The sequence below is a fragment of the Nocardia sp. NPDC051756 genome (assembly GCF_040681495.1).
Taxonomy (GTDB): domain Bacteria; phylum Actinomycetota; class Actinomycetes; order Mycobacteriales; family Mycobacteriaceae; genus Nocardia.
On sequence record NZ_JBFAYV010000005.1, the window covers coordinates 627417 to 742759 of the forward strand.

Sequence of the window (115343 nt, forward strand, 5' to 3'; positions counted from 1 at the left end):
TGCGCCGGGTCTGCGTGCCACCGGCAAACTCCCCGTAGCGACCATCTCGTCGAGCGCGTCTCCGAGAAGTTCGATACTGGATCGGCCGGTCGGCCCCGCCGCATCCGGTGAGTCCGTTGCGGTGTCGTCCCGCCCGATCGTGAACGCGGTGCGGAACAGCCCGGGTTCGGTCCGGGCGAACCTCAGATAGCCGAGGCCGACGCCGCGGAACCGCTGTCGCGCCGCCACCGCGGGATCATTGCTCAGCGTCAGGCCTTCCTGCTCGGCCGCCATCACGGTCGCCAGCTGCGCCAGCACCGCGCTCGCCACCGCGGTGACCAGCGCGTGGCGGTCGGCGAAATAGGTGTACGCGGCGTTCGGCGCGACGCCGGCCTGCCGAGCCGCCTCGCGCAGCACGATCGCGTCCGGGCCGCCGCCTGCCCGCGCCAGTCGCAGCCCGGCCTCGATCAGCGCGGGCTTCAGCGCGCCGTGCCGGTAGGTCTTGCGACGCGCGGCCTGCGGACCAGTCATGGCACCTCTCTTTGTGATTCGCCTCACATCATCTGTACGGCATCCAGATACCGATCTACGTTCTGTACGCCGTTCAGATTAGTGGAACGGACACATCTAACCGAGGACGACCCATGGACCCCATCAAGCTGTTCACCGCGATCGCGCTGATCTCCCTGCCCACCGTGATGTTCGGCGGTGTCATGGCCTTGCGCCTGCTCGCCGCCCAGAAGCTGACCGAGTACCAGCGCACCTACTTCCGAGCCGGGCACGCGCACGCGGGCGTGCTGCTGGTGATGACCTTGGCGACGCTCGCGATCCTGGCGGACACCGGCTTCGGCGACGGCGTGCTGTGGGTGGTGTGCAGCTTGCTCGCGGTCGGTGTGATCGCGCAGTCCGGCGGCATGTTCCTGAATCTGGCGATCGGCAAGCCGGGCAAATGGTCGGCCGCGAATACGTTGAGCGCGTTCGGTGGCGTGCTGCTTGCCATCGCGATGCTCACCACCGCGTACGGCGTGCTCGCCTGAGTTGTCTCGACGGTCAGATCGCCAGCGGCAGCAGGAGATCCGCGGATTCGAGGTCCAGCAGCGCGCGTTTGGCCGGCAGCCCGCCCGCGTAGCCGGTGAGCGCGCCGTCCGCGCCGACGACCCGGTGGCACGGAAGCAGGATCAGTAGCGGGTTGCGGGCCAGTGCGCCGCCGACCTTGCGCGCGTCCTCGCGTCCGCGGCCGAGTGCGCGGGTGAGCGCACCGTAGGTGGTCGTGTGGCCGTATCCGGTTGTGGCTTCGAGGGTTTCCAAGACCTGCCGGTCGAAGCCGCTGAGCGCGGATCGGTCCATCGGCACGGTGAATTCCTGACGGGTGCCCGCCAGGTACCCGTCGATCTGGGCGATCGCGGTGACGAGATATTCGAGGGCGCAAGAGTTCTCGGCAGTCGGCGGGGTGGGCGCGTCCTGAGTGAAGACGACGCGGGTGACGCCCAGGGCGCTTGCTTCGACGCGGAGGTTGCCGAGAGGCGAGGCGTGAACTGTGCGGGCTGTCGAGGTCTGCATGGTGTGCTCCTATTCGGCGTTCTTGTCATCTGGTAGACGCCAGCCGGGGCAGAAACGTGAGATCAGTTGTGCCGTGCTGCTTTCCACACCGCGTACTGCTCCGGCAGGCAGACCGCGCACGGCCGGTAGCCCGCGCTGATCGCGGTGGGCTCATCGGCGAAGAACACGCGGTGGGCGCGATAGGCGCCACGGGACAGCGCGCGCAGCGCGGACGGACAGTCCAGACGGCCGTAGATTCTGCCGCGCCGATGGCCGCCGTACGCTCCCGGAGTCGGGCTGAGATACGGGCGGCCATCGGCGTCGAGCAGGGTGTACATCTGGTTATTGGGCGTCATGCAGGACTAGACCGAGGGTGTGGCGGATGCCGCCACGAATTCGGCTGACGCCGTGGCGAATCGGCGCGCGTGACCAGCCGCGGCTCGACGGGGTCGGCCGGTCGCGAGTGGTGAAGATCAAGCCGTGTCCCTGCTCCAGCACGGTGACAGTGGCTTTCGACTGCGCGCGTGGGCGTTGCTCGACGAGGGTGAACTCCCCGCCGGTGTGGTCTATCCCCGGACGGTTCAGCCCGATCACCACCTGCAACGGGAACACCAGGTCGCCGTAGAGGTCGCGGTGCAGGGCGTTCCAGTCACCTTCGGTGTAGCGCAGCAGGATCGGCGTCGGCTTGGACTGTCCCGCGGCATGGCAGGCGTCGAGCCAGTCGCCGAAATCGTCGGGCCACGGTGCCGGATCGCCGAGCCGCTCGGCCCAGGAACGCGCCACCGGCAACAACTTTCGGTAGAACGCCGCACGCATCGCCATGATCGGCTCGGGCACCGGATCGGCGAAGTAGCGATAGGTGCCCTGCCCGAATCGGTAGCGCGCCATGTCGATGGTGGAGCGGAATCTCGCCAGGTCGTCCCACATTTCGGTGAACTCGGCGCATTCGTCGGGAGTCACCAGCGGGCCGGTCTGGGCGCAACCGTAGGCGTCGATCTCCTCGATCAACTCCGGCCAGGGCTGCGCGGCGACTCGATCGGTCAGCGGGGCAAGAGTTTCGGTGTTCTGCATACCGCCTCCAAGTCAGCGGGGTTGTCGATGCCGCGCTAACCATCCATCTGTGTGATCACTGGATAGTAAGCGCTGCACCAGATTTCAGTTCGGTCGAGCCGATGAATGGACGGCGCTCACGCGGCTTCCAGGGTCAGCAGGGTGTTCTTGGCGTCGATGCCGCCCACGTACTGACCGATCGAGCCGTCGCTGCGGACCACTCGATGGCACGGAATCACCACGGGCAGTGGGTTGTGCGCGCAGGCCGAGCCGACGGCGCGTACCGCCCGCGGGTTGCCGACGGCGGCGGCGACGGTGGCATAGCTTTCGCGGTGCCCGTAACCGATGTCGATCAGATGCTCGATCACCTGACGACGGAAGCCACCGGTCAGTTGCAGGTCCAGGGGCAGGTCGAAATGTGTTCGGGCACCGGCGAAGTACTCGTCGATCTCGCGGGCCGCGGCATCCAGGCGCGCGGGCGCGGCGAGCACGCGCGGGCTGACCCGCTCGGCGAGGGTGGTCAAAACGGTGTCGTGGTCTTCGTTGGGGTAGGCGACGCGGACCAGGCCGGCCGGGGTGGCCGCGAGCAGCAGCGTGCCGACCGGGGTGTCCATGGTGCGGTAGGCGACGTCGAGCAGGCCCGCGGACTGTGCGTCGGCCGCCAACCGGCGGTGCAGCTCGCTCAGCAGGGCGTTGTCCGGGGTCAGGCCGGCGAACAGGCCGTTCGGGTCGCCACGATCGATGGTGGCCATCATGAGTCATCCTTCGGGTAGAGCTTGCGCAGAGTTTTCAGGCCGTCGGCGGCGGCGCGGCGGGCGGCATCGGTGGAATTGCCCAGCAGCTCGGCGATTTCGGCGTGCGGCAGGCCTGCCAGGTAGTGGTAGGCGACCGCCTGGCGCTGCTTGGTCGGCAACGCCTTCAAGGCGGCCCAGAGGTGCGGGTCGTAGTCGGCGGGGTCGGGCGCCGCGGACGGGCGCTCGGGCAGGGTCTCGGCCGGGACCGGAGCGCGGGTGAGCGCGCGGCCGACGTCGACCGCGCGCCGGTGCGCGATGGTGACCAGCCAGGCCTCGATGTTCGCGTCGGGGTCGAGGTCCGGATAGGCGCGCAGGGCGGACAGGAACGTCTCCGACCACGCGTCGGCCGCGTCCGTCGGACCGAGCACGGCCCGGCAGACCCGCAACACCATCGGGCCGTATTCGGCCACCACTTCCTCGAACGGAGGCAATCTCACACTGGGTAGACGTGCGGGGCCGGGAAAACGTGAGATCCGCTGGTCATCGGGGGGCATCCTCTCGCCGCGAGAGCCCGCTGGCGCGCAGCACGCGGCGGGCGATGCCGGCCCGGATGGACTCGTCGGTGCCGATGACCCGGACGTGGCGGCGGGCGCGGGTGATCGCCGTGTAAAGCAGTTCCCTGGTCAGCAGGGTCGATTCCGGTTCGGGCAGGACCACCGAGACGGTGTCGTACTGGCTGCCCTGGCTGCGGTGGATGGTCATGGCGAACACGGTGACCACGGCCGGGAACTGGGTCGGGTGCACCAGGTACGGCTCGCTGCCGCGTTGCAGGGCGGCGCGCAGCGAACCGTCGGGCATGCGCACCACGACGCCGGTGTCGCCGTTATAGATGCGGGCCTCGTGGTCGTTGGCGGTGACCAGCAGGGGCTGGCCGGGATACCAAGGGGCGGAGTGGGATTCGGGGCCCGCTCCCCCGGCGGCGGCCCACTCGGCGGCCATCCGGTCCCAGCGTTCGACGCCGAACGGGCCCTGGCGGTGTGCGCACAGCAGGCGGTGCGATTCGAGGGCGGTGAGTGCGCCGGCGGCGTCGCCGTCGAGGGCTGCGGAGGTCACCTCGCGGGCGGCGCGTACGACATCCGCACGGACACCGGCCATTTCGTCGGGTGCGCACAGCGACAGTTCGTCGCCGCCCGCGCGGAGCAGGTCGAGGGCGGTGTCGGCGTCGCCGGCCCGGACCGCGACGGCGAGGTCGGCGATCCGGCCGCCGAAGCGGCGGCCACGGGTCAGGCGAACGATGCCGCCGCGCAGGCGAGTTCGTTCGAGGGTGGTCAACGCGGACGAGTTCTGGTCCGGCGCGGCCGATTCCGGTGAATCCGCGCCGAGGATCTCGTCCAGCATCGGATTCGGGGTGCCCGCAACGGGTCCCGCGACGAGGTCGGCGAGCACCGCCCCCGCGTCGACCGAGGCGAGCTGGTCCGGGTCGCCGACCAGGACCAGGCGGGTGTCCGGGCGCAGGGCGGCGAACAGCCTGCTCATCATGGTCAGCGAGACCATGGAGGTTTCGTCGACCACGATCACGTCGTAAGGGAGCCGGTTGAATTCGTGGTACTTGAACCGGGTATTGCGGCCGCGCTGCCAGCCGAGCAGGCGGTGCAGGGTGGCGGCGGTGAGGTCGGGCAGGCCCAGCTCCTCGGCCTGTTCGCGCACGGCCTCTTGCAATCGCGCGGCCGCCTTGCCGGTCGGCGCGGCCAGCGCGATCCGCAGTGCGGGCAGTTTGGGATTGGCTTTGCGGTGCGCGTCGAGCAGGCCGATGATGCGCGCGATGGTGTGCGTCTTGCCGGTGCCGGGGCCGCCGGCGACGACCGTGGTCCAGTGCGTCGCGGCGAGTGCGGCGGCGAGACGCTGGCGGTCGGGGACGCCGCCGGCCGGGGCGTCGAACAGCCGATCCAGTTCGCGGCGAATGATATTCGGGTCGACCACCGGGTGGTGGCCGGACCGCTCGGTGAGGACGCGGCGGACCGTCTGCTCCTGCTGGTAGTACCGGTCCAGGTAGAGCAGCGGGCCGGAGTCGTCGCGGCTGCGCGATTCCACCAGTCGCAACGGTTGCAGCGGACCCGCGGGTCCACCGGTCACCAGCGGGCTGACCCGCAGCGCCGCAACCACTGCATCGATGTCGGGCCACGGCAACGTCGCCGGATCGATCCGCTCACCCGTATCCCAGGTCTCGTCCGCATCGATGCCGATCTCCCGCATCCGATGCAGCTCCAGGCACACCGAACCAGAACGCACCGCCCGCACGGCAAGCGCCGCCGCGAACAACACCGCCTCGGTATCCTCCCGCCCCAAGCGCCCCAACCGAACCGCGACATGCACATCCGCAGCAGACAACACGCCCGCCTCATTGAACGTCCGCAACAGCCCAGTCCCCCGCTGCGCCAACTGAATCGACGTCACGAGACCACCCCGCCGCACCACTCTTGATTCCCCGCACCGAGAATCGCATGCAAATTCCGGTGCGAGAAATCAAAACCCGTGCGCCTGCGCTGCCCACCGGCGCGGCCGAACGATGGCGACCGGAAGCCGCACACCTGCTGACCCGCCGCATACGAAATCGCATGCGAAACCGTGTGCGGGAAAACGGAACCCGTGCGGCTGCGCGATCCACCGGCGCGGCCAAACGACGGCGACCCGAAGACGCACACCCGCTGACCCGCCGCATACGAAATCGCATGCGACACCGTGTGCGGGAAATCGAGAAGTATGCGACTGCGCAGTCCGTCGGTGGCGCCGAACGACGGCGACCGGAAGCCGCACACCTGCTGATTCGCCGCATACGCAATCGCATGCGAAAGCGTGTGCGGGAAGTCGAGGGGTGTGCGGGTGCGGGGGGTCATCGGGGGACCTCTCCGGCGAGGAGGCGGGATATGGCGAGGATCAAGGGGGCGGGTGGGTTCCAGTCGAAAACGCCGTGGCCGGGCGGGGTTTCGGGGCCGATCATGCCGCGGACGAAGAGGTAGCGGGCGCCGCCGAGGTGGTGGACGGGGTCGTAGGCGGGCAGGCGCCAGCGCAGGTAGCGGTGCAGGGCGACCGCGTAGAGGAGGGCCTGGAGGGGGTAGTGGGAGCGGAGCATCTCGGCGGCCATGCGCTCGCGGGTGTAGTGGTCGACGGTGAGGTCGCCGGTGCCGAGGCGGTTGGTCTTGTAGTCGACGATCACGAAACGGGTGTCCGTGCCGGCGGTTACGCGCAGGACGGCGTCGATGCTGCCGGTGAGGTAGCCGCGCAGCGGGATGTCGTCGAGGGTGGCCAGATGGTCGGCGTAGACGAACAGGTCGTCGTCGGGCGACAGGTGGGTGCGTAGCAGATCGGCGATCTGGCGCAGCGTCGCGGTTTCGGCGCTCGGGGAGTCGCCGCCGGCCAGGGGAAGCTCGAATTCCAACTCGTTCAAGCGATCTCGGCTGGAGATGTCGGCGAGCGAGCCGAGACCGAGCGGGGTGCGCAGCGCGGCGAGCACGGCGGTGCCGAGCACGGCGGGGTCGGCTTCGGCCATGAGTTCGTCGACGGCCGCGCGGCAGCGCTGGTCCACCTCGGCGGCGAGATCCGGTGCGTCCGTGTCGATCATCTCGAACACGCCGTGCACAAGGGTGCCGAATTCCGCGCCGTAGGGCAGGGAGTTCATCAGCGACGCCGGGCCGGCGAACACCTCTTCGACCTCGGCGACGACCGGGGTGCTCGGCTCGTCGGCGGGGCCGCGGTTGTCCTCGGGTTCGATCTCCAGCTCGGGGGTGACGGGGCCGTGCGCGGAGGCGGTGAGCGCCGAGTACGAGGTGCGTCGCCAGTGCTGGTCCAGCTTGCGGTCGAAGTGTGCGGCGGCCAGCTCGCCGGTGACGGGTTCGGTGCGCACTCGTTCGATCGAGACGTCGTCGGTGCCGACGACGGCCGTCACCGAGATGGCCTCCGCTGCTCCCCCGGCCCAGGCCGAAAGGAGGCCCGGCGCAACGGCATCCGCGGGCACCGAGGCGCGCGGCGGAACGGTGTCGCCACCGTCCGGACGGCCGAGGATCATCCGATGCAGTGGCGACGCCGCGGTGGTGATCGCCGGAGCCCACCACGCGACGACCTGGCACATGGCGCGGGTCAGCGCGACGTACAGCAGGCGCAGTTCCTCACCGGCCTCTTCGGATTCGCTGCGCAGCTTGCGTTCCGCGTAACCGGAGGCATCCTGCCCGCCGACATCGAGCACGCGCATGTCGTTGTCGTCGTGGAACAGCAACGTCGCCGGGTACGGGTTCTTCGCGTTGTCCCAGGCGAAAGGCAAATAGACGATGGGGAATTCGAGGCCCTTGCTGGCGTGCACGGTGGCGATCTGCACGGCCGCGGCGTCGCGGTCGAGCCTGCGGCTGCGGTCGGCGACGGTGCCCGACGCGGGGTCGCGCACGCGATCGCCGAGCCAGCGGGTCAACGCGGTCAGCCCGAGCGATTCGGTGAGCGAGACCTGGTCGAGCAGCTGGGCGATGTGCCGCAGGTCGGTCAGCTGGCGTTCACCGTTCTCGACGGCGAGCAGCCGATGCGCGAGATCAGCTTCGGCGGAGATCTTTTCGAAGACGGCCGCGAAACCCGCACGGGCGAAGAGCCTTGCCGCATCACGGAGTTGCGCGCTGACCCGGCCGACCAGATCCGCTCCGCCGCTGTCGATCTCGGCGGCGGTGACGCCGATCAGCGGCGTGCAGGCGGCCAACCGGACGCGGTCGCCGCGGTGCGGCTGCTCCAGTGCGCGCAGCAACCAGAGCCAGTCGGTGGCGCTGCTGGTGGCGAACACACTGGTGCCGCCCGCGAGCACCGACGCGACGCCGACGCGATCCAAAGCGGCTCGTACCACATCGATTTGGGATCGCGTCCGCACCAAGACCGCGATATCGCCAGGGCTGATCGGCCTGCGCAAGTCCTCGTCTGAGGACCCGCCGGCACGCCGACGTCCGGCATCGCCTGATGAACCGGTCCCCGCTCCTGATTGATCGACGCCGAGACCCGAGTCCGGCGCCCCGCGCAGTTCCATGGCCGGCTCGATGAACACCTCGCCGAACGCGGGCCCGGCATTTCGCCCGCTCGCAGACGACTTTTGCGCAGCGTGGTTCGGTCGCGCGGTGGTGGTCAGCGAGACGCCGGACTCGAGCAGTCGAACGATGTCGGCGGCCAGGTCGTCGGCGACTTTCGCGCGCATGCGACCGACGGCAGGGAAGCCAGATTTGTTCAAAGGTCCAGCGCCGGTACGGGTCAGGCACCGCATCCGCATCGGCGTGATCAGCTCATCCGCTCCGGACAGGCGCGACCACGGCCGGGTGGCCGCGACCGGGTAGACGGTGATCTCCTTGTGCCCCAACGCCGCACCGCCTTGCAGATGGTCCAGCGCGGCGAGCAGCCCGGCGTCGCTGCGCCAGTTGGTGGTGAGTTCCTTGCGGGTGTCGGCGTGCGCGACCGCGTCCAGGTAGCTGAGCACCTCGGCGCCGCGGAAGGCGTAGATGGCCTGCTTCGGGTCGCCGACCAGCACCAGCGTGGTGTGGCCGTGGAAAGAGCGGCGCAGGATGTCCCATTGCAGCGGGTCGGTGTCCTGGAACTCGTCGACCAGCGCGACGCGGTAGCGCTCGCGGATGCGGCGGCAGGCGCGCGGGCCGTGCTCGTCGTCGGCCAGCACGTCGTGCAGCAGGACGAGCAGGTCGTCGAAGTCGCGGAGCCCGGCCAGGCGCTTGCGGCGTTCGGTTTCCGCGCGCACCGCCGTGGCGAAGGCCACCCGTTCTCCGGCGACCGAGTCGCCCTTCGGCATCAGCACCGCGTGCCGGTCGCGCACGGCGGCCAGCGCCAGGATGTGCGCCTCCTTGACCGAGAACGGCGGTTCGGTACGGGCGTACCGGTTCAGGTAGAGGTCGTCGGCGACCGTGCCGATCAGTTCGTCGACGGTCTCGACCAGGCGCGAACCGGGGTCGTGCTCACCGGCCAGGCCGAGTTCGTCCAGCATCCGCTGGCAGAAGCTGTGCGTGGTCGCGATGGTGCCGGCATCGAAATCCGAAAGGGCCGCGAGCAATCGGGCCCGGCGGCGGCGCACCTCGTCCGGATCCGCCTGTGCGAGATGGCGGATCAGTTCGTCGGCGTGCGCGCGGGCCAGATCGGGATCGGCCAGTCCCGCGGCGACCACCACGAACCGATCTCGGGTGCGCTCGCGCAATTCCTGTGTGGCTGCCCGGCTGAACGTCACCAGCAGCAGCTGCGAGACATCGATCCCGGCCTCGGCCACATACCGCACCGCCAACCCGACGATCGCGTGCGTCTTGCCGGTGCCTGCGCTGGCCTCCAGCACGGTCGTCCCGGTGGGCAGCGGACCGTACGGCTCGAAACTGTCGGCCGCCTCGATCTCGGGCACCACGAACGAGGTGTCTTGCACGGTCACGCGAACACCCGCCTTTCGACCCGCCGAAAGTGCCATTCTGCCGGTCCGACGCACACCCCTGTGCCACCGACACGCGTGACGGTCACCGCACCCGCCACCGAACCACCCCAGGCTCGCCCATAGATACCGGCCCCCAACGCACCCGCCAGCACTCCGACCTGCGACAGGCCATCCCGACACGCCCGGATCGATGCGCATCGTCCGGTCACCATCGCGATTCGCGATTCCGTACCCGCGCTGTCGCCACGATCGACCGCCGGACTCGCGCGGACACAACGATCGGACAACTCACCGCTGCGTTCAGCAAAGCTCAACCCCGCACCCCGGCCGTCACCGAGACGAGCCCCCGCGCTGGCACCATCACCGAGACTCGACGCGCCAATCAGACCGTCACCAAGATTCGACGCCGCGCTCCTATGGCCCGAACTCGACGCCGCACCGCGGGGTGACACCGGGCGCGGTTTGTCACCAAGGCTCACGGTTGGCCCTGGCTTTCGGCGCTCAACAGGGGTGCCCACATGCGGCGGGCGAGGGCGCCGAAGCGGGTCGTTTCGCCTGGCTCGCCGGGCGGGGCCGGGATTTCCATGAGGTGTTCGAGGCGGGGGGCCGGTCCCCAGACGTAGCGGAGGTGACGGTCGGTGTGGTCGCCGAAGGGGCCCGGCCCGTTCGGGCCGCCGTTGAATTCGCGTTCGGCGGCGACGATGGCCTCGTCGACATTGGCGCCGCGGAAACGACGTTCGGCGTAGGCGGCCGTCGCGCCGGGGGTGATCGGGAGGGGTTCGGTGAGGCCGGCGTCGCGGAGGGCGACGAGTTCGCGCAGGATGCCGCGGGCGGCAGGCATTTCCGGGGCGGTGATCTCCGAACGCCATGCGGGGCGGCCGAATTGGCCGCGGCCGGTGGTGACGGCGCGCCAGGTGCGGTCCTCGGTGACAGCCAGGGCCAGCAGCGAGACCCAGGCCGCGATGCGGTGTTTCGGGGCGAGCCGGGAGAACGTGGTGCGGACCAGGGTCTCGCCGCGCACCTCGGGGACGGTGCCGGTGAGCCTGCGCCCGTTGCCGAGATCGACCGCGATGTCGACGGCGCGCGGGCTGCCCTCGTAGTCCCCCTGCGAGGCCCGGACCAGCTTGTCCACCGTGTGTTCGACCTCGTCGAGCACCGCCGCGCCGAAACCGAAGGGCGGCAACGTGCCTCGCCGCCACTCCGCGGCGCGCAGCCCGGCCGCGTCGGCACCGGTCAGGCGGGCGGCCAGGAGTCGTTCGCCCAGTTCCCATTTCGCCAGCCCGTCGAGTTCGATGGGCAGGCGGTCGGCGATGTCCTCTTCGTGTTCGGGAACCCGCAAGCCCAGCCGCTGCCACAGGAACGCGCGGATCGGGTGCTCGACGAACGAAATCAGGTCGGCCAGCGCCACATCCGCGAGTTCCGGCGTCGGCAACGGCTCCGGCAGGAACGCGGGGCGCGGCACCGGGGGCTGACCGGCGGACTGCGCGCCGGCGAGGGCGACGGTGTCGAAGCTGAACGGATGTTCGGCGCGGAAGTTGCGACGATCGAAGGCCTGCAACGGATGTCGGGTCACGACTGCGTCCATGCCTGCCGCGCCGACATGAGCGCGCAGCACATCGAGCAGCTCCGCCACCGGGATGGCGGGCGGCCGGTGCGCGCCGGTGACCGGGTCGGCGCCGGTGTGCAGCACCACCAGCTTGTCCTTCGCGGACAGGATCGCGTCGAGCAGCAGCTGACGATCCTCGCTGCGCGGATCTCGTTCGCCGAGTAACGGATTGCGCGCGAGCACGTCGTCACCGTCCACGCCGCTGGTCCGCGGGAACACGTCGTCGTCGAGCCCGAGCAGCACCACCACGCGATGCGGCACCGAACGCATCGGCACCAGCGTGCACACGGTCAGCTCACCGGTGCGGAAGTTGGCCCGGGTCGGCCGGGCCGCCAGCCGGGAGTGCAACAGCACCCCGACGTCTGCGAGCCGCAGCGACACATCACCGGCGTGTTCGGTGGCGGCGGCCAGTTCCTGCCGAGCCTCGGTGCGCACCCACGCCTGCGAATCCGGCACATCTGTCAGCAGATCCAGCGCACGGCCCAGCACCGCCGCCCACTCGTGCGCGGGGCGCGGGCCGCGCAGATCGCGCAGGCAGACGGCGAGCCGGTCGATGAACTCGGCGAACCGGCCGGCCAGATCGACATCGTTGCTGTCCACGTCGTCCAGCGGCAGCGCGAGATCGAGCCAGTCCTCAGAGGTTTCGCCCGCGGTGACGCCGAGCAGGATGCGATCCACCGCGGCGTTCAGCGTGTTCTGCGCGAAGTCGGCCAGCCCGAACGCCTGCCGCTGCCGCTGCCCGATCCCCCAGCGCGCGCCGGACTCGGCGGCCCATTCGCGCAGCCGCTCGATATCGTCGTCGTCGAATCCGCAACGCCGCCGGACCGTTTCGGCCGCGGCCAGATCGAGCACCTGCGTCACGGTGACCCGGCCGTCGGCCAGCTCGAGCAGCACCCCGATCACCGCGAGCAGCGGATTGGTGATGCCCCGGCCACGATCCGCGAGCCGAACCCGCAGCCGATGCGCCGGGTGCCCCGAATCCGGCGCCTGCTCAACCGTTCCCGGCACCCGCTGCCCGAAGGCCGCGCGCACCAGCGGCGCGAACGCCTCCACCTCGGGGCACATGACCAGCACGTCGCGCGGTTCCAGGGTCTCGTCCGCGGCGAACAAGCCGAGCAGGCATTCGCGCAGCACCTCGACCTGTCGCGCGGGTCCGTGACAAGAGTGGACCTGCACCGTGCCGTCCCCGGCGCGCACCGCGGCCGGCGGCCAGCGATCGTCGCGGATACCCGCCTGTAACGCCGCGAGCAACGTCACCTCGGACGTATCACGGTCCGGCACAAAATCATCCGAGATCGGATAGTGGGTATCGGAGCCCACGGACTCGGCCAACCGCTGCTGCAACTCGCGCACGTCGCGCGCGAGACCCGCCAGCAGCGGATGACTCACGACGCTCCCGCTGAGATCGGCCACCCGCGAACGCGCCGCCGGACTCCCGGCCAGCTCGGTCCACATCACCGGACTCGGGTGCGGCAGCCACAGATGGATCTCTCGCGTCTGCGCCAACGCGGACAACACCGCGAGCTGATCGGTGGACAGCCGAGTCGCGCCGAACAATGAAAACCGATCCGGAAATGGAACAAGTTCAGCGTCCGCCCGGAGCCGCGCGCACGCCGCGTCGAGCCGCTCCGCCGGACTCGGCGCACCGACCTCGGCGCGCAGCCGCCGCCACAGTTCGGGCTGCCACAGCAGATCGCCGGGCACCGGATTTCCCGCGCCGTCGGTGTCCGATCCCGCCGCCCAGTCGAGGATCAGCGCGGGCCGCTGCGCCGCGTAACTGTCGAACAACGCGGCCAGATGCGCGGCCGTGGCATAGCGGCGGCCGATCCGATGGTCCTGTCCGGCCGGGTCCTGCGCGCCCAGATGCCGGGCCAGCACCGCGCACCACGGCTCGCCGAGCGAGGCATCGATCACCCGCAGCAGCGTCCACACAACTCGCTCGCCCGCCCACGGATCATCCTCCGGCCGAACCTCGCTCGCCGCCGCCAAAGCGGTCGTGACCAGCGCGGACGGGGACGGAAACTGGATGTTCGCGGCGACACCGTCGGTCGAGGCGGCATCGAAGGACGCCGAGAACGCCACCGCCCCGGACACGCCGAGCACCGACGACAACCGCTGCGTCAGCCACCGTTCGACGCCCTTGGCGGGCACCGCGACCACCTCCGGAGCGAACGGATCGGGCAGTGGCGTGGCCAGCAGCCCGGCGAGTCCGTCGGCCAGGACATCGGCGCGCTCGGCACGGTGGATGTGCAGCGGCATCTGCGCCTCTCGGTCGGTGGAGTAGTCGGACGGGCGCTGGGAGTCGCGACTGCGGTGATCGCTCACGTGCGGCGAATCGCCTCCGGGCTTCGTGCACGTTTATACGCCCAGTGACTCCGAGGCAACTTTGCCACCCCGAAGCAGTTCCGAACGGACCTCTTCGCGTTACGTGTGTGACTGGAGTGAAATGAACCACACAAGAACACATTCCTACGCCGTGTCCGCTCGGATCCGCGCGCCCGATGTGCAACAGTGCTGAACCGGGGAGGACGAGAGAGCTGCACCGAAAGGCTGGTTCGCGTTCATGACTGCGATGGTGATTCCCCTGGTTCCACGAGGCGGGTTCACAGTCCGCCGCGTAGGAGATCGTTGGGAGCTCGTCAACTCGCGAGGCTACGGCCGCACTGTCGTCCTACATACGTGGCCGCGCGACCAGCACACCGAGGCGTTCGAGCACTGCTATCGCCTCAATGGGCGCAGCGTAGAGGAACTGCAGGCCGCGTTCCGCTGAATAGCGCGTGGTGGCTGAAACCCGCTGGGGCGCAAGTACGCAACATCGCCTAGCACACGCCGGTCCCGAGCTCAAGACGTGCGTCTGGCCCGCCGATGTGCGATCGTGTTGCCTCGTGCGTCAACCCTCGCCCGCCACCCGTTCCGTTCCCCGCGTGGCCGCATCCGCCTGTGTCCTCGCCGCTGCGGCGATCCTCATCCCCAGCGCGCCAACCCTGCTGCCCAGTGCCGCCGCGGTACCCATCGCGCATACCAATGGGTGCCTGGCCGGTTTCGACTGCGATATGAGCAGCCGGATCGCCGCGGTGGACAAGTACCTGGCCGGGCGCCCCGGCGTCACCGGTTACGTTGTGCGCGACCGGGTCTCCGGCGGCGTGTACGCGAATGCCAACGCGGAGAACAAGGTCTGGACCGCGTCCACGATCAAGCTCGCCATCGCCGAGGACCTGCTGAACCGGGCCAGGGTCGGCGCGATCAACCTGACGCCGGAAGATCGCGGAACCATGGAGGCGATGCTCGCCACGTCCAACGACGGCGCGGCGGACCTGCTGTGGACCAAGTACTCGGGCCTGGACCGGATGGCGTTCAACAACGCGTTCCGCGCCAACGGCATGGCCACCCTGGACCCGCAGCCGACCAACACCGCGCTGTTCCCGGACTGGTCGTTCCAGAAGTGCACGGCCGCCGACCTGGACCGGTTGATGGACAACATCCTCAGCCGCATGCACCCCGACGACCGCAGCTACCTGCTGGACCGGATGCGCTCGGTGGACAGCAACCAGCACTGGGGCGTGTGGGGCGCGGGCCAGGCGATGCGGCCGGGCCTGAAGAACGGCTGGTCGCAGGAGCAGGGCGGCTGGGTGGTCAACTCGGTCGGCTTCGCCGGCCCCGGCGAGCGCTACACCCTGGCCATCATGACCTCGCTCGGCGACGGCGGCGTCTTCACCGACGGCGCGGACACCGACACCAAGGTCGCCGAGATGTTGTTCGCGGGGCGCTGAACGCGCCACGCGCACACCGGGTTACGCGGAGCGTCGACGCAACACCATCGGCGCTCCGTCCCGCGGGAACGGAATAGACGTGAAACCCCACGGCATTCGATAGTCGTCCGGAATCTGCCACGCGTACGCACGCACCAGCGCGGCGATGACCGTCTTCACCTCGAACGTGCCGAAATGCATGCCGATGCACTTGTGCGCGCCCGCGCCGAACGGCATCCAGGCCAGGCGATGCGACTTGTCCTCGCGCCGTTGCTCGTTGAACCGCTCGGGATCGAACAGCTCTGGGCGCGTCCACAATTCAGGTAGCAGATGGTTGACCTGATAGGCGAGATCGATCGCCGTGCCCGCCGGAATGTAGTGCCCGGCGATCTCGGTGTCGCGCACCGCCCGACGCGACAGCCCGGGCACCGGCGGCATCAACCGCAGGCTCTCCTTGATCACCAGATCCAGATCGCGCAGACCTTCCAGATCGTCGATAGTCGGTGCCGCGCCGCCCTTTTCGCCGTCGAGCGCTAACACCTCTTTGCGCACCCGCTCCTGCCACTCCGGGTGCTTGCCCAGGTAGTAGGCGACGGCGGTGGCGGTGGTCGTCGTGGTGTCGTGCGCGGCCATGATCAGGAAGATCATGTGGTTCACCACATCCGCGTCGCCGAATACCCCGCCGTCCTCGCTGCGCGCATGGCACAGGCCGGAGAAGAAGTCCGGTGATTCGGTGCGCCGCTTCTCCGGCAGCATCCCGGTGAAGTAGTCCTGCAACACTTTTCGGCCGCGCAGGCCCGATCGCCAATGGCCGCCGGGAACCGAGTGCCGGATGAGCGCCAGCCCCGCGTGCGTGCAGTCGATGAACGCGTCGATCAGCTCACGGCGTTGGGCGCCGACGTCGACGCCCATGAACGTCTCGCCCGCGATGTCGAGGGTCAGCTCCTTGAGCGTCGGATACAGCTGAACCGTTCGTTCGGCGTTGCCGCCCTGCGGAACCCAGCGATCGATGCTCGCGCGCACGGCCGGGGTCAGCGCGGCGAGATGTGCCTCCAGCCGCTGTCTGGTGAAGGCCTGCTGCATGATCCGGCGATGGAATTTGTGCTCCTCGAATTCGAGCAGCAGCAGTCCGCGGCGGAAGAACGGGCCGATGAAGTAGTCCCAGCCCTGGCCGAAGTCGCGACGGCGGCGGCCGAGCACCTCGTCGAGCGCCTCGGGTCCGGCGACCAGCACCCGGTCGATGCCGAGCGAGGTATTCAACGAGACCGGTCCGTACTTGCGGTAGCGGCCGACCATCTCGGCCGGGCCCCAGCGCATGTACTGGAGCACTCGCCCGAGGTAGGGCAGTCCGGCGTCGCCGTGCACCGCGGTGGTCTCGCTGCCCGGTGGCGGGGTCGCGAGGACGTGCCGCCGTTCCGGGATCAGGTGCAGTGCCCGGTCGAGCAGATGCTCGTGCGGGATGTCGATCAGCGCGGAGTTCTCGGAGCGGGGTAAGTCTTCGGATTTCCCGCGCACGCTGGGCTTTCGGCCGACTGCACGGTCCCCGGCGACCATCGCGAACCTCCCTGAACGAGGGTATTCATCGTATTCTCTCCGGCCGTTTCCCAAGGGCGGTTCGCCGCAACGAAGTCGGGCAAATGCGACCCGGCCTGGCGACGCAACACACCGGGAACAGGGATGTCGTCGCGACGGTCGGGATGGAGCCGACTACGGTGGGGACCTGACCGCAACCGTTCGCGGGGGACAAAACCCCCAGGTCTGTCGAGGAGTCAGGACGATGAGCACAGCATCGCGCAGCGATTCGGTGAGGGGTGGTGGCCGGGCGACGGGTGGGCGCACTCAGTCTGTCGAGAACCGTCGTCACCAGGTGGTAGTGATCGGCTCCGGCTTCGGCGGCCTGTTCGGCACCAAGCATCTCAAGCGCGCGGACGTGGACGTCACGTTGATCTCCAAAACCACGTCGCACCTGTTCCAGCCGCTGCTCTACCAGGTTGCCACCGGCATCCTCTCGGTCGGCGAGATCGCGCCCGCGACCCGGCTGGTGTTGCGCAAGCAGAAGAACGCGCAGGTGCTGCTCGGCGATGTCATCGACATCGACCTCGAAGCCAAGACGGTCACCTCGCGGCTGCTCAACTCGAACACGGTCACCCCGTTCGACAGCCTGATCGTGGCGACCGGCGCGCAGCAGTCGTACTTCGGCAACAACCAGTTCGCCACCTACGCCCCCGGCATGAAGACCATCGACGACGCGCTGGAGCTACGCGGCCGCATTCTCGGTTCGTTCGAGGGTGCGGAGCTGGCCACCAGCCAGGAGATGCGGGACCGGCTGCTCACCTTCGTGGTGGTCGGCGCCGGACCCACCGGAGTCGAATTGGCCGGGCAGATCGCCGAACTCGCCGATCGCACGCTCGAAGGCACGTTCCACAACATCGATCCGCGTGACGCCCGCGTGGTGCTGCTCGAAGGCGCCGGCGCGGTGCTCGGGCCGATGGGACCGAAGCTCGGACTCAAGGCCAAGAAGCGCCTGGAGAAGATGGGCGTCGAGATCCAGCTCAATGCCATGGTCACCGATATCGACGCGCTCGGCGTGACGGTCAAGGACTCCGACGGCACCATCCGCCGCATCGAATCCTCCTGCAAGGTCTGGTCGGCCGGCGTGCAGGCCAGCCCGCTGGGCAAGATGCTCGCCGAGCGCTCCGACGGCACCGAGGTGGACCGGGCCGGACGCGTCATCGTCGAACCGGACCTGACCATCAAGGGGCACCCGAACGTCTTCGTCGTCGGCGACCTGATGTCCGTGCCGGATGTGCCGGGCCAGGCGCAGGGCGCGATCCAGGGCGCCACCTATGCGGCCAAGGCGATCAAGGCGGGGCTGAACGGTCAAGCGCCGCAAGACCGTAAGCCGTTCAAGTACTTCAACAAGGGCAGCATGGCGACCGTGTCGCGGTTCAACGCCGTGTGCCAGGTGGGCAAGCTGGAGTTCAGCGGGTTCATCGCCTGGCTGGCCTGGCTGGCGCTGCATCTGTACTACCTGATCGGCTACCGCAGCCGGATCGTCACGGTCATCCAGTGGTTCGTCACGTTCCTCGGGCGTAGTCGCGGGCAGATGGCCGCGACCGAGCAGTGGGTGTTCGCCCGGCTCGCGCTCGAGCAGGTCAATTCCGACGAGGAAGAGGCCGACGAGCTCGCGGCCGCGCTCGGTGCGCCGCCGGCGGAGAGGGGCAAGCTGGCCGAGAAGGCCAAGGCCGCGATCGACGGCCGGGTGGGCTGAGCGCCCTTCTCTCTGATCACCTCGGAGGCGACCTTCAGAAGTCTGGAGGTCGCCTTCGTCGTTGCGCCCGGGATGTCCGAAAGGCCGTTCACGGCGGGGTTCGCAACCCATGCGTAGCTATTTACTGGCAATGTCCGAGCCGGCAAGTCGGCCGAAAAAGTACCCATCCAGTCGCCGAGCAGATCCGAATGTCGGACGTCGAAAGTGACATCTCTTCTGACCTGACGAAAGGCGATCTACCTATGGGCACAGGCAAGCACAGAGCCCCCAACCCGCAGCGGCAAAAGGTGGGCTCGATGGTCGCGGCCGGTGCGGTTCCGCTGGTCCTCGCACTGGTCGGCACCGGCACCGCCAACGCCGAGCCTGCACAACCCAATGTGACGGCGCAGCCCGACCATCCGGCGCAGTGGCCCGCGGCCGAGCCGCCGAACGCGATGCCGTACGAGGGCTTGAACATCCCGGACAACACCAAGAGCTCGTTGCAGTGGTCGCGGCCGCTGCCGGAAAAGAAGTACCTCGCGCCGGTCGGCGTGCTGCACGCGCCCGTCCCGGTGGCTCCCGTGCCGCCGATCGCGCCGCCGCCGGGCAAGTTCCGCTTCGGTGACGTGCAGATCGATGCGCCGGACTTCATCGACTCCGAGCAGGCCATCCAGATCAACGACAACTCGGCCATGGTCGAGGCCAACCTGGCCACCTTCTTCGACTCGGTCGGCATGGAACGCAGCCGGTCCGACCGGATGGCCGGGCAGATCGTCGGCACGGCCGCCATGGGCGCCGTGGCCGGTGCCGCCTCGGGTGCGCCGATCGCGGCGACCTCCGCGCTGGTCGGCGGGGCGATCGGCCTGGTCGTCGGGCTGCCGTTCGTGCCGGTCGGCATCGTGGCCGGGCCGATGCTCGGTGCGTCCGTCGGCGCGGCCGTGATCACCGTTCCCGCGGCTGCCGTGGGTGCCGCGGCCGGTGCGGCCGTCGGCGCGGTCAACGCGTTCAACGCGCCCTCGCGAGTCGTCGGCGACTGATCACTGGGTGCGGTTAGAACCGAACAGGGTGGGAGCTCGACGACACTGTCGAGTTCCCACCCTTTCTCGTTTCTCCGCTTCTGGGCGGGATACACCTCGAGGTGACGGCGGACACCCACGCGCGTTTCTGATTCGGCGAGTCGCTTTCGGCGAGTCGTCGTAGGGTCAAGATCAGCGCAACACGGCAGCAATTGTCGAGAGGGGATGCGATGGATGCCGGTGGCTGGGTGGTTGTGGTGCTGTCCCTCGCGCCGTTCTTCGCGGCGTTCGGATTGCTGGTCGCGCGGTATGTGCGGATCCGTCGCTACGGGCGGCATGGTGGTGAGTACAACGACCCGTTCGCCACGGCGGGGCGCGGTGGGGTTCCGCCGGGGACGGTTTTTCAGCAGGACTTCGGTGGTGCGGGGACCTCGCAGTCGTGGGAGGCGGCCGGGGAGCCGGAGCTGCCTCGGCGATCGGCGCGGGACGCGGACTGAGTTCGTCCGGGTGCGCTGGGTGCGCCAGCCGGATGAACCGCCGCACACCATTTGATTTCCCGCACACCGACTCGCCGCACTGACACCCGCGCGTTTGTCAAAAGGTGTGCGGCGTCGGTAGTTGGGCTACTGCGGCAACGCATCTGGGCGACACGCTGGCCAGCGGCAACCATCGAAGGACGGGGCTGGACGGGAGGGCGACCGATCAACGCGTAGCGACCGATCAACGCACGGCATCCCACCAACGCATCGCGGCTCACCAGCGCATCGCGGCCGATCAGCGCGTGGCGGCCGATCAGCGCGTAGCGGCCGATCAGCGCGTAGCGACGAGGACTGAGCTTGTTCGAGTGAGCAAAGTGCCGCCGGCGGCCAGTGGGAGGCGGGTTTCGGTGAGGCCCGTGGTTTCGGCCGGCCCACCAGCGCATCGCGGCCGATCAGCGCGTGGCGACGAGGACTGAGCTTGTTCGGGTGAGGAGGGTGCCACCGGCGGCGAGTGGGAGGCGGGATTCGGTGAGGCCCGTGGTTTCGGCCGGGCGGTCGTCGGGGTAGCGGAGTTCGCTTTCCAATGCTCGTGGCGCGGCGAGTGGGTCATCGACGGCGGTGCCTGCGCCCAACTCCAAACGGTGTCGTAGCAAAGGGGTTTCGCCGAGATCGGCGATCAGGTCGCCGCGCCAGCTGCCGGTGTCTTCGCCGGAACGTCCGATCTGGACGCGTTCGCGCAGGCGCAGCCGGGCGTCGGGGGCGAGCCGGACCGACGTGATGGTGTGGTGGTGTGCGCCGCCCGCGACGATCGTCGGCTCGGGGTCGAAGTCGAGGTCTCCCCCGGTGTCGACCTGAAAACGCCAGTGCGCCAGCGACGATGGCGTCGCGGCGCTCGGCAGGGCGATGGTGGCCGCGACCGAGCGCACGGCGAGGCGCGCGCCCGGGCCGACCACGATGGTGATGTCGAGTTCGTCCCCGCCGAGCGGGGTCGCGGCGGTGCCGATCAGGTGCACGGTGTGCGGCGCGGTGCGGCGGGCCGACAGCCCGCCGCTCGCGTGGATCTCGGGCAGCGCCGTGGCGCTCGCGACGATCCGAACCTCAGTGCGCAACAGCGGATTCGGTGCCGGCGCGGTCCTGCTCTGCTATGACGCGCAACTGCTCACGTACCCAGGCGAGGACCGGGGTGGCGGCCGGGTCGTCGGTGAGTGAAATCAGCGCGGTCGGGCGGCCCTCGCGCACCTTCGCCGCGTCGCGTTCCATCACGCCGAGGTCCGCGCCGACCAGCGGGGCCAGGTCGGTCTTGTTGACCACGAGCAGGTCCGAAAACGTCACGCCCGGACCGCCTTTGCGCGGTACCTTGTCGCCGCCGGCCACGTCGACGACGAAGATCTGCACGTCGATGAGGCCGGAGGAGAACGTCGCGGTGAGGTTGTCGCCGCCCGATTCGACCAAGATCAGATCCAGCGGCGGGTTCGCCGCGATCAGGTCGTCGATGGCGTCCAGGTTCGCGGTGATGTCGTCGCGGATGGCGGTGTGCGGGCAGCCGCCGGTCTGCACCGCGGTGATCCGCTCGTCCGGCAGCACCGCGTGCCTGCGCAGGAAGTCGGCGTCCTCGGTGGTGTAGATGTCGTTGGTCAGCACGGCGAGGGACAGTTCCTCGCGCAGCTGCCGGCACAGCGCCGCCACCAGCGCGGTCTTGCCGGAGCCGACCGGGCCGCCGATGCCGATGCGCAGCGCCTCACCGGGGGTGCGGTCGCGTTTCGGGCGATCGTGGGTGTGGTCGTGCGGTTCACCGTCGATCAGGTGCGGTGGCATGGTGGCGATCTCCTTCTATCGGGAACTCAGCTGGCGAACAGGGGCATGTCACGGTGCAGGTGGCGTTCGGCGAGCGCGTCTTGCAGCGGGTCGGAGAGGGCGGCCGGCCCCTCGGCGGCGGTGGCTGCGGTGCGGTCGCAGAGGGCGGCGAGGCGGACCGTGCAGCCGGCGATGGCCGCGGGGTCCAGCGCGAGCAGGCGCTGGGCGGCGGTGGCGGCGCCGGTCAGCGTCGTGTAGACGACCACGCCTGCGATCTCCTTAGGGGTGACCGCGCAGGCCGCGCCGACCAGGCCGAACACCGTCGACAGGTGTGGGCGCGGACCGACCGCGGACCAATCTTCTTGCGGCCACAGCTGTTTGGCCAGTCGCAACAGACCGCGGCCCTGTGCGCGCGAGGCGGTGCGTGCGGCAGGTGATGGTGTCCGCGCGTCGGCCTCGGCCTCCGCGCGCGCTGGTTCGAGTGCACCGGCACAAACCGCGGCGGCCAACGAGGCCGCCACAAGTCCCGAAGTACTGATCCGGCGCCGCAGATACAACTCGACCGTCGCGACATCCCGCACCACCCCAGACGCGACCGCCTCCTCGACCCCACCCGAATGCACGTGCCCACCGATCGGCAATCGCGAATCCGCCAACGCCAGCAGCGTCGCCAAACTCACCGACCCGATTTCACCCACCCGGGGATCCTATGCCCGGCGTGTTGCGTCGGCGTGTCCTGGTGGGCGTTCCCCCTCACCCCCTTCCCCCCGGAATCCGACGTCGACTAGTCCCCATCTCCAGGCCCGAACGGGACATGGTGGCGAAGAACATCGAGTAGACACGCCATGATGTCCCGCTCGGCGAACTCCACCGAACCCTTTGCCGTCCAACGGGGCACGACTGTGATCGCATCGAGTGGACGCGCCAAATGGTCGCTACCGGAATCGAGTCGAGTCATATGGCTGCCGTTGAAGATCATCTAGCGACCATATGACTCGACTCGATGGAGCTGAGTCCGGCGTGAACTTCCCGGCATCACAGGCGGAGACGCGGGACAGCCATCGGGGAACGGCTTCGGCAACGGGATGTGCGGCGAAGCCAGGATCCGCTGGCGATCCGGGCGGGCCGGTACCGATGGCCTAGCGGGAATTAGTCGGCCATCAGCTCCCGGGCACCGAGGGCGGCGCGGGTCAGCCGTGCGCGACTGGCGTCTGCAACGGGACGCTCGACGAAGCTGGTCCTGGATCCGCTGGCGACCCGGCTGGTCCAGCTCCGGTGGCTCGGAGGGAGCTAGGGGCGGCGGGAGCTGCCGGGCATGCGGCGGGGCATGCGTTCGAAGAAGCGTTGGACCTGGTTGCGGGTGAGGTTGGTCCAGGCTTGGACGGGGGCGGACCACCAGGGGGCGATTTCGCGGGGCTTGGCGGTTACGGCGTGGCAGACGAGGTCGGAGGCTTCGTCGACGGTCAGGCCGGGGACTCGGCTGAAGTCGGTGGGGGCGCTCATTCGGGTGTGCACCAGCGGCATGTAGATGGAGGTAGAGGTGACGCCGTCGCCGGCGGCTTCGGCGGCGACGCTGCGCAGCCAGACGTCGAAGGCGGACTTCGACGCTCCGTAGGCGGCCCACTGCGGTGCCGGCGGCACGAGGATGGCCCAGGTGGAGATGTTGACGATGTGGCCTTGTTTGCGTTCGCGCATGTCCGGTAGCAGCGTGAGCAGCAGGCGCACCGGGCCGAGGTAGTTGATGTCGATGGTGCGGGTGAAGTCGTGGAAGCGGTCGTAGGACTTGCTGATCGGGCGGCGAATCGACTTGCCCGCGTTGTTGATCACCACATCGATGTGGCCGTGCTCGTCGAGCAGGTGACGACCCAGTTTCTCGACGGCGTCCATGTCGGTGAGGTCGGTTGGATAGACGTGCGCGGTACCGCCGTCGGCCTTGATCTCGGCGGCGACCTGGTGCAGATCGTCGGCGGAACGCGCGACGAGCAGCACGACGCCGCCGGCCGCGCCGAGCTTGCGCGCGCTGGCCTTCCCGATGCCGTGCGACGCGCCGGTGATCAACACGATCTTGCCGTCCACCGCCGCTTGCAACTTGCTGTCCCGCGGCCGCGAGGTCGGATACAGCAGTCGCGCGGCCACGCGCTCGGCGATCGGGCGACCATTGCTCTGCGCCGAAGTCTCGTTCACCCTCCCGACTCTATTAGCAGCACGTCAATTGTCCAGTCGTCGAGCGGGACACCACTGCGCCGAAACACACACGCTCGCTCAGCGAAGTCCCACTGGACAGTCAGCCCGGGTTCGAGCGAGACATGGCCGCGGCGACACGCGGGCAGGCACGCTTGCATGTCCCGCTCGGTGACATGTGGCGGGTTGCCGGGCGTCGATGGCATTTTGACCTGGGATCGTTGGGCGCCGTGGTCGTGGCAAGACAGTGCATCTCGTCGCCGGCGCACGATCAGACCTGCCCGGCGGCCTCGTTCAAGAGTTGCGGCAGATCTTGCCGAGGGAGGTAGGCCGCGATGCGCAGGTCATCGTCTGTGCGGCGGACCACGAAGTCGCTGTAGAGCTCGAGCGGCCGATCCCCGAGTGTCAGTCGCCAGTGCGCCGAGGTGAGCCAGCAATGTCCACCGAGCGGGGTGGTCGCCTGTTCGATCAGCTCGGCGCGGGGCGACGAATCCGAACCACGGGCAGCGGGTTCGGCACTCGGCTGCTCGGGCGATTCGGTGCGGACGGGCGAAACCATCTGGGCGGCGCGCGCTTCGGCTGCGGCGACGAACTCTGCACGGGTCACACAGCGACTTGACGTCGGCGTGATCACCAGGATCTGGTCGTCGAAAAAGCTTGGCAGAGTATCGAAGTCCGCCGCGGCGATGGTGTCGTCGTAGCGACGGATGAAGTCCTGCACCGTGGCGGTGTCGTGCGAGGAAGTGTTGTCGGCGATGGCCGGGTCATGCGCAAACATGACAGTTAATTATATCGCGGACAACACTTCTCGCGTGGGAGGCGCTCCGGGGCTAGTGGCTGACGGTGCTCGTTTCGACTCGGGCGGGTGAGGCGAAACGCGCGATCATTGCCATGGCGATCAGAATCGTCGCGCCGACCGCGGTGGCGATATGCATGCCGGAGACGAAGGATTCGCGGGCGGACTCGATCAGGGCGGTGTTGTCGCCTGCCTCTTGGATGGTCTCCCCCAGTGTCGCGGCGTAGTCGCCGCCGGAGCGGAAGATCAGTGCGGCAAGGGATCCCAGCAGGGCCAGGCCGAGGGCGTTGCCGAGTTCGAAGCTGGTCTCCGAGATGCCGACGGCCGAGCCGGCGCGTTCGGCGGGGACGGAGGACACCGCGACGTCCGAAACCAGCGTGAAGGCAAGGCCGTAACCGATGCCGGCGATGGTGGATCCGACCAGGTACCACCACAGTCCGCCGTGCACGCCGACGCCGAGCAGCATGAGATTGCCCACCGCGGAAGCGGTCAGCGCGAACACGAAGGTGTTGCGAGTGCCGAACCGGCGACCGACCCGCGCACCACTCATCGAGCAGACGAACACGGCCACCGCCATCGGGATACCGAACAGGGCCGCCGCGAGCGGGTCGCGCCCGGTGACCGATTGCAGGTAGATGCTGGTGAGGTAGCTCATCGCGGCCAGCGACATCATGCCGACCAGGCTGGATCCGATCGCGACCGAGAACCCGGCGCGAGAGAACAGTCGCAGGTCGAGCAGCGGTTCGTCGAGCTTGCGCTGCCTGCGCACGAAGACGGTCAGGATCACCACGCCGATCAGCGAGATGATGAGTGCCTCCGCGTCGACCCCGTCGGCCGCGGCATGCTTGATGCCGTACACCAGCGGCAGGATGCCGCCGATGGACAGCGCGACGCTCGGCAGGTCCAGCGGTCCGCGCACCCCGGCACGATGCTCGGGCAGCACGAACGGCCCGATTGCGAGCAGGATCAGCAACACCGGGATATTGATGAGAAAGACCGAGCCCCACCAGAACTGGTGCAGCAGCACGCCGCCGATGATCGGCCCGACCGCCGAACCGCCGGCGAAGAACGCGGTCCAGATGCCGATGGCGGCGGCCCGCTTGCGCGCGTCGGGGAACAGGGTGGAGATCAGCGCGAGGCTGGACGGCAGCAGGGTCGCGCCGCCGACGCCCATCATGGCCCGCGCGATGATGAGCACCGCGGCGCTCGGCGCGAACGCGGCCAGGACGGAGGCGATGCCGAAGATGGCGGCACCGACGAGCAGGATGTTGCGCCGGCCGATCCGGTCACCGAGGTTGCCCATGGTGATCAGCAGGCCCGCGATCAGGAAGCCGTAGATGTCCAGGATCCACAGCTGCTGGGCGGCCGACGGGTCGAGGTCGACGGTGAGGGTCGGCATGGCCAGGAACAGCACCGAGATGTCCATCGACACCAGCAGCACCGGCAGCAGCAACACCGCGAGGCCGAGCCAGGCACGGCGCGAGCCGACAGTGGGCGCCGCCTGCGCGGCCCGCACTGCCTCAACGTCTGTCATCCTTGGGAATCCTCTCCATCTCGCGTACGCCGTACGCACAACTGGAGTACAGTGTACGCAAGCTCCCCCGGAAGTGAAAGTGAGTCATGGGATGTCTGAGCTCAAGCTCAACCGAGCCGCCATCATCGACACCGCGATAACGCTTGCCGACGAAGAGGGTCTCGACGCGTTGTCCATGCGCCGGATCGCCGACAAGATGGGCGTCGGCGCCATGTCCCTGTACCGGCACGTAGCGAACAAGGACGAACTGCTCGCCGAGATGACCGACGAGGTAGCCCGGCGCAATCCTTACCCGTCCGCGGAGGGACAGCAGTGGACCTGGCGCGATCGGGTGCGCATCGCCGCCGAGATCGATTGGGCGCTCTACCAGCAACATCCATGGGTCCTGCTCACCTTCGCCACGCCGCGCTACAGCTTCGGCCCGATGAGTCTGGCCTGCCTGGCCTGGATGGTCGAGGGCTTTTCCGAGCTGAACGTCTCCACCCGGGAGGCGACGACCATGGCGTTCACCGTGTGGAACCACATCTCCGGCGCGACCCTGCCGCACATCAGCGCCGCGCTGATGGCACGCAAGGGAATGAACCCGGAAGGCGACAACGGGCTGCGCACGATGCTGAAAGGAAGATCACAGTTTCCGGTGCCCGCCGCGCTCGCGGACCTCGAGGGCAGCGGGATCAACGACCTATCCCAAGAAGATCTGCTCCATGCCGGCCTAGCCGCGCTGTGTGACGGCTTCGAGGCCAAGGCGCGACTGCGGGCCGACTTGACCTGAACCTAACTTCATGTTGCACGGTGGTTGGCGTCCCTACCGAACAGGAGCCACCGTGCACGCGATTCGCCTTCATGCCTTCGGCCCGGCCGACAATTTGCGCTACGAAACCGTTCCCGATCCGAGTCCGGGGGCCGGTCAGGTGCGAATCACCGTGGCGGCGGCCGGGGTCCATCTGATCGATACGGCATTGCGCAAGGGGTTGCCGGGGCCGTACCCGGTGCCGGAACTGCCTACCATTCCCGGTCGCGAGGTCGCCGGGACGATCGATGCGGTGGGCGCCGACGTCGATCCGGGGTGGGTCGGTAAACGGGTGGTCGCACATCTGGGCATGGAACCCGGCGGATACGCCGAACTCGCGGTGGCGGAAGCGGCTCGGCTGCATGAGATTCCGGCCGGTCTCGGGCCGGCCGAAGCGGTGGCGATGATCGGCACCGGGCGAACGACCGTGGGCATTCTGCAATTCACCGAACTCGGGGCGGACAGCATTGCGATCGTGACGGCCGCCGCGGGCGGAATCGGCACGCTGCTGGTGCAATTCGCGAAGAACGCCGGGGCGACGGTGATCGGTCTCGCCGGTGGTCCCGCGAAAGTCGAACTGGTGCAACGCAATGGCGCCGATCTTGCCGTCGACTATCTGCTTGCCGACTGGCCGGAACAGGTCCGAGGTTTCCTCGGAGATCGGCGTGCGACAGTTCTTTTCGATTCGGTAGGCGCCGAGACGGCTCGCGCCGCCATCGATCTGCTGGGTAAGGGTGGTCAGCATCTGGTATTCGGTGCGTCCGGGCAAAGTCCGAAAGATGCGACCGCACTGACGTTTTCCGGGGAGGAACTGGCTGCTCGCGGCATCACCTCCGAGTTCGTGCTCGGGCCGCCGATGATCCAGCGCGCCGGCGGGGACATTCGAGTGCTCGAGGATCGCGCTATGGCGGAAGCGGCGGCCGGGCGGTTGCGGCCCGCGGTGCAGGAGTTCTCGCTGGCCGATGCCGCCGCCGCGCACCGTGCTCTGGAGACGCGGGCGACGGTCGGCAAGGTCGTGCTGATTCCTTAAACCGATTGAGCCACCTCGTGTTTCCTCCTTAGGCTCGACATCCATGGGAGGAAACATGGGGCTGCTCAATGTCGTCGATGTCGAGGCGACCTGCTGGGACGGCAAGACGCCACCCGGTGCGGTGAGCGAGATCATCGAAATCGGTTTGACCGTGGTGGATTTGGCATCGGGTGCGCGGCACGGCAAGCACCGGATTCTGGTGCGGCCCGCGCGTTCGACGGTGAGTGAATTCTGTACCGAACTGACCGGGCTTACTCAGGATGAGGTCGATACGGGGGTGTCATTTGCCGAGGCCTGCCGGTTGTTGGCCACCGAGCACGAGTCCGGTATCCGGCCGTGGGCCAGTTGGGGTGACTACGACCGCAAACAGTTCCTGAGCCAATGCCAGGCCACCGGTACGGCGTATCCGTTCGGGCATCGGCACACCAACGCCAAGCTGGTGTTCAACGAGGCTTACGAGCTGAAACGTAGGCAAGGGATGGCCGGCGCGCTGCATATCGCCGGGCTGCCGCTCGAAGGTCGGCATCACCGGGGCGAGGACGACGCGTGGAACATCGCGGCGCTGGTGCTCGACATCGCTGGGCGGGGAGCTTGGCGCGTGACTAGTACGGATTGAGCCGACGGCCTCCGCTAGGCGCTGGGCGGGCATCGCAACGTGCCGCCGCTGCGCGGTGCGAACGCCGCTCGCGCGCTGGGTAATTGATCGCGGACGACCTCGGCGCAGTCGCCCGCGATCTTACCGAGTTCAGTCCGTCTCGCCCTTCACCACCGCGTAGGCGAACCCGTCCCAGCCCTTGCTGCCGACGGTCTGCACGACGGTCCCCTCGAGGGTCGGCTCGGTGTCGAACAGCTCGACGACGGCGCGGCTGGCGCGGATCATCTCGTCTTGGGAGTCCGCGTCGGCGAGACCACCCTTGCGCACGACGTTGTCCACGATGATCACCGAACCCGGCTTGGTGAGCTTCAGCGCCCACTGGACGTAGTTCGAGTTGTTGACCTTGTCCGCGTCGATGAACACCAGGTCGAACGGCTCCGGGTGCTCCTCGGCCAGCACCGGGAGGCTGTCCAGGGCCGCGCCGACGCGAATGTCGACCCGCTCGCCCACACCCGCGTTGTCGAGGTTCTTGCGCGCGACATCGGCATGCGCCTGCTGGAATTCGAGGGTCACCACCTGGCCCTTCTCCCCGACCGCGCGGGCCAGCCAGATCGTGCTGTACCCGCCGAGCGTGCCGATCTCCAGCACCCGCCGCGCCCGCGCCGTCACCGCGAGCAGATACAGAAACTTCCCCTGCGGCGGCGACACGTCGATCGCAGGCAGGTTCGCCGCTGTGTTCGCCTGCAACGCCGCCGCCGTGTCCGCATCCTGCACCAGAGTGTCCACGATGTAGCGATCCACATCGTCCCATTCGGTAGTCGTCATACCTCGCAGTCTGCCACCGAAACCGACCCCCTCCCCAACATCCACACCCGATCATGACCAACGAGACACTCGGGTGCCCCGCTCGCCGAAGATCCGCACCTGGACTCGGGATCCGCACTCGGAATAGGGCCGTATAGCGAGTGCGGATCCCGAGAGAGAGTGCAGATTTCGCGCGCGGTGGGCGCCAGCACGCGCGCGGTGGGCGGCGGCACGCGCGCGGCCAGGCCGCTCGTGGGCGGCGGGTCAGTGGGGGTCGGCGACGGGCAGGGGCCAGAGGTCGATGTGGCGCAGGACGTCGACTCCGGTGTCGGCCAAGGCTGAACGGGCTTTCGCGATATAGCGTTGGGCGTAGCACTCGCTGTTCTGGTCGTGCAGGTTGTGCTCGGTGTGCAGCCGGTGGGCTTCCGCCAGCCAACCACTGGCTTGGCGTCGGACTTCGATGTCGGATACGGATTGCTCGACGCTGAGTAAGGTGCCACCACGCTCCGGGGCGACGACTGCGGCGGAGCCGAGGTGTTGCAGGCAACGGGCGATGCCGAGGTCGTCAGCCAAGGTGCGGTAGCCGGTCAGCGCCTGCTGCCAGCAGCGCAACGCGCGGCGAAACTCACCGCGCGCCCACCACGCGATCCCCATGGTCTCCCGGATGTGGGCGCGGCCGTCGGGGTCGCGGCCGCTGCGGGTCAGTGATTCGGCCAGTTCGAGGCGGTCCTGGGCGGCTTCGAGCCGGCCCTGATAGATGTGCACGACGGCCAGGTTGATCAGCGCACAGACCTCACCGGCCACGTCTTCCCGCGGCAGCAACCACCAGGATGCCTCCAATCGGTCAGCCACCCGGGGCAGGACTCGCTGCCACCGGCGCTCGGACCGTCGGCGGCGCGATCGACGGCGGCGGCGCGATCGACTCAGCAGGCGCAGCGCCTGCTGGTGTTCCCATCTCGCGGCCAAGCTGGTGGAAAGATCGCGAGGCCGGTAGCGCTTCGGCCGCCCACGCAGCTGACCCGCTCGCATCTGCGCCAGATCCCCGTGCAGCACAATCTCTTTCATCCCGTGCACGGAACACAGTTGGGCGGCCCGCGCGGCCTGGCTGTCCCCGTCGCCGGTTCGGGCATACCACCCGTCCAGCGCGTCCCCGATCCGTACCAGTTCCGCCACCGCGGTCGCCGGTATGTCCTCGCCGAGCGACACACAGGCGGTCACGAGCGCACTCAGGTTCGGCTCCTGAGCCTCGAACCAGCGTCGCGCCCCCGCGGCGAAACGCACCGAATCCAGCGCGAATGCCCACTGAGTTGTCAGGTCGGCGTAATGGTGGACCAGAGCGGTCACCGCCATCGGCCACCGTGCCTGTCCGATCACCTCGTCACGTTCGGGATACTTAGGCAGCACGAGCACTCGATAACGTTGCGCACCAACAATTTCCAATATAGGCGGCGTGTGCCGCAGTAGGTTGTCGAGCAGTACCGCGGCAGCCGATGGCTGCTCACCCGGCGCACGCTGCTCCTCCTGCTCAGCCGGCCGATGAGCCGGTGCGTCGAGCGCCGCGGTCAACATGGCAAGCAAAGCGGCCGTTTCGAATTCATACACGCCCAGCTGCCGTACCACCGCCATCACCTCATCGGTCCACTCCGGATCGGTGTGCGGTTCGTACCGAGCCGGGTCCGGAGCCGGAGGCGAGCCCGGGTCCGGAGCCTCCGTAAGAACCCGCGGCCCCGGTTCCACCAGATCCGCGATCAGCGCGAGTTCGTTGGCCGTGCGGATTCTTTCGCGGTACCGCTGAACGAACCGGTACCCCACATAGACTGCCGCGGCGGCAACGACGAGCACCGACAGCCACCGCAATGTCCCCGCCGCCAGCTTGACCGCGGTACTCTCCCCTAGCGAATTCAACACCAGATTGCGCGCCAGCTCGAACAGCAGCGCATAGGCCACCACCGAGGCCGTGCCTAGAAACCCTTGCCAGATAGAGGATCTCGGCGTGCTCGACTCGACCGACGACGCCACCGGCTGCTCGGGTGAGGTGGCCTGACTCATCGCCGGCTCCCGCCGTCGAGTGCGAACATCTCCAGCGGCGCCACCGCGCCACTGGCCGCGACATCGGTTGATCGTGCTGCCGCGCAGACCACCGCCGAGGCAGGTTGCCGCGCCGAGCGTTCGGAGTCACCGGGCCGACTCATCGCAACGGCCCGCCACTCAACGCGGACGGCTCCGGGCAGTGCCGCCGAGACCTGCTGCCGCGCTGCGTCTTCTGCGCCAGCGACACGAATCATCGCAGCGCTCCACCGGTGAGGCCGGGCACCAGCCAGCGCCGCCAGGTGGCCAGCACCAGCGCAACGGGCAGGATCGCCGACATCAGCGCGCCGGCCGCCAATTGCGCCGAGTTCTCGCCGAATTGGCGTGCTTCGCCCCAGAGCAGCAGTGACCACGGTGTCGCGCCCGCACCGCTGATCAGTAGACCGATCACGAAATCGTTCCAGACCTGGATGAATTCGAGCACCGCGACCGCGACGAGGGCCGGGCCCGCGGAGGTCAGCACCCGTCGGGCGATTGTTCCCGGGCCGGCCAGGCCGTGCAGGGCATCGGCGGCGGGGCTACCCGGCGGGGCAAGCAGGGCGCCGCGCAGAACGAGGATGGCGACCGGCAGGCCGGCCGCAGCATGCAGCAGAATCAACGGGATTCGGGTGCCGGAGAGGCCGTAGCTGTCGATGAAGGCGTTCACCGGGCCGAGGTAACTCTGCACCGGCAGTACCGAGAGCACCACCAGGAAGACCACCGCGATGCCGGAGGCGGGACGGTTCGGCCGCAGTGCCGCAAGGCGATACGCGACCGGCACCGAAGCGGCCACCACGACAAGCGTGGCCAGGGCCGCCACCCATGCCGTCGTCTCCAGTGAGCGCAGCAGTGCGGGGTCGCGCCACATGCGGGTGAGCGCGCCGAAGCCCCAGCCGTCCCGGTCCCGCAGCATGGTCAGGATCAGCGCGACGATCGGGAACAACGCCACCCCGGATACCGTCAGCATCCCGAGGACCCGAAGCGGCTTCGGCGGTTGCCACGCCGCGGGCCGCTGCCGGTCCGTCGGCGCGGACCAGTTGGTCCGGTGCTTACCCACATCGTGTTGCAGCAGCCAGCCCAGGAATCCGACCAGCACGGCGAGCGGAAATCCGTAGGCCGCAGCCACACCCGCATCGACATCCGAGTCGACGGCCAATCGCCACCAGTGCACGGTCGCGCTGTCGACCTGGTACTGCATCGAACCAGGCACCCCGATCAGCACCACGTCGAACACCCTCGCCGCGGCGACGCCGACGGCCAGCCCGACGATCAGCACTACCGGGCGCAGCAATACATAGAGCCGCAACGGCAATGGCTTACCCCTGCGATGCAGATCACCGACACGCGCCGGATCGCTCTCGACGGCGCGGATACCGGCGCGGAACAGCCCGGTGACAAAGCCGAGCCAGGTCCACAGGAACGCGAAACCCAGCATCGCCGCGAACCAGAATCGGTATACCCCAACGCTTTCGATCCCGAGCCTGTCACCGAGATACTGGAAGATCAAGCGAAACGCGACGCCGGAAACGACCGCGGAGATCCCGAACGGCACGATCAACGGCCGCCACAACCACCGTGAATCCCTTCCCCACCAAGCGATCCCCATCGCGACCGCCAGCAGCACCACCCCGAACAGCACCCACACCAGCGTGCGCAGGTACGCCCAACTGCCGTCCCGCCCCAGGGCGGTGCCGAGCAACCACAGCCCAGCGACAACCGGCACACTCGGGATCGGCCACAGCCCCGCGGCCACAAGCCTGCCCGGAATCGGCCACAGCCCCAACCGAAGTGCCGGATGCGAACAATGCCGGACAAGCAGCGTCAAGCCGACTGCGCCGACCGCGACCAACAGACACGAACCGACCACCAGCGGCCGCGCCCGCACGGCGAGCACCACCGTCCACACCACCGGCACCGCGATCAGCGACACCGTCAGCACGGTCGCGGGCAGCCCGGCCGCCCAACCGACCCACCGCCGCGGATGGCTCCCCGCGACCAGCGGCCCGCGCATCCGGCGGGTGGCGAGTTCCAATGCCAGCCCGTGCGGCTTGAATTCGGGTGGACCGGTCCGCGTCGCATTCCCGCTCGGCCCCGTCATCGCCGCCCCCGATCCACCGCGTCGAGCGCGGCGATCGCCCGATCGGTCGCCTCGTCGAGCCGTTCGATCCGCCCGTCTCCCACCGCGATCAGGAAGTCGGTCAGTATGCGCCACAACCCGTTCCGGCCGCCGACCGCGCCGATCCGATCGGACAGGTCGAAGGCGGTGCGGGTGCGCAGGATGCGGGCCGCTGGTTCGAGGAACGGCGAATATTGTGCGTTCGTCCGGAGATTCGGGGCGATGAAGCCGCCGTAGTCCTTGATCCAGGGCAGCGGCGCGGCCGGGTCGGCAAGCGCCTTGACCAGGTCCATGGCGCGATCGGAGGCGGACTCGGTCACCACCATCACGTCGCCGCCGACGATCCGTGGCGCATCCGGCCCGGCCGCGACGGCCGGGAAGGCGGCGACGCCGACCACGTCTTCGACGCGCCGCCCGGACCGGCGTACGGCCGCCCGGACGATCGGTTCGGCGAAGTCCGGCTCCACCACCATCACCGCCCGTCGATGCTCGAAGACCTCGCGGACCGCGTCCGGAAATTGGCGGGTCAAGGCGGAGGCGATGCCGCCGGGGAACGCATGCCGGTGTCCCCATAGCGAGCCGAGGTGGCCGAACGCGGCCCGCACCGCGGGGCTTTCCCAAGTGCGGTCGGTTCGGGCGGTCGCCACTTCGTCATAGATCCTGGGTGACTCGGCGAGCAACGCGTTCTCGAACACGTCGGTGAGCACCCAGCCATCCGCGGCGCCGAGGGCGAGCAGCCGGACCGGGGTCTCGGCGAGCACCTCCATGCGGTCCAGCCAGTCGGCGAGCGTCCAGCCGAGCGGGTCGCCGAGGCGGTATTTCTCGACGAGTTGGCGGTCGTACCAGACCATCGACTTGTCCGCCGCCTTGAACGGCACGGCGTACGGTTTCCCGTTGTGCTGCACCAACTGTCGCCACACTTCCGGGTAGCGCGAGCCGAGTTCGTCGGACCACAGTTCGTCGGCGACGGGCCGTAGTTTGCGCTGCTCGGCGAGCGGGCGCACCCGGCCCGCCTGCGGCAGCATCACGATGTCCGGCGCCGAGCGACCACCCGCCGTGAACGCGGTCTCGATCTCGTCGCCGAGCGGGACGACGTCCACCTCGTGGTGGTAGTCGAGGCGGGCGAGCACCGCGCGGAACGCCGCGAGTTCGGACCCGCTCCACGACACCCCGATGCGGACCGCACCGGGGTTGCCGAGCAGCAGGTTCGGCGCGCAGGCGGCGGCCAGCGGCGCGATCAGCGCCACTTGCAACAGTTCCCGCCTGGTTCGCATAGCCCCCCGGAACCCACCTACGTCGTGCGAGCGCCTACTTCGAGAAGTTCTCCGGCGGCTGCCACGGCCGGCCGTGCGGATCGTCGGGGCGGTAGGCCGGCTGCTGCGGCTGCTGCGGTTGTTGCTGCGCCGGCGGCTGCTGTTGCGGCAACTGCTGTTGCGGCGGTGGCGACTGCGGCTGCGACTCTTCCCGCGGCGGGTAGTCCTTCTCCTGCGCGGACATCACCGACTGATGCGGCGACGCCTGCCGCGGCGCGCCGGGCGGCGGGGACATCAGGCCGTCCACCGGCTTGCGGGCGGTCTCCTCGGCCGCGCGGACCGCGCGTTCGATGGCCGGGTCGGGCGCGGTGTCGAACCAGTCCGCGACGTCCTCGGAGTCGTCCTCGACCTTGGTCGGTTCGCCGTCGGAGGTGGGCGCCTCGTAGCGGAAGATGCCGTCCTCGCCCTTGTTGCCGAAGCTGGTGGCGAAGCCCTCGAGGGCCTTGCCGAAGTCGCTCGGCACCAGCCACACCTTGTTGGCGTCGCCGCGCGCGACCATCGGCAGCGTCTGCATGTATTGGTAGGCAAGCAGTTCCGGCGTCGGCTTGCCGTTCTTGATTGCGGCGAAGACCTTTTCGATGGCCTTGGCCTGACCTTGCGCTTGCAGGTAGGAGGCGGCCCGCTCACCCTGCGCGCGCAGGATGCGGCTCTGCCGTTCACCTTCGGCCTCCAGGATCGCCGACTGCTTGGCGCCCTCGGCGGAGAGCACCTGCGCCTGCTTGGAACCCTCGGCCATCTTGATCTGCGATTCGCGGGTGCCCTCGGCGGTGAGGATCATCGCGCGCTTCTCGCGGTCGGCCTTCATCTGCTTTTCCATCGACTCCTGGATGGACGCGGGCGGGTCGATGCTCTTCAGCTCGACGCGCGCCACCCGCAGGCCCCAGCGTCCGGTCGCCTCGTCCAGCACGCCGCGCAGCTGGCCGTTGATCTGATCGCGGGAGGTCAGGGTCTGTTCCAGGGTCATGCCGCCGACCACGTTGCGCAGCGTGGTGACGGTGAGCTGCTCGACCGCGGCGATGTAGTTGCTGATCTCGTAGACCGCGGCCTGCGGGCTGGTCACCTGGAAATACACCACGGTGTCGATGTGCAGGGTGAGGTTGTCCTCGGTGATCACCGGCTGCGGCGGGAAGGACACCACCCGCTCGCGCAGATCGACCTTGGCGCGAATCCGATCGGCGAACGGGACCAGGAACGTCAGCTGACCGGACACGGTGCGCGAATACCGCCCGAGCCGCTCGATCACCGCCGCCTCGGCCTGCGGCACCAGCGCGATCGACTTGAACACCACCACCACAATCAACAACACGAGTACGGCGGCAACGATCAGTACAGCCATTACGGCCCCTTCCAGACGACGGCGGTCGCGCCTTCGATCCTCATGACATACACCTTCGTACCCGGTTCATAAACCTCGGACTCGTCCATCGGCCGCGCGGTCCAGACCTCGCCGCCCAGCTTCACCTGGCCGGTGTGCGCGGCCACCTCCTCCAGCACCGTCGCCGACTTGCCTTGCAACGCATCCACGTTCGTCGGCGTCGGCGGCGGGGTGCCGAACCGGCGGCGCAGCAGCGGGCGCACACCGAGGAACAGCAGCAGCGTGAGCACGCCGAAGACGACGGCATCCACCACCAGCGTGGTATCCGCGACCGCGCTGACCCCCGCGGTGCCCAGCGCGGCGACACCGAGCATGAGCAGCGTCAGGTCACCGGTGAGCATCTCCGCCGCCGCGAGCAGAATCCCCGCGACCAGCCAAACTATTGCGGCCACGAAAACCACTCTAGTGCGCTTTCGCGCCGCGCCGGTGCTCTTGCCGCGGGTACGTGTCGCAAAAGTTGTCTCGCCGCGTGCACGGGTCGAATGTGGTTCCCCGCCTGCTAGGTTCGGGCGGGTGAGCGGACATGACAGCTATGGCGGTGACATCTTCGCCGGCCACGCACGCGCCAGAAAACGGGTGGTACCGCAGGTGACGGCGGACCGCGACCTGGTCGTGGAGGACGCGGCCAGCGGATTCTGCGGCGCCGTGGTCGGTTTCGATCGCAGCTACGACGGCGAGTTCGTCAAACTCGAGGACGCGCGCGGAGCGGTGCGGCTGTTCGCGATGCGCGAGGCGGCGTTCCTGATCGACGGCGAGCCGGTCACGTTGATCCGGCCGACGGCCGCCGCGCCGAAGAAGGAGACGCGCTCGGCCTCCGGTTCCACCCGGGTCGAGGGCCTGCGCGCGCGGGTCGCCCGGACCAGCCGGATCTGGGTGGAGGGCGTGCACGACGCGGCGCTGGTCGAGCGGGTGTGGGGGCACGATCTGCGGGTCGAGGGCGTGGTCGTCGAACACCTGGAGGGACTGGACAATCTGGGCGAGCGGCTCACCGAGTTCGCGCCGGGACCCGGCCGCCGGGTGGGGGTGCTGGTCGACCATCTGGTCACCGGGTCCAAGGAAACTCAGCTCACCACCGGACTCGGTCCGAACGTGCTCGTCACCGGACATCCGTTCATCGACGTCTGGCAGGCAGTCCGGCCCGCGACGGTCGGGATCGAGGCGTGGCCGAACGTGCCGCGCGGCGAAGACTGGAAAACCGGCATTTGTGATCGGCTCGGCTGGGGCACCCCGCAGGAAGGGTGGCGGCGCGTCTACGGCTCGGTGGAATCCTTCCGCGACTTGGAGGCTCCGCTCATCGGCGCGGTCGAGCGGCTCATCGACTTCGTCACAGAACCGGAATAACCCGTCCAACCTGGCCGCTCGCGCCGCTGCTCAGGAATGCCCTTTCCGGGAATGCCCGCGAATAACCGTCACCCTTTATGCTCGATAATTATGTGCTCTCCTAGTGCCACGCTGACGGTGTGGGCCGGCTCCTGGCTGGCCGGCTGTAGCGCGCCCGACGACGTCCTGGAGGCCCTGCACGCGTGGGCGCCCCAGCACACCATCGCCGCCGGTGACCCGGTCACGGGTGGTCGCACCGACCTGCCGTGGTCGTCGCGGGGTAACCTGCCCGGCACCGGAATGATGGCGCTGCTCAAGGTGATTCGGGAAAGCATGGCCCAGCCCGGCGCGCAGCTGCGGCTGGTGCTGCCGGTGCCAGGCGACGTGCGCGGCCTGCCCACCGGCACCGCGTTCGCCGCCGACGCGATCGAGGCGGAAGAGGGTCTGCTGATCGGCGTACCCGGTACCGAGGGCACCGGTTTGATCCCGCAGTGGACCGACGACGACACGTTGCAGTGGGCCGTCTACAGCACGCCGATTCCGCCGGTGCCCGGGCAGGACATGTCGCTCGGCGAGGCCGAATACGCGATGCGCGAAGCGGTCCGCGACGCCGCCGACGCGCTGCTGCAACTGCACACCACGTCGGTCGGTTCGGCCGACTCGGATCCGCGCGAACTCATCGAGGCCGAGCTCGCCGACTACTCCCGGCACGACTACCCGGACTCGATCCCGTTGCGCGCCAGGAAGATTCTCGACACCGCCGATCACGTGGCAGCGATATTGACTGTGGCGCAACGAGAACCGGCATCCTCACCGACCTCGGCGAGTGCCATCGGCGCACAGGAGTCACTACTACGCCCGTTGTGGGACGCGATCCGCGCCGCGCGATTGGTGGCGATTCACGCGGCCGCCCGCAGTACTCCGTGAGCCCGAGCGCTGCCTGATCTCGATGGCGCCCGCTGCTCCGTCGCTGCGGCAACTGCGGACACGACGACCTCAGGCGACTGCGCGATCACTCGCCGCGTCCGCGCGGTCGCGACCTGGCCGAACGGTCATGGCGGCGATATATCTGCTTGAATGAATCGACACTCCGGCCCTCTCAGCAGGCGGTATGACATGCAACTCCCCCGTCGCGGCGCCGCGACCCTGGTCGCCGCGTTGCTCGCGCTCGGCTTGCCCGCCGCGGCGCCCGCTTCGGCGATCGTCGGTGGTACGGAGGCCGAGGCCAGCGCGTATCCGTGGCTCGGCGCGGTCGGTAGTCCGCTGTTCTTCACCAGGCCGTCCGGGCAGTTCTGCGGCGGGGCGCTGATCGCCCCCGATCAGGTGCTCACCGCAGCGCATTGTGTTTCGCTCGCGCAGTTGGTCGCGCAGGCGGTCACGGTGACGTTCGGGCGCACCGACTTGCGCGGCTCCGATGGAGTCCAGGTGCATGTCAAGGACATTCGGATTCATCCCGGCTTCAATGACACCGACTTCGACGGCGAGACCGTGCATCACAACGATCTGGCCATCCTTACGCTGGATCGCCCGCAACCCGGTCCGTTCGTGAAAGTCGCTGCCGCGCAGGCGAACACCGGAACGATTCTCGGTTGGGGTGCGACGTCGGAGTCCGACGAGTCGAACACCCATCTGCGCAGCGCCACCGTTCCGCTCGTGCCGGATGCCGACTGCGCCGCCGCGTACGGCTCCGCGTTCGATCCGAACGAGATGCTGTGCGCCGGCTCCCCCGAGGCCGACACCGCCGAATACGACAGTGGCGGACCGCTTCTCGTCGACGGACAGTTGGCCGGCCTCACCTCGTGGGGCAAAGGCGCTGCCCGCCCGGGCTTTCCGGGGGTCTACACGAAACTGTCCGCCGTCACGTTCTGAACGGCGGACAGCTCGTGCGTCAGCTCAGTGCCGCACCGGCCTACTGATACGGCTGCTGCGGGTACTGCTGTCGCGGCTGCTGCGGCGTGTACGGCTGCTGGTACTGCTGTTGCGGCGCGTACGGCTGGCCCGGATAGGGCTGCTGCCCCTGGTACTGCTGCGGTGAATACTGCTGCTGCTGGCCCGGATACGGCTGCTGACCATATTGCTGCTGCTGACCCGGGTATTGCTGCTGCCCGCCATACTGCTGCTGATACGGCTGCGGCGCATTATGCTGCTGCGGGAACTGCGTCTGCTGGTTATTGTTCGAGTTCTTCTTGCGTGAGATCACGACCAGCACCACGATGCCGACCAACACCAGGCCGAGACACACGAACCCGACCACCCACGAGCCGCCGCTGTTCCCCCCATGGCTACCGCGGCGTCGAGCTTCGGTCGTCTCCAGTCCGGCCGCCCACACACTCTGGTCGGACCAGACTTGCGGATCGAGCAGCCCGGTGGTCAACATTTCGGTATAGTTCATCCAATTTCATCTTTCGCCCCGCTTCGGCTTTCTCCGAAGGCGAAGCGATGCTATCGCAAGTCGATTCGCGTCACTCGACGACCGCTGGACGCCGCTGCGGCGCACAGCAACCGATGGCGCAGGGCGTGCCGTTCAGCGTGCAGCCGTAGCCGGGGACCTCGCCGAGGTGCCGGGAGGCGGTGTCGTTCAGCTGCTCATCGATCAATTCGACGACCAGCCGAGCGAAGCGCGGGTCGGTGCCGGGGGTGGCGGCGCGGGCGAACGCCATGCCGAGTTCGGCGGCCTTCTCCTTTGCCTCGTTGTCCAGGTCCCAGATCACCTCGAGGTGATCGGACACGAAACCGACGGGGCAGACGATGACCGCCTCGACCTGCTTGGCGGCCAGATCATCGAGATGATCGACGATGTCCGGGTCGAGCCACGGCACCTGCGGCGGTCCCGAGCGCGACTGCCAGACCACGTCGTAATCGGTGAAACCGGTTGCGGCGGCAGCCAATCGGGCGGCTTCGCCGACCTGGCGGCTGTACAGGTGCCCACCGTCGGCGGGCGGCCCCGCGGCAGTGTCGGCGCTGATCGGGATGGAGTGCGCGGTGAACACGAGCCGCACACCTGCTCGCCGTTGCGCCGGAAGTTCTTCCCGCGCCGCGCGAATCGCGTCGGCGAAGGCCTCGATCAACAGCGGATGATCGAAGTACTGACGCAGCTTCAGCAGATCCGGAGCGTCGTTGCCGAAAGCGGTTCGCGCCCTGGTGATGTCCTCGTGATACTGCAGGCATCCCGAGTACCCACCCCACGCCGACGTGGGGAACACCAGTGCGGAGCGAACACCGTCGGCGGCCATCCGCGCGACGGTGTCCTCCACCATCGGAGCCCAGTTCCGATTACCGAAGTACACCGGGAGATCGATTCCGGCCGTGGCCAATTCGGCCTCGACCGCGGCGATGATGTCCCGGTTGAGCGCGTTGATCGGCGAGACTCCGCCGAAGTGCAGGTAGTGCTTGGCGACCTCTTCGAGACGTTCGCGCGGCACACCCCGGCCCCGAGTGACGTTCTCCAGGAACGGCATCACGTCCTCGGGGCGTTCCGGACCGCCGAAGGACAGCAGCAGCAGCGCATCAGCAGCCCGAACCACAATGCCCTCCTCGGAGATCAGTTGATCGACATGCCCTCGGGGAACCAGGTGTTGTGGCTGGCTCCGCCGTCGACGTAGATGATCGACGCGGTCGTGCCCGGCAGCCAGTCCGACAGCAGCGCGACGATGGACTTGGCCACCACCGTCGGGTCGTCGACGTCCCAGCCGATCGGCGACGCGCCGTCCCAGTACTCGTTGAGCTGGTTGAGCTTGGCCGCATCGTCGGTCGCGGTGCCCGCGATGGCCTTCGCGGCCAGGGTCTTGATCGGGCCGGCGGCGATCAGATTCGAGCGAATCTTCTTGGCGGCGCCCACCTCTCGCGCCACGTACCGGTTGACCGACTCGAGCGCGGCCTTAGCCACACCCATCCAGTTGTAGTACGGCATCGCGGTGCGCGGATCGAAGTCCATGCCGACGATCGAGCCGCGCTCGTTCATCACCGGCAGCACCGCGCGGGCCAGCGACGCGTAGCTCCACGCGGAGATCTCGAACGCCTTGGCCGCGTCCGGGCCCGGGCCCTCGAGGAACGGACGCGCCTCCGGACCCATCAGGGTGCGCGGCGCGAACGCGATCGAGTGCAGCACGCCGTCGACGCCCTCGGGCGCCAGCTCGCGCACCTTGTCCGCCAGCTCAGCGAGGTTTTCCTCGTTGGTGACGTCGAGCGGGATGGCCGGGGGGACCTCTTGCGGCAGCCGCTTGGCGATCCGGTCGATCAGCCGCAGCCGCTCCGGAATGCCGGTGATGATCACCTTCGCGCCCTGCTCCTGCGCGACGGCGGCCGCGTGGAACGCGATCGACGAGTCGGTGATGATGCCGGTGACCAGAATGGTCTTACCTTCGAGCAGTCCGCCCATAAGTTTTCGGTTCTCCTGGAGTCGAGTGTGGAATTGCTTGCGGCCGTCGAGGTTTCGATGGCCGCCGGGTCCGTCAGGTCAGTGGCCCATGCCCATGCCGCCGTCGACCGGGATGATCGCGCCGGACACGTAGCGAGAGTCCTCGGAGGCCAGGAAGCTGACCACGGCCGCGACGTCTTCGGGCTGGCCGAGCCGCTGCAACGGGATGAACTTCTTGGCCATGTCGCGCATGTCCTGCGGCAGCTCCGCGGTCATGTCGGTCTCGATGAAGCCGGGTGCGACGACGTTTGCGGTGATCGAGCGCGAGCCGAGTTCACGGGTGATCGAACGCGCCAGACCGACGACACCGGCCTTGGATGAGGCGTAGTTGATCTGGCCGGGGCCACCGCCGAGGCCGACCACCGAGCCGAGGAAGATCATCCGGCCCCAACGCGCCCGCAGCATCGCGCGATTAGCCCGCTTGGCACAGCGGAACGCACCGGTCAGGTTCGCGTCGATGACCCGGGTGAACTGCTCCTCGGTCATCCGCATCAGCAGCGTGTCATCGGTGATGCCCGCGTTCGCGACGAGCACCTCGACCGGCCCTTGCTTCTCCTCGACCTCGGTGAAGGCCGCATCGACCGAAGCACTATCGGTCACATCGCATTTCACGCCGAGCATGCCTTCCGGCGCGCCGGATCCACGATGCGTGACGGCCACCTTGTGACCGTCGGCCAGCAGCCGCTGGGCGACCGCGAGCCCGATGCCGCGATTACCGCCGGTGACGAGGACGGACCGGGATGTGATGTTCGACATGACGATCAACCTATCTGGTGAGGTTCGGACGCCGCGCCTTGGCTCTACCCCTTGGTAGATGCCACAAGTCGCATGGCGTTACGGCAGGCGTTGACGATAAAGCAATCCGGTGACGACGCCCGCGGCGACCAGCAGCATGCCGAGCAACAGCCACGGCCTGCTCGCATCACCCCTGGTCATCTCGTAACCGATCTGCTGTTCGAGGGTGTCGTAGACGGCGGTCAGTTCCGCGAGGCTGGACGCGGTGTAGAAATCGCCGCCGGAGAGCTTGGCGATCTCGCGCAGCGAGTCGTTGTCGACCGGCACCTTGACCCGCTGGGAACCCTGTCCGTCCTGGTCAGGGATCTCCACCGACCCCCATTCGGTGCCGAAGGAGATCGTCGACACCGGGATGTTCTTGTTCTTGGCCAGCCGCGCGGCGGTGAAGCCGTGGCGTGGATTGTCGATGTCCTTGTCGTCCGGCACGGTCTGCTTGCCGTCCGACATCAGCACGATGCGCGCGGGCGGCGGGGTCTCCGCGCCGCCGAGCACGGAGGCCAGGGTGTCGATGGAATTGAGCGCGGTGAAGATGCCCTCACCGGTCGCGGTGCGCTCGGCCAGCTTGATGTTGTCGATAGCGGCCTTGACGGCTTCCCGGTTGGTGGTCGGCGAGACCATCACCGAGGCGGTGCCGGCGAAGGTGACGAAGCCGAGGTTGATGCCGGGGGTGAGCCCGTCGACGAACTCCTTGCCCGCCTTCTGCGCCACCTGCAACCGGCTCGGCGGCACGTCGGTGGCCTCCATGGACAGCGAAACGTCCATCACCAGAATGACGGTCGCGCGGTTGCGCGGCACCTTCTTGACCGCCGTCGGCCCGGCGGCCGCGACGGTCAGGAAGACCAGGCCGACCAGCATCAGCGCGACCGGCACGTGCCGGAACTGGCTCGGCCGCGACGGGGCGACTTTCTCCAGCAGCTCCATGTTGCTGAACTGCAGCATGTGCTTGTGCCTGCTGCGCTGGACCAGGATGTAGCCGAGCGCGATCAACGCGACGACGGCCAGGAAACCGAGCCAGATCTGCGCGGTGAAATGCGAAATACTCACTGGCGTGGCACCCGCCCGGTCGGGGCGCCCAAGCTGTGGCGCCGGGTGGACACGAACCGGACCACGTCGGAGATCCAGTCCCGATCGGTCTGCAGGGTGAGTACCGGTGCGCCGCAACTGCGCAACGCCTCTTCGACCTGATTCCGGTGCCGTTGCGCGGCGGCCGCGAAATCGGCGCGCAGCGTGGGGGTCACGCTGAATTCGCGGGTGCGCCCGGTCTCCGGGTCGTGCAGCACGACGTCGCCGACGTCGGGCAGCGACAGGTCGCGCGGGTCGAGCACCTCCACCGCGAGCAGGTCGTGGCGCGCGGAGATGGCGCGCAACGAACGCTGCCAGTCGATGTCGCCGAGGAAGTCGCTGATGATCACCGCGAGGCCGCGCTTGCGCTGCGGGCGGCGCAGCGATTCGATGCCGCCGCGCAGGTCGCCGCGCACGCCGTCGCGGGCGTGCGGGGTGGTCGCGATGCTGCGCAGCAGCGATTGGGCGTGCACCCGGCCGCTGCGCGCGGGTACCCGGACCAGTTCCTCGCCGGTCGCGACGACGGCGCCGATCCGGTTGCCGCCACCGCTGGTGAGGTGGGTGATGGCGGCCGCGGCGGCGATCGCCAGGTCGCGCTTCTGGCACAGCGCGGTGCCGAAGTCGAGGCTGGCCGACAGGTCGACGACCATCCAGGTTTCCAGCTCCCGGTCGGCGATGCTCTGCCGCACGTGCGGATGGGTGGTGCGGGCGGTGACCGACCAATCCATCTGCCGCACATCGTCACCCGGCTGATAGGTGCGCGCCTCGCCCGGCTCGGAGCCGGGTCCGGGAATCAGGCCGAGGTGGTCGCCGTGCAGTACACCGTCGAGCCGGCGGCGCACGGTGAGTTCGAGGGTTTTCAGCGCCGCGGTCAGCCGCGGGTCGGTCAGCTCGCCCGCGTGGAAAGACGGCGGAGCGTGCGAAGACCTTGCCGCTGGGGGATGGTAGGGAGGCGGAGCCGACTGGGGGTGGGTAGACACTGCGGGAAGCGGTTCCGGTGCCGCGGTCACTTGTTCTGGACGTTGCCGGCGGGCTGGGACTGCTGCCCGTTCGGCGGCTGCGGAACTGCCTGCGGCACACCCTGCTGCTGCGGCTGCTGGGCCGGCTGCGGCGCCGGTCCGTTCTGCTGCGAAAGCTGTTGCGGCGCACCGGAACCGGCGGGCGGCGCGGCGGGCGCACCCGGGGCGACGGCCTGCGGGGCGACCTGCGGCATGCCGACGGTCTGCAACACCCGCTTGATCACTTCCTCCGGGCTGATCTCGTCGGCCAGCGCGTCGTAGGACAGCACCAGACGATGACGCAGCACGTCCGGGATGACCTCGACGACGTCCTGCGGCACCACGTAGTCGCGGCCGCGGATCAGCGCGACGGCGCGGGCCGCGGCGATGATGCCGAGGCTGGCGCGCGGCGAGGCGCCGTAGGCGATCCAGCTGGCCACGTCCGGCATGCCGAAGTCGGCGGGCTTGCGGGTCGCCGCGATCACCCGGACCACGTAGTCGACCAGCGCGTGGTGCACGAACACGGTGGCCGCGACCTTTTGCAGGCGGACCACGTCTTCCGGGGTCAGGATGCGCGTCGCCTCCGGCGGGGTGACACCCATCCGGTAGATGATCTCGCGCTCCTCCTCGACCGAGGGGTAGTCGACGACCACCTTGAACAGGAAGCGGTCGCGCTGCGCCTCGGGCAGCGGGTACACGCCCTCGCTCTCGATCGGGTTCTGCGTCGCCATCACCAGGAACGGGTTGGGCATCGGGTAGGTCTTGCCGCCGATCGAGACGTGCCGCTCGGCCATCACCTCGAGCAGCGCCGACTGCACCTTGGCGGGCGCGCGGTTGATCTCGTCGGCGAGCACGAAGTTCGCCACGACCGGGCCGAGCTCGGTGTCGAATTCCTCGCGGCCCTGCCGGTAGATACGCGTACCGATGAGGTCGGTGGGCACCAGGTCCGGGGTGAACTGCACCCGGGAGAACGAGCCGCCGATCACCTTGGCGAAGGTCTCCACGGCCAGCGTCTTCGCGATGCCGGGCACGCCTTCGAGCAACACGTGACCACGCGCGAGCACGCCCACGAGCAGTCGTTCGACCAGCCGATCCTGGCCGACGATTACCCGCTTGACCTCATAGATCGCCTTCTCCAGGGTCTGGACGTCACGCTCCAGGGTGTCGGGCGTGGACGCTGGCGCATCTTTCGCCAATTTCGCCCCGCTCACACCGTCTGTCGAAGTCACCAACATCCCCGCTTTCGCCTTGGTCCTGTGCGTGCTGCCACAACTATTCCAGGTAATGGCCGTATGTGCCGCAACCGGACCCGACATGAAGGGAATTCAAAGCTTTCAGATGTCCGGTTCGGTCGATCCGCGGCACGGCGAAGGATAAACGTCAGCTGACGATCCGCACCGCGTACGGCATGATGCCACCCTCGCGCACCGACGTCACCCGGACGACCTCGCCGGACTCCGGCGCCTCGATCATCTGCCCGTTGCCCAGGTACAACGCGACGTGCTCGCTGGCGTTGGCGCCCCAGAACAGCATGTCGCCGCGGGCGCGCTGATCGACCGGCACGCGAGTGCCCGCGTTGTACTGGTACCCGCTGTAGTGCGGCAGCGAAACCCCGATCCCGGCAAAGGCATAGATCATCAGGCCGGAGCAGTCGAAACCGATTTTGTTGAAATCGCCGAAGCTGTCGGCGACGCCGCCGTCGCGAATGCCGTAGGTCGGGCCGTCCTCGTCGCCGCCACCCCAGGCGTAGATGACGCCGAGCTGAGACATGGCGCGGTCGACCACCGTCTCGACCGCCGCGGAGCCGCCGACCGACGGCAGGCTCGGACGCGGGGTGCTGCGGCGCGGTGGTGGCGAGTTCTCCATTTGGGTATGTGGGCGCTTGCCGTCGCCGAGTTGGCCGGCCCGGCCCTGCGCGTTCTGGTCGGCGGCGGCGCGGGCGGCGGCGGCCGCGGCCGCGGCGCGCACCGCGGCCTCTTCGGCCTTGCGCTGCTGCTCCCAGTTCAAGTAGGCGTCACGCTGTCCTTGTAATCCGGCCACGTTCTGTCGGGCGAAGTCCAAGCGGCCCTGCGCATCCTGGCGCTGGCGTTGCAGGTTGTCCCGCTGCACCGTCTGCTGGTCGAGCGCGGCCTTGGCGGCGACCACCGCGTGCTCGGCGTCCTGCTTGGCCTGGTCGGCGGCCGCGGCGGCCGCGTCGGCGTCCGACTTCGCTTGGCGCGCACTGGAATTCTTGTTGCCCTGGTCGATCTGCGCGCGGCGTAGGCCGTCGAGGACCTGCTGCTGGTTCTTCGAGACCAAGGATAGGAGCTGGGCCTGGTCGAGGGCGGCGGCGGGCGTGGCCGCGGCTAGGTAGACGACCATGGACTCGGCCGCGGGGCGGGTGTAGGCCTGGGCGGCGAACTGGTCGAAGTTGCGCCGGGCCGCGCCGACTTTCGTTCCGGCGTCGGCCAATTCGCGCTGGGTGTTGTCGACGACGACGGCGGCCGCGTCGGCGGCGTCGCGCGCGTTCTGCAGGTCGACGAGCGCCTTGTTCACCTCTTCGCGCTTGCGGGCGACCTCGCTGTCGAGCTGCTGTAACTGCTGGTCGACCACCGCGACCTGATTGATCAGCCCGCCGACCTCGGTCACGCCGGCATCGACTTGGGCTCCGGCACCGGCGATCTCGCCGTCACTCGGGTTCGGCGGGGCGGGCGGCACCGCGGCGGCGGGTCCGGCCAGGACTACCGCGACCGACACCAGCAACCCCAGAGCGATCCCCAGCGGACGCCGATAGGCGGCTTCGCCGTTGTTGCGCATCGCACCTCCCAAGGACCCGACTCCGGCTACGCCCCACGAGCACCAACCGCACCTACATGCTCGATGGTGGGCAGATAACCCTTGACCACACTTCTTCCCCATCGGTAACTACACGACCGTACGACACTCGAGTCACCAAAGGAACTCCAGCCACAGAATGACAGGCGCGTAATTTTGCCTTTGCCTGGAAATAGCCGGATGTGGCAAAGGTTTCCGAGCGGTATTACATACCGGTCGTCAGGGAAAGTAGCTGGTTAGCAACCAGCTATACGGTGGAGGCCCGATCGCCGTCCGAATCTGAAACACTCACCGGCGTGGCGGGTTCGGCACGCCGACGCGACTTCACGAAGTAGAGCCCGATCACGACCGCGGCGGTACCCGCGAGCAACACACTGGCGATCGTGGTCCAGGAGACAGCCTCCGGCTGCTCCAATTTGGCCACGAACTGTTGTGCCGCCTCGGCGGAGTGTCCGCCGTTGAACTTCGCCTTGTCCTCGGCCCACTCGAGCCGGACCCGGGAGATGGAGTCGCTGTAGGTGCCCGCCCAGTCGTCGCTCAGCACGAGAACGGTGCCCTGCTGGTCTTTGCCGATCGTGGTGGCCAGATCACGCAGGCTTTCGTGGCCGGGAGCCCCGGGCACGATCACGATGTTCAGCGGGATTCCGTGCGCGTTCGCGTCGGCGGCGACCGCCGCCAGCTCGGTCTGATCCTTGCCGTCGAGCGTGGCGACGTGATTGTCGGCCAGGTCGGCGTTGATGGTGGTGACGGTGTCCTCGGTGACGTTCGGCGGCAGGCCGGCGGCCATGGGGGTGAAAACCGAGGTGTGCGAGACGGTCATCTTCCATCCGGTCTGTCGAGCCGCATCGGCATCCGAAGCGACGTGCATCCAACACTGCTGGGTGAGCGCAACGCCACCCGGCTGGCTCCGAAAGCACAGTACGCGACGGAGAGTCGGTGCACGCGCAGACGGCACGCGACGCGCCCCCGCGCGGCTGTGTGCGCGGCCCTGGCGCAGACTGAGCGGGCGGGGCCGATGCGCTCACAGGACAAGCGTACTGTTAAGGTCGTAGCGCGAGGAACCGGCGCAACTAGTGCCGGAGCACCTGCAAAGACTCGGTCGCCGGCACAGCCCCGCCGACGGCCAACCCTCACAGACGAGTGGAGCTGACGTGACGACAAGTATCGATACTTTCGGCGCCAAGGGCACCCTCGAGGTCGGAAGCAACTCCTACGAGATCTTCCGCCTCTCCGCCGTGCCCGGCACCAAGAAACTCCCCTACGCACTCAAGGTCCTCGCGGAGAACCTGCTCCGCACCGAGGACGGCGCGAACATCACCGCCGATCACATCCGCGCCATCGCGGACTGGGACGCCTCGGCCGAGCCGAGCATCGAGATCCAGTTCACCCCGGCCCGCGTGATCATGCAGGACTTCACCGGCGTGCCCTGCATCGTCGACCTCGCCACCATGCGTGAGGCCGTGCAGACCCTCGGCGGCGACCCGGACAAGGTCAACCCGCTCGCGCCCGCCGAGATGGTCATCGACCACTCGGTGATCATCGACGTGTTCGGCCGCGCCGACGCGCTGGAGCGCAACGTCGACATCGAGTACTCGCGCAACCGCGAGCGCTACCAGTTCCTGCGCTGGGGCCAGGGCGCGTTCGACGACTTCAAGGTCGTCCCCCCGGGCACCGGCATCGTGCACCAGGTCAACATCGAGCACCTGGCCCGCACCGTCATGGTCCGCAACGGCCAGGCCTACCCGGACACCTGCGTCGGCACCGACTCGCACACCACGATGGTCAACGGCCTCGGTGTATTGGGTTGGGGCGTCGGCGGAATCGAGGCCGAGGCGGCCATGCTCGGCCAGCCCGTCTCCATGCTGATCCCGCGCGTCGTCGGCTTCAAGCTGACCGGTGAGATCAAGCCCGGCGTCACCGCCACCGACGTGGTGCTCACCGTCACCGACATGCTGCGCAAGCACGGCGTGGTCGGCAAGTTCGTCGAGTTCTACGGCAAGGGCGTCGCCGAGGTGCCGCTGGCCAACCGCGCCACCCTGGGCAACATGAGCCCCGAATTCGGTTCCACCGCAGCGATCTTCCCGATCGACGAGGTGACCATCGACTACCTGCGCCTGACCGGTCGCAGCGACGACCAGCTCGCGCTGGTCGAGGCGTACGCCAAAGAACAGGGCATGTGGCACGACGCCGAGCACGAGCCGGTGTACTCGGAGTACATGGAGCTCGACCTGGGCGACGTGGTCCCGTCGATCGCGGGCCCGAAGCGTCCGCAGGACCGAATCCTGTTGTCGGACTCCAAGACCGCGTTCCGCAAGGACATCCACAACTACACCAACGACGCGGAGAGCGGCCCCGCCGCCGCCACCCCGCACACGCACCTGGACGAGGCGATCGAGGAGTCCTTCCCGGCCAGCGATCCGGCCGTGCTGTCCTTCGCCGACGACGACGCGGTGCTGGTCCCGTCCGCCGCGAACGGCGCCGTCGGCCGCCCGAGCAAGCCGGTCAAGGTGTCCTCGGAGGAGTACGGCGACTTCGTGCTCGACCACGGCGCCGTGGTGGTCGCCTCGATCACCTCCTGCACCAACACCTCCAACCCGTCGGTCATGCTCGGCGCCGCGCTGCTCGCGCGCAACGCCGTGGACAAGGGCCTGACCTCCAAGCCGTGGGTCAAGACCTCCATGGCGCCGGGTTCGCAGGTCGTCAACGACTACTACAACAAGGCCGGCCTGTGGCCCTACCTGGAGAAGCTCGGCTTCTTCCTGGTCGGCTACGGCTGCGCCACCTGCATCGGCAACACCGGCCCGCTGCCGGAGGCCGTGTCCAAGGCGATCAACGACAACGACCTCTCGGTCACCGCGGTGCTGTCCGGCAACCGCAACTTCGAAGGCCGCATCTCCCCCGACGTGAAGATGAACTACCTGGCCTCGCCGCCGCTGGTCATCGCCTACGCGCTCGCCGGAACGATGGACTTCGACTTCGAGCACGACGCGCTCGGCCAGGACGCCGACGGCAACGACGTCTTCCTGAAGGACATCTGGCCGTCCTCGAAGGAGATCGAGGAGACCATCGGCACCGCGATCAGCCAGGACATGTTCATCAAGTCCTACGCCGACGTGTTCAAGGGTGACGAGCGCTGGCGCGGGCTGGAGACCCCCGAGGGCAAGATCTTCGACTGGGACGCCGACTCCACCTACGTGCGCAAGCCTCCGTACTTCGACGGCATGCCGCAGAACCCGGAGCCGGTCACCGACATCTCCGGCGCCCGGGTGCTCGCCCTGCTCGGCGATTCGGTCACCACCGACCACATCTCCCCCGCGGGCAACATCAAGGCAGGCACGCCGGCCGCGCAGTACCTCGAGGGTCACGGCGTCGAGCGCAAGGACTACAACTCCTACGGCTCGCGTCGCGGTAACCACGAGGTGATGATCCGCGGCACCTTCGCCAACATCCGGCTGCGCAACCAGCTGCTGGACGACGTCTCGGGCGGTTACACCCGCGACTTCACCCAGGACGGCGGCCCGCAGGCCTTCATCTACGACGCCTCGCAGAACTACCAGGCCGCGGGCATCCCGCTGGTCGTGCTCGGCGGCAAGGAGTACGGCTCGGGTTCCTCGCGTGACTGGGCCGCCAAGGGCACCTCGCTGCTCGGCGTCAAGGCCGTCATCACCGAGTCGTTCGAGCGCATCCACCGCTCGAATCTCATTGGCATGGGCGTCATTCCGCTGCAGTTCCCGGCCGGCGAGTCGGCCGCGTCGCTGAAGCTGGACGGCACCGAGACCTTCGACATCGAGGGCATCACCAAGCTGAACGAGGGCACGACGCCGAAGACCCTGAAGGTCACCGCCACCAAGGAGAACGGTGAGAAGATCACCTTCGACGCCGTGGTCCGGATCGACACCCCCGGTGAGGCCGATTACTACCGCAACGGCGGCATCCTGCAGTACGTGCTGCGCAACATGATTCGCGGCTGATCACGCACACGCCGTTAGTCGAGGGTCCGCGCACCGCGTTTTCGCGGTGCGCGGACTTCTCACACCTCGTGGAGGAGCACGCCCGCTATGCCCAAAGTCAGTGATGATCACCTCGCCGCCCGGCGCAGCCAGATTCTCGACGGGGCGCGGCGCTGCTTTGCCGAATACGGGTACGAGGGCGCCACGGTCCGTCGGCTGGAAGAGGAGATCGGCCTGTCCCGCGGCGCGATCTTCCACCACTTCCGGGACAAGGACGCGCTGTTCCTTGCGCTGGCGCAGGAGGATGCCGAACGGATGGCCGACGTCGCGGCCAACCAGGGCATCGTCGGGGTGATGCGGGACATGCTCGCCCATCCCGAGCAATTCAATTGGCTGGGAACGCGTTTGGAGATCGCGCGGCGATTGCGTACCGATCCTGAGTTCCGTGCGGGGTGGACTCAGCGGTCGGCGGAGTTGACCGCGGCGACGTTGGCTCGGCTGGAGCGGCGCAAAGCTGCGGGGGCGTTGCGCGATGATGTGCCTACCGATGTGTTGCTCGGGTATCTGGATCTGGTGCTGGATGGATTGATTGCGCGGATCGCGTCGGGGCATACCAACGAAAACCTCACTGCGGTACTGGATCTCGTCGAAGCTTCGGTGCGGCGCCGCGACTGAGCTCGCCACTGTTGCGCCGATCTAGCTGAGCCGCAACACTTCTGATTTCCCGCACCGAGATTTGCATGCGATTCTCGGTGCGGGAAATCAAGAATAGTGCGGGAAATCAAGAGGCGTGCGGGTTCTCAGCAGGGGCGGGTATAGGGCACCGACGGGAGCAGGTTGCGCCACTCGTGTTCGTCGAGCATGGCGGACGAGAAGGAGCAGAGCTTTTCGGCGACTGCGGCGGGGTCGGTGTACCAGAGGGTGGAGAGCTGGTCGCCGACGCCGAGCAGGCGGGATTCGTCGGCGGGGTCGAAGCGCAGGAACCAGGTCCAGCCGATTTTGGCCTCGATCGGGTCGCCGTGTGCGCGCAGGTGGGACGGGTCGGTGATGTCCCAGAGGCGGGCCGTTTCGTCCGCGCCGCCGGAGGCGAGGCGGTGGCCGGACTGGTCCATTGCCAGCGTTCGGAGCGCGGCCGTGTGGGCGCGGACCGCGTCCAGTTCGTGGGCCGTTGCCGGATCGGTGATGTCCCACGAGCGGATCATGCCGCTGTCGTCGCCGCTGAACAGGGTTTTGCCGTCGGGCGCGAAGAGCAGGGCGCGGGCTTTCGCGCCGTGCAGGTCCAGCGTGACCGCGGCCGACTTTCCCGGATCGGTGATGTCCCACAGGTGAATTCGCGCATCGTCGTCGGCGGCCGCGACCAAGGGGCGGTCGGGAGCGAAGGCGGCCAGGTCGAGTTGGCGGTCGCGGCCGATGGCCAACGGCCCACCGAGCGGACGCGGGGCGGACCGGTCGGAGACGTCCCACAGTTGCAACGATCGGTGGCCCACGCCGGTGAGCAGCCGATCTCCCTTCGGGGCGAAGGCGATCGGCTCGGTGGCGGGCACCGCGCCCAGCGGTGCGGGGCGGGCCCGGTCGGCCAGACTCCACAGCCGGACCTCGTCGGCGCCGGTGGTGGCCATCAGGGTGCCGTCGGGCCGCAGGGCCACCTGCGTCCCGTGGCGATCCGGCGGGCCGGCCCGCACCTCGCTGAGCATCGAACTGAGCAGCGGGGTGCCGGTATCCCACACGGCCACTTCACCATCGCGGAATCCGCTGACCAGCGTCTTGCTTGCCTGATCGAAGCCGAGCGAGGTGAGCGAGCTGGCGAACACGATGGGCAGGCGCGCCCCCGCCTGGCTCCAGGTGCGCAGCTTTCCGTCGGCGCCCGCGCTGATCGCGGTGGTGTTCGTGACGACCACCAGTGATTGCAACGCATCGCTGTTCACCAGGTCCAGGACGACGGGTGACACGCGATCGAGGCGGCTGGTGTTCCATTCCCGGGCGGTGCCGCCGGAGTCGGTGACCACGAGCGCGCGTCCGTCGAGCCAGTACTGCAGGCCCGAAATCGGTACGGGGCGAGTCTGTTTCCGGTCGACGAGCTGGGGTCGGTCGCGGTCGCGGGCGTCCCAGAAGAGCAGTTGGCCGTCGGCGGTGCCCGCGGCGAGCCGGCCGAGGGCGCCGAAGGCGATGGCCTGCACGGCTCCCCCGCTGTCGAGCGGGATGCCCACCGGGCGTGGCTGTTCGGGGTCGTCGACGGCCCACAGGCGCACGGTGTGGTCGTCGCCCGCGGTGGCGAGCACCGGTGCGTCCGGTGCGAGGGCCATCGTCTTGATCGCGGTCGGGTGTGCGCCGAGGACCGCGCCCAGTCGCCGAATGGCTTGTGGTGCAGCGATATCGAGGAAGGCAAGGGTTCCGTCGTCGCCGCCGACGGCCAGTGTGCGATTGCCGGGCAGGAAGGCGACGGTGGTGAGCGGGGCGGCGTTGTCGAAGGTTCCGGCCAGGCTCGCCTTGTCCGGCTCGTGGATGTCCCACAGTCGCAGCGTGCCACCGGAATCGAGGCTGGCCAGCATGGTGCCGTCCTGGTTGAATTCGACGGATTCGACCGCGCCTCGGTGTCCGCTCAGGGGTGGTCCGATCTGGGTGAGCGCGCTGGGATTCGAGATGTCCCAGAGCTTTACCAGGCCGTCGTCACCGGCGGTGGCGACCAAGCGGCGGCTCGCGCTGAATGCCAGGCGGCGGATGGGACCGTCGTGGGCGGCGGCCGTGACGAGTTCGATCGGTTGCACCTGGGCGGCCAGCAGGCGAGCGCGGGCGGCGGGATCGTCCGGGTTCAGGCGGTAGGCGGCGAGTGCGAGTTGGGTGGACAGCACCGGGTCGGCGTTCTCGACGCGTTCGGATTGGTCGACGAGTTGGCTGAGCAGCGTGTCCTTGTGCTCCTGCGTGACGGTCGCGCGTTGACCGACCACCACGACCGAAAGCACCAGCGCCATAACGGTGAGCACGCCCACGGCGGACAGGAAGACCCGCCATCGGATGGTGCGGGCGCGGTGCCGAGCCTGCGACACCGAGACGAACTCTCGGGCGAGCCGGTTCGACGATTCCGTGCGTCGCATCCATCCGGTCGCGTTCTCCAGCCGAGTCTTGGTGTACAGCAGCGATATCGGCCGTTCCATCCGCGCCCACTCGCGGGCATCGGCCTCGATGCGCTGCCGGTCGGCGGCGAATTCCCGTTCCTCGGACAGCCATTCGGCGAGTCGGGGCCAGCCGGTGAGCAGCAGCTCGTGGACCAGCTCGATATCGTCGTTGTGCTGCACCAGGATCCGGCCCGCGATCAGCTTCGCGATCGCGGCGCGGGCGGCTTCCGGATCCGCCGATTCCTCGATCAGCAGTTCGACGGGCATCCGGTTGCGCACCACGGTGGTCGGTTCGGTGATGGTCAACGCGACCAGGACCTGCCGGGCGGTCACCTGCTCGCGTTCGGCGAGCTGGGACCAGACCGACTCGCAGCTGATCGCGCAGGCCCCGCTCAAGCCGCCTGCTTCTCGATAGCCGTCGACGGTCAGCGCACGGCCGTGCCGATTCGCCCAGGTCATGGACAGGGCCAGCGATAGCAGCGGCAGCCGGACCGCGCTGTTCGCCTGGATGGCGCCGAGATCCTGCAACACCACCTCGACCAGGCTGTCGTCCACCCGCAGGCCGGTGGCCTCGGCGGGGCGGACGATCACCTCGCGCAGCTCCGGCAGGGTCATCGGGTCGAGCAGCATCGCGTGCTGACGCAGCGGTTCCACCGTCCACGAGTACCGCAGGAAGGCGTGCAGCAGCTCGTGCAGGAAGGCGATGTCGAACGCGGCGACGACGGTGGTCGGCGGTTCGGCCGCGGGGTCGGCCAGGGCGGTCAACTTACGCAGGAACTGTTGGCGCAGTGCGTCATCCGTGCACAGCGTGAACAGCTCCTCGCCGTGATGGATGAGCAGCAGCGTGCGGGTCGAAGGCTGGTCCGCCAGTGCGGCGGCCAAGGCGGCCACCGGGTCGTGGCCGGGCGACATGGTGATCGGCGTGCGCGGTCCCGGCACAGCGTGTAATCCGGCGGCGAGCAGGGATGACTTGCCGATGCCGGACGGGCCGAGCAGTAGCGCCGCGGCCGGTCGCTCGCTCGACTCGACCGCCGAAATCAGGTCGAGCAGGCGGTGTTTCGCGTCGGCGCGGCCGAAGAACAGATCGCTGTCCTCGACCCGGTACGACTGGAGACCGCGGTAGGGTGCGCGATCGGCGTCCATGCCCGGCGGTTCGACCTTGGCCGCCTCCCAGTCCTGGTGCCAGCGTTCCAGATCGAGCAAGGTGGGGTCGATCCGCGGGTTGTCCGGGGTTCGCCGGCGGGCGTCCGCGATCAGGACCTCCAGCACCGGACGGACCGAGTCGAACACGGCCGGCGTGCGCTGGCCGCGTCGCCAGTCGCTGATCCGCTGGAAGGTGATCTTGCTGGTGCCCTGGGGGAGGCGGGCGTTGGCGGCGCGGACCACCGACTTCAACGGGGGGCCGCCGGCCGCGGCGAACAGGTCGCTGAGCCGGTCGGCGAACAGGCGGCGGCCTTCGGCTCGGCTCGGGGCGGCGACGTTTCGTTGGTCGACCACGGGTGGTTATCCGCGGGTGGGCGTCGGGTTGGGACAGACCAGCGAACCGAACAATCGCATGTTCACCACCATGGGGTCGGGTGTCCAGGAATTGCGGGCTGAGCTGAGGAAACGCTGGGGCCGTGAGCCGGTTCCAGCGATTTGTTGAGCATACCAGTCGGTATGTTCAGTGCGGGTCCATCGCATCGGGGGTGGCGCGCACCGTGATCACAGTGCGCGCCACCCGTTCGCTATGACCGCACCAGGAGCACGGCGAACTGCACCGCGGGGACGAATCCCAGGGCCGTCGCCAGCATCATGCCGACGCCGATCGTGAGCCGCCGATGGCGCGACCACCAGCCGACGTGGTCCACGTCCCGAGAGACAGCTACGGCATCCTCGGCGTTCCGCGAGTAGTAGCCGAAACCGATTGGCGCGGAACTGATATCGAGCAATCCCGCAGGACTGGTATCCAGATTGGGGTTCATCTCGAACTCCTATGTTCGTCGTATTCCATTGCGAGCGAATGATTCCGGTCGGCGGACCGATCAGACCGTCACCAGTTGGCGGTCACTCGCGCCTAGCCCTTCCGGCGCGCCGTTATCGATCTGCGGCGCAATGGAGTTGGTGTATGCCGTGCCGTATGCCCGGGGGCCTACCTGTGGTGCGGGCTCGATGTACTGCCGCGGTGCGGGTTCCGAGTACTGCCAGGGGGCAGGTTCGGCGTATTGCCGCGGTGCGGGCTCCGCGTACGGTGCGGGCTCGCTGTACTGCCAGGGTTCGGCGTACGGCTGTGGTGCCGGCTGAGCGTACGGCTGCGGCGCGGGTTGTGCGTACGGCTGCGGCGCGGGTTCGAGATACGGCTGCGGCGCGGGTTGTGCGTACGGCTGCGGTGCGGGCTCGGAGTACTCCCATGGCTGGGGGTACGGAGCGGGCTCCGCGTACGGCCTGGGCTGGACCTGCGGGGCAGGCTCGCTGTACTGCCATGGCTCGACGTAGGGTCCGGGCTCGATTCGCGGCGCGGGCTCGCTGTACTGCCACGGTTCCACTCGCGGAGCAGGCTCGGAGTAGGGCCGGGGCTGGATCTGCGGAGCGGGCTCGCTGTACGGGCGCGGGGCCGAGTAGGGCCGGGGCTCGACCCTCGGCTCAGCGTACGGCCGGGGCTCGAACTGCGGTGCCGGCTCGCTGTACGGCCGCGGGGCAGGTCCGATGTACGGCCGGGGCTCCACCCGAGGCTCGGTGTAGGGCCTCGGCTGAACCTGCGGAGCGGGCTCGCTGTACGGACCCGGTTGCGTGCGCGGGCCGGTCTCGCCATAGGGCGACGGCGCTGTGCGCGGGCCGGTTTCACCGTTGGGCGAGGGGGCAGCCTGCGGGCCGGGCTCACCGTAAGGCGAGGGCGCCGAGCGCGGGCCTGTCTCACCGTTGGGCGACGGTGCTGTGCGCGGGCCGGTCTCACCATTGGGCGAAGGCGCTGTGCGCGGCGAAGATTCGCCGAACGGCGTCTGCGACGGACCCGTCTCACCGTAAGGCGACGGTGCCGTACGAGGAGCGGGCTCCCCGAAAGGCGACGGCGCGGTCCGGGGTGCCTCGCCGAAAGGCGAAGGGGCAGTGCGCGGTGCCTCACCGAACGGAGACGGAACTGGACCTGCTTCGCCGTAGGGCGAAGGAGCCGGAGCACCAAATGGCGTAGGAGCCGGGGCATTCGGCGACGGCGCACCGAACGGCGACGGAGCGGGGGCATACGGCGACGGTGCACCGAACGGCGACGGAGTCGCCTGACCGTAGGGCGACGGAGCCGGGGCGCCAAACGGGGACGGAGCCGGACCCACCCCGCCGTAGGGCGAAGGCGCCGGGGCACCGAACGGGGACGGCGTGCTGCGCGGGACCTCGGGTGCGAATCCGGTCAGCAGCGACCCGATCAGCTCCTCGAAGAGCGCGGCGCCCTCCATCTCCTCCAGCAACGGGATCGTCAGGAACAGCATCGACAGCATCCCGAGCGTCAGCAGCACCACGAACGCGGCGGGCACGCCGAATTCGAGCAGCGGAACGCCGATCACCGTCACCAGTCCCAGACCGACGGCAGCCGTAGCGGCCGCGGCCGAGCCCGCCATCAACGTCCCGATCAGCAGCGTGCCGACCGCACCGGCGATCATTCCGCCGACCACGAGCAGCGCGGCACCGCCACCTGCCATCAGTCCGGCGAGCGCGCCGAGCACGAACACGCCGAACCCGAGCACCTCCGGCAACGCGAACAGCGCGCCACCGAACAGCACCGCCGCACCCAGAGCAAGCGCCCCGAGCACCTCCGGCGCCGCCAGCAATGCACCACCGAACAGAACGGCAGCACCCAAGCCGAGCACGCCGAGCACCTCCGGCGCGGCCAACAGCGCACCACCGAACAGCACAGCGGCACCCAGACCGAGCACCCCCAGCACCTCCGGAGCCGCGAGCAACGCGCCACCAACCAGCACGGCCGCACCCAGCGCGAGCGCGCCGAGCACCGGTACCGCGATCGCGATCTCGAACGGCAAGGCCAGCACTTCGAGGCCGGCGAGCACCGCACCGATGCCGAGAACCGCGGGAATCGCGATCGGGGCGAGCAGGATTCCGCCGATCGCGAGTGCGCCGATGATCTCCGGCGCGGCGAGCACGGCCAGCGTCCCGGCGGCACCCAGAGCCAATGTTCCGAGAAGCAAACCGCCGCCGATAATCATCGGCAGATCGAGGAACGGCAGCATCGCGTCGTGCCTGCCGAGCAGGCCGCCGTCGTTGAGCATGCCGCGGGCAGCCGTCGGGTTCAGCAGCGAGCCGAGGCCAACGGCGGCCGGGTCACCGACAAGCCGTCCCAGGCCAATAGCCAAGCCCTGCAACGAATCCCCACCACCTGCGGCCTGACCGAACAACGGATCCAACAACGAGCCAAGGTCAACAGCGGCGGGGTCACCGGCAAGCCGTCCGAGGCCAGCGACCAAGCCCTGCAACGAGTCTCCGCGACCCGCGCCCTGACCGAGCAGCGGATTCAGCAGCGAGCCGACGCCGGCGGCCGGGTCACCGATGACCTGGCCTCCGCCAGTGGCCAAGCCCTGCAACGAATCCCCTCCACTCGTCGCCTGACCGGACAACGGGTTCAGCAGATCGCGCAGCGCCTCGGCCGGATCAGGCCCGGTCGTCGGGAAGCCGAACAGGCTGCGTGCCTGGTCCGCGACGTTCGCCAGCGGTGCGCCGAGCAGGTCGCGACGAACGCCGGCCTGCTCGATTGCCTCGTCGACGAACACGAGCAGATCCCGGACCGGCTGACCGAGCGGCCCACTCGGCACCGCCGCGTCGGCCAGTTGGCCCAGATCGGCGGTGTCGGCGAGTCGCCCGGCGGCCAGTGCCAGCTCGGCGATCGGCAGCGGCGTCGCGACGGTCGGGTCGGCAGCGGCCGGGTCGTCGGAGGTCAGACTTGTGGGCAACGCGGAGAGCAGAGGCTCCGGCGCGGTCAGGTCGTGGATCATCTCGCCCGTGCCGACGGCCTGCGGGACGGCAGGCACCGGACCCAGCGCGGCCAGCGCCTGGCCGAGCACGCTCTGCACGACCGGACCCCACGTCGTCGCGAGGTCATCGAGTTCGGGCACCCCGGTGGGCGGCGGCACCGAGTCGCCGAACTCGGTCACCACCCGGCGGATCTCCGGCACCGCGAGGGAGACCGCCGAGTTCACGCCGGAAACGAGGTCGCTCGGGTTCGCGGGAACCGGTGGCGGTGGCGGCGACTCCGCCGCCGCCTGACCGGTCGACAACAGGACGGTGGCCAGCGAGGCGACCGCGGCCGCCGCGTAGCGCCCCTTGCGGTGCCGCGCGCCGGGCGCGGTCACCCGACGACGTTTGTGTGTTGCAAACATACGAGGACCTTTCGATCGAGGTGATGCAGCGAGTACGCGGCCGGATCGGGCCGGGCGGGCAGAACTCGCGCCGATCTCTTCGAATGGGGACGGATTCGTCGATCGGACCGGTCCGAGGCACCGGTCGCGCGAACCGTCCGTGACCACAAACCGGCGATTCCGGCGGTGGTCGTAAGGCGGACGAGGATCGCGCCGCCGGCGTCGCGAGAGCACAGATACGCGCGTTGTTCGACGCCTGCGCCCCGCGGGAACGGCGATCTCGACCCGGGTGGACAGGCCGCGGAACACCCGCCCGACGGCGGGTCGTGCACCGGTCGCACGGCGGACGGTGAGCGCAGTACGACCGACGCACGTGCGGTAGCTACTTTTCCGCATCTCTCGTAACTGGTCATGCTTCCAGGTTTGGGAAGCGACCCGCGGCCGTCAATGGACAAAAAGGTCTCATTGGACATCCGACCAGCTAGGCTGGCAGATTGCACCTTTCCGCCGCGGAATGCGTTTACGGGATACTGACGGTCGCTACTCTTGACATGCAGCTTTCAGCGACTGCAAAAGTTCACAATCGAAGATCTAGCGACACTTTGGCTATCTTTTCTCGGCGCGCAGCGAACCCTGAGAAACGCACCCACTTCCCCGTCGGGCAGCTCGATGAACCCGATTTCAGAAGTTGTCGTTGATGTACTCGGCCGCGTCGGTCGTCCACAGATGATCGGTGCCCGGCATGTTGTGCCCGGAGTACAAAACGTGCTGACCGTCCGGCCATGGCGTCAGGTACCCGATGAGCCCGCGGACGGCCGTCGCATACCGATCGAGGTTCGCGATCGGATCGTGCATCAACCATTCGAGCAGTTCCGCGAAGATCAGCGGACCGAGGTTGCCGATCCGCGCGCCCTCCAGGAACGAGAACGGCGAAATGCCGACGTCGATGAAGCGCAGCGGCGAATCGGCGGGCGCGGCGGTGATGATGTCGCCCGGATTGGCGTACTCCCGGACGGCGACCACGGCCGGCCACCCGCCGCGCTGACCGTGCAGGCCGTAGGTCGACGGCGGGCAGAGATTCCCCACCGACTGACCCGCCCGGCGCAGCGGGTTGGCGATGTTCACCGCGAACGCGATCTCCAGCGGCGACCCGTCGGTGTTCTTGTACTTACCCGAGCGCACCCCCTCCAGAATGTGGCTCGCGCAGATCCCGCCGAGCGAATAGCTCAGCAGCCCACAAACATTCGGCGAATCCTGGATCGCCTTGACCCCCGCGGCAGTACCCAACCGCACCGAGGTGTCCAGCGAGGACCCCCACACATCCGGCGACGGCCCGACCGAGGCGGGCCAATTCGGTTCGAAGAACGAGAAGCGTTCGGTATCGAGCAGTTTGGTGACGTCGTAGAGCATTCCCGCGGGCGCACCGTTCGAGTTCCGCGGCTCGCCGGTTCCGCGGAGGGTGATGCTGTCGATCATCGTTGGTCTCCTAGCCCACCACACCGAGGATTTCGGCGCAGAACCCCACGGTAGGCCCGCTGCGCGGCCATTGTGTGAGTAACGAACTACTCGATTCGGTCACCGACCCCGCGACTCCGAACGGACCCGCCGCGACCCCGTTCGGAGTCGCGGCGGACCGGGCTCGCTATTGCCAGGAGGGATAGCGAGGGCTCAGGCGCCCGGGCGTTTGCCGTGGTTGGCTTTGCTCTTGCGGCGGGCGCGTTTCTTGTTCGCGCGCTTGGACACTGGTGTGCCTGCTTTCGTTGGGGTGGTGGGGGCTACGCGGGCTGCCGGCTCCACGCCGCCAAGCGTGCGCGAGCGCGTGAATTGCGCACCAGGGCAGCAGGTTTCGCCTGCTCGATGCCGTCGTAGTAGCCACCGTTGACCACCGGCGTCGACGAAGCGCTCAGCAACGCGAGCAGATCGGCGGCTCCGTCGACCGGCGCGGCGGTGTGACTGCGTAGCTGCGGCATGTCGAGTTCGAAATCGGCCGGGCTCACGCTGATTGCGGTCAATCCGGTCGGACCGGTCTCGGCGAGCGTGCGGGTGAACATGGTCAGCGCCAGTTTGGACTGGGCGTAGACCGACATCGGGGTGTAGATGCCACGGTTGCGGTCCAGGTCCGAGTAGTCGACATTGCCGCCGACGTGCAGCCGCGAGGTCACATTGACGACCCGCCCCTGCGCTCGCGCGAGCGCGTTGACCAAGGCAAGCGTCAGCCGCTGCGGTGCGAGATAGTTGAACTGCAAGGTCAGCTCGTTGCCGCCCGCGGTATGCGAACGCCGCTGCAAACCCGGCATCGCCGCCGCGTTGATCAGCGCATCGAGCGCAGGCACGGTCGCCGCCAGCAGCCCGGCCAGTTCGTCCACCTCGGCCAGTTCGGTGAAATCGGCGTGCACCGAGCGAACCTGCCGCGCCTGCGCGCCGTCGGCGATCAACCGTTCCAGCGCATAGTCGGCGAGTTCCTTGTCCTGGGCATGCACGATGACCGTGGCACCGTCGGTCGCCAACCGCTTCGCCGTCGCATAACCGAGGCGCTCATCCACACCGGTAACCAACACGGTCCGGCCGGACGGGATTTCGGACATAGCTCTCCTATCGAGGGAGCGCGCGCCCGGCGATCACCGAAGACGCACGCGGAGAATGGATCCGCGCACAGAAGCCGCGGATGTTGAACGCGCGCACCGACTCACAGGTCAGGCGCACGAAAAGAAAGCCGCGCAACGCATTCGGCGCGCGGAGAATAGGTCAGATCGAACCGGGACTCGGCGGTTCGTCCTCACTCCCGAAACCAACACGCTCCAAGGCGGACGGGAGATCCTGTTCACGACACACGACAACCCCAAGCACCCCGCGCAGCGCGCGACCAAGGCCGAAAGTTGCGGTCACCCCTCGATATAACCGCGCCCGACACCCCCAGACAAGCCCTCCACCCCCGCTTTGACGGATCCCTGACGGCCCACCAAAATCCGCACCCTCTCTCGGGATCTGCACCGACTCTAGGGCCCTATTTTCGGTGCGGATCCCAAGAGAGAGTGCGGATCTTCGGCGAGACCGACGGGCAGGGAGGCCCACAGGCACGTCCACCCCGAGACCGCCCCGAACCACCATGGAACCACTGCTGTGGGCAATCCGCCGATCCACGCCACGTCAACGGCAGAATCCGCACCCCAACTCGGGATCCGCACCGACTCTAAGGCCCAACTTTCGGTGCGGATCCCGAGAGAGAGTGCAGATCTTCGGCGAGACCGACGGGCAGGGAGGCCCACAGGCACGTCCACCCCCGAGACCACCCCGAACCACCTTGAAACCACTGCTGTGAGCAATCCGCCGATCCACGCCACGTCAACGGCAGAAACCGCACCCCAACTCGGGATCCGCACCGACTCCAGGGCCCCATTTTCGGTGCGGATCCCAAGAGAGAGTGCGGATCTTCGGCGAGACCGACGGGCGGGAGGCCCACAGGCACGTCCACCACCGAGACCACCCCGAACCACCTTGAAACCACTGCTGTGGGCAATCCGCCGATCCGCGCCACGTCAACGGCAGAATCCGCACCCCAACTCGGGATCCGCACCGACTTTAGGGCCCTATTTTCAGTGCGGATCCCGAGAGAGGGTGCGGATCTTCGGGGAGACCGGCGGGGGAGGCGTTCGCAGGCAGGTTCGCCGACGGCGGCGCCTTGAAACCACCACGAAAACCGCCGCTGACCGACCCGCTGTTGTCCGAAGCGTTTGTGACGGGACCACAGCCAGATGACCACGCTGGAACGCGAGACTGCGTGCCTGACGGATAACTAAAGCCGGGTACGGCACACGACGTGCTCAGCACTACTTCAGTGAAAACCGGTGTAGGTCTTCAGTTTTCACTGGCCAGGTCACCGCCTGGATGTCCTTAGCTGTACCTACCGGGTAGGTGTACCTGCTCCAAGGGGAAAGATTCGCGATGAGGGCCTGGTCGATGGTTCTGAAGACTTGTCCCAGGTTTTCACTGGAGCAGTGCTGGGCGCGTCAGGTGGGGTCCCCGGCTTACCTCCCGCTGTTGGTATGGGCAACGTGGGAGTTCCGGCGTGGTCACTTGGCTGTGGTCCCGTTCAGAACTCTCATGCAAGGGAATCCGACGGGGGGCTCACAGACCGTGCATACCTGTCACAGGAGTTTCGGTCCCTGTGAGAGGTATGCACGGTCTGTGAGATCGGCGGACTCAGCTACTGCCCGACTCCAGACTGCCCAGCAGCGCGCGGGCGATGCGGTCGAGTTCCCTGCGGTCTTCGGCCGAAAGGACGGCCAGCATGCGGGTCTCGTTCTCGGCGTGCGCGGTGACGACCCGGTCGATGAGCTTGCGGCCGTCCTCGCTCAGTGCCACGCGCACGGCGCGCCGATCATCTGGGTCGGCGATCCGTCGCACGAAACCGGCCGACTCCAGCCGATCGAGTCGCCCGGTCATCCCGGCCCGCGACAGCATCAGCGTGTCGGCGAGCACGGACGGGTTCAGCTCATACGGATCGCCCGAACGGCGCAGCGCCGCAAGCACATCGAACTCTCCGCGCTGCAATCCGTGCGCGGTGAAGACCTCCTCGACCACCCGCTGGCCGATGATGAGCAGCCGGGCGAGCCGGCCGAGGATCGACATCGCCTCCAGCTCGAGATCGGGTCGCTCGCGCCGCCACTGATCGATGATCACGTCGACGGGATCCGCCGCGTCGCGGTGCGGCGGGGGCTCGGGCATTTCAACCATGGACAGGATTCTATTCGCTGATATATAGTTCGGTAGCGAATTATCAACCACCGAACTACCTGGAGCGCACGATGAGCACCACCACCCCCCGCATGGACGTCTCGATCCGGCAGGCGCAGGACGCGGAGACCCTCGGCACCGAAGCGGTCACCATGCGGCTACTCCTCGATGCCGCCGACACCGACGGCACGCTCAGCACGCTCGAGGTCACCATGCGCCAGGGCGCGGACGGCGCGTCGCCGCATTTCCACACCACCTCGGACGAGCTGTTCTACGTCGCCGACGGCGAATTGCAACTGCTGGCCGGCGACAAGATCGTCACCGTCGGCACCGGCGGCTCGATCGTGGTGCCCAAGTTCATGCCGCACGCGTTCGGCGCCACGCCCGACAGCGGGGCGCGAATCATGATCGCCCTCATGCCCGGCGTACAGCGCTTCGAGTACTTCCGGCTACTCGACCGCATCGCCAAGGGCGAATCGGAGCTGGCCGAACTCGCCGCGGCCCAGGAGGAATTCGACAATCACTTCGTCGACGCGCCGAACTGGTGGGCCGAGCGCAACGCCAACCGCCGCTGAGCCCCGGCACGGGATCCGCAAACTCGACGGCAACCGTCTCCGCCGAGATATCGACGACCGCCGGGCGGCTCGATCTCGCCGCCCGCACACTCGCCGCCGCGCGGAGCGAACACCTCGCATCGCAGGCCGAGCGCCCCGACCTGCTCGGTCGGCGAAACGGTAAGTACGAATGCACAGCCGCCAACCTTCGGCAATGCGTAGTTCAACTTTTCCGTTCGGAAATAGCTAAACGATTGCGCAGGAACTAATCATGGTGTACCGAAAATCTTTCGGCGCTAGCGCATCCGGTATCGAAATCTGGTTTGCCACCGGCCGTGAAATCTCCCGATCCGAACCGATCCGGGCTCGCTCCGCGATATGATCCAGTTCACGCTCGGGGGTCGTGGCAAATCGCGAGCAGATCGGAGAAACAGTTATGACCGACGCACTCCGCCTCCCTGGCACCGCGCCGAAGAGTGACCGCGTTCCCCCGCTCCAGGGTTTGCTGGTAGCGGAGTCGGAACGGGATATCACCGTGCGGGTCGCCGAGGGAACGTGGACTTTCTGTCGGTCCGATGTGCTGCGCGTGCTCGATTCGCCGCTGCCCGATGGGGTCTCGTTCGTTCCCGACGGCGTCTGCACCGTGTCCGACGGAAACGCCGAGCCCGGTCGCCCGGTGCTGGTGGATATCCGCGCGGGCGCCACCGCCGATTTCACCCGCCGCCTGCGCATCGATCTCGTGGACCGCCCGATGACGCTCACCGAGGCGCCGTCCGCGGCGCTCGGCGACGAGCAGTTGCAGCAGCTCACCGAAACCTGGGCCGACCGCATGCAACTCGCCGATCTCACCGGCGCGCACGGCGCGACGTTTACGTACTGCCAGACCAAGTCGCTCGCGACCAGCGACGACGGCATCAACTGCGACAGTCTCGACTGAGCGGTGCACGCATGACGGCACGCCGGGCGAGCTCGGTCCTCATAGTGTCGGAAACCGACGATCTACACGCCACCGCGATGGCGGCGACGCTGCGAGAACACCACGCGCTCAACGCAATTCACCTCGACCTGCGCGACTTCCCCCGGGAGTCGGGCAGTTTTCGGCTGGACCGGCTCGGCACCGCGCGCTCGCTCTCGCACGTGATCGGGCTCGACGACGTGCGCTCGGTCTGGTGGCGCCGCCCGCACCTGAGCCAGGTGCCCGGCGGGGTGCGCGCCGCCGACGACGAATACCGCCAGGCCGAATGCGACAGCTTCATCCAGGGCCTGCTCTGGTCCATCCCGGCCGGCTGGGTCAACGATCCCGGCGCCGACCGCACCGCGACCCGCAAGATCGTGCAGCTGGAGACCGCGTTGCGCGCCGGATTCGCGGTGCCGGAGACGCTGATCACCAACGATCCGGACGAGGCCCGCAGCTTCGCCGAATCCCGGCCGGGCCCAGTCGTTTACAAACGCACCGGAACCAGTCGCGCCGAGTTCGCCGAGACCAGGATCATCACCGAGGCGGACTACCCCAGGCTCGCCGGTATCCGCTCCTCGCCGACCACGTTCCAGGATTACATCGACGCGGAGTGCGATCTGCGGGTCGTCTGGGTGGACGGCGTCGAGTGGACGGTGCGGATCGACTCGCAGGCCGGCGTCGGCCGGGTCGATTCCCGCCTGGACACCTCGGTCGATTTCGTGCCCGAGCACCTGCCCGCGTCGGTGAGCAAGTCGCTCGCCACGCTGATGGGCGCGCTCGGATTGTCCTTCGGCGTCTTGGATATTCGGCTCGGCCTCGACGGCGAGTACTACTTCCTCGAGGTCAACCCGCAGGGCCAGTTCGCCTATCTGGAGATCAAGACGGGCCTGCCGATCTTCCGCAGCCTGGCCAATCTCCTCGTCGACGGCGATGGGGCAGTCAGCGGCTACTGACGAGAGTCCGTGGCAGCGCGCCCGTTTCCGGAAACCGGACCGCCGCCGCGCTGGGCGCACCCGGAAACCTCAGTGAGCGAAGCACATCCCGCACGCGAGCGCGGATCGGCCTGTGCCGGCACAACAGTCGTCGCCGGCGCGCTGACCTGGAACGAATCGGCAGCGCAGCACCGGCTGGCCGGACACGAGATCGCACCGGACCCGCCGAACTCACCGGTGTCGGCGAAAAACATACCGCCGAAACCGGTTTCGAGTCGTCCGGACGCTACTGGCTCTTACGGCGGTTGGCACCGCCGCGACTGCGGAGTTGCACATGCGACTCCACCAGCACGTTGTGGATGAAGCCGTAGGAGCGACCGGTTGCTCGCGCCAGCGAGCGAATGCTCGCCCCTGCCTCGTACTGCTTCTTCAACTGGGTCTGTAGGCGGTCCCGGGACTTCCCCGTGACGCGTGTTCCCTTACCCAGGGTGGCTTTGACTTGCGTGGGCCTGTCGCTCATGGCTTCCTCCGAGTCGCCGAGCAGCTCTTTCCAGGCTAAGCACTCGAGGGTCCGTGATCAACGGATTCTTGTGATGAAAGTCACGCAAGCTGAATAAGTTCCAAATATTCGGCGGACCAATGGTCTTCCGAACCGTCCGGTAGCAAGATCACCCGCTCCGGCGACAGCGCCTCCGCGGCGCCCGGATCGTGCGTGACCAGCACGACCGCGCCCGCGTAAGTGCGCAGCGCATCGAGCACCTGCTCGCGCGAGACCGGATCGAGGTTGTTGGTCGGTTCGTCGAGCAGCAGCACGTTCGCGGCCGACGAAACGAGCCCGGCCAGCGCGAGGCGGGTCTTCTCACCGCCGGACAACGTGCCGGCCGGCTGTTCCAACTGGGGACCGGTGAACATGAACGCGCCGAGCAGGCTGCGCAGGCTCTGCTCCCCCGCGTCCGGCGCGGCATGGCGGATGTTCTCCCACACCGTGGCCTGATCGTCGAGGGTGTCGTGCTCCTGCGCGAAATACCCGACCTTCAGGCCGTGTCCGGGGACCAGGTTGCCCGCGGTCGGTTGCTCGACCCCGGCCAGCATGCGCAGCAGCGTGGTCTTGCCCGCGCCGTTGAGGCCGAGCACGACGACCCGGCTGCCGCGGTCGATGGCCAGGTCGACGCCGGTGAAGATCTCCAGCGAGCCGTAGACCTTGGTCAGGTTCTCCGCCATCAGCGGCGTCTTGCCGCATGGAGCCGGCTCGGGGAACTTGATCCTGGCGACCTTGTCGGCCACGCGCACGTCGTCCAGCTCGGCGATCAGGCGGTCGGCGCGCTTGGCCATGTTCTGTGCCGCAGTGGCTTTGGTGGCCTTGGCGCCGAGCTTGGCCGCCTGCACGCGCAGCGCGCTCGCCTTCTTCTCGGCGTTGGCGCGTTCGCGACGGCGGCGCTGTTCGTCGGTGGCGCGGGCGTCGAGGTACTTCTGCCAGCCCATGTTGTAGACATCGGCCTCGCCGCGCACCGCGTCCAGGAACCAGACCTTGTTCACCACATCGCCGAGCAGTTCGACGTCGTGGCTGATCACGATCAGGCCGCCGTCGTGGTTCTGCAGGAAACCGCGCAGCCAGGTGATCGAGTCGGCGTCGAGGTGGTTGGTCGGCTCGTCGAGCAGCAGGATGGTGTCCGAACGCCCGCCGCTGCCGTCGGAGGCGGCGAACAGGATGCGCGCCAACTCGATTCGCCGACGCTGACCACCGGACAGAGTGCGCAGCGCCTGGGCGAGCACGCGATCGGGCAGGCCGAGGCTGTTGCAGATGCGGGCAGCGTCGCTCTCGGCGACATAGCCGCCGAGCGCGGAGAAACGCTCCTCCAGGCGGCCGTACTTGCGCACCGCCTTGTCCCGCTCGTTCTCGTCGGCCACCTCGGCCATCAGCGCCTGCTGCTTCTCCATGTCGCGGATCAGCGTGTCCAGGCCGCGCGCGGACAGCACCCGGTCGCGGGCCAGGATGTCGAGGTTGCCCTCGCGCGGATCCTGCGGCAGATAGCCGATATCGCTGGAGCGCAGAATCTTTCCGGCGTACGGCTCGCCCTCGCCCGCCAGGATGCGCAGCGTGGTGGTCTTGCCAGCACCGTTGCGTCCGACCAGTCCGATCCGGTCGCCGGACTGCACCCGCAAGGCCGGTCCGGGGGCCGACAGCAGGGTGCGGACTCCGGCCCGGACCTCCAGGTCGGTCGCGGTGATCACAGATTTCTCCTCGCGGATCAGTGGTGCTGGGCGGTAGCTACTCGATTGTGCGACGCGATATGCACAAGAACCACTGATTTTACCTGGGTTCCGGTAGCGCTTTTACACCCAGCGACTCGGGTGTGACGGCCGTAACTGAACCGGCGAGTAACCTGCCCATGCATGAGTACTGATCTGTTGGGCAAAAGCGCGCTCGTCAGCGGGGCCAGCCGGGGCATCGGCAAGGCCGTCGCGGCGGAACTGCTGAGCCGCGGCGCGAACGTGCTGATCACCGCGCGCAAGAAGGATCCGTTGGACGAGACCGCCGCGGAGCTGCGGGCCCTCGGACATCAGGGCGAGGTCGTCGCGCTGGCCGGCAACTCGGGGCACGCCGAAGACCGCGCGGCGGCGATCGACCGGCTGATGGCCGAGTTCGGTTCGGTGGACATCCTGATCAACAACACCGGCATCAATCCCGTGTTCGGCTCGCTGATGGAAGCCGACCTCGACGCGGTGCGCAAGATCTTCGACGTGAACGTGGTCGCGGCGCTCGGCTACATCCAGCAGGCGTTCAAGGCGTGGATGGGCGAGCACGGCGGCGCGGTGGTCAATGTGGCCAGCGTCGCGGGCATCCGGTCGTCCGGCGTGATCGCCGCGTACGGCGCGTCCAAGGCCGCGCTGATCCGGCTCACCGACGAGTTGGCCTGGCAGCTCGGGCCGAAGATCCGGGTGAACGCGGTCGCGCCCGGCGTGATCAAGACCAAGTTCGCCGACGCGCTGTACTCCGCGGACGAGGAGCGGGCGGCGAGCATCTATCCGATGAAGCGGCTCGGCACGCCCGAGGATGTCGCGCGGCTGATCGGGTTCCTGGTGTCCGACGAGGCCGCGTGGATCACCGGTGAGACGGTGCGGGTGGACGGCGGACTGCTGTCGACCGGCGGACTCTGACCATTCCGGAATGTCGATGCCCGTCGGGACTCGCGGTGATGGCTGATCGTCGCGCGACGGTCATGCCCGTCCGTCGCGCGGCGTTCACGCCCGTCCATCCTGCGGCGCTCACGCCCGTCCGGTGTATGGCGGTCATCCCCTCCCGGCAGGGCCGTTTCCCTCCGGCAGGAGGCGGTCCGGTGCAGCGGCGCCTGGCGCCGAAACTGGGGCTGCTGCTGACGGTGCCGGCATGACCGCGGACATCGTCGTCTGTGGGCTGGGGCCTGCGGGCAGGGCGTTGGCGCATCGCTGCCTCGCGCGTGGGCTGTCGGTCACCGTGGTCGATCCCGCGCCGGATCGCCGGTGGTCAGCGACCTACGCGGCGTGGGGCGACGAGTTGCCCGGATGGCTGGATCCGACGGCGATCGCGGCCACGGTCGAGCAGCCGACGGCGTGGGGAACGCGGGCGCATCGGATTGATCGGCCTTACGTCGTGCTCGATTCGGATCGGCTGCGGGAGTCGCTCGATCTAGCCGGTGCGGAGGTTGTCGCGGATCGCGCGGTGGAGCTGACCGCCGACACGGTCGTGCTGGCCGCTGGACGGCCGCTGACGGCTCGACGGGTGGTCGATGCACGGGGAATTGCCCGATCTGCCGCATTGGCCGAGCAGACGGCTTACGGGCTCGTTCTCGACGCGCGGCGATGCGCCGGGGTCGAACCGTTGTTCATGGACTGGCGCACGGACAACGGCGCGGACGCCGAGGCACCTAGGTCGTTTCTCTACGCGGTACCGCTCGGCGACGGGTCGATGTTGCTGGAGGAGACCTGCCTAGCGGGTCGGCCCGCACTCGACGGCACCACCCTGCGCGACCGGCTGCATCATCGATTACGTTCCCGCGGAATCGAATTCACCGGCAACGAACGCGTCGAGCGGGTGCGCTTCCCGGTCGAAGGGGGCCGTCCCGGACGCCGAACCTTCGGCGCGGCAGGCGGATTCGCGCATCCGGCCACCGGTTACAGCGTCGCCGCGTCGCTGACCGCGGCCGATGCCGTCGCGAGGGGGGCGCTCGCGTGGCCCGCCTCGGCCCGCGCCGTCTACCGGCTCCGCGCCGCGGGCCTGCGCGCACTGCTCGCGCTCCCGCCCGCCGATCTCCCGGTTTTCTTCGACGCCTTCTTCACCATGCCGCCCGCCGCGCAGCGGGCCTATCTGTCCGGGCGAACCGACCTGACCGGCACCGTTACCGCCATGCGCACCCTTTTCGGCGCACTCCCGCCCCAGCTCCGTCGGCGCGTCGCCGCCGCGACACTCGGGATCGGCATTCGCTCGCGTATTCGAATACCGTCGGCCATCATGGAAGGATGAGTGGGACTCAGCGTCCGGCACTCATCCGAGGTACCCGCGTCGAGGGGATGCAGCAGTGAGGTCGATCTGGAAAGGCTCGATCGCATTCGGGCTGGTGAACGTCCCGGTCAAGGTCTACACCGCGACCGAGGACCACGACATCCGATTCCATCAGGTGCACGCCAAGGATGGGGGTCGGATCAAATACGACCGTGTCTGCACGGTGTGCGGCAAGTCCGTGCAGTACGCCGATATCGATAAGGCGTACGAATCCCCCGAGGGCGACAAGGTCATTCTCACCGACGAGGACTTCGCCAAACTGCCCGCCGCCGAGAAACACGAGATCCCGGTGTTGCAGTTTGTGCCGTCCGAGCAGATCGACCCGATCCTGTTCGACAAGAGCTACTACCTGGAGCCCGATTCGGCGACGCCCAAGGCGTACGTCCTGCTCGCGACGACGCTGGAGCAGATCGACCGCACCGCCCTCGTGCATTTCACCCTGCGGCAGAAGACCAGGCTCGCCGCGCTGCGCGTGCGCGACGGCATGCTCGTGCTGCAAACCCTGCTGTGGCCCGACGAGGTGCGCGAGGTCGAATTCGAAGCCCTCGACGGCGTGGCCGCGCCGAAACCGCAGGAAATCAAGATGGCCGAGACGCTGGTCGAGACCATGTCCGACGACTTCGACCAGGATCAGTACACCGACGAATACCAGATCGAGCTCAAGCGACTGCTCGACGAGGCGATCGCCAGCGGCACCGGCAAGGTGCCCGAGCAACCCGAGTCCGCACCCGCCGAGATGGACGCGGAAGTGGTCGACCTGGTCGCCGCGCTGCAACGCAGTCTCGAGGCCAGCGGGCGGCGCGCGGCGGGCGAGGCCGAGGACAACGGCAAGGCCAAACCGGCGAAGAAGCCGGCCGCGAAGAAGACCGCGGCCAAGAAGACCGCCGAGAAGCCGGCGAAAAAGGCGGCCAAGAAGGCGGCGGCCCGCAAGGGCGCGTAAGTACAGGCGCACACTCCTGGCAAACTGTCGGGTATGGATTCCGCCGTTGTGATCGTCCCGATGGGTCTCGGCCACCTGCGCCAGGTCCTCGATCTCGGTCACGAAGTCTTCGACATCACCACCAAGCCGTACACCTCGTGGTCGCTGACCTCGGTCGCCGAGCACCTGGACAGCCCCGACAACGCCTGCTGGGTCGCGCTCGACTCAGACCGTGTGGTCGGTTTCGTGCTCGGGTCGATGGAATTCGAGAACCGCGACGACTGGGCCTACCTCGAGTGGATCGCCGTCGCGCCGGACATGCAGGGCCACGGCATCGCCCGGCGGCTGGTCGACGTCTGCTCGGAGGCGCTGTTCGCGCGCGGCGCCCGGCGGATCGTCACCGATGTCGAGGATCGCAACGCGGCCTCCACCGCCCTGATGACCCGCAGCGGCTTCATCCCCGCCGCCACCGTCACCCTGTTCGTCCGCCCGAATCCCAATGACCCCGAACCGGATTCGCAGCTCGACGCCGCGGCCATCGCGCCAGGCACCAAGCGCGCCCTGATCCGGCGCGGGCGACTGGCCGGCGACAACCACCGGGCCGCGCGCTAGAACATGCCGTTGGGGATCTGATCGTCGTCCGGCACCGGTTGGGCCGCGTGCCAGTGCTCGGTGATGCGGCCGTCGGTCAGCCGCCAGATATCGATGATGGCGAGGCCGCGGTCGGCGCCGCGCGGCGTCAGGTGCTGGTGCACGACGACGTAGTCGGTGTCGGCGATGACTCGTTTGACCTCGATGTCGGCTGTGCCGATCGGGGAATTGACGGTGTAGTCGAGGAAAGCGTCTCGGCCGGAAGGGGTTCCGGGGGCGTGGGCGATGAAGTCCTCGTGCAGGAGTGCGCGGAATCCGTCGATATTGCCCTGCTGGAAGTCGGCGAGGGCGTCCAGGACGAGGTTCTTGTTGTCGATGTCGGTCATGGCGCAACCGTCGCAGTCGCGGGTGTGCGCTGTCGATTACCAGGGATGTAATGGCCGGGTGCTGGGTGCGCGGCGATACTGACGGGGTGGAGCACGGGGATCGGCCGGTTGGTGAGTTGCTGCGGGAGTGGCGATTGCGGCGCGGGCTGAGTCAGCTCGAGTTGTCGATTCAGGCCGATGTTTCGTCCAGGCATGTGAGTTTCGTGGAGACGGGGCGCACCATTCCGAGTGCGGCGATGGTCGAACGCTTTGCCGAGCAGTTGAATGTCCCGCTGCGGGAACGGAATCTGCTGCTGGTCGCGGCCGGGCACGCGCCCGTCTATCGACATCGCGCGCCGGACGATCCGGAGTTGGCGCGGGCGCGCGACGCGATACGCCGGGTGCTCGATCTGCACGAGCCGTTCCCGGCGTTGGCGGTAGACCGGCGCTGGAACCTGTTGTTCGCCAACGCCGCCACCCGAGTTTTCTTCGACGAGGTCGATCCGGAGCTGCTGCGGCCGCCGGTCAACATGATGCGGATCGGGCTGCATCCCAACGGGTTCGGCGATCGCCTGCGCAATGCCGATCAGGTGCGCGGCTTTCTGCTGCCCCGACTAGCCAGGCAGGCTGCACAGACCGGCGATCCCGAATTACGCACGCTGCATGACGAATTGAGCGCGTATCACCCTACCGCCGAGCCGACTCCGATCGACCCCGCCGACGTCGCATTGCCGATCCGGATCCGGCATCGCGACACCGAACTCTGCTTCTTCAACACGATCACGACGTTCGGCGCGCCGTTCGACATCACCCTCGACGAGATCGCCGTCGAGGCCTACTTCCCCTCCGACGCGACAACCTCGGACTACCTGCACGCGCTCGCCGACCAACCCGCGCACACGCACCACTTCTGATTTCCCGCACCGGAAATCGCATGCGAAATCCTGTGCGGGAAATCAGAAGTGGTGCGGCTGCTTACTTGACTGCCGCTCGGCCCTGTTCGAAGAACTCCAGCAGGGTTGCGTCCGAGTCGACCTCGGCGTGCGGGCGGTAGGCGCCGAAGGGGGCGTTCCAGAAATCGCCGGTGCGTGGGGTCCACGGGCCGACGTATGCGTACGGGCCCGGATGGAATGAATCACCCGGCGAGACACCGTAATTCACCTCGTCGACCGTGATCGACAGGTCGAAGTGCTCCGGCCACAGCACCGGCGTCGCATCCGGCGCGAACTCTCGCAAAGCCTTGTCCCCCAGCACAAACCAGTCCCCGACCAGCCGCGCCGCCTCCGGATCGATATCGATCACACTGTCGGGCTCAACCCCCGTCGTGTCCTTGTACACGCCCTTCGGCGCCTCCGGCTCGAACCCCGCCAGCCGCCCGAGCTCCCGATAAGTCCCCCGCAACGGAGCCCGTCCTGCGTCCCACACCAATTCCGCGCCGACCACCGAAACCGGCCACTGCACACCACCGAACCCCTGGTGCACCGCCCGCAACCGAATCGTCCCGTGCTGCCGATACTGCGGTCCCGCGATCAACAACTCCGCCACCGCATGCAACGCCTGCCGAGATCGCACATAAATCTGCTCGTCCACACCGGAATCATGTCCGGTGTGGACGCTCAACGCAGAGGATTTCGCCTAGGGCTTAGCCCTCGTCCTCCCGTTCCTCGGGAGGTTTCACACCCAGATGCGACGCGATCGCGGCAACCACTAGCCCCTGGCTGCTCCGGTCGTCAACGAGCTCCTCGAGCTGACGTCGCATACCGATCACGCTCAGTTGCATCGACAGGATCCGCTTTCGTACGCCCTTCAAGGCGTCATTTGCCGAGAACGGCGTCTCGCCACGATCCCCTACCAGCTTCTCGAGCACACTTACCCGGTACTCGAGCTCGTCCAGCCTTGCCACACAAACCCCCTGCCTTATCGAATGAACCCATCCGCCCTTCGCGGTGTTGCCGCACACAGCTGCGGGCATCGAAGACGTCGCTGGAAGACGGAATGAGATGGTCGACTATCTGCTAGTTCTCGTCCTCAGGAATCGTGATCTTGAAGTAGGACACGATCGCGTTGACGCCGCGCGTCAGCACTGACACGTCCTGCTTCAATCCAGACACATCGTGCTTCAGCACCGACACGTCTTCCTTCACCCCGGACATGTCCAGCTTCAGCACCGACACGTCCTGCTTCAACCCGGACACATCGTGCTTCAGCACCGACACGTCTTCCTTCAGCACGGCGACGCCCGGTTCCACCACCTTGACGATCTCCAGGATCTTCACGATTTCGTCCTGGTAGGCAGCGCGGTCGTCCCTCCAGGACTCGATCCAGGACTCGTGCTTCCTCTCCAACGCAGTCACACGCTTTCCCAAAGCCGGCAGTGTTGCAAACATGTAGCCCCCTGTCTCGAATGGAAATTGCGGCCCCAAGTGTGGCCCGGGCACAGGCGGACGCGCTAGCGGAATCGGCCGGAAAAACGCCTCGAGCAGGCAAGGTTCCAAAAACGACCGTTGATACGGTCCCGACTGGAACCTGATTTACAGGAATGTGACCCGAACGTGCGGTTTGGAACGTCCGCGCGTTCCATGCTGGGAGCGGTCATCGGCTCATGGAAGGACGGCTCGTGGTGGAGTTTCAGGTTCCGGTCATCGATATCTCGGCCTACATCGGCGGTGCGAGCGCTGCGGAGCGGGCAGTGGTTGCGCGGCAGATCGATGAGGCGGCGCAGAGCGTCGGGTTCATGCAGATCCGCGGGCACGGCATCGCGCAGTCTGTGCTGGACGAGTTCGCGTCGGCGCTCGACGACTTCTTCGCCCTGGATCAGGCGACGAAGGAGGGGTATCGGGCGGCGGTCGAGTTCAATCGCGGGTATTCGCCGCCGAAGAGCGAGAGCCTGAGTTTGAGTCTCGGGGTGGCGTCGGCGACGCGGATGAACGATTTCTTCGAGGCGTTCAATATCGGCACGACGACGGCCGACTATCCGGGCCTGGACTTGCCCGCGGCGGCGGGGTACGCCGAAAACGTCTGGCCCGCACAACTTCCCACGTTCCAGCAGCGAGTCCTGACGTACTACGCCGAGGCCGCGCGCGTCGCGGGCACCCTCACCACCATCTTCGCCGACGCCCTCGATCTGCCGGCCGGCTACTTCGACCGTTTCACCGATCATTCGCTGAATGTGTTGCGCATGAACAACTATGCGCTGCCACCGGGCAGCATCGACCTCGACGGCGAACTGAAGGGCATGGGCGAGCACACCGATTACGGCATCGTCACCGTCCTGTGGGCCGACCAGGTGCCGGGCCTGCAAGTGCTCGGCGCGGACGGCCACTGGCACGACGTGCAGCCCGCCAACGACGCCCTGCTGATCAACCTCGGCGACCTGATGGCCCGCTGGACCAACGAACGCTGGCTCTCCACCCTGCACCGCGTCATGCCGCCGATCGTCGACGGCACCGTCGAACGCCGGCGCAGCGCGGCGTTCTTCCACGACGGCAACTTCGACGCACTGATCGAGACCCTGCCCTCGTGCATCGGCGCGGGCAGCAAGTACGCACCGATCACGGTCGCCGAACACGTCCAGGCGAAACTCGCCGGTTCCCGTGGCCTGCAACCGAATACGAACGCGCAGCGAGAAGCCGCACGGGCCCTCTCGGCGCGCTCGTAACCGAAACTACTTGCGGAACTTGGCTTCCAGCTCCGTAGCCGCGGCCTGAAGGTCTGCCGGGTCGTTGGTCTTGAAGATGCCCTGATATCCGGTCTCGGCGCGCACCGCGGCCTCGACCTCCGGATCGTGGTACAGCCGAGCGAGTTTCAGCAGCGTCGAGTTGTCCTTGTCGGCGGCGCGGGCGGCGAAGATGTTGATGTACTGCTTGAGTTCCGGCCGTTCCGGATCGTCGGTGTAGATGGTCTCGTTCTGCGTCAGACCCGCTGGGCGAGCGAAGGTGTCGTCGACGAAGGCCGCGTCGACGCTGCCGAGCGACTGCGCGGTCAGCGTCGGGTCGATGGGGGTCAGCTTCACCTTCGAGGCGGCGGTGTCCACGTCCTCCAGCTTGGAGTCCCAGCCCGCGTTGCCCTTCAGCACGATCAGCCCGGCCGCGGCCAGGCTGAGCAGCGGACGCACCTGGTTGGCCGGGTTGTTGCTCAACGTGATCTGGCCGCCCTGCGGAATGTCGGCGACCGACTTGTGCTTACGTGAGTACAGCGCCAGCGGGAAGATCTCGGTCGCGCCGACCGGAACCAGGGTGTCGTTGTTGCGGGCGTTGTAGTTGGCCAGGTACCGCACGTGCTGGAACTTGTTGAGATCGATGCGGCGTTGCGCCAGTGCGGGATTGGGCTGGTTGTAGTCGGTGAAGTTGACGAACTCGATGTCGATGCCCTGATCGGCGGCCTTCTTCTTGTACACGTCCCAGTGCGGCAGTCCGAGATCGTTCACACCGATGCGGATCACGTCGTCGCGGTGCTCCGCGCCACAGGAAACCGAGGCGACGGCCAGGGCGGACAGGATGGGGATCAGCAGTAGTCGGTGCAGCAAGCGCATTGCGAGCAAACTAGACGGTCGTCCAACTTTTCGGAAGGGTTTTGCTCACCACAATCCAAACCGTTGTCTCCCTCGTTGCCCGGTCGCTTGGATTACCGGGTTCATATCGCGACAAGCATTTCGGGAGCACGAGTGAAATTCCATCGGGTACTGGCGATCCCGGTCCTGGTAGCAACCGCGGCCCTCACCCTTACGGCGTGCGGTTCTGACGACAAGGCTTCCTCCGACACAGTAGTGCGGATCGGCACCACCGACAAGGACAAAGCCTGGGACGTTTTCGAGCAGCGGGCCAAGGACAAGGGCATCACGCTGAAGATCACGAACTTCTCCGATTACAAGCAGCCGAATCTGGCGCTCGCGCAGAAGCAGATCGATGTGAATCTGTTCCAGCACTTACAGTTCCTCGGCGCTTACAACGTCGCGAACAACGACACACTGACGCCGATCGGCGCCACCTACATCGTGCCGCTGGGCCTGTACTCCAAGAAGCACAAGACGCTCGCGGACCTGCCGCAGGGCGCGGAGATCGCGATCCCGAACGACCCGACCAACCAGGCGCGGGCCCTGTTCGTGCTGCAGGCGGCCGGCCTGCTGAAGCTGTCCTCGGACGTCAAGTCGCCGAGCCCGGCCGACATCGACAAGGGCGCGTCCAAGGTCAAGGTCACCCCGGTGGACGCGGCCCAGACCGCGCTCTCGCTCGCCTCGGTCGACGGCTCGATCATCAACAACACCTTCCTCGATCGTTCCGGCGTCGACCCCAATTCGGCGCTGTACAAGGATGATCCGAAGAACCCGGCGGCCGAGCCCTACATCAACGCGCTGGTGACCCGGGCCGAGGACAAGAACAATCCGAAGCTGCTGCAACTGGTCGAGCTCTGGCACGACCCCGAGGTGCAGAAGGCGCACAGCGAGGTGACCAAGGGCACCGCCGTCGAGGTGCGGCGCACCGGCCCTGAGCTGGAACAGATTCTGCAGCGGGTGCAGCAGACCATCCGCGACACCAAGTGACCGAACGGCCGCCCGCTGTCGAGTTCCGTTCGGTCACCAAGGTTTTCGGTAAGGGCGCGACGGCCCAAGTCGCGCTGGACGCTATCGATCTGCGGATCGAAGAGGGCGAAATCTTCGGCGTGATCGGCTATTCCGGCGCGGGCAAGAGCACGCTCGTCCGGTTGATCAACGCGCTGGAGAAGCCGACCAGCGGCACCGTCGAGATCTCCGGCACCCCGATCACCGGGGTGCGCGAGGCCGAGGTGCGGCGGCTGCGCCGCGATATCGGGATGGTGTTCCAGCAGTTCAACCTGTTCCGATCACGCACGGCCGCAGGCAATGTCGAGTATCCGCTGAAGGTGGCGGGCTGGAAGCGGGCCGAGCGCAAGGCACGGGTCGCTGAGCTGCTGGAGTTCGTCGGGCTGTCCGACAAGGCCCGCAGCTACCCCGATCAGCTCTCCGGCGGCCAGAAGCAGCGGGTCGGCATCGCCCGTGCCCTGGCCACCTCGCCGAAGCTGCTGCTCGCCGACGAATCGACCTCGGCGCTCGACCCGGAAACCACCGGCGAGGTGCTGCGGCTGCTGAAGAAGGTCAACCGGGAGCTCGGCGTCACCATCGTGGTGATCACCCACGAGATGGACGTGATCCGCGCGGTGGCCGATCGGGTGGCCGTGCTCGCGGAGGGCCGGATCGTCGAACTCGCCAGCACCTTCGAGGTTTTCGCGACCCCGCAGGCGGCGCCGACGCAGTCGTTCGTGGAGACGGTGCTGCACAACCGTCCGTCCGCGGACGAGTTGCGCAGGCTCGGTGAGCTACACGGCGGCCGGCTGGTCACGGTCGACATCGACGACCGGCGCGGCATCGGCGCGGCACTGGCCACCGCGGCGCACGCCGACGTGCGCTTCGAGGTGGTCTACGGCGGCGTGAGCACGTTGCAGGACAAGACATTCGGCAGCGTCACCCTGGCGCTGCACGGCGCGGATGCGGCGATCGACAAGGTGATCGACGAGTTCGATCGCCGCGCCGGCGACCCCGTTCAGGTCACCCGGACCGACCAGAAGGGCTGAAAGGAGTACCGATGCATACAGATTGGGACAAACTCCAGCCGGTCCTCACCGAGGCGATCGGCACCACCATCTATCTGGTGCTGATCACCTTCGTGGTCGGCGGGCTGATCGGGCTTTTCCTCGGCACCATGCTCTACACCACCCGCAAGGGCGGACTGCTGGCGAACGCGCCGATCAACGTGCTGCTCAACGTGATCGTGAACGTGGTGCGGCCGATCCCGTTCATCATCCTGCTCGCGGCGCTCGGCCCGGTGACGTTGAAGGTGGTCGGCACCACCATCGGCACCGATGCCGCGGCGTTCGTGATGATCGTGGCGGCGTCGTTCGCCATCGCGCGGATCGTGGAGCAGAACCTGGTGACGGTCGATCCGGGCGTGATCGAGGCGGCCAGGGCGGTCGGCGCCGGGCCGTTGCGGATCATCTTCACGCTGTTGATTCCCGAGGCGCTGGGGCCGCTGGTACTCGGCTACACCTTCGTGGTGATCGGGATCGTGGACATCTCCGCCATGGCCGGCACCGTCGGCGGCGGTGGACTCGGCGATTTCGCGCTGGTCTACGGCTATCAGCGGTTCGACTGGCAGGTGACCCTGGTGGCCACGCTGATCATCATCGCCGGCGTGCAGGGCATTCAGTTCTTCGGGAACTGGCTGGCCCGAAAGGTATTGCGCCGCTGAGGTAAACAAAACGAGGGGTGTCCACGCTATGCGCGGACACCCCTCGTTCGGTTATGGCGTGCTTACTCCGGCGAGCACTGCGAGTGCAGGATCTCGGCGCGCTTGGGCGCCGAGCTGCCGAAGTTGGGGAACGGCGGCGCCAGCGGGCCGAGGGCGGCGATGGCGTTGCGTTCCGCCTCGCCCCGGTCCCGGCCGGTGCCGACGGCCCAGTGACCGTCCGAGCTCGCCGAGATCGCACCGCAGCCGTCCGAGAAGCGGACGACGACGAAGCAGTCCCGGCTGCCGCATTCGGCCAGCGCGCGGGCGTCGGACCCGGCGTAGCTCGAGTAGTTCCACGCCGACGCGGTGTCCCAGTTCCTGGGGTTCAACGCGATCGACCCGTAGTACCTGCCCTCCGCATCCGGCCCGGCCTGGGCGACGCCCGCACCGGCTGCGACCAAGACGGCCGCGGATGACACGACCAGGCCGAGAGCAGCCTTGCGCGACAACGACATTGTGATCCTCCCCGAGAAAGAAAACTGACTTCGAGTCAGATCATCGGGCACGGCACCCGAATAGTCCAAAATCATCTCGAGCCCGAAATAGATTGGGCCACAGAGCCTTCAGAAATGAAAGCCTCAGATCGTGGCGCGCACTCAGCTCGCGTTCTTCGTGCACGAAGACAGCACGACGCTCGCCGCCCGCGGCGAAGCGCTGCCGAGATCCGGGAACGGCGGCGCACTTTCACCGAGCTTGGCGATCGCCAACCGCTCGGCGTCCTCGCGGGCCGGCGCCCAGTCCGCCGCGTACTGCCCGTCCGCGCCGCGCGCGATCGCCGCGCAACCATTGGCGAACCGCACCATGATCCGGCAGTCGTACACGGCGCAGTCCCGGATCGCCGCCGCATCCGCGGCCACCCAGCTCGGCTGGTCGGTCGCCGCGACCAGCTTCCCGGTCCCCGGCGAAAGCGCCAGCGTCCCATAGTAATTACCCGCCGCACCCGCCGAGCCGCCCCCCAAGAGGGCAAGCGCCGCGGTGGATGTCAGAGCCGCACCAAACGCGGCCCTACCCAGAACTGACAACAGAATCTCCCCGTTTCAACGAAGTAACGCGGAGCTGATCATCGCCGAGCGATGCCTCCCTGTCCAGTATTCCGTTGCGCCCCATCGGTTTTTGCCCGGTCAGTTTCCCGGCTGTTTGTGCAGGTCTACTTCGCGGTACCGACAACCGGTCACGCCGCCGATAAGCGCGGCCTTGGCGGTCGCGAGCTTGATCTCGTTGCCTTGGTCCGGCGAATGCAGCACGACATCGTGGCGTCCGGGCTGGTCGGCCCGAACAGTGAACGATGTGATGCCGTTTCGCGCCGCGATGTCGCGCGCGATTTGTAGTACCGCCGCCCATTCATCGTCCGCGATCGGCACCGCAGAGGTGAGGCGGTCGGTCGAGATCGATACTCCCTCGGTTTCGAGGTATGGCGACGGGCAGCCCAGCTTGCTCTGGTTACGGTTGACGACCGTTTGCCAGTCGAGCCCCGGGGCAGCGGCCTTCGTGGCCTCGGCGATCTGCGAGATCACCGCCATGAGGTCGCGCTCAGTGGCTTCGACCGACGGCAACTTCCGCATTTTCGCTGCGGCCTCGGCGATATCAGCTTTGGGCGCCGGGCGGTACGGGTCTTTCAAGCTGTCCCCGCATCCACTCACCACCGCCGCCACGATGACCGAGGCAACTACTCGCGCCACCGCCTTCGTCGTCATATCAGCCCCCCTCACACATGAACTCCATCGAGGTGAGTCATATGGTCGCTAATTGATCTTCTACAGCGACCATATGACTCCCCTCGATGGCTGTCCCCAGCCGGGTGGTTGTGCACAGGGGAATTGTTCGCGCAGGTGGGGTGGCCGGGGCTGACAGGACGGTGCGCGATGCTGGCGGACATGAGGGCACTACTGAAAGGGTTCCGGGATAAGCAGTTCGGCGTCTTCACCACCGCACAGGCGCGGATCGAATACACCCGCGCGGAACTGCGCGCACGCCTGCACCGTGGCGAGTGGGTGCCGGTGTTCCACGGTGTCTACCGGGAGGCGACCGTCCAGCCGGGACCGGAACTGCGCGTCGAGGCGGCGCGTCTGTCGATGGGATTGCCAGTCCTGATCGCCGCTTACGACACGGCCGCCGAGTTGCACGGGTTCTCGATCATCGAGGGCAATGCGACCCACGTGCTGGGTGTGCAACCATCTCGCTCGAAACAACTGGTCGTACACCGCGATCGACTCCACTCTGTGCAGGTGGCATCAACAAACGGTGTACCCACGACCACAGCCGCTCGCACCGCCATCGATCTGGCGCGCACCCTGAATCGGATGGACGCATTGGCCACGCTGGATGCCGCCGGCGGGCTGGGGCTCGCACCAGATGAACTCGGCGAGGAACTCTCCCGCCATCATCGCCGGCGCGGCTTCCGGCAGGCCGTCGACCTGATCGCGTTGATGGACGGCAGAGCTGAATCGCCGATGGAATCACGCACCCGGCTACGCTGCGTCGACGCCGGACTTCCTCACCCTCGACCACAACTGGAAGTTCTCACCGCGGACGGCTCCCGTCGACTCGACCTCGGTTGGCCGCAGTATCGCATCGGACTCGAATACGACAGCGTCGCTTGGCATTGCGGCCTACACGCCGCCGCAAGAGACAACACCCGCCACAACCAGCTGACCACTCAGGGCTGGACAATCTTCTACGCCACCGCACAGGACGTCCTCCACCACCCAGCCACCTTCACCGAGCCCATCAAACTCGCAATCAGCCGAGCACGCCCGTGCACCCGCTAATTGGCAATGCCGTGCAATCGAGGTTAGTCATATGGTCGCTATTTGATCTTCTACAGCAACCATTTGACTAACCTCGATTGCCCCAACGACCTTTGGCCCGACTCGATGGCGGCGCACCTAATAACCGACCGATCGCCCGGAGCAAACCGGGCGAACAGCGACCACCCGCGCAAACGCCGACAGCCGCTGCGGGAACCTCCTGTGGCCAGGAAGTTCCGTCAGCGGCTGTCGATGGACTCGGAACTCAGACGGTGAAGCCGAGGGCGCGGAGTTGTTCGCGGCCGTCTTCGGTGATCTTGTCGGGGCCCCACGGGGGCATCCAGACCCAGTTGATCTTGAGGTCGTCGACCAGGCCGCTGCGCACGAGCGCGTTGCGGGACTGGTCCTCGATGACGTCGGTGAGCGGGCAGGCCGCGGAGGTGAGGGTCATGTCGAGGATGGCCACCTCGTCCTGCACGGACAGGCCGTAGACCAGGCCGAGGTCGACGACGTTGATGCCGAGCTCGGGATCGACCACGTCGCGCATGGCCTCCTCGAGGTCCTCGAGGCGCTTGATGTCCTCGGCGGTCAGCTCGACCTGCTCAGCTGTCTCGGTTGCCGGTGTTTCGGTCATGCCTGGTCCCCGTTTCCCATCGAACGTTGCGCCTCTTCTGCCGAGGTTATCCGGACCACCGCGTCTTTGAACGCCATCCAGCCGAGCAAGGCGCATTTCACTCGCGCCGGGTACTTCGAGACGCCGGCGAAGGCGATGCCGTCGCCGATCATGTCCTCGTCGCCCTCGACGGTGCCGCGGCTGGAGATCATCTCGCTGTACGAGTCGACCACCTTCAACGCCTGCTGCACCGGCAGGCCGATCACCTGGTCGGTGAGGACCGAGGTCGAGGCCTGACTGATCGAGCAGCCCTGACCGTCGTAGGAGACGTCGGCGACGTCGCCGTTGGCGTCGAGCTGCACGCGCAGAGTGACCTCGTCACCGCAGGTCGGGTTCACGTGGTGCACTTCGGCACCGAACGGCTCCCGCAGCCCGCGGTGGTGCGGGTGCTTGTAGTGGTCCAGGATCACTTCCTGGTACATCTGCTCCATGCGCATGTTCTATGCAACCCCAAAGAACTGCTGAGCCTTCCGCACCGCGGCAACCAGTGCGTCCACCTCATCGAGTGTGTTGTAGGCGGCGAACGAGGCGCGCACCGCGGCGGCCGCGTCCAACCGGCGCAGCAGCGGCCACGCGCAGAAGTGACCGACCCGGACGGCGACACCTTCGTCGTCGAGAATCTGCCCGACGTCGTGGGCATGGATACCCTCGACCACGAACGACACCGCGCCACCGCGGTCCACGTTCTCGACCGGGCCGAGAATCCGCACCCCGTCGATCGCGTTCAAGCCTTCGATCGCGGCACCGACCAGCGCGTGTTCGTGCTCGGCAACGGCGTCCATGCCGAGCGCCTCGAGATACCGCACGGCCGCGCCCAATCCGATCACCTGCGAGGTCATCGGCACGCCGGCCTCGAACCGCTGCGGCGGCGCCGCGAAGGTGGTCGCCTCCATGGTCACGGTCTCGATCATCGAACCACCGGTGATGAACGGCGGCGTCTCGGCCAGCAGCGCGCGCCGCCCGTACAGCACGCCGACCCCGGACGGACCGAACATCTTGTGCCCGGAGAACGCAGCGAAGTCGACCTCCAGCTCGCGGAAGTCGACCGCCATGTGCGGCACCGACTGGCAAGCGTCGAGCACGGTCAGCGCGCCGACCGTCTTTGCGCGACGGACCAATTCGGCGACATCGGTGATCGCGCCGGTCACGTTGGACTGATGGGTGAACGCGACAACCTTGGTGGCGGGCGACAATTCGAGCGAATCGAGATCGATCCGCCCGTCATCGGTCACGCCGTACCACTTCAGCGTCGCGCCGGTGCGACGCGCAAGCTCTTGCCACGGAACGAGATTCGCGTGATGCTCCAGCTCGGTGATGACGATCTCGTCACCGGGACCGACCCGGTACGGGAAGCGGTCGTCGGCGAAGGAGTAGGTCACCAGGTTCAGCGATTCGGTCGCGTTCTTGGTGAACACGATCTCGTCGGCGTAGACCCCGACGAACCGGGCGATGTCCGCGCGCGCGTTCTCGTAGGCGTCGGTCGCCTCCTCGGCCAGCTGATGCGCACCGCGGTGCACCGCCGAGTTGTGCGTGACCAGGAACTCGCGTTCGGCGTCGAGCACCGCCAGCGGCCGCTGCGAGGTCGCGCCGGAATCCAGGTACACCAACGGTTTCCCGTCCCGAACCGTGCGGCTCAGGATCGGGAAGTCGGCCCGGATCCGGGCCACGTCGAGGGTGCGGACCGTGGCGGTCATATCAGGCTCCTGCTGGGGCTGTCTGAGTGAAACGGACGTAGCCGTTGGCGTCGAGTTCGTCGGCCAGCTCCGAGCCGCCCTCGGCGACGATGCGGCCGTTGACGAAGACGTGCACGAATTCCGGCTCGATGTAGCGCAGGATGCGGGTGTAGTGCGTGATCAGCAGCACGCCGCCGTTCTCGCGCTCCTTGTAGCGGTTGACGCCCTCGGAGACGATGCGCAGCGCGTCGACGTCCAGGCCGGAATCGGTCTCGTCCAGGATGGCGATCTTCGGCTTGAGCAGGCCCAGCTGCAGGATCTCGTGGCGCTTCTTCTCGCCGCCGGAGAAGCCCTCGTTCACGTTGCGCTCGGCGAAGGCCGGGTCGATCTCCAGCTCGGCCATCGACTCCTTGACTTCCTTGACCCAGTGCCGCAGCTTGGGCGCCTCGCCGCGCACGGCGGTGGCGGCGGTCCGCAGGAAGTTCGAGGTGGAGACGCCGGGAACCTCGACCGGGTACTGCATGGCCAGGAACAGGCCCGCGCGCGCCCGCTCGTCGACGGACATCGCGAGGACGTCCTCGCCGTCGAGGGTGATCGAGCCGGAGGTCACCGTGTACTTCGGGTGGCCGGCGATCGCGTAGGACAGGGTCGACTTGCCGGAGCCGTTGGGGCCCATGATGGCGTGCGTCTCACCGGACTTGATGGTGAGGTCGACGCCCTTCAGGATCTTGATGGGCTCGCCGGAGGCGTCCGGGTTGGCGACCTCGACGTGCAGGTCCTTGATTTCCAGGGTGGTCATCGAATTCGAGTTCCTTTGTGGGGTATGAGTTTTCGGGATCAGACGCCGACAGCGGCGAGCTCGGCCTCGATGGCCGACTCCAGCCGCTCCCGGATCTCGGGGACCGCGATCTTCTGGATGATCTCCTGGAAGAAGCCGCGCACGACCAGGCGGCGCGCTACGTCTTCCGGGATGCCGCGGGCGCGCAGGTAGAACAGCTGCTCGTCGTCGAAGCGGCCGGTGGCGCTGGCGTGACCGGCGCCGGCGATCTCGCCGGTCTCGATCTCCAGGTTCGGCACCGAGTCGGCGCGCGCGCCGTCGGTGAGCACCAGGTTGCGGTTCACCTCGAAGGTGTCGGTGCCTTCGGCGGCGGCGCGGATCAGCACATCGCCGACCCACACGGTCCGCGCGTCGCCCTTGGGCGAGTTCGGATCGCCTTGCAGCGCACCCTTGTACAGCACGTTCGACTTGCAGTTCGGCTGCGAGTGATCGACCAGCAGGCGCTGCTCGAAGTGCTGTCCCGCGTCGGCGAAGTAGAGGCCGAGCAGTTCGGCGTCGCCGCCGGGGCCCGCGTAGCGGACGGTTCCGGTGAGGCGAACCAGGTCGCCGCCGAGCGTGACGGCGATGTGCCGCAGCGTGGCGTCGCGGCCGAGCAGCGCGTGGTGCGCGGTCGCGTTGACCGTGTCGTCGGCCCAGTCCTGCACCGCGACGACGGTCAGCTTGGCGCTGTCGCCGAGCACGAATTCGACGTTCTCCGCGTAGGTTCCGCTGCCGCGCTGGTCGATGACCACGGTGGCGGTGGCGAAGTTGCCGAGCCGGATCTGCAGGTGGCCGTAGGCGGTCCGGCCCTCGCCGGGGCCGGTGACCGTGACGACCACCGGCTCGGCGACCTCGGACTCCGCGCCGACCGACACGATGGTGGCCGACTCGAAGCCCGAGAACGCCTGGGCGGCAACGCGATCCGCGGGCGTACCGGCGGCGCCGAGCCGCTCGTCGCCGCGGCCGACGGTCTCCACCTGGACGCCCTCGACCGAGCTGACCTCGACCGTGGCCTGTCCGTCACGCACCGCGGAGCCGTCGTGCAGGCCGCGCAGCCGACGCAGCGGGGTGAACCGCCACTCCTCGTCGCGGCCCGAGGGCACCTCGAAGGCGTTGACGTCGAACGAGGTGAAGACCTCGCCCTTGTTGGTCGCGGCCCCAGCGCCCGGGTTCTGAATCGGCTTCGAAGGGTTCTCCCCTTCAACTGCTCCGATCACACCTGTCGCCATCAGCCAACGGCCCCTTCCATTTGCAGCTCGATGAGCCGGTTCAGTTCCAACGCGTATTCCATCGGCAGTTCCTTGGCGATGGGCTCGACGAAGCCGCGCACCACCATGGCCATCGCCTCGTCCTCGGTCATGCCGCGGCTCATCAGGTAGAACAGCTGGTCCTCGGACACCTTCGACACGGTGGCCTCGTGACCCATCGTCACGTCGTCCTCGCGGATGTCGACGTACGGGTAGGTGTCCGAGCGGCTGATCGTATCGACAAGCAGCGCATCGCATTTCACCGTCGACTTGGACCCGTACGCGCCCTTGTTCACCTGAACCAGGCCGCGGTAGGAGGCCCGGCCACCGCCGCGCGCCACCGACTTGCTGATGATGTTCGAGGAGGTGTGCGGCGCCAGATGCAGCATCTTCGCGCCGGTGTCCTGGTGCTGGCCCTCGCCGGCGAACGCCACCGAGAGCACCTCGCCGCGGGCGTACTCGCCGGTCATCCAGACCGCCGGGTACTTCATCGTCACCTTGGAGCCGATGTTGCCGTCGACCCACTCCATGGTCGCGCCCGCCTCCGCCTTGGCCCGCTTGGTAACCAGGTTGTAGACGTTGTTCGACCAGTTCTGGATGGTCGTGTAGCGGCAGCGGCCGCCCTTCTTCACGATGATCTCGACCACCGCGGAGTGCAGCGAGTCCGACTTGTAGATCGGCGCGGTGCAGCCCTCGACGTAGTGCACGTAGGCGCCCTCGTCGACGATGATCAGGGTCCGCTCGAACTGGCCCATGTTCTCGGTGTTGATCCGGAAGTAGGCCTGCAGCGGGATGTCGACGTGCACGCCCGGCGGCACGTAGATGAACGAGCCACCCGACCACACGGCGGTGTTCAGCGCGGAGAACTTGTTGTCGCCCGCCGGGATCACCGAGCCGAAGTACTGCTGGAACAGCTCCGGGTGCTCCTTCAACGCCGTGTCGGTGTCGAGGAAGATGACGCCCTGCTTCTCCAGATCCTCACGGATGGAGTGGTAGACGACCTCGGACTCGTACTGCGCCGCGACACCGGAGACCAGGCGCTGCTTCTCCGCTTCCGGGATGCCGAGCTTGTCGTAGGTGTTCTTGATGTCCTCGGGCAGGTCGTCCCAGGTCGCCGCCTGCTTCTCGCTGGAGCGGACGAAGTACTTGATGTTGTCGAAGTCGATGCCGTCGAGGTTGGAACCCCAGTTCGGCATGGGCTTGCGATCGAAGATGCGCAGCGCCTTGAGCCGGATGTCGAGCATCCAGTCGGCCTCGCTCTTCTTCGCCGAGATGTCGCGAACAACCGCCTCGGACAGGCCTCGTTGCGCGCTGGCTCCGGCCACATCCGAATCGGCCCAGCCGTAGCCGTATTTACCCAGCGAAGCGATGGTCTCTTCCTGAGTGAGCGGCTGCACCTGGTCGGTGGTTGTCGTCATTCGGCACTCCTTCCGGAGTCGTTCGTTCGTACCGCTGCGGGCTGTGCAGCGATTTCTGCTGAAGTTTTTTTGGTGATCGGTAGTACGAGCAGCGGCACGTGCGTCGTGCACGCGCAGTCGCCGTTGGCGATCGTGGCCAGCCGCTGCACGTGCGTGCCGAGCAGGTCACGGAACGCCTCGAGTTCGGCCTCGCACAGCTGCGGGAATTCCTCCGCGACGTGCGCGACCGGGCAGTGGTGCTGGCAGATCTGCACGCCGGTGCCCACCTTGCGGGTGGAGGCGGCGAAACCGGCCTCGGTGAACGCGTCCGCGATCTCCTCGGCCTTGGCCTCGGTGCGTTGCGGCGTGTGCTCCTCGACCGGTGCGATCCCGGCCACGATAGTCCTGGCCCGTTTCCTGGCGAACTCGGTGATGGCCTGTTCGCCGCCGATCTCGCCGAGCTGGCGGATCGCGGCGCCGGCCAGGTCGTCGTAGGCGTGCCCCAATTGGCCACGGCCCGCGGCGGTGAGCTGATACTGCTTGGCGGGACGGCCGCGCCCCTTCTGCTGCCACGGCGCGGACCTACTGGCCCGGGCCTGACCGGAATCGATCAGCGCATCCAGGTGCCGCCGGACGCCGGCCGGGGCAAGCCCCAGCGTGGTGCCGATGGCGGTCGCGGTGATCGGACCCTCTTCCAGCAGCAGCTGGACGATGGCCGCGCGGGTGTGTCCCTCGCCTGCGGTCGCGGGCGCAGCAGACGACCCGGTACCGGTCTTACGACCAGCCCTTTCGTCCTCATTCCGCAAACCCACGGTTTTCACAACATCAGTGTGGCGGAATTCGTTCCCGAAATCTAATAAGGGTGCCCTGAGTTCTCGGGGCTCGTGACCTGCATAGACCGTTGACGCGAGGTCTCGTGAAGGGTCGTCCGCGGTGCCGCGGAGTTGCGAATCGATACGCGAGTAGGCCGTTATTTAAGCCGAGTCTTAAAACGACCACAAATATAGGCTCTGACCTGCATGTTCAGCGACCGGCCGCCGAGCACCGGGACAAGCGAGCAGTTCGCCGCCTGCGCAGCGGCCGGCTCGGCCGCGGACGTTCCGATGGTCCATTCGGTCCTGATCGTGATCAGTGCGATACATCACACATGGTCATTCGACCACCTCGCCGAGACCGTTCAGCGGACGGCGACGAGCTTCATCGGCGTCTCCAGCAGTGCGTCCACGGCCTCGTCCCAGTTTGCTGTCCGGGTGGTAACCAGCGACGGATCGAACCGACCGGCCGCGACCAGGTCCAGGACCTCGGGGATCGCGGGACGGGCGTGCGCACGTCCGGTGTGGAAGGTGCAGCAGCGTGAATACATCTCGAAGATCGGCAGCGGCACGTCGGTGAGCTGGACGCTGACGCTGGTGGACCAGCCGTCGTAGGCGGTGGCGTTGATCGCGGCGCGCAGGGCCGTTGCGCCGCCCGCGGATTCGACGGTGATCGGGAATCGGCCGACGCGGGCGTCGCGCGGGCCTTCGATCGCCTCGGCGCCCAGGGATTTCGCGATCTCCAGCCGTTCGATCGAGTCGTCGAGATAGACGACTCGATCGGATCCGAGCGCGACGGCGAGCCCTGCGGCGTAGAGGCCTATTGACGGAGCCGCGGGACCGCCGATGATCAGCACCTCGGCGCCAGGGTTGTCCGCGAGCTGCGGGCCGACCGCGCGATAGCCGTCGGGGATGTTGTCGCTGGCGCTCGCGACGGCCACCGGGTCGATGCCGGGCGGGAGCGGCACGAGCATGGCGTCGGCGTGCGGGATGAGGGCGAGATCAGCCCAGAGTCCACCCCAGTCCAGGCCGCCGAGCGGGCCGAGGCCGTAGCTGGACAACGGCGGGTGGCTGGTGCAGTTGCCGGTGCGGCCGCGCAGGCAGGCACGGCAGGTGCCGCAAGAGATTTGGAACGGCACCACCACGCGGTCACCGACCGCGACGGTGCGCACGTCGTCACCGATCGCGACCACTTCGACCACCCCCTCGTGCCCGAACGAGTACGGGCCCGGCAGCGGGAACGCGCCGCGCAGCACGGCCGGATCGATATCGCAGGTGGCCAGGGCGATCGGACGCACCAGCGCTTGACCCGGCCCGCCGAGCTGAGGTTCAGGGTGTTCTTCCCAGCGCAGCTCGCCGGGACCGGTCAACATCAGACGCTTCATGGACCGAGTCTCGCTAGAACGTTCTTTCTAGTCAATGCCTCATAGGGAATTTCCCCGCTCAGCACCAACTTCCGGAACATTTCCGGTGACCTCGGACTCCGCGGCGGCCGCCACCACCCGCTCCTCGACCGAGGCGGCCTGGTCCACCTCGATCATTCCCGCGTCGACATCCGACGACCCGGTGCCCGGCTCGCCGTTGCCCGCCGCACCCGGTTCGCCGTTCGGCAGGCCTGCCTCGGTGAACGTCACCCGGATCAGCCGTTCCATCGCCGCCGCCACCGTGTGCAGCGGCGCGTCCGAGCGCCGCACCCGGGACAGGATGGTCGCGCCCTCGTACGCGGCGACCACCGTGGTGGCCAGCTCCCCCGCGTCCTGCGCGGACAGCCCCAGCTCGGCGAGCAGTCCGGCGAACGCCTGCTCCATCGCCTCGAAGGCGGTCGCGCAGGCGGCGCGGATCGACTCGACATCGCTGCCGCCGTCCAGCGCGGGTGTGCCGATCGGGCACCCGTCGTCCCATTCCGAGGCAGCCAGCTTGCGCACCATGAACTCGAAAATGGTGGTGGTCGTGGCGAACACGTCCGTCGGGGCCTGCCGGATCATCCGCCCGGTGAGCATCCCGGTGCCGGTGATCGCGGCCACCGCGATCTCCTCCTTGCCACCTGGAAAGTGGTGGTAGATGGAGCCATACGGCAATCCGGCCACCTCGCTCAACGCCTTCAGACCGAACCCGTGATACCCGTGCCGCGCGAGCAGCCCGCACGCGGCGACTTCGATCCGCCGCCTGGACTCCGAAACCATGTGTCTGATTGTGCCCCGGCCGGCGACGCTTCCGATCGGAACGAGCACCGCCGTCACCGGTCTGTGCCGGGACTCCGCGCGAGCGCGCCCCTTATGCTTCGTCTCGTGGCGGTACTGGAGGGCGCGCGGCGCAGGACACTGGCATTCGGGCGCCGAGCACTCGGGTTGGACGTGCCGACCGCCGATCACACGATCGCGGTCCTGCACCAGGACGAGACCGAGGTTCCCGGCCTCGACCGGAAAGAACGCGTCCAACTGGACCGCATCCGCCTGATGGGCGCCACCGGAACCGTCCTCATGGCGATCAGCGCCCTCGGCATCGGCGCCCAGCCGGTCCACCAAAACCCCACCTCCGGCGTCCGCGTCCTCGGCATCTTCGCCCGCGCCCACACCGGGTCACTGGCCATGTGCATGACCGGCACGGTCGTCGTGGTGCTCGCCTGGCTGTTGCTCGGCCGCTTCGCCGTCGGCGGCATCGGCGGCGCCCCCCGTCACCGCCTGACCCGCTCCCAACTCGACCGCACCCTGCTGCTGTGGATCATCCCGCTCAGCGTCGCCCCGCCCCTCTTCAGCAACGACGTGTATTCCTATCTGGCACAAAGCGAAATCGCGGCCCGCGGCATCGACCCGTATCAAGAGGGACCGGTCGCCGGGCTCGGCATCGATAACGTGCTGACGAACAACGTGCCGACCATCTGGCAGAAGACACCGGCGCCATACGGCCCCCTGTTCCTCTGGATCGGCCGCGGTATCGCCGAACTCACCGGTGACAACATCATCCTGGGCGTCTGGGTGCACCGGGTGCTCGCGATCGCCGGCGTCGCGCTGATCGTCTGGGCGCTGCCTCGGCTGTCCCAGCGCTGCGGTGTCGCGCCGGTCAGCGCGCTGTGGCTCGGCGCGGCCAATCCGCTGGTGCTGTTCCACCTGGTCGGCGGCGTGCACAACGACGCGTTGATGCTCGGCTTGATGCTGGCCGGCCTGGAGCTCTGCCTGCACGCCATCGAGGACATACACCCGTTCGACGGACGCGCTTATGCGTGGTTGATCGGCGGGGCCGTTGTCATCGCGATGTCTTCTTCGATCAAGCTCACCTCGATCATCGCGCTCGGCTTCGTCGGGATGGCTTTGGCCCGCCGCTGGGGGTTCAGCCTGCGCACCGTCGGCGTCGCGGCCGCCCTGCTTGGCGCGATCGCGCTCAGCACAACGGTTTTCATCGGTGCGGCGAGCGGGCTGGGATTCGGCTGGATCCACACCCTCAATGTCGCGAACGCGGTGCGCAGCTGGATGTCGGTGCCGACGGTGCTCGGCATCATCACCGGATTCGGCGGGGTGCTGCTCGGGCTCGGCGACCACACCACCGCGCTGCTCAGCATCACCCGACCGATCGCCGCGGTGATCGCCGGGTTCCTCGCGGTGCGCATGTTGATCGCGACCGGCATCGGCCGGCTGCACGCGGTCGGCGCGCTCGGTGTCGCGCTCGGCGCCATCGTGCTGCTGTTCCCCGTGGTCCAGCCCTGGTACCTGCTGTGGGCGATCGTCCCGCTGGCCGCCTGGGCCACCCGCCCCATCTTCCGCGTCCCCGCGGTGGCGTTCTCCGCGATCGTCAGCGTCATCCTGATGCCGCGCGGCGCCGACCTGGAGGTCTTCCAAATCGTCGGCGCCGCGATCGCCACCGTCATCGTCACGCTGCTGTTCTTCGTGGTCACCCGCAACAAGCTCCCGTGGCGCGGCCAGCAGGAACCCGCCCCGACCCCACGCCGAACGAGCGAATCGGTCGCCTAGCCGCGCAGGTCAGCCCGACCGGCCGCCACTGGCCGCGACCTTCGCGCAGGGACGGCCGAGCAGGCGTGCTTGATCGCTCGGCTTGTCTTTTCGCCAGGCCTCGCCACACACCCAGAACGGCTGTTTCTGGGAACCTTTCGGCGGGCCCGCAACGGTCAGATAAGGCCATTCCGCCCATTCGGACCGTTGGTCGACGCCACCGCCGAAGATATGGAGCTGCGTGGACGATCCACGCGGCGTGTCACAGTTCATGTAGTCGCTTCTGATGTCGGCGTTGTAGAGCCAATCGTGCATTGGGCTGCCGATCATCAAGGGAACACATCCGTCCCAGGTAGTCCACGATTCAGCCTGTGCCGTAACGGAATTCGCGGTCATGATGCCCGCGGCCAGCATGAAACACAGCGAGATTCTCTTGAACATAACGCACACTCCCCCGAGTTTGCTTTATCTGCCGAACCGACAAATGACGGCAGCGGCAGTCGATAAATGCGATGAGCGACAGACGTCCAGCTCACCTGTTCAACCGAATTCGATAGATGAATTGCCCAGAAAACCGTCACATAATGGACCCCCGCCCGGCTTCGATGCATTCCGGTCGGCATTCCCATCTGCCAACCTGATCGACTCCCTGTGGACATTACTCGATTATCACGAATAGTCAACCACGACAGCTCTTTTCAAGGTCTGACAGGGGTGTCTTCCAGGTCACAGGGGTCGACCGCCTACGGTATTGCCTCGTGACCGCAGCTTCAGAACCCGCTGTTCGCATCGACGGCGTCGTCAAACGCTATGGCGACATCACCGCGGTGGACGGTGTGAGTTTCGAGGTCGAACGCGCGCAGGTCCTTGCCCTTCTCGGCCCCAACGGCGCAGGGAAAACCACCACGGTGGAAATGTGTGAGGGGTTCGTGACGCCGGATGCGGGGGCGGTGCGGGTGCTCGGGTTGGATCCGATCGCGGATTCGGATCGGTTGCGGCCGCGGATCGGGGTGATGTTGCAGGGGGGCGGGGCTTATCCGGGGGCCAAGGCGGGCGAGATGCTCGATCTGGTGGCCGCTTATTCTGCCGATCCGCTGGATCCGGAGTGGCTGCTGAAGACACTCGGGTTGCAGGACAATCGGGGGACGCCGTATCGGCGGTTGTCGGGTGGGCAGCAGCAGCGGCTGGCGTTGGCCTGTGCGCTGGTCGGTAAGCCGGAGATCGTGTTCTTGGACGAGCCGACGGCCGGGTTGGACGCGCAGGCGCGGCTGATCGTGTGGGAGCTGATCGATGCGTTGCGGCGCGACGGGGTCACCGTCGTGCTCACCACCCACCTGATGGACGAGGCGGAGCAGCTGGCCGATCAGCTGGTGATCATCGATCACGGGCAGATCGTGGCCTCCGGCACGCCCGCCGAGGTGACCGCGCACGGCGCGGCGGGACAGTTACGCTTCTCCGCCCCACCGAAACTCGATCTGGATCTGTTGAAATCGGCGCTGCCGGAAGGGTTCTCGCCCCGCGAGACGACGCCGGGCACGTATCTGGTGGAGGGCGAGATCAATCCGCAGGTGCTGGCCACGGTGACCGCGTGGTGCGCGCGAGTGAACGTGCTGGCCACCGACATTCGGATCGATCAGCGCAGGCTCGAAGACGTCTTCCTCGAACTCACCGGACGGGACCTACGCGGATGACTCAGCCCGACCTGACCGCCAACCGCTTCACCCCGGGCACCTTCGCCCCGGACCCGCGGCCGAGCTCGCGCGCGGCGATGATGCTCGCGCAGACCCGGCTCGAGCTGATCCTGTTGCTGCGCAACGGCGAACAGCTGCTGCTGACCATGTTCATCCCGATCACCCTGCTGGTCGGGCTCAGCCTGCTGCCGTTCGGCGACCTCGGCGACGACCGGGTGGACAAGATCGTGCCCGCGGTGATGATGGTCGCGGTGATGTCCACCGCGTTCACCGGGCAGGCCATCGCGGTCGGCTTCGACCGCCGCTACGGCGCGCTGAAACGCCTCGGCGCGACCCCGCTCCCCCGCTGGGGCATCATCGCGGGCAAGAGCGCGGCGGTGTTGATCGTCGTTGTGCTGCAAGCGATTCTGCTCGGCGTGATCGGCTTCGCGCTCGGCTGGCGGCCCGAGCCGGCCGGGCTCGCGCTGGGCGCGCTGGTGATCGCGCTCGGCACCGCGACGTTCGCGGCCATGGGCCTGCTGCTCGGCGGGACGCTGAAGGCAGAGATCGTGCTGGCGCTGGCGAACATCCTGTGGTTCGTCATGCTCGGCATCGCCAGCATCGTGTTCGCCTCCGACGACCTGCCCACCGCGGTGAATGTGCTTGCCCGCCTGGTCCCCTCGGGCGCGCTCGCGGTCACCCTGGAGGACGCGATGCGCAGCAGCATCGACTGGTTCGGCATCGCCGTGCTCGCCGTCTGGGGCGCGATCTCGGGCCTGCTCGCCGCCCGCTACTTCCGCTTCGAGTAGCCCGCAGAGCCGGTACCAACGACAGCGTGTAGTTTACCGTGCTCTACCATCGTGACGTGCTGTATCGCGCCTTTCTGCGACTCGTCGACAAGCTGCCACTGCCCTCGCTGCGGGTGCAGCGACTGACCGCGATCGCGGTCATCCTCACGCAGGCGGGCATCGCGGTCACCGGGGCCGTCGTCCGGGTCACCGCCTCCGGCCTCGGCTGCCCGACCTGGCCGGAGTGCTTCCCCGGCAGCTTCACCCCGATCGGCGTCTCCGAGGTGCCGGTGCTGCATCAGGCCGTCGAGTTCAGCAACCGGCTGCTCACCTTCGTCGTCTCGCTGTTCGCCGCGCTGATCGTGCTCGCGGTGATCCGCGCCCGGCGCCGCCGCGACGTGCTGATCTACGCCTGGCTGATGCCCGGCGGCACGCTCCTGCAAGGCATCATCGGCGGCATCACCGTGCGCACCGGCCTGCTCTGGTGGACCGTCTCGGTGCATCTGCTCGCCTCGATGCTGATGGTCTGGCTGTCGGTGGTGCTCTACGCGAAGATCAGCGAACCCGACGACGGCGTCGACACCGTGCAGGCGCCCGCACCACTGCGCTGGCTGACCGCACTCAGCGCTGTCGCCTTGAGCGGCGTGCTGATCGCCGGAACGCTGGTCACCGCCGCCGGGCCGCACGCGGGCGACAAGAGCATCGAGCGTCAGGTCGAGCGCCTGCAAATCGAGATCGTCACCCTCGTGCACCTGCATTCGCAGCTGCTCGTCGGCTATCTGGCGCTGCTGATCGGCCTGGGCTTCGGCCTGTTCGCGGTCGGCATCACCCCCGCAATCCGCAAACGCCTGTTCGTGCTGCTCGCGCTCGTCTGCTCGCAGTCGCTGGTCGGCATCGTGCAGTACTTCACCGACGTCCCGGCCGCGCTCGTGGTCATCCACGTCGGTGGGGCCGCGGCCTGCGTCGCCGCCACCGCCGCGCTGTGGGCGTCGCTGCGCACCCACGAGCCGCTCCCCGCCGCCGCGACCGCGAAGCAGTCCGCCTGACCGACGGCTCGTCGTAGACGATGCCGCATGTCCGTGCGCCTGTCGGCCATGGTGCATCGGACCGCCGGTTGATGTGCTGTCTCTATGACCGAATACACAGCGCACCCGCAGGACAAGCGAACCCGCAGCCCGGACCGCCGGCTGACCTCGGCGGCCGCCGTCGCCGCGGCGATCAACGCCGGGGTGTTCTTCGACTTCTCCTTCGTCATCATGCCGGGCCTGCACGAATTGCCTGCCGCGCAAGGGATCTCGGCCATGCAGGCGTTCAACCGCACCGCCGTGACCCCGCCGCTCATGCTGCTGATGTTCGGCACCGCCGCGCTGTGCATCGTGCTGATCGTCCGGGCGGCCATCGCCTGGGGCAGCGCGGCCGCGCCGTGGACCCTCGCGGCCGGGATCGCGTTCCTGCTGGCCGTAGGTGTGATCACCGGGGCAGGGAACGTCCCGATCAGCGCGTCGGTGGACGCCCTCGACCCGGCGTCGCCGGACGCCGCGGCGCGATGGGCCGACCTGTTCACCCAGTGGATCTGGTGGAACCATGCACGCGTCCTCACCTCGATCGCCGCCGCGGCGGGATTCGTGCTCGCGCTGCATGCCCGAACCCACCGCCCCGAGGCCGCTCGGATCTTCTAGCATCGTCTCGGTGACACAACCATTTCCGGAGATCGAGCCCTACGCGCACGGACTGCTCGAGGTCGGCGACGGCAACCGGATCTACTGGGAGACCAGCGGCAATCCGGACGGCAAGCCGGCCCTGGTGGTGCACGGCGGGCCGGGTGGCGGAGGGAAGCGCGGCGCGCGGAGGAACTTCGATCCCGCCGTCTATCGCATCGTGCTGTTCGATCAGCGAGGCTGCGGCGAGAGCCTGCCGCACGCGTCGGATCCGGCAGTCGATATGGCCCACAACACGACTGAGCACCTGATCGAAGACATGGAGCGCCTCCGGGTGCACCTCGGCATCGAGAAGTGGCTGCTCTACGGCGGTTCCTGGGGTTCGACGCTGATCCTCGCCTACGCCGAACGCTATCCCGCGCGGGTCTCGGAGATCGTGCTGGTCAGCGTAACGATGACCCGACCGGAGGAGACCGACTGGCTCTATCGCGGCGTCGCGCGCTTCTTGCCCGGCCCGTGGGAGACCTTCCGCAACGGACTGCCCGAATCCGAGCGCGACGGGAATCTCGTTGCCGCGTACAGCCGTTTGATGAACGACCCCGATCCGGACGTGCGCGCGACGGCGGCGCGCAATTGGTGCGCGTGGGAGGACGCCGTCATCGCGCACGAAACCCTCGGCAGCCCAGGGGCCTACAGCGACCGACCCGATGACGCGCTGCTCGCCTTCGTCCGAATCTGCACGCACTACTTCGCCAATGACGCCTGGATTCCGGACGGGCAACTCCTCGATGAGGCGCACAGGCTCGTCGGCATCCCCGGCGTGCTGATCCACGGCCGACTCGATCTCGGCACCCCACTCCGGAACGCCTGGCAGCTGGCACAGGCCTGGCCCGACGCCGAACTGCACGTCATCGACGAATCCGGCCACACCGGCAGCCCCACCATGCGCGCGACCATCCTCGACGCCGTCGCCCGCTTCGGCCGCCGCTAGGGTTCGAGCGCCGCCCGGACGAACCCGACCAGATCGGTGCGCACTCGCACCTGATCCAGCCCGTCCGCGCCGGCCCGGATCGCGGACAGCAAGGCGGACAACAGGATCGAGAGCAGGATCTCTCCGGTCAAGCGCGGATCGAGCGCGGAATCCATGTACCCCAGCGCGATTCCGTTCCTGATCCACGCGGTGGCCTCGTCGCCGTACACGGTCAGATTCCGCATCGAACGCTCGGCCACCCGGTCATCGATCGAGGTCGCCTCCAGGAGGATGAAGGTCACCAAACCCGGTTCGTCCTCGACCAATTCGTAGCACTGGTCGATGACCCGAGCCGACAGCACGCAGAACTCATCGAGGGTCTGCGGCCGCTGTCCGGCCACCGCCCGGCCGAACACCCGGTCGCGGATCAACTCGAAGTAGTGGTCGATGACCGCGTCGAGAATGTCGCGCTTGTTGGTGAAGTAGTTGTAAAAGGTGCCGTGGCTGACCCCCGCCCGGGCGACGATATCGGCGACGACCACCGCCCGATATCCCTTGTCCACGAACAGCTCATAGGCGGCGAACACCAGCTCGGCGCGGCGTTGGGCAGCATTCATAGCTCGGGTCCGGCGGCGACGGAATCGCGTGGCCGCAACGCCTTTTCGAGCATGGTGAGCACCCCCGCGGTGGCCCGCTCCCGGGCCTGCGGCGTGTTGTCCCCGCGCATCTCCTGCAACAGCCCGGGCACCACCAGGGTCATCGTAATGTGCGCGGTCACTTCGGGGTCGATGTCCGCGCGAATCCACCCGGCCGCGACTCCGCGCCGAAGTTCTTGCGCCACAATGGTACTGACGAGCAGCTCCAGCCCGAGCAGCCGATCGCTGAGCTCCTTGTCGATCGCGTTCGCCTCGACCAGCACCAGCCGGATGAAGTCCGGATCGTGCTCGAGCATGGCGTACAACCGCACGATCGCCGCCTGCACCCCGGCCAGCAGTTCCGCCGCCGACGTCGGACGGCTCAGCAGCGTATGCGGCTCCAACGCGCCGACGAGCTTCTCGAACCCGAAATCGACTACATGATCAAGGATTTCGCGCTTGCTCGCGAAGTACCGGTATACCGTCCCCTGTCCGATACCGGCGTGCGCGGCCACATCGGAGATCGCCGTCGCCTCGTACCCTCGCTCGACGAACACGGCATAGGCCGACTCGATGATCTGCCGCCTGCGCCGTTCCGGCAGGCCGGCCAGCGGTGGCCGACCACGACGGGCGGCGCGGGGCTGCTCCGGCACAGCACTCCTTCGTCAGAACCAGCACAAATAGCTCATCAGCCTATCAACGCGCCGCCGCCTCGCCCTTCGGGCCGTAGTCGACGACCTGCCAGTTGCCGCCGTTCTTCGCCACGGTGACCACCAGCAGGTTCGGCACGGTGGCCGGCGTCGGCTGCTGGATGTTCTGCGTCTTCTGCGTCGCGAACACCGTCACCGAGAACTGATCGTTGCCCTGCGCGTCCACGGTCGTGCCCAGTACCTGCCCGGTCGCCACCACCTGCGCCTCGTTCATGATCTTCGCCAACGTGTCGTGCACCTCGTCGTAGCGCTTGCGCAGTGCGTCGGAGGTGCCGCGCTGCACGCCGTCGAAGAACCCGGGCAGGTTCTTGTAGTCGTAGGTGAGCGAGCGCAGCGTGTAGTCCTTCGCGATCTCGGCGGCCTTGTCCCGGTCGGCGTTCTGCCCGCGCAATGCGCTGAGCTCGTCGGAGGTGGACTGCCAGGACAGGCCGAGCGCGATGCTGAGCACGGTGAGCAGGACGGTGATGCCGCCGAGGAGGTAGCCGATGCCGTTGCGCCGCAAGCTCTTCGGCTCCTGTGTGGCGACGGGTGTCGGCACGGCGGCAGTCGTCGACTCCGTGCCGGTTTCGGACGCGTCGGCGGGCTCGTTCGTGGTCATGGTGTCCTCAACTCTCTATTTCGGAACGTCGAGCGTGATTCGGGCGGTGCCGTCCGCGGGGAAGGTCGCCGACAGCAGGTCGATGATCGAACCCGCGTCCACCCGAACGGGTTTCAGCACACTGGTGGACGGCTTCAACGCGGTGGCGATGTGCGCGAGATCGGGCCCGAGCACCGCCAGGTACTGATCGATCTTCTGCACCAGCGGTCCGAGCGGCTCGTCCCAGACATGCTCGCCCGCATAGGAATAACCCTGGAAGCCCTTGATCAGGTGCACCACCTCGGGCAGCACCGAGGTGAAATCGTCGGCCCAGCCGCCGATCACCGGACCGTACCCGTTGAAGTTCTCGGCGAGGTCCTGCCCGTTCACATACAGCCGGGTGATCTCGTCGCGTTTGTCGTGCAGCATCTGCGCCGTCATGGTCAGCGCCCGGGTGAGGTTGGCGATCTCCTGCTCCCGGCCTGCGTAACCCTGGGACAGGATGGCGGCGAGCTTTTCGATCTTGGCCGGATCGATCTGCGCGTTCAGCACGTCCAGCTTGGCCAGCGCCTCGCTGACCGTCGTCGCGATGCGCACCTGATGCGCGGGGATCACGCTGCCGTCGCCGAGATACGGGCCGGCCAGGCCGGTCGGGCGGAAGTCCATGAACTGTTCGCCCGCCGCGGACAGATTGCTGACGTGCACCTCGCTGCCGATCGGCACCCGGTACTTCGCGTCCAGCTCGATCCGCACCGCGAGCCCGGTGCCGGTGGCGGTGATCGCGCGCACCTTGCCGATCCGCATGCCGCGCAGGTCGACCTGGGAGGTCTGCATCAGCCCGCCGGACGAATCCATCAGCACCGTCACGGTATTCGTCGTGCGCCGCGGATCGATGTCGAGCACGCCGATGGCCATGTACGCGGCGCACACCACCGTCATGACGAGCAGCAACGCCAGCGAGACCGGACCGGAGAGCTTCATCGGACCATTCCTATCGACCGCAGCACCTGGATCATCTGGTCCGAGCGGGCCGCCGCGTCGGCGGCGACCGCGTCCGCGCTGACCCGCTGCACCCGGATGTTCGGCGGCGCACTGAAGAACGGGATCAGCTTGTCGCGCAGCAACCGGTTCATCGCGTCGACGTTCATCGGGACCGTGGTGTCCGCGCTCGCGATGGTGCGCGCGGCGGGCGCGAGGACGCTGATCACGTCGTGCAGGTCGCCGCGGATCGGCAGCGCGAGATCGCCGACATACCTGGCCAATTCGCCGCCGTCGATGATCAGCTGGACCAGCCCGAACAGCACGTCGGACAGGCCGGCGGCGCGGCTCGGCCCGAGGGTGAGCGTGCGGTCGACGTTGTCCTTGTTCGCTTCCAGGGTGGTGGTCACGCTGGCCGCGGCGGCCAGGATCCGATCGATGTCCTCGCCGTGCGTGGCCAGGTCGTGCAGCGCGTTCTTGCCGCCGGCCAGGATACGCGCCAGATCCGCCGGGTCGGCCGGGAAGGAGGCGTTGACGCTGGCGACCAGCTCCTGCATCTCACCGAAACGCCCGCCGGTGACGATGTTCGACAGCGCCCGCAGGATGTCTTCCACATTGGCGGCGGGCACCGTGCGCGAGCGCGGGATGACGTCGCCGTTCACCAGGAACGGCGGCCCCGCGTTCGGCGGCGCCTGCAACGCGATGTGGATGTCGCCGAGGATGGTGCTCTGCCGCAGTTCCGCGGTGGCCGACTTGGGCAGTTGCACATCGGATTTCAGGTCGACGGTGGCAACGGCGGTGTCCCCGACCAGTTCGATCCGGTCGAGCATGCCGACCTCGACGCCCTCGGCGATCACCTTGGCCCGGTCGGGCAGGTTGAGCACGGAGCCGAATTCGATCCGGATGGTGAAGGTGTCCCCCGCCAGATACGTTCCGGGAATCGGCACGTCGGTCGCGCGCAGGCCACAACCGGTCAACAGCAGCAGCACCGCGCCGAGCGCGGGTATCAGTCGCTTCACGGCGCCCCCAACGATCCGAGGATCACCTGGACCAGACCAGGTTGACTGCCGTCCGCCGACTCATAGTGCGGCGGACGGTAATTCACCCGCACCGCGCCGGTCGCCGGGTCGAACACCTGGGTCAGCTGATTCGTCAGCGGCGGCAACTGCACCAGCAGGTCGACGATGCTGCCCGCCAGCACCGCGTACCGGTGCACCTCCGGCACGATCCGGTCCAGGAACTCGTAGGACTGCTGGTCGTACTTGCCGACATTGCGCGCGATCACCGGCAGGAATTGCAGCGCGAGATCGACCGCCCTGGACAGTTCCGCGGAGAAGCCGTCGACCAGCTGGACGCCGTTCTTCAGATTGTCCAGCAGCACCTGCATATCCGGCCAGTTCGTGATGAACATGGTGGTGAGCTGATCGAGGTTGTCGACCAGCCTGCGGATCACCACATCCCGGTCCGCCGGATCGCCGACGACCTGGGACAGGCGTTGCAGCAGGGCGTTCCACTGCGGCCCGGTGCCGTCGAGGGAACGGACCGCGCCGGTGATCGTCTGGTCGAGCAGGGTGTCCGACGGCGCGCCCGGCGTCGGCGACTGCTGCCCGCCGAGCAGGTCGCCGGACAGCTTGCCGAGCGCGTCCAGCGCCTCGCTGATGCCGACCGGCGTCCTGGTCCGGTCCAGCGGAATGCAGTGCGCGGTATCGAATTTCGGGCCGCCGGTGTAGGTCTTGGTCAGCTCGACGTGCCGGTCGGTGACGATCGAACTCGACATGGTCACCGCCTTGATATCGGCGGGCAGCTCGCGCTTACCGTCGATCGTCATGGTCACCTTCATGCGATCGCCGAGCGCCTCGATGCCGGAGACGGTGCCGATCTCCACGCCGAGCATGGTGACGGTGTTGCCTTCGTAAAGCCCGACGGTGTCGGTGAATTCGGCGCACATCGTCTGCTTCGCCGGCTGGACCCGGTCGATCCAGGTCGCGCCGCTCACGCCGACCACCACCGCGACCGTTACGACCACCGCGGCGACGACCAATCCTGTTCTGCCCCAGGCCCGCATCAGCACGTCCTCCCCTCGTACGGAATGCACAGTGCCGGACCGCGAATCACGCTGGCGGACTGGTCGATGGTCACCCCGTCCGCGCCGAGCATGGCGGAGATCTTCCCGATGAAGTCCTTGATCCCCGCGATCACCGAGTCGAGCCGGCCGGGATCCTGCACGAGTTTGTTGAACAGCGCCTCGAATTCGGCGACCGACGGCTCGATCGAATCGCCGTACGCCAGCACCGGCCGGTGAATCACCGCGAACAGCCGCTTCAACAGCTCGAAGACCTGGACGACCTCGCCCTTGCGCTGGCCGAGCACCACCGCGACGACGCCGAGTTCCCGCACGAAGTCGGCGAGCACGGCCCGGTCGGTGGCGATCGCGCCGACGTATTCGTCGGACACCTGCACCGCCGAATCCAGCTGCTTGGACCGGTCGGCCAGTACGCCGGTCAGGTCGTTGAAGTTGCCGATGATCGAGCGCACCGCGTCCGGTTGACCGGCCAGCGCGGCGTTCACCTCGGCGATGGTGCCGCGCAGCGTGGTGCCGTCGACCTGATTCAGCACCGGGGTGGCGACGTCGATGATGTCGGTCAGCTCGAACGGCGTTGCGGTCCGTTCCGGCGGAATGTGCTTGCCGCCCAGCGCTGACTCCCCCTGCGGAGCCAGCGACAGGTAGTGCCCGCCGATCGGGGTCAGCATCTTCACCGCCACCGACGAGGCGTCCCCGACGTGCACCTCGCGGTCCACGCCGAAGCGCACCTCAACGTGGTCGCCGACCAGTTCCACCGAACGGACCTGTCCCACTTTGATTCCCGCGATCCGCACCTCGTCGCCGGTGCGCGTGCCGCCGGAACTACGGAAGTCCGCCGTGTAGGACTGCTCACCGAAGGGCACCACATAGAGGACCGCGGCGGCCAGCAGAGCGAGCACGCTCACCAGCACTCCGGCGATCCCCCAGCGCAATTGGGACCAGGATTCCGACTTCTCGCCGCGCAGCTGTTTCAGCTCGCCGAAGAGCCGGAACGGGAGCCCGGCCAGTTGCCTTGCCGCACCGGTCATTTACACACCACCAGCTTCTGGTTGCCGAGCACGACGTTGCCGATGCCGGGTAGCCCGAGTTCCCCGCCCGCGCAGGAATACGTCTTCGCCTCGCCGCTCGCCGGGATGTTCTGGTTGAGCCCGGCGAGCAATGACGGCACCAGCGAGAGGATTTCGACCAGCTGATCGGTCTGCGGCAACAGCCTGCGCAGCAGCCCGTCCAGCGGCAGATAGCTCTGGTCGTAGGCCCCTTGCAGTTCCTCGAGCAGCGGGATGAGCGGCACCAGGGTGCGGTTGGCCTGTTCGATGGCGGTGATGATCGCCGCGGTCCGGCTGCCGAACGCGCTCAGCACGCCGTTCAACTGTTTGACCAGATCGCCTACCGCCGCGGACTTTCCGCCGATCGAGCGGGAGATCTCACCCAGGTTGTGGATCAGCAGCACGACCACCGCCTCGCTGCTCTTGGCGTGCTTGGTGAGCCGTTCCAGGTCGGCGAGCGCGGGTCCGATGCCGCTGCCGTCGCCCTGCAACACCCGCAGGATGTTGGTGCCGAACTGGTTGAGCTGGGCGGTATCCAACGTCTCGAACAGCGGCTTGAAACCGTTGAACAGCTTGGACACATCGAAACTCGGAATCGTGCGCTCCACCGGAATGGTCGCGCCGGCGCCGAGCCGTACCCCGCCGGTCTTCGGGGTCATCAACTCGATGTAGCGCTGCCCGATCAGATCCTGGTACCGCACAGCGGCTTCGGTGTTGTCGAACACCGGGCGCCGCCGGTCGACGGTGAATCGCACTCGCGCACGAGCACCGTCCAGCGCGACGTCGTCGACCTTCCCGACCGCAACGCCGGACATCCGCACCACATCTCCGGCGTAGAGCCCCGAAATATCGGTGAAGACAGCGTCGTAGGAGACCTTGTCCTCCGGTACCGGCGTATTCAGCGCGGCCACAATGAAAGCCGAGCACACCGCGACGATCGCGACGAAGATGCCGAGCTTGACGGCCGCGCCGGTCACACTGTTCATCGCGGTACCCCGATGATCGAATCCGCCAGATAGGGCATGTTTTTCACGATTACCTCGAGCTGCAACTGCACCCGGCCGTCGACCACCGGGAACGCGCTGTCGATCCGGGCGAGCAAGGCGGGCAACCGGTTGTACGCGGGCGCGACGGTGCCGATCGACGCGCTGATCGGCACCACCAGATCCAGCACGCCACCGAGGATGACCGCCAGATCGGGGTTGTCCTTGCGCAGGAGATCGGTAACCGACAGCAGCAGACCGGTATCCAACGCGGACAGCGAATGCTTGGTCCGCTCGCGGTTCTCCGCGCTGCCGAAATACTCGCTGTTGTCGAGCACCCCGAGGATCACGTCGACCACCGGCGGGGTCACCTGCGCGGCGCCGGTGCCGATGTCGGCGCCGATATCCAGGTAATGCCCCAGCGGCGCACGTTGATTCAATGCGAGCACCCTGGCGGTGGCGAAGAACGACTGCACCGCGGGACCGAGCGAGGCGGTGTTGTCCAGCAGCAGATCGAACAGCGCGCGCACGGTGTCGGAGTCGAGCACCTGGGTCAGCCGCGCGGCCCGGCGGAACACGCTCGACACGGTCGCGTTGCTCGCGTTGGCGCCGATGAACAGCGTGGTGTTCTCCGGCAGCCGTCCGCCGTGGCCGGTGTTCACCAATTCTATTGCGCTGGAACCGAAGATGTTCGACGAGGTGAACCGCGCCGACACGTCGTCGGTCAGCGCGGCCGCCTGCGTGCGATCCAAGGCCAGCTCGATGCGCTGGTGCCCGTAGTCGACGGTCTGGACCTTGCGCACGGTGCCGATGCCGAAGCCGCGGAACTTCACCTCCGCGCCCGGCGCGAGCCCCTCGCCGAGGGTGGCCGCATCGATGGTGAGGGTGAACTTGTCGGCGAAGTTCCCGCGCGCGTACTGCGTGGTGAACACGGCCACCACCACGATGACGGCCGCGACGACCAGCCCGCGTAGTCGCAGCATCCACCGCCCGGCGGTGCGCCCTGAATGATCAACGAATATCGGCACGCGTCACCCCGAAATCTTGATTCCGACATCGAGACCCCAGAAGACGATCGTCATGATCATGTCCGCGATCACCACCAGCACCAGGCTGGCGCGGATGGCCCGGCCCGAGGCGCGGCCGACCCCCTCGGGTCCGCCGGTCGCGTAAAACCCTTGGTAGCCGTGGATCAGGATGATCATCACCACGAAGACCGTCGCCTTGATCAGCGACGCGATCACGTCGCCGGGTTGCAGGAAGGCGTCGAAGTAGTGGTAGTAGGTGCCCGAGGACTGGCCGTGCAGCACGTTGACCACCACCGCGCAGGACAGGTAGCTGAGGATCAGCGTCAGCAGGTAGAGCGGGACGATGGTGATCATGCCCGCGATCACCCTGGTGGACACCACGAACGGAATCGGCCGGATGCCAATGGCTTCCAGCGCGTCGATCTCCTCGGAGATGCGCATCGCGCCGATCTCGGCGGTCATCCGGCAGCCCGCCTGCGCCGCGAAACCGATCGCGGCGACCATCGGCGCCATCTCCCTGGTGTTCGCGTAGGCGGAGACGAATCCGGTGAGCGGGCCCATGCCGACCATGTTCAGCGCGGTGAAACCCTCCACGCCGATCGAGCCGCCGACCGCGACGCCGAGGAACACCAGCACCGCCACGGTGCCGCCGCCGACGATGATATTGCCGCTGCCCCAGGTGATGTCGGTGAGGATCAGCATGGTCTGGCGGCGGTAGGCGCGCAGCGTGTGCGGCACCGCGGCGAGCACCTGGATCACGAAAGTCAGTTGATGGCCGAGCGATTCGAACAGCGACATCGGTCCGCGGGCGCCGCGCTCGACGAGGCGGCCTGCCCGGCCGAACGGCCGGTACTGGGCGGGAATCTCGGTCATCAGCCCACCTTTTGCGGCAGGAACATCGAAACCAGCTGGGTGATCACGAGATTCACGCCGAACGCGGCGATCACCCCGATCACCACGGCCGCGTTCACCGCGTTCGCGACGCCCTTCGGTCCGTGCGTCGCCTCCAGCCCGCGCTGGCAGGCGACGATCAGCACGATCACCCCGAACACGACCGACTTGGCGATCGCCACCGCGAGGTCGGCCATGGTCGCGAAGGCCGCGAACGAGGACAGATAGCTGCCCGGCGTCACGCCTTGGAAGCCCACGGCCACCACGTAACCGGTGAACACGCCCATGAAGATGACCAGCAGGCACAGCAGCGGCGTCAGCACGATCATGGCCGCCAGCCGCGGCGCGACCAGTCGCCGCACCGGGTCGATGCCCATGGTGCGCAACGCGTCTACCTCTTCGCGGATCGTGCGCGCCCCGAGATCCGAGGCGATCGCCGAGCCGGCCGCGCCGCCGAGCAGCAGCGCGGTCACCATCGGCGCGCCCTGCCGGATGACGCCGAGCCCGCCCGCCGCGCCGGCCACCGAGGTCGCGCCGACCTGCTGGGTCAGGCTGCCGACCTGGACCGAGACGATCACGCCGAACGGAATCGCCACCAGCACAGCGGGAATCGCGGTGACGCTGACGATGAACCAGCCCTGCTGAAGCGTGTCCCGCCACGGATGCCGCAGTTTGATGATGTCGCCGACGAGGAAGCTGAACGCGGCGGCCGCCAGTTGTAGTGTCCGGCCGAAGGTCCGCAAACTCTTCAGCACCAGATCGAATCCCCACCGCACCAGTGGCTCGGACACCCGAGCGACCCTGTCTACGACCACTGCTACCTCGATTCCACCGGCTCCCCCCGGCGAGGCCCAATTTAACCGACTGATATGTCACTCTGCGGTCGTTTTGATGGATTCCTCTCACCGACTGAGACAGTTGCGGACAAATGCGCTCTCCTGGCCGCAACGGCCGGAAATTGTCCGGACACAAGCCTGCGCGTCCGGTGCCGCGGCCACTAACCTGGCCTACATGGCGGTCATTGTTCTGGTGCCGGACGACTACGGCATGACGGCGCTGTCCGGGATCGACGACGTGCAACTATTGCGCTACCACGCAGGTGAAGTGTTGCCGGACGGTGCCGAGCACGCGGAGGTGCTGGTACCCGAGTTTCTCTCCAAAGCCGACACGGTCGACCTGAGCCGGCTGACCAAGCTGCGGCTGGTGCAGACGATGACCGCGGGCGCCGAGGGCTGGATCAGTCAGTTGCCCGACGGCGTGCGGCTTTCCACCGGACGCGGCGCGCACGGCGGCAGTTCGGCGGAGTGGGTAATGGCCGCGTTGCTGCATATTTACCGTGACCTCGGCGGCTTCACCGATGCCAAGCGCGCACAGCACTGGGACTTCCATCAAACGGAGACGCTGGTCGGCAAGCGGATCCTGATCGTCGGGGCCGGTGATCTCGCCGCCGAGCTGGTTCGCCGGCTGACCGGGTTCGACACCGCGGTGACGCTGGTCGGCAGCCGGGCCCGAGACGGCGTGCACGGCGTCGACGAACTGCCTGGACTTATCCCCGGACACGAGGTCGTCGTGCTGACTGTCCCGGTCACCTCGCGCACCACCGGAATGGTCGACGCCGCGTTCCTCGCCGCGATGGACGACCACGCCATCCTGGTCAATATCGCCCGCGGTCCGATCGTCGACACCGACGCGCTGGTGGCCGAACTCCGGTCGGGCCGGTTGCGGGCCGCGCTGGATGTCACCGACCCCGAACCGCTCCCGCCGGGGCATCCGCTGTGGACCGCCCCGAACCTCGTCCTCACCCCGCACGTCGGCGGCAACAGCACCGGGAGTTTCGAACGCGGCTATGCCGTCGTCCGCGCGGAGATCGTCCGCTTCCTCGCGGGCGAAGAGCCGAAAACCTGGTGCGCGGCGAATATTGAGCGTTGCGCACCAGGTTTCGGGCGGCGATCAGCGCCGCGAGGTCACTTCGGCAGATCGGCGCCGGAGTGACCGTTCTCCGCCGGTTTGACGCCGGAAGTCATTGCCGGGAGCAGTGATTCGCGGGCCATCGAGGTCAGCGCGCCGGCCTGCTGGATGATCTCGGCCAGCGCCGAGGTCACCCCTTGGGCGCCGTTGAGCACGGTGAACTTGTCGATGTGTTCGAACGGAGCCGCGGCCGCGGCGACGATCTGCGGCAGCTTCTCGGCGATCTGCTGGGCGATCACCGCCTCCTGGTTCTGGCTCATCGCCTCGGAGCGCAGCTGGATGCCCGCCGCCTCGGCCGCCATGTGCGCGCGGACCGCGTCGGCTTCGGCCAGGCCGCGGGCCTTGATCGCGTCCGCCTCGGCCTGACCGGCCAGCCGGGTCGCGTCGGCCTGCGCCGCCGCCCGCAACTTGATCGACTCCGCCTCGGCGAGCGCCTGCATCTTCGTTTGTGCCGCAGCGGCTTCCGCGCGCAACCGAGTTTCCTGGGCGTCGGCCTCGGCCTGACTGATGCGGGCGTCGCGGCTGGCGGTCGCGAGGGTGGTCTGCCGGTAGGCCTCCGCGTCCGCGGGTTTGCGCACGTCCACCTGCAACTGCTGTTCCATCTGCTGCGCTTCGAGCTGGGAGACCTTTGTCGCCACCTCGACCACGGCCTGTCGCGCGGTGGCCTCCGCGAGCGGACCCTGTTGCGCGGCTTCCTGACTGGCGCTGTCGATCTCGGCCTGGTACTCCGCCTTCTTGATCTGGGTGTCGCGCATCGCCAGCGCGATCTGCCGCTGCGCCGCCTGCTCCTGCTCGATCGCCTCCCGGTCGGCGTTCGCCCGCGCGATCCGTGCCTGCTGCTCGACCGCGGCCTGATGCGGAATAGCAAGGTTGGCAATGTAATTGGAGCCGCTGGCGATCGACTGGATCTGGAAGCTGTCGATCACCAGGCCGAAGGATTCCATCTCCTGCGAGCAGCGGTCGCGCACCTGCTCGGAGAACTTGTCCTGATCGCTGATCATGTCCTCGACGGTCATCGAACCCGCGATCGCGCGCAGATGTCCGACGAAGACGTTCTGCACCTTGGTTTCCAGCTCCTCGGCGGGCCGATCCAGGAAGCGGCGGGCGGCGTTGGCGATGGACCGGTAGTCGTCGCCGATCTTGTAGACCACCACGCCGCCCAGTTGCAGGTTGATCTTCTGCTGGCTCACGCACGGCACCAGGATCTGGCTCTCGTGCGCCTCCAGCGAGATGAAGCGCACCTTGGTCAGGCCGGGCATGACGAAGCAGCCGCGGCCGGTGACGATCCGGAAGCCCATGCTCTCGCCGACCCCGGATGGACCCTCGCCGGCCCGGAAGCCCGAAATGATCAGTGCCTCATCGGGTTCCGCGACGCGCCAGGACAGGCGGAACAGCACGGCGGACAGGATGAGAGCGACGACGACGATCCCGATGACGACCAAGAGTTGGACGTCCATGATGCACCTTCATTTCAAGGGAGTGACTTCGACCGTGCGACCACCCAGGCTCCCGATCACGAGCACCTGGGTGTGCTTCGGAATGGTTGTCTCCCCGTCCGCGGCCCGCGCCAGGAATCGTTCGGTCCCCGCCCGCACCTCGATCACCACCTCGCCGAGATGGTCCGGCCGAATCGCCGCGGTTACGCGCGCGACCTTACCGATCACGTCCGTCGCCACCGATACCTCCGACCCCTACGGTTCGACCCTTCACGGTGACCCCGCCGAATCGCCTGCCGCAAGCATCTTTACGAAAACCATACGGGGCAGCGGCCCACCCACAGGCCGCTCAGCCGACCGGGACGGTCGCGTTCGGCCCGATCCACTGGTCGAACAGGCGATCCACGCCGCCGGTCACGAGTTGCGTTGCCAGCCAAGCGTTCAGCGCGGTGGACAGGACCGGATCGTCTCTGCGGACCAGCAGCACCTTGCCGAACGAGTCGAACGGCTTGTCCGGATGCAGCACCTGGAGACCGGGATGCTGGCGGACGCGGTAGCGACCCTCGACGCCGTCGGTGACGAAGACGTCCGCGCGACCCTGTTCGACCTCGTCGAAGATGGTGAGGTTCTCCGGCCAGAGGGTGAGCTGGGCGTCCGGGAAGTTCTTGCGGGCGAATTCCTCGTTGGTGCCACCACGATTCGCGATTACCCGCACCTCGGGGCGGTTGATCTGCTCGATGGTCGAGTAGTCGGTGTCGTTGCCGCGCCGGGTGATCGGCGTCTTGCCGTCGGTGCCGTAGGTGATCGAGAAGTCGGCGAAGGCGCGGCGGGCGGGCGAGTCGGAGATGCCGCCGACGGCGATATCGCACTGCCGCTCAGCGAAATCCGTCTTCAGGGTGGCCCAGGTGACCGGAACGAATTCGACCGGCCGCCGCAGTACATCGGCGAATCCGCGGGCCAGATCGATGTCCACGCCGCGGTATCCGCCCGCGGCGATCGAATACGGCGGATAGTCGCCCGGCGTGCACACGCGCAGGGCATTCGGCTCGGCGGCGGCCGGAATCGCCGGTGCGACAAGGGCTGTCCCGGCCAGCAGCAGCGCGCTGAGCAGTCGCGTTCCGCGCATCGCTCAGCTCTCGTTGCGCGCCTTGGGGAATTTCTTCTGCCGGGCTACCCAGCCGGCCATCTGGGCCCAGTGCGACTTGCGCGGGGTGACGATCGAGGTCAGCTCGCGGTCCCACTCGTCGGCCTCGGTCAGGCCGTCGACGGTGGCGACGAGTTCCTTCGCGGTCTCCAGGTCGGCGACCACTCGGTCGCCGAGGATGCCGTCGGCGCCGACCAGCGTCACCCGGACGCCGGCCCGGCCGACCGGCTGCAGCACGGCGGTGGCCGAACCGTCGTGATCGGCGACGAATCCCTTGACGGACTCCACGAGGGCGCCCGACAACTTCACTGGGGCCGTGGCGGCTTGAGCACTCATGGAGGGAAGTTTACCGACCAGTAGGAAACCGTCCAGCACCTGTCGGTGTAGAACAGATCTCATGCGTGCGATCCAGGTGTCCGAACACGGCGGTCCCGAAGTGCTGAAGTACGTCGAGGTGCCCGATCCGCAGATCGGCCCGGACCAGCTGCTGGTCGACGTGCAGGCGATCGGCATCAACTACATCGACACCTACATCCGGACGGGGCGTTACCCGCAGGCGGTGCCGTACGTCCCCGGCTCAGAGGCGAGCGGGGTGATCGCCGAGATCGGCGCGAACGTCACCGAGTTCGCCGTCGGCGACCGGGTCGCGTGGGCCGCCGGACCGGGCAGCTACGCCGAGCGGGTCGCGGTGAACGCGGAGGCCGCGATCAATGTGCACGACGAGGTCGAACCGGCGGTCGCCGCGTCGGCACTGCTCCAGGGCATGACCGCGCACTATCTGATCGAGTCGATCTACACCCCGCAGCCCGGGGAGCCCGTCCTGGTGCACGCGGGCGCGGGCGGCGTCGGCCTGATCCTGACCCAGCTCGCCGCGGCGCGCGGCGCCCGCGTGATCACCACGGTGTCCTCGGACGCGAAGGAGAAGCTGTCCCGCGAGGCGGGCGCCGCCGAGGTGCTGCGCTACGACGACGATCTCGCGGATCAGGTCCGGGCGCTCACCGACGGTACCGGCGTCGCCGCGGTCTACGACGGAGTCGGCGCGGCCACCTTCGAGGCCAGCCTCGCGTCGCTGCGCGTGCGCGGCATGCTCGCCCTCTTCGGCGCGGCCAGCGGCCCGGTCCCCCCGTTCGATCTGCAACGCCTCAACGGCGCCGGCTCCCTGTTCGTCACCCGCCCCAGCCTCGCCTTCTACACCCGCGACCGCGCCGAATTGGTCTGGCGCGCAACCGATATCTTCAACGCCATCGCCAACGGCACGCTAAGCATCCTGATCGGCGCAACCTACCCCCTAGCCGAAGCCGAACAAGCCCACCGCGACCTCGAAGCCCGCAAAACCACCGGCTCCATCGTCCTGCTCCCCTGACTTGACGTAGCGAGCGTGTTCTTGACGCACGCTGCAACCTGCGTCAAGAACACGCTCGCTACGTCAGGTCAGTAATCCAGTCCGGTGAGGCCGCGGTAGATGAAGCGGGTCAGGGCTTCTACGGCTTGTTTGTCGTTCAGTTCGACGGTGCCTTCTTCGACGGCCTGCACCATGCTGGTGGTCAGCAGGAACATCATCGCCAGGCTGGCATCGGGCGTGGTCGGTAACGTGAGCCCACGCGGTCCGAACCCGTCCAGGTGATCGGCGATGTCCTGCCGCTGCTGGATCGCGAACTGCCCAGCCTGCCTGGCGAATTCGTCGTTGACCAGGGCCGCCTGCTGGATCGATCGGAATACCGCCCAGTGCTGGCGGGCCGCGACCCAGTAGCCCTCGACGTGGAAGCGGATCGCCGCCGGATCGGTGAAGTCCGGGTTGTGGTCCGGGCCCTCCGCGGTCACGTCGCCCGCCGCCGCGACGTCGTTCAGCAGCGCCTGGAGTAGTTCCTCCTTGCCGGCGAAATGGTTGTAGAACGACCCGGCCGCGCGATTGGCCGCGGTCGTGATGTCGACGATCTTGGTGTTCAGGTAGCCCCGCTCCGCGAACAGCCGTAGGGCCGCCGCCTTCAGCGCGAGCTCGGTCTCGGCCGACTTCTCCTTGCGACTCATCGACACCTGCACCCACCTCCTTGACAGGGAACGTACCAACTCCAATACTGAATCAGAATTCATTGAATGTAAGTTCATCAAGGAGAAATCATGCGGAACCAGGTACTCGTCGCCGGCGCCGGACCCACCGGCCTGATCCTCGCCCTCGATCTGGCCCGCCGGAACATCCCGGTGCGCGTCATCGATCAGGCCACCGAGTTCTTCGCGGGCTCGCGCGGCGACGGCATCCAGCCGCGCACTCTGGAGGTGTTCGACGACCTCGGCGTGCTGGACGCGGTGCTGGCCGCGGGCATTCCGACGCCGATCATGCGGGCCTACCTCGGCGGCGAGTTCGTCGGCGAGCGCCGGATGTGGGAGCCGATCGAGCCGACGCCCGCGCTCCCCTACCCCAATCCGTGGCTGCTCGGGCAGTCCGGCACCGAGGCGATCCTGCGCGCGCGGCTCGCGGAGTTCGGGGTTCAGGTCGAGCTCGGCACGGCGCTGGCCGGCTTCGAACAGGACGCGACCG

General features: G+C 67.8%; 108 protein-coding genes (2 of these 108 cut by a window edge). 35 read left to right on the forward strand and 73 right to left on the reverse strand.

Annotated features, from left to right (window positions below; genetic code table 11):
• Window positions 1–510: the 5' portion of a TetR-like C-terminal domain-containing protein gene (locus tag AB0M22_RS24885; RefSeq protein ID WP_364731234.1), read on the reverse strand. The gene continues 132 nt to the left of window position 1, outside the view; the window shows 510 of its 642 coding nt (coding positions 1–510); the start codon lies at window positions 508–510; the stop codon falls past the left edge of the window.
• 113 nt (window positions 511–623) lie between these two features.
• On the opposite strand from AB0M22_RS24885, the gene AB0M22_RS24890 reads away from it, so the two are divergent.
• On the forward strand, window positions 624–1016 hold the full coding sequence (locus tag AB0M22_RS24890; RefSeq protein WP_364731237.1) for a hypothetical protein: 393 nt from the start codon (window positions 624–626) through the stop codon (window positions 1014–1016).
• 13 nt (window positions 1017–1029) lie between these two features.
• Here AB0M22_RS24890 and AB0M22_RS24895 read toward each other — a convergent pair whose 3' ends face one another.
• The 8 genes from AB0M22_RS24895 to recC form a co-directional block, all read right to left on the reverse strand.
• On the reverse strand, window positions 1030–1539 hold the full coding sequence (locus AB0M22_RS24895; protein ID WP_364731240.1) for a methylated-DNA--[protein]-cysteine S-methyltransferase: 510 nt from the start codon (window positions 1537–1539) through the stop codon (window positions 1030–1032).
• A gap of 62 nt (window positions 1540–1601) precedes the next feature.
• Window positions 1602–1874, reverse strand: coding sequence for an Ada metal-binding domain-containing protein (locus AB0M22_RS24900; RefSeq protein ID WP_364731243.1), 273 nt, complete (start codon window positions 1872–1874; stop codon window positions 1602–1604).
• Window positions 1861–2589, reverse strand: a complete 729-nt coding sequence (locus AB0M22_RS24905; RefSeq protein ID WP_364731245.1) for a 2OG-Fe(II) oxygenase — start codon at window positions 2587–2589, stop codon at window positions 1861–1863. The genes AB0M22_RS24900 and AB0M22_RS24905 overlap by 14 nt, the downstream gene beginning before the upstream one ends.
• A 116-nt stretch (window positions 2590–2705) precedes the next feature.
• On the reverse strand, window positions 2706–3320 hold the full coding sequence (locus AB0M22_RS24910) for a methylated-DNA--[protein]-cysteine S-methyltransferase (RefSeq protein ID WP_364731969.1): 615 nt from the start codon (window positions 3318–3320) through the stop codon (window positions 2706–2708).
• The gene (locus AB0M22_RS24915) at window positions 3320–3793 is read right to left on the reverse strand and encodes a sigma-70 family RNA polymerase sigma factor (RefSeq protein WP_364731972.1); all 474 of its coding nucleotides are present in this window, start codon (window positions 3791–3793) and stop codon (window positions 3320–3322) included. Before AB0M22_RS24915 ends, AB0M22_RS24910 begins: the two co-directional genes overlap by 1 nt.
• A 49-nt stretch (window positions 3794–3842) precedes the next feature.
• The gene (gene recD / locus AB0M22_RS24920; RefSeq protein ID WP_364731248.1) at window positions 3843–5756 is read right to left on the reverse strand and encodes an exodeoxyribonuclease V subunit alpha; all 1914 of its coding nucleotides are present in this window, start codon (window positions 5754–5756) and stop codon (window positions 3843–3845) included.
• A 436-nt stretch (window positions 5757–6192) separates the two neighbouring features.
• A complete protein-coding gene (locus tag AB0M22_RS24925) occupies window positions 6193–9735 on the reverse strand; it encodes a UvrD-helicase domain-containing protein (RefSeq protein ID WP_364731975.1) in 3543 nt (1180 codons plus the stop codon).
• A 481-nt stretch (window positions 9736–10216) separates the two neighbouring features.
• Window positions 10217–13606, reverse strand: coding sequence for an exodeoxyribonuclease V subunit gamma (gene recC / locus AB0M22_RS24930; protein ID WP_364731977.1), 3390 nt, complete (start codon window positions 13604–13606; stop codon window positions 10217–10219).
• 665 nt (window positions 13607–14271) lie between these two features.
• Here recC and AB0M22_RS24935 point away from each other — a divergent pair.
• Entirely contained in the window at window positions 14272–15117 is an 846-nt protein-coding gene (locus AB0M22_RS24935; RefSeq protein WP_364731251.1) for a tat pathway signal sequence, read from the forward strand.
• 21 nt (window positions 15118–15138) lie between these two features.
• On the opposite strand, the gene AB0M22_RS24940 is transcribed toward AB0M22_RS24935, so the two are convergent.
• Entirely contained in the window at window positions 15139–16650 is a 1512-nt protein-coding gene (locus tag AB0M22_RS24940) for a cytochrome P450 (RefSeq protein WP_364731254.1), read from the reverse strand.
• A 223-nt stretch (window positions 16651–16873) separates the two neighbouring features.
• On the opposite strand from AB0M22_RS24940, the gene AB0M22_RS24945 reads away from it, so the two are divergent.
• The 3 genes from AB0M22_RS24945 to AB0M22_RS24955 all read left to right on the forward strand — a co-directional run bounded on the left by AB0M22_RS24945 (window position 16874) and on the right by AB0M22_RS24955 (window position 19859).
• Window positions 16874–18367, forward strand: a complete 1494-nt coding sequence (locus AB0M22_RS24945) for an NAD(P)/FAD-dependent oxidoreductase (RefSeq protein WP_364731257.1) — start codon at window positions 16874–16876, stop codon at window positions 18365–18367.
• A gap of 296 nt (window positions 18368–18663) precedes the next feature.
• Complete coding sequence (locus tag AB0M22_RS24950) at window positions 18664–19383, forward strand: hypothetical protein (RefSeq protein WP_364731260.1); 720 nt, start codon at window positions 18664–18666, stop codon at window positions 19381–19383.
• A 209-nt stretch (window positions 19384–19592) separates the two neighbouring features.
• Entirely contained in the window at window positions 19593–19859 is a 267-nt protein-coding gene (locus AB0M22_RS24955; protein WP_364731263.1) for a hypothetical protein, read from the forward strand.
• A gap of 434 nt (window positions 19860–20293) precedes the next feature.
• Here the strand turns inward: AB0M22_RS24955 and AB0M22_RS24960 are convergent, their stop codons facing one another.
• The 6 genes from AB0M22_RS24960 to AB0M22_RS24985 all read right to left on the reverse strand — a co-directional run bounded on the left by AB0M22_RS24960 (window position 20294) and on the right by AB0M22_RS24985 (window position 26146).
• Entirely contained in the window at window positions 20294–20950 is a 657-nt protein-coding gene (locus AB0M22_RS24960) for an urease accessory protein UreD (RefSeq protein ID WP_364731266.1), read from the reverse strand.
• Window positions 20940–21656: an urease accessory protein UreG gene (gene ureG / locus AB0M22_RS24965; protein WP_364731269.1), complete on the reverse strand. Its 717-nt coding sequence runs from the start codon at window positions 21654–21656 to the stop codon at window positions 20940–20942. The genes AB0M22_RS24960 and ureG overlap by 11 nt, the downstream gene beginning before the upstream one ends.
• A 26-nt stretch (window positions 21657–21682) precedes the next feature.
• Window positions 21683–22315 carry an urease accessory UreF family protein gene (locus tag AB0M22_RS24970; protein ID WP_364731981.1) on the reverse strand — a complete coding sequence of 211 codons (633 nt, stop codon included), beginning with the start codon at window positions 22313–22315 and terminating at the stop codon, window positions 21683–21685.
• Between the two features lie 610 nt (window positions 22316–22925).
• The gene (locus AB0M22_RS24975) at window positions 22926–23819 is read right to left on the reverse strand and encodes an SDR family NAD(P)-dependent oxidoreductase (RefSeq protein ID WP_364731272.1); all 894 of its coding nucleotides are present in this window, start codon (window positions 23817–23819) and stop codon (window positions 22926–22928) included.
• A 268-nt stretch (window positions 23820–24087) separates the two neighbouring features.
• Window positions 24088–24594 carry a hypothetical protein gene (locus AB0M22_RS24980; RefSeq protein WP_364731275.1) on the reverse strand — a complete coding sequence of 169 codons (507 nt, stop codon included), beginning with the start codon at window positions 24592–24594 and terminating at the stop codon, window positions 24088–24090.
• A 52-nt stretch (window positions 24595–24646) separates the two neighbouring features.
• The gene (locus AB0M22_RS24985; RefSeq protein WP_364731278.1) at window positions 24647–26146 is read right to left on the reverse strand and encodes an MFS transporter; all 1500 of its coding nucleotides are present in this window, start codon (window positions 26144–26146) and stop codon (window positions 24647–24649) included.
• Window positions 26147–26237: 91 nt separating this feature from the next.
• Here AB0M22_RS24985 and AB0M22_RS24990 point away from each other — a divergent pair, with 91 nt between their 5' ends.
• Genes AB0M22_RS24990 through AB0M22_RS25000 form a run of 3 tightly spaced genes read left to right on the forward strand, consistent with a single transcriptional unit; the run spans window position 26238 to window position 28582 of the window.
• Window positions 26238–26918, forward strand: a complete 681-nt coding sequence (locus AB0M22_RS24990) for a TetR family transcriptional regulator (protein ID WP_364731281.1) — start codon at window positions 26238–26240, stop codon at window positions 26916–26918.
• A 52-nt stretch (window positions 26919–26970) separates the two neighbouring features.
• Window positions 26971–27966: a zinc-binding dehydrogenase gene (locus AB0M22_RS24995; protein WP_364731284.1), complete on the forward strand. Its 996-nt coding sequence runs from the start codon at window positions 26971–26973 to the stop codon at window positions 27964–27966.
• Between the two features lie 43 nt (window positions 27967–28009).
• Window positions 28010–28582, forward strand: a complete 573-nt coding sequence (locus AB0M22_RS25000) for a 3'-5' exonuclease (protein ID WP_364731286.1) — start codon at window positions 28010–28012, stop codon at window positions 28580–28582.
• 129 nt (window positions 28583–28711) lie between these two features.
• Here AB0M22_RS25000 and AB0M22_RS25005 read toward each other — a convergent pair whose 3' ends face one another.
• From AB0M22_RS25005 to AB0M22_RS25030, 6 genes are all read right to left on the reverse strand, one after another.
• Window positions 28712–29386, reverse strand: coding sequence for an O-methyltransferase (locus tag AB0M22_RS25005; RefSeq protein ID WP_364731288.1), 675 nt, complete (start codon window positions 29384–29386; stop codon window positions 28712–28714).
• Window positions 29387–29629: 243 nt separating this feature from the next.
• Window positions 29630–31414 carry a tetratricopeptide repeat protein gene (locus tag AB0M22_RS25010; RefSeq protein WP_364731291.1) on the reverse strand — a complete coding sequence of 595 codons (1785 nt, stop codon included), beginning with the start codon at window positions 31412–31414 and terminating at the stop codon, window positions 29630–29632.
• Between the two features lie 232 nt (window positions 31415–31646).
• On the reverse strand, window positions 31647–33530 hold the full coding sequence (locus tag AB0M22_RS25015; RefSeq protein WP_364731294.1) for a hypothetical protein: 1884 nt from the start codon (window positions 33528–33530) through the stop codon (window positions 31647–31649).
• Window positions 33527–34822 carry an ABC transporter substrate-binding protein gene (locus tag AB0M22_RS25020; RefSeq protein ID WP_364731297.1) on the reverse strand — a complete coding sequence of 432 codons (1296 nt, stop codon included), beginning with the start codon at window positions 34820–34822 and terminating at the stop codon, window positions 33527–33529. Before AB0M22_RS25020 ends, AB0M22_RS25015 begins: the two co-directional genes overlap by 4 nt.
• A 34-nt stretch (window positions 34823–34856) precedes the next feature.
• Window positions 34857–36197: an SPFH domain-containing protein gene (locus tag AB0M22_RS25025; protein ID WP_364731300.1), complete on the reverse strand. Its 1341-nt coding sequence runs from the start codon at window positions 36195–36197 to the stop codon at window positions 34857–34859.
• Window positions 36197–36628: an NfeD family protein gene (locus AB0M22_RS25030; protein ID WP_364731303.1), complete on the reverse strand. Its 432-nt coding sequence runs from the start codon at window positions 36626–36628 to the stop codon at window positions 36197–36199. The genes AB0M22_RS25025 and AB0M22_RS25030 overlap by 1 nt, the downstream gene beginning before the upstream one ends.
• Window positions 36629–36749: 121 nt before the next feature.
• On the opposite strand from AB0M22_RS25030, the gene AB0M22_RS25035 reads away from it, so the two are divergent.
• From AB0M22_RS25035 to AB0M22_RS25045, 3 genes are all read left to right on the forward strand, one after another.
• Window positions 36750–37577, forward strand: a complete 828-nt coding sequence (locus AB0M22_RS25035) for a DUF3097 domain-containing protein (RefSeq protein WP_364731306.1) — start codon at window positions 36750–36752, stop codon at window positions 37575–37577.
• A gap of 90 nt (window positions 37578–37667) precedes the next feature.
• Window positions 37668–38483, forward strand: coding sequence for a hypothetical protein (locus AB0M22_RS25040; protein WP_364731309.1), 816 nt, complete (start codon window positions 37668–37670; stop codon window positions 38481–38483).
• Window positions 38484–38672: 189 nt separating this feature from the next.
• The gene (locus AB0M22_RS25045) at window positions 38673–39425 is read left to right on the forward strand and encodes a serine protease (protein ID WP_364731312.1); all 753 of its coding nucleotides are present in this window, start codon (window positions 38673–38675) and stop codon (window positions 39423–39425) included.
• Window positions 39426–39465: 40 nt separating this feature from the next.
• On the opposite strand, the gene AB0M22_RS25050 is transcribed toward AB0M22_RS25045, so the two are convergent.
• The 9 genes from AB0M22_RS25050 to AB0M22_RS25090 all read right to left on the reverse strand — a co-directional run bounded on the left by AB0M22_RS25050 (window position 39466) and on the right by AB0M22_RS25090 (window position 48462).
• A complete protein-coding gene (locus AB0M22_RS25050; RefSeq protein ID WP_364731314.1) occupies window positions 39466–39948 on the reverse strand; it encodes a hypothetical protein in 483 nt (160 codons plus the stop codon).
• A 70-nt stretch (window positions 39949–40018) separates the two neighbouring features.
• Window positions 40019–41080, reverse strand: a complete 1062-nt coding sequence (locus AB0M22_RS25055; protein WP_364731317.1) for a ferrochelatase — start codon at window positions 41078–41080, stop codon at window positions 40019–40021.
• 17 nt (window positions 41081–41097) lie between these two features.
• Window positions 41098–41934, reverse strand: coding sequence for an NADH-dependent enoyl-ACP reductase InhA (inhA, locus tag AB0M22_RS25060; RefSeq protein ID WP_150404436.1), 837 nt, complete (start codon window positions 41932–41934; stop codon window positions 41098–41100).
• Window positions 41935–42012: 78 nt separating this feature from the next.
• Window positions 42013–42729 (reverse strand): 3-oxoacyl-ACP reductase FabG1, encoded by a 717-nt coding sequence (gene fabG1 / locus AB0M22_RS25065; RefSeq protein WP_364731320.1) that lies wholly within the window; start codon window positions 42727–42729, stop codon window positions 42013–42015.
• A 78-nt stretch (window positions 42730–42807) separates the two neighbouring features.
• Window positions 42808–43812 (reverse strand): VWA domain-containing protein, encoded by a 1005-nt coding sequence (locus AB0M22_RS25070; protein ID WP_364731322.1) that lies wholly within the window; start codon window positions 43810–43812, stop codon window positions 42808–42810.
• Complete coding sequence (locus tag AB0M22_RS25075) at window positions 43809–44810, reverse strand: DUF58 domain-containing protein (RefSeq protein WP_364731325.1); 1002 nt, start codon at window positions 44808–44810, stop codon at window positions 43809–43811. The genes AB0M22_RS25070 and AB0M22_RS25075 overlap by 4 nt, the downstream gene beginning before the upstream one ends.
• Window positions 44811–44836: 26 nt before the next feature.
• Window positions 44837–46063, reverse strand: a complete 1227-nt coding sequence (locus AB0M22_RS25080) for a MoxR family ATPase (RefSeq protein ID WP_364731328.1) — start codon at window positions 46061–46063, stop codon at window positions 44837–44839.
• Window positions 46064–46208: 145 nt separating this feature from the next.
• The gene (locus AB0M22_RS25085; RefSeq protein WP_364731331.1) at window positions 46209–47624 is read right to left on the reverse strand and encodes an NlpC/P60 family protein; all 1416 of its coding nucleotides are present in this window, start codon (window positions 47622–47624) and stop codon (window positions 46209–46211) included.
• Between the two features lie 265 nt (window positions 47625–47889).
• Complete coding sequence (locus AB0M22_RS25090) at window positions 47890–48462, reverse strand: DUF6676 family protein (RefSeq protein ID WP_364731335.1); 573 nt, start codon at window positions 48460–48462, stop codon at window positions 47890–47892.
• Window positions 48463–48793: 331 nt separating this feature from the next.
• Here AB0M22_RS25090 and AB0M22_RS25095 point away from each other — a divergent pair, with 331 nt between their 5' ends.
• Entirely contained in the window at window positions 48794–51613 is a 2820-nt protein-coding gene (locus AB0M22_RS25095; RefSeq protein WP_364731338.1) for an aconitate hydratase, read from the forward strand.
• Between the two features lie 87 nt (window positions 51614–51700).
• Complete coding sequence (locus tag AB0M22_RS25100) at window positions 51701–52267, forward strand: TetR/AcrR family transcriptional regulator (RefSeq protein WP_147132001.1); 567 nt, start codon at window positions 51701–51703, stop codon at window positions 52265–52267.
• 125 nt (window positions 52268–52392) lie between these two features.
• Here the strand turns inward: AB0M22_RS25100 and AB0M22_RS25105 are convergent, their stop codons facing one another.
• The 6 genes from AB0M22_RS25105 to AB0M22_RS25130 form a co-directional block, all read right to left on the reverse strand.
• Window positions 52393–56202, reverse strand: coding sequence for an AAA family ATPase (locus AB0M22_RS25105; RefSeq protein ID WP_364731341.1), 3810 nt, complete (start codon window positions 56200–56202; stop codon window positions 52393–52395).
• Between the two features lie 230 nt (window positions 56203–56432).
• Window positions 56433–56669, reverse strand: coding sequence for a hypothetical protein (locus AB0M22_RS25110; RefSeq protein ID WP_364731344.1), 237 nt, complete (start codon window positions 56667–56669; stop codon window positions 56433–56435).
• A 60-nt stretch (window positions 56670–56729) separates the two neighbouring features.
• Window positions 56730–60062 (reverse strand): hypothetical protein, encoded by a 3333-nt coding sequence (locus tag AB0M22_RS25115; RefSeq protein WP_364731346.1) that lies wholly within the window; start codon window positions 60060–60062, stop codon window positions 56730–56732.
• 660 nt (window positions 60063–60722) lie between these two features.
• Window positions 60723–61517, reverse strand: coding sequence for a hypothetical protein (locus AB0M22_RS25120; RefSeq protein ID WP_364731349.1), 795 nt, complete (start codon window positions 61515–61517; stop codon window positions 60723–60725).
• Between the two features lie 299 nt (window positions 61518–61816).
• Window positions 61817–62626 (reverse strand): SDR family NAD(P)-dependent oxidoreductase, encoded by an 810-nt coding sequence (locus tag AB0M22_RS25125; protein ID WP_364731352.1) that lies wholly within the window; start codon window positions 62624–62626, stop codon window positions 61817–61819.
• 1615 nt (window positions 62627–64241) lie between these two features.
• Complete coding sequence (locus tag AB0M22_RS25130) at window positions 64242–64775, reverse strand: MarR family transcriptional regulator (protein ID WP_364731355.1); 534 nt, start codon at window positions 64773–64775, stop codon at window positions 64242–64244.
• 71 nt (window positions 64776–64846) lie between these two features.
• On the opposite strand from AB0M22_RS25130, the gene AB0M22_RS25135 reads away from it, so the two are divergent.
• The 3 genes from AB0M22_RS25135 to AB0M22_RS25145 all read left to right on the forward strand — a co-directional run bounded on the left by AB0M22_RS25135 (window position 64847) and on the right by AB0M22_RS25145 (window position 67240).
• Complete coding sequence (locus AB0M22_RS25135) at window positions 64847–65350, forward strand: cupin domain-containing protein (protein WP_364731358.1); 504 nt, start codon at window positions 64847–64849, stop codon at window positions 65348–65350.
• Between the two features lie 415 nt (window positions 65351–65765).
• Window positions 65766–66266, forward strand: coding sequence for a hypothetical protein (locus AB0M22_RS25140; protein ID WP_364731361.1), 501 nt, complete (start codon window positions 65766–65768; stop codon window positions 66264–66266).
• A 44-nt stretch (window positions 66267–66310) separates the two neighbouring features.
• A complete protein-coding gene (locus AB0M22_RS25145; protein ID WP_364731364.1) occupies window positions 66311–67240 on the forward strand; it encodes a hypothetical protein in 930 nt (309 codons plus the stop codon).
• Window positions 67241–67505: 265 nt separating this feature from the next.
• On the opposite strand, the gene AB0M22_RS25150 is transcribed toward AB0M22_RS25145, so the two are convergent.
• On the reverse strand, window positions 67506–67739 hold the full coding sequence (locus AB0M22_RS25150; protein WP_040736162.1) for a helix-turn-helix domain-containing protein: 234 nt from the start codon (window positions 67737–67739) through the stop codon (window positions 67506–67508).
• Window positions 67740–67819: 80 nt separating this feature from the next.
• The gene (locus AB0M22_RS25155) at window positions 67820–69451 is read right to left on the reverse strand and encodes an ABC-F family ATP-binding cassette domain-containing protein (RefSeq protein WP_150404420.1); all 1632 of its coding nucleotides are present in this window, start codon (window positions 69449–69451) and stop codon (window positions 67820–67822) included.
• Window positions 69452–69613: 162 nt separating this feature from the next.
• Between AB0M22_RS25155 and AB0M22_RS25160 the strand changes: the two genes are divergently transcribed.
• The 4 genes from AB0M22_RS25160 to AB0M22_RS25175 all read left to right on the forward strand — a co-directional run bounded on the left by AB0M22_RS25160 (window position 69614) and on the right by AB0M22_RS25175 (window position 73290).
• Entirely contained in the window at window positions 69614–70378 is a 765-nt protein-coding gene (locus tag AB0M22_RS25160) for an SDR family oxidoreductase (protein ID WP_364731368.1), read from the forward strand.
• 229 nt (window positions 70379–70607) lie between these two features.
• On the forward strand, window positions 70608–71720 hold the full coding sequence (locus AB0M22_RS25165) for a lycopene cyclase family protein (RefSeq protein ID WP_364731371.1): 1113 nt from the start codon (window positions 70608–70610) through the stop codon (window positions 71718–71720).
• Between the two features lie 55 nt (window positions 71721–71775).
• The gene (locus AB0M22_RS25170; protein WP_364731374.1) at window positions 71776–72699 is read left to right on the forward strand and encodes a Ku protein; all 924 of its coding nucleotides are present in this window, start codon (window positions 71776–71778) and stop codon (window positions 72697–72699) included.
• Between the two features lie 33 nt (window positions 72700–72732).
• A complete protein-coding gene (locus AB0M22_RS25175; protein ID WP_364731376.1) occupies window positions 72733–73290 on the forward strand; it encodes a GNAT family N-acetyltransferase in 558 nt (185 codons plus the stop codon).
• Here the strand turns inward: AB0M22_RS25175 and AB0M22_RS25180 are convergent.
• Complete coding sequence (locus AB0M22_RS25180) at window positions 73287–73655, reverse strand: nuclear transport factor 2 family protein (protein WP_364731378.1); 369 nt, start codon at window positions 73653–73655, stop codon at window positions 73287–73289. The genes AB0M22_RS25175 and AB0M22_RS25180 overlap by 4 nt on opposite strands.
• Before the next feature lie 86 nt (window positions 73656–73741).
• Here AB0M22_RS25180 and AB0M22_RS25185 point away from each other — a divergent pair, with 86 nt between their 5' ends.
• Window positions 73742–74548 carry a helix-turn-helix transcriptional regulator gene (locus AB0M22_RS25185; protein WP_364731381.1) on the forward strand — a complete coding sequence of 269 codons (807 nt, stop codon included), beginning with the start codon at window positions 73742–73744 and terminating at the stop codon, window positions 74546–74548.
• Between the two features lie 61 nt (window positions 74549–74609).
• Here the strand turns inward: AB0M22_RS25185 and AB0M22_RS25190 are convergent, their stop codons facing one another.
• The 3 genes from AB0M22_RS25190 to AB0M22_RS25200 form a co-directional block, all read right to left on the reverse strand.
• Complete coding sequence (locus AB0M22_RS25190; RefSeq protein ID WP_364731383.1) at window positions 74610–75224, reverse strand: hypothetical protein; 615 nt, start codon at window positions 75222–75224, stop codon at window positions 74610–74612.
• A 52-nt stretch (window positions 75225–75276) separates the two neighbouring features.
• Complete coding sequence (locus AB0M22_RS25195) at window positions 75277–75537, reverse strand: hypothetical protein (RefSeq protein WP_364731386.1); 261 nt, start codon at window positions 75535–75537, stop codon at window positions 75277–75279.
• Between the two features lie 112 nt (window positions 75538–75649).
• Complete coding sequence (locus AB0M22_RS25200; protein ID WP_364731389.1) at window positions 75650–75910, reverse strand: hypothetical protein; 261 nt, start codon at window positions 75908–75910, stop codon at window positions 75650–75652.
• Window positions 75911–76236: 326 nt separating this feature from the next.
• On the opposite strand from AB0M22_RS25200, the gene AB0M22_RS25205 reads away from it, so the two are divergent.
• Window positions 76237–77292 carry a 2-oxoglutarate and iron-dependent oxygenase domain-containing protein gene (locus AB0M22_RS25205; protein WP_364731392.1) on the forward strand — a complete coding sequence of 352 codons (1056 nt, stop codon included), beginning with the start codon at window positions 76237–76239 and terminating at the stop codon, window positions 77290–77292.
• 6 nt (window positions 77293–77298) lie between these two features.
• On the opposite strand, the gene AB0M22_RS25210 is transcribed toward AB0M22_RS25205, so the two are convergent.
• Complete coding sequence (locus AB0M22_RS25210; RefSeq protein WP_364731395.1) at window positions 77299–78165, reverse strand: MetQ/NlpA family ABC transporter substrate-binding protein; 867 nt, start codon at window positions 78163–78165, stop codon at window positions 77299–77301.
• A gap of 132 nt (window positions 78166–78297) precedes the next feature.
• Between AB0M22_RS25210 and AB0M22_RS25215 the strand changes: the two genes are divergently transcribed.
• The 3 genes from AB0M22_RS25215 to AB0M22_RS25225 are packed head-to-tail and all read left to right on the forward strand — an operon-like array spanning window position 78298 to window position 80893.
• Window positions 78298–79173: a MetQ/NlpA family ABC transporter substrate-binding protein gene (locus tag AB0M22_RS25215; RefSeq protein WP_364731398.1), complete on the forward strand. Its 876-nt coding sequence runs from the start codon at window positions 78298–78300 to the stop codon at window positions 79171–79173.
• Window positions 79170–80219, forward strand: a complete 1050-nt coding sequence (locus tag AB0M22_RS25220; RefSeq protein ID WP_364731401.1) for a methionine ABC transporter ATP-binding protein — start codon at window positions 79170–79172, stop codon at window positions 80217–80219. The genes AB0M22_RS25215 and AB0M22_RS25220 overlap by 4 nt, the downstream gene beginning before the upstream one ends.
• 11 nt (window positions 80220–80230) lie before the next feature.
• Window positions 80231–80893 (forward strand): methionine ABC transporter permease, encoded by a 663-nt coding sequence (locus tag AB0M22_RS25225; protein WP_364731404.1) that lies wholly within the window; start codon window positions 80231–80233, stop codon window positions 80891–80893.
• A 62-nt stretch (window positions 80894–80955) separates the two neighbouring features.
• Here AB0M22_RS25225 and AB0M22_RS25230 read toward each other — a convergent pair whose 3' ends face one another.
• The 3 genes from AB0M22_RS25230 to AB0M22_RS25240 form a co-directional block, all read right to left on the reverse strand.
• Window positions 80956–81387 carry a DUF4189 domain-containing protein gene (locus AB0M22_RS25230; protein ID WP_364731407.1) on the reverse strand — a complete coding sequence of 144 codons (432 nt, stop codon included), beginning with the start codon at window positions 81385–81387 and terminating at the stop codon, window positions 80956–80958.
• 141 nt (window positions 81388–81528) lie between these two features.
• Complete coding sequence (locus AB0M22_RS25235) at window positions 81529–81954, reverse strand: DUF4189 domain-containing protein (protein ID WP_364731410.1); 426 nt, start codon at window positions 81952–81954, stop codon at window positions 81529–81531.
• Window positions 81955–82053: 99 nt separating this feature from the next.
• Window positions 82054–82626, reverse strand: coding sequence for an LppA family lipoprotein (locus AB0M22_RS25240; protein WP_364731413.1), 573 nt, complete (start codon window positions 82624–82626; stop codon window positions 82054–82056).
• Window positions 82627–82806: 180 nt separating this feature from the next.
• Between AB0M22_RS25240 and AB0M22_RS25245 the strand changes: the two genes are divergently transcribed.
• Complete coding sequence (locus AB0M22_RS25245) at window positions 82807–83700, forward strand: type IV toxin-antitoxin system AbiEi family antitoxin domain-containing protein (RefSeq protein WP_364731416.1); 894 nt, start codon at window positions 82807–82809, stop codon at window positions 83698–83700.
• Between the two features lie 244 nt (window positions 83701–83944).
• Here AB0M22_RS25245 and AB0M22_RS25250 read toward each other — a convergent pair whose 3' ends face one another.
• From AB0M22_RS25250 to AB0M22_RS25290, 9 genes are all read right to left on the reverse strand, one after another.
• A complete protein-coding gene (locus tag AB0M22_RS25250) occupies window positions 83945–84313 on the reverse strand; it encodes a metal-sulfur cluster assembly factor (protein WP_364731419.1) in 369 nt (122 codons plus the stop codon).
• A complete protein-coding gene (gene sufU / locus AB0M22_RS25255) occupies window positions 84310–84789 on the reverse strand; it encodes a Fe-S cluster assembly sulfur transfer protein SufU (RefSeq protein ID WP_150404403.1) in 480 nt (159 codons plus the stop codon). The genes AB0M22_RS25250 and sufU overlap by 4 nt, the downstream gene beginning before the upstream one ends.
• A 3-nt stretch (window positions 84790–84792) precedes the next feature.
• Entirely contained in the window at window positions 84793–86046 is a 1254-nt protein-coding gene (locus tag AB0M22_RS25260) for a cysteine desulfurase (RefSeq protein WP_364731423.1), read from the reverse strand.
• Between the two features lies 1 nt (window position 86047).
• Window positions 86048–86824: a Fe-S cluster assembly ATPase SufC gene (gene sufC / locus AB0M22_RS25265; RefSeq protein WP_364731426.1), complete on the reverse strand. Its 777-nt coding sequence runs from the start codon at window positions 86822–86824 to the stop codon at window positions 86048–86050.
• A gap of 38 nt (window positions 86825–86862) precedes the next feature.
• Window positions 86863–88071 carry a Fe-S cluster assembly protein SufD gene (gene sufD, locus AB0M22_RS25270; protein ID WP_364731429.1) on the reverse strand — a complete coding sequence of 403 codons (1209 nt, stop codon included), beginning with the start codon at window positions 88069–88071 and terminating at the stop codon, window positions 86863–86865.
• A complete protein-coding gene (sufB, locus tag AB0M22_RS25275; RefSeq protein ID WP_364731432.1) occupies window positions 88071–89507 on the reverse strand; it encodes a Fe-S cluster assembly protein SufB in 1437 nt (478 codons plus the stop codon). Before sufB ends, sufD begins: the two co-directional genes overlap by 1 nt.
• Window positions 89504–90307 (reverse strand): metalloregulator ArsR/SmtB family transcription factor, encoded by an 804-nt coding sequence (locus tag AB0M22_RS25280; protein WP_364731435.1) that lies wholly within the window; start codon window positions 90305–90307, stop codon window positions 89504–89506. Before AB0M22_RS25280 ends, sufB begins: the two co-directional genes overlap by 4 nt.
• 356 nt (window positions 90308–90663) lie before the next feature.
• The gene (locus AB0M22_RS25285; RefSeq protein ID WP_364731437.1) at window positions 90664–91683 is read right to left on the reverse strand and encodes an alcohol dehydrogenase catalytic domain-containing protein; all 1020 of its coding nucleotides are present in this window, start codon (window positions 91681–91683) and stop codon (window positions 90664–90666) included.
• 39 nt (window positions 91684–91722) lie between these two features.
• The gene (locus AB0M22_RS25290) at window positions 91723–92481 is read right to left on the reverse strand and encodes a TetR/AcrR family transcriptional regulator (RefSeq protein ID WP_364731440.1); all 759 of its coding nucleotides are present in this window, start codon (window positions 92479–92481) and stop codon (window positions 91723–91725) included.
• Window positions 92482–92586: 105 nt separating this feature from the next.
• On the opposite strand from AB0M22_RS25290, the gene mptB reads away from it, so the two are divergent.
• Window positions 92587–94263: a polyprenol phosphomannose-dependent alpha 1,6 mannosyltransferase MptB gene (gene mptB / locus AB0M22_RS25295; protein ID WP_364731442.1), complete on the forward strand. Its 1677-nt coding sequence runs from the start codon at window positions 92587–92589 to the stop codon at window positions 94261–94263.
• A 9-nt stretch (window positions 94264–94272) separates the two neighbouring features.
• Here the strand turns inward: mptB and AB0M22_RS25300 are convergent, their stop codons facing one another.
• Entirely contained in the window at window positions 94273–94656 is a 384-nt protein-coding gene (locus AB0M22_RS25300) for a hypothetical protein (RefSeq protein ID WP_364731444.1), read from the reverse strand.
• Between the two features lie 344 nt (window positions 94657–95000).
• Between AB0M22_RS25300 and AB0M22_RS25305 the strand changes: the two genes are divergently transcribed.
• From AB0M22_RS25305 to pip, 5 genes are all read left to right on the forward strand, one after another.
• Complete coding sequence (locus AB0M22_RS25305) at window positions 95001–95933, forward strand: ABC transporter ATP-binding protein (RefSeq protein ID WP_364731446.1); 933 nt, start codon at window positions 95001–95003, stop codon at window positions 95931–95933.
• The gene (locus AB0M22_RS25310) at window positions 95930–96721 is read left to right on the forward strand and encodes an ABC transporter permease (protein WP_364731448.1); all 792 of its coding nucleotides are present in this window, start codon (window positions 95930–95932) and stop codon (window positions 96719–96721) included. Before AB0M22_RS25305 ends, AB0M22_RS25310 begins: the two co-directional genes overlap by 4 nt.
• 56 nt (window positions 96722–96777) lie before the next feature.
• Window positions 96778–97746: a heme A synthase gene (locus tag AB0M22_RS25315; RefSeq protein ID WP_364731450.1), complete on the forward strand. Its 969-nt coding sequence runs from the start codon at window positions 96778–96780 to the stop codon at window positions 97744–97746.
• Window positions 97747–97830: 84 nt separating this feature from the next.
• Window positions 97831–98379 carry an anthrone oxygenase family protein gene (locus AB0M22_RS25320; protein ID WP_364731452.1) on the forward strand — a complete coding sequence of 183 codons (549 nt, stop codon included), beginning with the start codon at window positions 97831–97833 and terminating at the stop codon, window positions 98377–98379.
• A 10-nt stretch (window positions 98380–98389) separates the two neighbouring features.
• The gene (pip, locus tag AB0M22_RS25325) at window positions 98390–99349 is read left to right on the forward strand and encodes a prolyl aminopeptidase (RefSeq protein ID WP_364731455.1); all 960 of its coding nucleotides are present in this window, start codon (window positions 98390–98392) and stop codon (window positions 99347–99349) included.
• On the opposite strand, the gene AB0M22_RS25330 is transcribed toward pip, so the two are convergent.
• From AB0M22_RS25330 to AB0M22_RS25380, 11 genes are all read right to left on the reverse strand, one after another.
• On the reverse strand, window positions 99346–99945 hold the full coding sequence (locus tag AB0M22_RS25330) for a TetR/AcrR family transcriptional regulator (RefSeq protein ID WP_364731457.1): 600 nt from the start codon (window positions 99943–99945) through the stop codon (window positions 99346–99348). The two genes, pip and AB0M22_RS25330, sit on opposite strands and share 4 nt — an antisense overlap.
• Window positions 99942–100616 carry a TetR/AcrR family transcriptional regulator gene (locus AB0M22_RS25335; RefSeq protein WP_364731459.1) on the reverse strand — a complete coding sequence of 225 codons (675 nt, stop codon included), beginning with the start codon at window positions 100614–100616 and terminating at the stop codon, window positions 99942–99944. Before AB0M22_RS25335 ends, AB0M22_RS25330 begins: the two co-directional genes overlap by 4 nt.
• Before the next feature lie 43 nt (window positions 100617–100659).
• Entirely contained in the window at window positions 100660–101271 is a 612-nt protein-coding gene (locus tag AB0M22_RS25340) for a hypothetical protein (RefSeq protein WP_364731462.1), read from the reverse strand.
• Window positions 101272–101286: 15 nt separating this feature from the next.
• Window positions 101287–102231, reverse strand: a complete 945-nt coding sequence (locus AB0M22_RS25345) for an MlaD family protein (RefSeq protein WP_364731465.1) — start codon at window positions 102229–102231, stop codon at window positions 101287–101289.
• The gene (locus tag AB0M22_RS25350) at window positions 102228–103247 is read right to left on the reverse strand and encodes an MlaD family protein (protein ID WP_364731468.1); all 1020 of its coding nucleotides are present in this window, start codon (window positions 103245–103247) and stop codon (window positions 102228–102230) included. The genes AB0M22_RS25345 and AB0M22_RS25350 overlap by 4 nt, the downstream gene beginning before the upstream one ends.
• Window positions 103244–104323, reverse strand: coding sequence for an MCE family protein (locus AB0M22_RS25355; RefSeq protein ID WP_364731470.1), 1080 nt, complete (start codon window positions 104321–104323; stop codon window positions 103244–103246). The genes AB0M22_RS25350 and AB0M22_RS25355 overlap by 4 nt, the downstream gene beginning before the upstream one ends.
• Window positions 104293–105339, reverse strand: coding sequence for an MlaD family protein (locus AB0M22_RS25360; protein WP_364731473.1), 1047 nt, complete (start codon window positions 105337–105339; stop codon window positions 104293–104295). The genes AB0M22_RS25355 and AB0M22_RS25360 overlap by 31 nt, the downstream gene beginning before the upstream one ends.
• Window positions 105336–106343 carry an MlaD family protein gene (locus AB0M22_RS25365; protein WP_364731476.1) on the reverse strand — a complete coding sequence of 336 codons (1008 nt, stop codon included), beginning with the start codon at window positions 106341–106343 and terminating at the stop codon, window positions 105336–105338. Before AB0M22_RS25365 ends, AB0M22_RS25360 begins: the two co-directional genes overlap by 4 nt.
• On the reverse strand, window positions 106340–107368 hold the full coding sequence (locus AB0M22_RS25370; protein ID WP_364731478.1) for an MlaD family protein: 1029 nt from the start codon (window positions 107366–107368) through the stop codon (window positions 106340–106342). Before AB0M22_RS25370 ends, AB0M22_RS25365 begins: the two co-directional genes overlap by 4 nt.
• Window positions 107369–107371: 3 nt before the next feature.
• Window positions 107372–108166 (reverse strand): ABC transporter permease, encoded by a 795-nt coding sequence (locus AB0M22_RS25375; RefSeq protein ID WP_364731984.1) that lies wholly within the window; start codon window positions 108164–108166, stop codon window positions 107372–107374.
• 74 nt (window positions 108167–108240) lie between these two features.
• On the reverse strand, window positions 108241–109050 hold the full coding sequence (locus AB0M22_RS25380; RefSeq protein ID WP_364731481.1) for an ABC transporter permease: 810 nt from the start codon (window positions 109048–109050) through the stop codon (window positions 108241–108243).
• Window positions 109051–109270: 220 nt separating this feature from the next.
• Between AB0M22_RS25380 and AB0M22_RS25385 the strand changes: the two genes are divergently transcribed.
• Window positions 109271–110251 (forward strand): 2-hydroxyacid dehydrogenase, encoded by a 981-nt coding sequence (locus tag AB0M22_RS25385; protein WP_364731484.1) that lies wholly within the window; start codon window positions 109271–109273, stop codon window positions 110249–110251.
• On the opposite strand, the gene AB0M22_RS25390 is transcribed toward AB0M22_RS25385, so the two are convergent.
• From AB0M22_RS25390 to AB0M22_RS25405, 4 genes are all read right to left on the reverse strand, one after another.
• Window positions 110224–111684, reverse strand: coding sequence for an SPFH domain-containing protein (locus AB0M22_RS25390; protein WP_364731486.1), 1461 nt, complete (start codon window positions 111682–111684; stop codon window positions 110224–110226). The two genes, AB0M22_RS25385 and AB0M22_RS25390, sit on opposite strands and share 28 nt — an antisense overlap.
• Before the next feature lie 9 nt (window positions 111685–111693).
• On the reverse strand, window positions 111694–111903 hold the full coding sequence (locus AB0M22_RS25395; RefSeq protein ID WP_223885307.1) for a hypothetical protein: 210 nt from the start codon (window positions 111901–111903) through the stop codon (window positions 111694–111696).
• Between the two features lie 109 nt (window positions 111904–112012).
• The gene (locus tag AB0M22_RS25400; RefSeq protein WP_364731489.1) at window positions 112013–112789 is read right to left on the reverse strand and encodes a transporter substrate-binding domain-containing protein; all 777 of its coding nucleotides are present in this window, start codon (window positions 112787–112789) and stop codon (window positions 112013–112015) included.
• Between the two features lie 3 nt (window positions 112790–112792).
• A complete protein-coding gene (locus AB0M22_RS25405) occupies window positions 112793–113143 on the reverse strand; it encodes a hypothetical protein (RefSeq protein WP_364731491.1) in 351 nt (116 codons plus the stop codon).
• 61 nt (window positions 113144–113204) lie between these two features.
• Here AB0M22_RS25405 and AB0M22_RS25410 point away from each other — a divergent pair, with 61 nt between their 5' ends.
• Window positions 113205–114170, forward strand: a complete 966-nt coding sequence (locus AB0M22_RS25410) for a quinone oxidoreductase (RefSeq protein ID WP_364731494.1) — start codon at window positions 113205–113207, stop codon at window positions 114168–114170.
• 68 nt (window positions 114171–114238) lie between these two features.
• Here AB0M22_RS25410 and AB0M22_RS25415 read toward each other — a convergent pair whose 3' ends face one another.
• Complete coding sequence (locus AB0M22_RS25415; protein WP_364731986.1) at window positions 114239–114835, reverse strand: TetR/AcrR family transcriptional regulator; 597 nt, start codon at window positions 114833–114835, stop codon at window positions 114239–114241.
• A 90-nt stretch (window positions 114836–114925) separates the two neighbouring features.
• Here AB0M22_RS25415 and AB0M22_RS25420 point away from each other — a divergent pair, with 90 nt between their 5' ends.
• A protein-coding gene (locus AB0M22_RS25420) for an FAD-dependent monooxygenase (protein ID WP_364731497.1) crosses the window boundary here: on the forward strand, window positions 114926–115343 show its start. Its footprint extends 998 nt past the window's final position; only the first 418 of its 1416 coding nucleotides appear in the window; its start codon is at window positions 114926–114928; its stop codon lies beyond the right edge, outside the window.

Bases quoted from the DNA above. Each gene is read 5' to 3' on its own strand.
- AB0M22_RS25110 (WP_364731344.1), bottom strand. From the start codon at position 56,669: ATGAACCCCAATCTGGATACCAGTCCTGCGGGATTGCTCGATATCAGT.
- AB0M22_RS25000 (WP_364731286.1), top strand. From the start codon at position 28,010: ATGGGAGGAAACATGGGGCTGCTCAATGTCGTCGATGTCGAGGCGACC.
- AB0M22_RS25345 (WP_364731465.1), bottom strand. From the start codon at position 102,231: ATGAAGCTCTCCGGTCCGGTCTCGCTGGCGTTGCTGCTCGTCATGACG.
- AB0M22_RS25135 (WP_364731358.1), top strand. From the start codon at position 64,847: ATGAGCACCACCACCCCCCGCATGGACGTCTCGATCCGGCAGGCGCAG.
- AB0M22_RS25320 (WP_364731452.1), top strand. From the start codon at position 97,831: ATGACCGAATACACAGCGCACCCGCAGGACAAGCGAACCCGCAGCCCG.
- AB0M22_RS25415 (WP_364731986.1), bottom strand. From the start codon at position 114,835: ATGAGTCGCAAGGAGAAGTCGGCCGAGACCGAGCTCGCGCTGAAGGCG.
- AB0M22_RS25005 (WP_364731288.1), bottom strand. From the start codon at position 29,386: ATGACGACTACCGAATGGGACGATGTGGATCGCTACATCGTGGACACT.
- AB0M22_RS24980 (WP_364731275.1), bottom strand. From the start codon at position 24,594: ATGTTTGCGCATGACCCGGCCATCGCCGACAACACTTCCTCGCACGAC.
- AB0M22_RS25015 (WP_364731294.1), bottom strand. From the start codon at position 33,530: ATGACGGGGCCGAGCGGGAATGCGACGCGGACCGGTCCACCCGAATTC.
- AB0M22_RS25125 (WP_364731352.1), bottom strand. From the start codon at position 62,626: ATGTCCGAAATCCCGTCCGGCCGGACCGTGTTGGTTACCGGTGTGGAT.
- AB0M22_RS25115 (WP_364731346.1), bottom strand. From the start codon at position 60,062: ATGTTTGCAACACACAAACGTCGTCGGGTGACCGCGCCCGGCGCGCGG.
- AB0M22_RS25130 (WP_364731355.1), bottom strand. From the start codon at position 64,775: ATGGTTGAAATGCCCGAGCCCCCGCCGCACCGCGACGCGGCGGATCCC.
- AB0M22_RS25300 (WP_364731444.1), bottom strand. From the start codon at position 94,656: ATGCTGGCCGCGGGCATCATGACCGCGAATTCCGTTACGGCACAGGCT.
- fabG1 (WP_364731320.1), bottom strand. From the start codon at position 42,729: ATGTCGAACATCACATCCCGGTCCGTCCTCGTCACCGGCGGTAATCGC.
- AB0M22_RS24900 (WP_364731243.1), bottom strand. From the start codon at position 1,874: ATGACGCCCAATAACCAGATGTACACCCTGCTCGACGCCGATGGCCGC.
- AB0M22_RS24950 (WP_364731260.1), top strand. From the start codon at position 18,664: ATGGTCGCGGCCGGTGCGGTTCCGCTGGTCCTCGCACTGGTCGGCACC.
- AB0M22_RS25025 (WP_364731300.1), bottom strand. From the start codon at position 36,197: ATGGCTGTACTGATCGTTGCCGCCGTACTCGTGTTGTTGATTGTGGTG.
- AB0M22_RS25120 (WP_364731349.1), bottom strand. From the start codon at position 61,517: ATGATCGACAGCATCACCCTCCGCGGAACCGGCGAGCCGCGGAACTCG.
- recC (WP_364731977.1), bottom strand. From the start codon at position 13,606: ATGCCGCTGCACATCCACCGTGCCGAGCGCGCCGATGTCCTGGCCGAC.
- AB0M22_RS25225 (WP_364731404.1), top strand. From the start codon at position 80,231: ATGCATACAGATTGGGACAAACTCCAGCCGGTCCTCACCGAGGCGATC.
- AB0M22_RS24945 (WP_364731257.1), top strand. From the start codon at position 16,874: ATGAGCACAGCATCGCGCAGCGATTCGGTGAGGGGTGGTGGCCGGGCG.
- ureG (WP_364731269.1), bottom strand. From the start codon at position 21,656: ATGCCACCGCACCTGATCGACGGTGAACCGCACGACCACACCCACGAT.
- AB0M22_RS24905 (WP_364731245.1), bottom strand. From the start codon at position 2,589: ATGCAGAACACCGAAACTCTTGCCCCGCTGACCGATCGAGTCGCCGCG.
- AB0M22_RS25385 (WP_364731484.1), top strand. From the start codon at position 109,271: ATGGCGGTCATTGTTCTGGTGCCGGACGACTACGGCATGACGGCGCTG.
- AB0M22_RS25040 (WP_364731309.1), top strand. From the start codon at position 37,668: ATGTGCTCTCCTAGTGCCACGCTGACGGTGTGGGCCGGCTCCTGGCTG.
- AB0M22_RS25150 (WP_040736162.1), bottom strand. From the start codon at position 67,739: ATGAGCGACAGGCCCACGCAAGTCAAAGCCACCCTGGGTAAGGGAACA.
- AB0M22_RS25175 (WP_364731376.1), top strand. From the start codon at position 72,733: ATGGATTCCGCCGTTGTGATCGTCCCGATGGGTCTCGGCCACCTGCGC.
- AB0M22_RS24940 (WP_364731254.1), bottom strand. From the start codon at position 16,650: ATGGTCGCCGGGGACCGTGCAGTCGGCCGAAAGCCCAGCGTGCGCGGG.
- AB0M22_RS25160 (WP_364731368.1), top strand. From the start codon at position 69,614: ATGAGTACTGATCTGTTGGGCAAAAGCGCGCTCGTCAGCGGGGCCAGC.
- AB0M22_RS25390 (WP_364731486.1), bottom strand. From the start codon at position 111,684: ATGGACGTCCAACTCTTGGTCGTCATCGGGATCGTCGTCGTCGCTCTC.
- AB0M22_RS24910 (WP_364731969.1), bottom strand. From the start codon at position 3,320: ATGGCCACCATCGATCGTGGCGACCCGAACGGCCTGTTCGCCGGCCTG.
- AB0M22_RS25410 (WP_364731494.1), top strand. From the start codon at position 113,205: ATGCGTGCGATCCAGGTGTCCGAACACGGCGGTCCCGAAGTGCTGAAG.
- AB0M22_RS25375 (WP_364731984.1), bottom strand. From the start codon at position 108,166: ATGTCGCTGTTCGAATCGCTCGGCCATCAACTGACTTTCGTGATCCAG.
- AB0M22_RS25205 (WP_364731392.1), top strand. From the start codon at position 76,237: ATGGAAGGACGGCTCGTGGTGGAGTTTCAGGTTCCGGTCATCGATATC.
- AB0M22_RS25310 (WP_364731448.1), top strand. From the start codon at position 95,930: ATGACTCAGCCCGACCTGACCGCCAACCGCTTCACCCCGGGCACCTTC.
- AB0M22_RS24990 (WP_364731281.1), top strand. From the start codon at position 26,238: ATGTCTGAGCTCAAGCTCAACCGAGCCGCCATCATCGACACCGCGATA.
- sufD (WP_364731429.1), bottom strand. From the start codon at position 88,071: ATGGCGACAGGTGTGATCGGAGCAGTTGAAGGGGAGAACCCTTCGAAG.
- AB0M22_RS25285 (WP_364731437.1), bottom strand. From the start codon at position 91,683: ATGAAGCGTCTGATGTTGACCGGTCCCGGCGAGCTGCGCTGGGAAGAA.
- AB0M22_RS25360 (WP_364731473.1), bottom strand. From the start codon at position 105,339: ATGACCGGTGCGGCAAGGCAACTGGCCGGGCTCCCGTTCCGGCTCTTC.
- AB0M22_RS25290 (WP_364731440.1), bottom strand. From the start codon at position 92,481: ATGGTTTCGGAGTCCAGGCGGCGGATCGAAGTCGCCGCGTGCGGGCTG.
- AB0M22_RS25330 (WP_364731457.1), bottom strand. From the start codon at position 99,945: ATGAATGCTGCCCAACGCCGCGCCGAGCTGGTGTTCGCCGCCTATGAG.
- AB0M22_RS24890 (WP_364731237.1), top strand. From the start codon at position 624: ATGGACCCCATCAAGCTGTTCACCGCGATCGCGCTGATCTCCCTGCCC.
- AB0M22_RS25230 (WP_364731407.1), bottom strand. From the start codon at position 81,387: ATGTCGTTGTCGCGCAAGGCTGCTCTCGGCCTGGTCGTGTCATCCGCG.
- AB0M22_RS25100 (WP_147132001.1), top strand. From the start codon at position 51,701: ATGCCCAAAGTCAGTGATGATCACCTCGCCGCCCGGCGCAGCCAGATT.
- sufB (WP_364731432.1), bottom strand. From the start codon at position 89,507: ATGACGACAACCACCGACCAGGTGCAGCCGCTCACTCAGGAAGAGACC.
- sufU (WP_150404403.1), bottom strand. From the start codon at position 84,789: ATGCGCATGGAGCAGATGTACCAGGAAGTGATCCTGGACCACTACAAG.
- AB0M22_RS25090 (WP_364731335.1), bottom strand. From the start codon at position 48,462: ATGACCGTCTCGCACACCTCGGTTTTCACCCCCATGGCCGCCGGCCTG.
- AB0M22_RS25165 (WP_364731371.1), top strand. From the start codon at position 70,608: ATGACCGCGGACATCGTCGTCTGTGGGCTGGGGCCTGCGGGCAGGGCG.
- AB0M22_RS24895 (WP_364731240.1), bottom strand. From the start codon at position 1,539: ATGCAGACCTCGACAGCCCGCACAGTTCACGCCTCGCCTCTCGGCAAC.
- AB0M22_RS25365 (WP_364731476.1), bottom strand. From the start codon at position 106,343: ATGAACAGTGTGACCGGCGCGGCCGTCAAGCTCGGCATCTTCGTCGCG.
- AB0M22_RS25260 (WP_364731423.1), bottom strand. From the start codon at position 86,046: ATGACCGCCACGGTCCGCACCCTCGACGTGGCCCGGATCCGGGCCGAC.
- AB0M22_RS25210 (WP_364731395.1), bottom strand. From the start codon at position 78,165: ATGCGCTTGCTGCACCGACTACTGCTGATCCCCATCCTGTCCGCCCTG.
- AB0M22_RS25400 (WP_364731489.1), bottom strand. From the start codon at position 112,789: ATGCGCGGAACGCGACTGCTCAGCGCGCTGCTGCTGGCCGGGACAGCC.
- AB0M22_RS25340 (WP_364731462.1), bottom strand. From the start codon at position 101,271: ATGACCACGAACGAGCCCGCCGACGCGTCCGAAACCGGCACGGAGTCG.
- AB0M22_RS25245 (WP_364731416.1), top strand. From the start codon at position 82,807: ATGAGGGCACTACTGAAAGGGTTCCGGGATAAGCAGTTCGGCGTCTTC.
- inhA (WP_150404436.1), bottom strand. From the start codon at position 41,934: ATGGGCGGACTGCTCGAAGGTAAGACCATTCTGGTCACCGGCATCATC.
- sufC (WP_364731426.1), bottom strand. From the start codon at position 86,824: ATGACCACCCTGGAAATCAAGGACCTGCACGTCGAGGTCGCCAACCCG.
- AB0M22_RS25020 (WP_364731297.1), bottom strand. From the start codon at position 34,822: ATGCGAACCAGGCGGGAACTGTTGCAAGTGGCGCTGATCGCGCCGCTG.
- AB0M22_RS25085 (WP_364731331.1), bottom strand. From the start codon at position 47,624: ATGCGCAACAACGGCGAAGCCGCCTATCGGCGTCCGCTGGGGATCGCT.
- AB0M22_RS25405 (WP_364731491.1), bottom strand. From the start codon at position 113,143: ATGAGTGCTCAAGCCGCCACGGCCCCAGTGAAGTTGTCGGGCGCCCTC.
- AB0M22_RS25080 (WP_364731328.1), bottom strand. From the start codon at position 46,063: ATGTTGGTGACTTCGACAGACGGTGTGAGCGGGGCGAAATTGGCGAAA.
- AB0M22_RS25180 (WP_364731378.1), bottom strand. From the start codon at position 73,655: ATGACCGACATCGACAACAAGAACCTCGTCCTGGACGCCCTCGCCGAC.
- AB0M22_RS25240 (WP_364731413.1), bottom strand. From the start codon at position 82,626: ATGACGACGAAGGCGGTGGCGCGAGTAGTTGCCTCGGTCATCGTGGCG.
- AB0M22_RS24985 (WP_364731278.1), bottom strand. From the start codon at position 26,146: ATGACAGACGTTGAGGCAGTGCGGGCCGCGCAGGCGGCGCCCACTGTC.
- AB0M22_RS24955 (WP_364731263.1), top strand. From the start codon at position 19,593: ATGGATGCCGGTGGCTGGGTGGTTGTGGTGCTGTCCCTCGCGCCGTTC.
- AB0M22_RS25140 (WP_364731361.1), top strand. From the start codon at position 65,766: ATGACCGACGCACTCCGCCTCCCTGGCACCGCGCCGAAGAGTGACCGC.
- AB0M22_RS25050 (WP_364731314.1), bottom strand. From the start codon at position 39,948: ATGAACTATACCGAAATGTTGACCACCGGGCTGCTCGATCCGCAAGTC.
- AB0M22_RS25010 (WP_364731291.1), bottom strand. From the start codon at position 31,414: ATGAGTCAGGCCACCTCACCCGAGCAGCCGGTGGCGTCGTCGGTCGAG.
- AB0M22_RS25045 (WP_364731312.1), top strand. From the start codon at position 38,673: ATGCAACTCCCCCGTCGCGGCGCCGCGACCCTGGTCGCCGCGTTGCTC.
- AB0M22_RS25250 (WP_364731419.1), bottom strand. From the start codon at position 84,313: ATGACCGAAACACCGGCAACCGAGACAGCTGAGCAGGTCGAGCTGACC.